Genomic DNA, 115,343 nt, shown 5'->3' on the forward strand with positions numbered 1-115,343 from the left:
GGACAAGCCCAGCGGCGGCGTCCACACCGGCGGCGGCGCCCTCGCCTCCACCGTCACCAAGGAATGGCAGCCCGGCAAGGACGACGAAGGCGGCAAGTCCGACTGGAAGAAGGACAAGCCCAGCGGCGGCGTCCACACCGGCGGCGGCGCCCTCGCCTCCACCGTCACCAAGGAATGGCAGCCCGGCAAGGACGACGAAGGCGGCAAGTACCAGGACGAGGGCAAGCCCAGCGGCGGCATGCACGCGGGTGGCGGTGCCATGTCGATGACGGTCGCCAAGGAGTGGCAGCCGGGCAGTGACGAGGCCGGAAAGACGGACAAGTCCGCCAAGTCCGAGAAGAGCGACGAGGGCTGGAAGAAGGACAAGCCCAGCGGCGGCGTGCACACCGGCGGTGGCGCGATGGCGATGACCGGCGGCGGCCTGGCGGCCGGTTCGCTGCTGCTCCTCGGTGGTGTCGGTGTCGGCGCGTACAAGGTGCGCCGTCGTCAGGCGACGGGTGGCGCGATGGCCTGACCCGGCGGCGGCCTCGCGAGCCGGCTGCATTCCTGTCGCGGCCGCCGTCCCTCCGGACGGCGGCCGCGGCGCCTTCGTTTTCCCCGGGGCGACCGCCGCATCGGGCCCGCCCCGCACCACCGCACCCCGCACCGCCCCCGCACGGACGAAAGGCACGTTCCCATGGCCGCCCCGCAGTCGCCAGGCTCCTCCTCCCGGACCGCTTCCGAAACCGTCAGCCTCGGCCGCGCCCTGCTCTGGCCCGCCGCTGTGGCCGGGCTCGGCATGCTTCTCATCTACAACTCCATCGGCCCTTCGGCCGACGACAAACCACCCGCCCCGCTCGCAGCCGCGGCACCCGAAGCGCCGGCTCCGGCGAACCCCGCGGCTCCGGCTTCCTCAGCGGCCGCCACCGTCCCCCGCCAGGCCACTCCCACTCCCTCCCCGACTCCCACCGCCGCACCGGCCCTGGCCCGTTCGGTACCGAAGCGGCTGAAGATCCCCGCCATCGCGGTGGACGCCCCGTTCACACCGCTGTCGATCGGGGCCTCCGGCCGCCTGGACGCCCCTCCCCCGAACGACAAGAACCTGGTCGGCTGGTTCCAGGGCGGCGTGACGCCCGGCGAGCGCGGCGCGTCGATCGTGGCGGGCCACGTCGACACGATGACCGGCCCGGCCGTCTTCCTCCAGCTGAGGTTCCTGCGGCCCGGTTCCACGGTCGACATCACCCGTACGGACGGCACCGTGGCGACGTTCAAGGTCGACACCGTCGAGACGTTCAGCAAGGCGAAGTTCCCCGACAAGCGGGTCTACGCCGACACCCCGGACGCCCAGTTGCGCCTGATCACCTGCGGCGGCGTCTACGACAAGAAGGCCAAGGACTACGAGGACAACGTCGTCGTCTTCGCTCACCTCGACTCGGCCAAGAAGGGATGAGGCGACGTGCTCCCCCGGCGGAAAACCCCGTGCGACGGACCGCGGACCCCTGCTAGCGTCCGCCGCATGAACAAGCGCGCTGCGATGACGACGACGCCGGAGAGTGTCCCGGCGCACTGACTGCTGACCAGTGAGAAGCCCCGGGGCGAGTGCCCCGGGGCTTCTGCTTGCGGTCACTCGCCCTCCGTACGCGAGGAGACCGCCATGCACGACCACCGCAGGCTCGGCCGCGAGCTGGAGCTGTTCGACACCGACCCGCTGATCGGCGCGGGTCTTCCGTACTGGCTGCCGGACGGCGCGGCGCTGCGGCATGCCCTGGAGGAGTACATCCGAACCGCCGAGCGGCTGGCCGGCTACCGGCACGTGTATTCGCCGGTGCTCGGCAAACGGGAGCTGTACGAGATCTCGGGGCACTGGGCGCACTACAGCGACGACATGTTCCCGCCGATGGACCTGGGCGGCGAACAGGTCGTGCTCCGGCCTAGCCTTTGCCCGCACCACGCGGTCATCTACCGCTCCCGCTCGCACAGTTACCGCGAGCTGCCGCTGCGGATGGCCGAGCTGGGCGGCATGTACCGGTCCGAGCTCTCCGGGGTGCTCGGCGGGCTGACCCGGGTACGGGCCATCCAGCTGAACGACGCCCACATCTTCTGCACCCTGGACCAGGTCGCCGGGGAGGCGCGGGCCGCGCTGGACATGATCCGAGAGGCGTACGAGGCGCTCGGCATCCGACCGGCCCGCTTCCGGCTCTCGCTGCCGGGGCCGGGCGGCAAGTACGTCGCCGCGCCGGAGATGTGGCAGCGCTCGACCGCCCTGCTGACCGAGGTCCTCGATGCGTCCGGGCTGCCGTACGAGGCGGCCGAGGGCGAGGCCGCGTTCTACGGGCCGAAGATCGACGTCCAGGTCGCCGACGCGGCGGGCCGCGAGTCGACCCTGTCGACCGTCCAGGTCGACTTCCACCAGCCGGAGCGGTTCGATCTGCACTACGTCGGCGCGGACGGGGCGAAGCACAGGCCCGTCATGGTGCACCGCAGCATCATCGGCAGTGTGGAGCGCGCCGTCGCCCACCTCATCGAGCAGCACGGCGGCGCGTTCCCTGCCTGGCTCTCACCGGTCCAGCTGGCGATCCTGCCGGTCTCGGACGCCGAACTGCCGAACGCCGAGGCGCTGGCGCGACGTTGTGCCGTGCTGGGGCTGCGCGCGGAGGTCGCCGGCCGGGAGCGCGGGAGTCTGGGGGCGAGGATCCGGGAAGCCCGGCATGTGCCGTACCAGGCGGTCATCGGCGCGGCGGAGGCGGTGGACGGCCTGGTGGCGATGCGCCTGCGGGACGGGCGTCGCCTCGATCCGCTGCCGGCTCCGGAGATGCTGGAGCGGATCGGCGCACTGGTCGCGGCGCACAGCACCGAACTGTGGGACCGAGGACCGAGCTGAGGGCTGTCCCGCACCTCCGCACGGGGCGGCGCTCAGGGCCTTCGCTCCGGAGCGCGGGACAGCACTCAGGGCCTCCGGTCCAGAGCGCGGGGCGGTGCTCAGGGCCTTCGGTCCGGAGCGGGCCGGGCCTTGCGAGCCCGGCCCGGTCCGCGCGCGAGGCGCACGGTCCGCATACCGGCCTCGTCCGCGGCGCCCTACGCGGTGACGGGCTTCGCCTCGGTGCGCGGGGTTCCTCCGAGCGCTCCGGCCATCGTGGACGCGACGACCAGCAGGGCGAGGACGACCGTCATCGTGAGGCGGAGTCCGACGTGGTCGGCGAGGAAGCCGAGCGCGGGTGGACCGACGAGGAAGGCGAGGTAGCCCGCGGTGGAGACCGCTGCGACCCGTGCCGCCGCGTCGCTCGGGTGGTCACCCGCCGCTGACACGGTGACCGGGAACCCGAGCGAGGCGCCCAGCCCCCACAGCACCGTGGCGGCGCCCGCCATCGCCGGACTCGGTGAAACGATCACCACCGCCAGGCCCAGCGCGGCGACGACCGCGCTGATCCGGACGACCTGGACGGGGCCGAAGCGTTCGAGGAGGGGGCCGCCGGCGAAGCGGCCGAGGGTCATGGAGGCGGCGAAGACCAGGAAGGTCAGCGAGCCGGCGGTGGCGCTCACCTCGTAGCCGTCCACCATGAGCAGCGGCAGCCAGTCGTTCGCGGCGCCCTCCGCGAAGGCCATGGCCAGCACGATCACCCCGATGAGGACGAGCCGCCGGTCCCGCCACACGGCCAGCTGGCCCCGCCATCCGCCCGGCCCCGAGGTACCGGCCGCCTCCTTGCCCGTGCCGTGCGGGAGCGCCCGGACGGCCATGACCGCGGCTGCGGCGACCAGCAGGGAGACGGCCGTCAGGTGCAGGCCGACGGGTATCGCGGCGGCGGTCAGCGCCATGCCCAGCAGCGCCCCGATCACGGTGCCCAGGCTGAAGCAGCCGTGCAGCACCGGCAGCACGGGCCGGCCGATGACCCGTTCCACGTCCGCGCCCTCGATGTTGAACGCGACCTCGGCCAGTCCCATCCCGCCGCCGAACAGGGCCAGTCCGCAGAAGACCCCGCCCGCCAGCGCCAGGCCCGTGCCCGCGGCGACGACCAGCAGCCCGGTGACGATCAGCGCCGCGCCGACGGTGATGGCGGCCCGTGCCCCGTAACGGCGGACGAGCGGACCGGATGAGGTCACGCCGGCCATCGAGCCGGTGGAGAGCCCGAACAGCACCAGGCCCATCGCGCCGGTGGACACGTCGAGTCCGTCCCTGACGGCCGGAGTGCGCGCCACCCAGGAGGCCATGCCGGTTCCGGCGGCGAGCATGAAGAGGAACAGGGCGGCACGCCGGTGGCGTGTGGCGGCATCCATGAAGCGGGCCTCGGCAGTCCAGGAGGGGATTCAGCAGGAGCGTACGATCGTACGCCCTAGGAGTGTACGCTCGTACCCATGACGGACCACTTCGCGGGCGACCCGCGTACGAACCATGAGCGGATGCTCGCCGGCGACCTCTACATCGCCGACGACCCGGCGATCGTGGAGGCCCAGCGACGCGCCGTGCGCCTCGCCGCCCGGTACCTGGCGGCCTACACCGAGGACCCCGACGCCGCGCAGCCCGTGGTCGCCGAGCTCCTGGGCGGTCTCGGCGCCGGTGCGCACATCCGGCCGCCGCTGTACGTGGACTACGGCTCGTACATCACGGTCGGCGAGGACACATTCATCAACTACAACCTGACCGCCCTGGACGTCGCCCCGATCACCATCGGCCGCGACTGCCAGATCGGGCCGAACGTCCAGCTGCTCACCCCCACCCACCCGGTGGAGCCGGAGCCGCGCCGGGACAAGCTGGAGGCGGCGCGGCCGATCACCATCGGCGACAATGTCTGGCTGGGCGGCGGCGCGATCGTGCTGGCCGGGGTGACCATCGGGGAGAACAGCGTCATCGGCGCGGGAGCCGTCGTCACCAAGGACGTCCCCGCCAACGTGGTCGCGGTGGGCAACCCGGCCCGGGTGATCCGCTCGATCTAGACCTCTCGGCAGAAGGAAACACGTGGCGACCGGACAGAACGACCCCGAGCGGCGGGAGCGCATCATCACCGCCGCGCTCGACCTGATCGCGGAGGAGGGGGTCGCCGGGACCTCGCACCGCAAGGTCGCCGCGCGTGCGGGTGTGCCGCTCGGCTCGATGACGTACCACTTCGGCGGCATGGACGAGCTGCTGCGGGAGGCGTTCACGCGCTTCTCCGGCAGCATCGTCGCCGTCTTCGAGGAGCGTCTCGGCGCCGCCACCACGCCGGACGAGGCTCGGGAGGCCGTCGCCGACCTGGTCCACCACCTGTCGGGCGGCAACCAGCGCGAGCTCGTCCTCACCCACGAGCTGTACACCCTGGCCGCCCGCAAGCCCGCCTACCGCGAACTGACCCGGGAGTGGATGCGCCGCAGCCGGGTCGCCCTCGAATGGCACTTCGACCCGGCGACCGCACGTCAGCTCGACGCGCTGATCGAGGGCCTGTCCATCCATCGCGCCCTGGAGACGGAGCCCCACGACCGCGCCCTGACGGCCGAGGCGATCGCCCGTATCACCCGGGCCCCCGGCGCGCGTTCCTGACGCACGCCACCCCCAAGTCCCCTGGCCGGCACCCCACCTGACCAAGGTGCCGGCCAGGTGGTTCCTCCGTTCGTCCGCTCGTGCCTCAGCGGTCCTTCCCGCCCCGCCCACCAGGGAGAACGCGCACCGCGTACCGGGGAAAACGCGCACCGCGTACCGGGGAAAAGCGCATACGATCACCGCCGTGCGGCCCGCACCGGGCCGCAAGGGAGGGGACCTTCTTCGTGGCACATTCGGATCTCATAGACCTCGCGGGCCCTTGGGGCCGCATCCTCAGCGGCACGCCGCTCGACCATGAAACGCACACACGGGCGGGCCAGGCCATGGCCGTCGATCCGGTCACGCACGACCTCTTCGTGGTGCAGATCCGGGACGCCCTGGAGTACGGCAATCTCTGCGTCTACCGCATGAACCGGAAAACCGGGCGCCCGATCGACTACATGCACCTCAACGGCTTCGGTCACGGCTATCAGATCGGTGCGCAGCACATCGACGGCACAACGTACCTCTGGACCGAAGCCGGGCCGCTGTACAAGGAGTTCGGGACCCGGGTGGCCCGGGTGCCCTATCTGCCGGGGCAGACGGTCACCATGACGTCGTCCGTCGTCTCGACCCCCTTCCGTCCCACGGCGGATGCCCGGTTCACCGCTCCGAACGTCGATCCCGTGTACCACCGCCTCACGGTCAGGTACCAGACCGCCCAGGGGTACTTCTTCAGCCAGTACCCCATCGACCCGGTGACGGGTGATGTCACCTGGACCGCGACCAGGACGATCGCGCATCCCTCGAAGACCGAGGTCCCCACGCTCTGGGACACCTTCCAGGGCTTCGCGTCGCTCGGCGAGTACCTCTACCTCTACACGGGCAGCCCCGACAAGAACAACACCCATCTCACCGCCCTCTCCTGGTCGGACGGCTCCGTCGTGGCGGGGCCCCAGCACATCACCGCCGTGCCGGGGCTGGACCGCCGGGAGCCGGAGGGCCTGTGCATCGAGCCGATGGGTGACGAGTCCCGGCTGCTCTTCGGCTTCAGCGGCAGCCACACCACACCGCGCGAGGAGACGATCTGTTTCCTCTCCACGGAGGCACCGGTCCAGGGCGTGAAGCTGCTGACGGACTGGACCGCCCTCGCACCCGTGTCCGGAGTGACAGCGCAGACCGGCGCGATGAGCCCGCGCGGGCGTCTGGTGGACCTGGCCGGGACGACGTATCTCCAGCTCCGCGGCGGTTTCGACTGCGACCTCACCGCCGAGGGCCAGTTCGCACAGCTTCCGCCCGCGCTGACGCCCAGCCGCACCGTCCGGGCCAACGTCACCCGCAACAACCACGACGGCCGCTGCGTCTGCCGGGTCGAGGTCAACTCCACCGGAAAACTCTCGGTGTTCGGCCCGGCCGCGGACAACAGGATCTCCTGGATCGACCTCGACAACTTCTCGGCCGCCTGGCTCTGACAGTCGCCCGCCCCCAGCCACGTCAACGTATCCACGATCCCGGAGGATCAGCCATGCCCCAGAGCCGTACCAGCCGCCGCGCCCTGCTCACCGCAGCCGTGGCCGTTCCCGCAGCGGCGGTCAGCGCCCCGATGATCGCCACCCCTGCCGCCGCGGCCGACGTGCCCGGCGGCATCGGCGTCGTCCAGGACTGGCAGCCGCTCGTCCTCGCGGCGGGTGTCACCGCCGCAGCCGACGCCCCGGCCGCCCGCGTCGTGAAGATCGCCGGCACGGACTTCCTGCAGATGCGCGGCGGGTTCACCTGCGCCTTCACGGGAGACAGCGTGCTCGGCAACCTGCCCGCGGCCATCACGGTGCCGAAGACGATGCGCGGCGTCTGCCCGCGCAACAACTCGCTCGGCATCAACTCCTGTCGCGTGGAGGTCAACACCGCGGGGAAGATCACCGTCTTCGGCGCCACGGCCTCGAACGACATCACCTGGGTCACCCTGGACAGCTACTCGGTCGTCATGGCCTGATGCCCCTCGGCGCCGCCCGTCCGGCGACGGCGGGCGGCGTGCCGGAGCCGGCTCGGGTGCCTGTGGCCGCATGCCGGAACCGGCTCGGGCGCCCGTGGCCGCATGCCGGAACCGGCTCGGGCGCCCGGCCGCGAAAGGCAGGCGGCCGGCTGGATCATCTCGTCAATCTCCTGAAGTCAGCGGCCCTCCCAACTGAACACAGAACGGGCCAATTGCCGTTCTGCCGACGTTAATTGTTGCGCCTGGAGGGGTTGAACGAGGCTTCTGTTGCACACCTCTTGACGTTTCCCACGTGACGGCGGAACCATCGACTCTCGTCGGAGAGCGCTCTCAGAGGCTTTCCGAAGAGCTCGTCGTGTCACCCGTACCACGACTCAGGAGACCTACCCCATGCATGTTCCCCCCACGGAACACCCGATAACTCCCCCCACAGCCCCCGCAGGAGCCTCCAACGCCTCCCGCCGCAGGGGCCGGACCCGCACGTTCGGGTTCGCCGCGTTCGCCGTTTCCCTGTTGATGGCCATCCCCACGGCGCAGACCGCCTTCGGCGAGGACGCGCAGGCCATCGAGGGCGGCGGCGACCTCGGGCCCAACGTGATGGTGTTCGATCCGTCGATGCCCGACATCCAGGCCAAGGTCGACGCGGTGTTCAAGCAGCAGGAGTCGGCGCAGTTCGGCACCGGCCGCTACGCGCTGATGTTCAAGCCGGGCACGTACGACAAGATCAACGCCCAGATCGGCTTCTACACCCAGATCGCCGGCCTCGGACTGAACCCGGACGACACCACGTTCAACGGTGACGTGACCGTCGACGCGGGCTGGTTCAACGGCAACGCCACCCAGAACTTCTGGCGTTCGGCCGAGAACCTCGCGCTCAACCCGGTGAGCGGCACGGACCGCTGGGCGGTCTCCCAGGCCGCGCCCTTCCGCCGCATGCACGTCAAGGGCGGACTGAACCTCGCGCCCGACGGGTACGGCTGGGCGAGCGGCGGGTACATCGCCGACAGCAAGATCGACGGCCAGGTCGGCCCGTACTCGCAGCAGCAGTGGTACACCCGCGACAGCTCGATCGGCAGCTGGGGCAACGGCGTCTGGAACATGACGTTCTCCGGCGTCGAGGGCGCACCCGCCCAGAGCTTCCCCGAGCCGCCGTACACCACGCTGGAGAACACCCCGGTCTCCCGCGAGAAGCCGTTCCTCTACCTGGACGGCGACGACTACAAGGTCTTCGTGCCCGCCAAGCGCACCAACGCACGCGGCGTCTCGTGGGCCAACGGCACGCCGCAGGGCGAGTCCATCCCGCTGGACCAGTTCTACGTGGTCAAGCCCGGCGCGACCGCGGAGACCATCAATGCGGCCGTGGACCAGGGCCTGCACCTGCTGTTCACGCCCGGTATCTACCACGTCGACCAGACGATCAACATCGACCGCGCCAACACGGTCGCGCTGGGGCTCGGTCTCGCGACGATCATCCCGGACAACGGGGTCACGGCCATCAAGGTCGGTGACGTGGACGGTGTGAAGCTCGCCGGACTCCTCGTCGACGCCGGTCCCACCAACTCCGACACGCTGATCGAGGTCGGACCCGAGGGCGCGTCCGCGAGCCACGCCGACAACCCGACCTCGCTCCAGGACGTGTTCGTGCGCGTCGGCGGCGCGGGCGCGGGCAAGGCCACCACCGGCATCGTCGTCAACAGCGACGACACGATCATCGACCACACCTGGCTGTGGCGCGCCGACCACGGCGACGGCGTCGGCTGGGAGACCAACCGGGCCGACTACGGCCTCCAGGTCAACGGCGACAACGTCCTCGCCACGGGCCTGTTCGTGGAGCACTTCAACAAGTACGACGTCCGCTGGTCCGGGGAGAACGGCAAGACGATCTTCTTCCAGAACGAGAAGGCGTACGACGCCCCGAACCAGGCCGCCATCCAGAACGGTGACACCAAGGGCTACGCGGCCTACAAGGTCGACGACTCCGTCACCACCCACGAAGGCTGGGGCCTGGGCAGCTACTGCTACTTCAACGTCGACCCCACCATCCGCCAGGACCACGGCTTCCAGGCGCCGGTGAAGCCCGGCGTGAAGTTCCACGACCTGCTCGTCGTCTCCCTCGGCGGCCAGGGCCAGTACGAACACGTCATCAACAACACCGGATCACCCACTTCAGGGACAGACACCATTCCGTCGCAGGTGGTGTCGTTCCCCTAGCGGAACCCACGCACAACAAGGCGTGAGGCAAACGCCAAGCGCCCTACCGCAACACACAAGCACGGCGCGGAAGATCTCCGCCCACCCACAGACGGTGCGCCCCGCCATTGAATGGCGGGGCGCACCGCCGTCAGGCACATCCGGCTGACCGACGCACCGCCCCCGCCCGGCCGCGAGGGGAACGTCTCCGCCTCCGGAGGAGCTCCCCCCGCCGTGGGGCTCAGCCGCGCAGGGCCAGCGCACCCTTCGCCGGTACGGTCGCCGTGACCGTTCCATCGTCGCCGACCCGAACCGTGTTGCCGTCGCAGGCGCCCGGAGAGGCCTGCGCGACATTGCAGTACGAGCCCGCCGGGAGGGACGTGGCGAACGTCTGCTGAAGCTCGCCGTCACCGTTGTTGATGACGACGAAGCCCTTGTCACCGCGACCGAAGGCGATCGCCGACGCGCCGTTGTCCCACCAGTCGGTCAACTCCGCGCCCGCCGTGGCGTTGTGGAAGCCGACCATGCCGGTGATCGCCGTCTGTGCGTGCGTGCATGTCCAGCCGCCGCTGCCGCAGTCGGCCGCACCGCCGTTCGGCGGGCCCGCGTCCTTGTCCGACCACTCGTAGCCGGAGAAGACGTTCGGGGAACCGTAGGGTGAGGCGAGCATGAAGACGTTGGCCAGGGTGTAGGCCGCGCCGTCCTTGTACGTCAGTGTCGAGCCGTTGCGCTCGGTGTCCCAGTTGTCGACGAACGTACGGGCGCTGCCGCTCGCCAGTTTGCCGTCGGCGACGTTCTTCAGACCCGTGATGCCGCCGCCCTGGAAGGCACTCTTGAGGTGGCCGCCGTATCGGAACTCGTCGACGTCACCCACCCCCGTGTACTCGTCGGGCTGGACCGCCTCGCCGCCGCCGTGGATGACCTCGGTGACCCAGAAGCCCGGGTCGGCCATCCTGCCCTTGATCGCGGCGATGTCGTCGGCGGACATGTGCTTGGCGGCGTCGATACGGAAACCGTCGACGCCGAGACCGCGCAGGTCCGAGAGGTACGCGGCGATCGTCGTACGGACGGCGTCGCTGCCCGTGTCGAGGTCGGCCAGGCCGACCAGTTCGCAGGTCTGGACGTCGTTGCGGTCACCGTAGTTGCTGATGTCCTTGCGGCATCCGTGGAAGTCCTGGTCCTGGAAGTACCCGGGGTAGTCGTACTTCGTGTAGGCCGTGCCGCCGGTCCCCGTGCCGGAGCCGGACGACATGTGGTTGATGACGGCGTCGGCCACGACCTTCACCCCGGCGGAGTGGCAGCTGTCCACCATCGAGGCGAAGGAATCACGATCGCCCAGCCGTCCGGCGATCTTGTAGCTGACCGGCTGATAGGAGGTCCACCACTGGTCGCCCTGAATGTGTTCGGAGGCGGGTGACACCTCCACGTAGCCGTAGCCGGCCGGGCCCAGCGAGTCCGTGCAGGCCTGGGCCACCGCGTCGTACTTCCACTCGAACAGGGTGGCGGTGACGGTCTTCTCGCCCGGTGGGGTCGCCTGGGAGGTCCAGGGGGCGAAGGCGGTGATACCGGCGGCTGCGAGCAGGCCGGCCAGTGTCGCGCGAGCGGCGCGGGAACTCAATTGCGGCTCCTTCGTTCGCGGGGGCGGAAGTGGGGTCCGCACCCGGTGTGGGTGGCCACGCGCCTGGCCACCGTGGGGGAGTTCGGAGCCTGCCGCCACGGCAGTGAGAACGTCAAGAGGTGTCGCAAGAGATTCCAGCAGGTTTCTGAAATATATTGCCGGGCAGGCGTGTTGGGCAGGCGCTCACTGGTCTCGGCGTTGCACCACGGCCGTCGCCACCGCGCCCGCCAGCAGTGCCCAGGCGGCATAGACCGTCCAGGCCCCAAAGACCGTCCACGGGAAGAGAACGGACGTGTGGAGATCCGACGTCGACAGCCGCTCCCACGCGCTGAAGGGCAGCGTGTGCTGGAGCACCGCCGTGAAATGGCGGCGGTCGCTGAGGACCATCGGCAGCAGGAGCAGTACCACCACGCATCCGACGACAGCGCCTCCGGTGTGGCGTATGACCGCGCCGATCGCCAGGCCCGCGAGCGCGGCCACCGGTGCGAGGAGGGCGGATGCCACGACGAGGCGCACGGCGCCGGGGTGGCCGAGGGTCACCGAGGCGTCCCGGCCGGAGAGGATCGCCTGCGTCGACGCGAACGACGCCAGGGCTACGAGTGCGCCGAAGACAGTGGTGACGGCGGTGAGCACGAGGGCCTTGGCGGCCATCACCGAGCGGCGGGCCGGTACGGCGGTGAACGTGGTGCGGATCAGACCGGTGCCGTACTCGCCGGTGATCGACACGGCACCGATGGCGGCGACGGCCAGCACCAGCACCATCGCGGCGTTCCCGGTGAAGGCGTCCATGAGGGGCGAGCCGTTGGCGATGAAGGACTCGCGGCCGTGCTCGTCGTACTGGTACCAGTACTTGTAGTGGTCGTAGGCCGTGCCGGCGTTGAACGCGATGACGGCCAGCGCGGTGATCGCGTACATCCAGGATGTGGAGCGCAGCGACCATGTCTTGAGCCATTCGGCGGCCAGCAGGTCGCGGAAGCGGGCGCGGGGTTCGTCGTCGGTCGTGCGGGTGGGTGGCGCGGGGGCTGCTTGTGCGGTGGTCATCGGGGATCTCCTGCGAGGTATTCGACGCTTTCCGCGGTCAGTTCCATGAACGCCTCTTCCAACGAGGCTCCCAGCGTGGTGAGTTCATGCAGCAGCACACGGTGGTGCAGGGCCAACTCGCCGATACGGGCGGCGTTGAGCCCGGTGACGGTGAGCCGGTCGCCGTTCCGGACCACCTCGGCACCCTCAGCGGTGAGCAGCGGGGTCAGTGCCCCGGGATCGGGGGTTCCTACCGCCACGCTGAGGCGGGTGCTGCGGGCGGCGAACGCGGTCAGGCTCTCGGCCGCGATGAGTTCGCCGCGCCCGATGACGACGAGCCGGTCGGCGGTGTGCTCCATCTCCGTCATCAGGTGGCTGGAGACGAACACGGTGCGCCCCTCGGCGGCGAGCCTGCGGAACAGCCCGCGCACCCACAGCACGCCTTCCGGGTCGAGGCCGTTGAGCGGTTCGTCGAAGAGCAGCACCGGCGGGTCGCCGAGCAGCGCGGTGGCTATGCCGAGGCGCTGGCGCATCCCGAGGGAGAATCCGCCGATGCGCCGACGGGCCGCCCCTGCGAGGCCCACGTCCTGGAGCACTTCCTCGACCCTGGAGCGCGGGATGTTGTTGCTGCGGGCCAGCATCGCGAGATGGGCGCGGGCGGTGCGGCCGCCATGCACGTCGCCCGCGTCCAGGAGGGCGCCGACGTGCCGCAGTCCGCGCGGATGTTCACGGAACGGCCGGCCCTGGAGGGTGGCCGCCCCGGCGGTCGGCTCGACCAGGCCGAGCAGCATGCGCAGCGTGGTGGTCTTGCCGGCGCCGTTGGGTCCGAGGAAGCCGGTGACCTCGCCCGGCCGTACGGCGAAGGTGAGGTCGTTGACGGCTGTGGCGTCGCCGTATCGCTTGGTCAGCCCGTTGACTTCGATCATGCCGTCAACTGTCGCGCCCCTACCCACCGTTCGTCGTCGGACCGGCGTTGACACCTGTCCGGCCCGGTGTCGACCCCGGTTGTACGACCGTGGTCCGATGCCGGGGCGGGAGGCGGTGGCTACGATCGGCGCATGTCCCACTCGCCCTCTCCGCCTCGTCTCAAGCGCGTGCCGCCCGGCTGGTGGGTAGGCATGGGCTGGTACGCGGGCATGCTGTTCACCTTCCTCGTGCGGGTGCGGCTGCCCGGCGAGTACGAGCCGTCCGTCCGGCCCGGTGTGCTGCTCTACCGGTGGGACGGACTACTGACGCAACTGCTCGCCACGACCCTGGCGGGGGTGGGCTGCCTGATGCTGGAACGGCGTCCGCTGAAGGCCCTGACGCTGGTGCTGGGCGCCGCCACGCTCGCCACGTTCTCGCTGAGCGTGGGAGAGATACCTCTCGCCCAGTTCCTGGCCGCCGATGTGGCGCTGTACTTCATAGCCGCCAACCGGTCGCGCCGAACCGCTTTCACCGCCCTCCTGATGGCACTCGGCACGCTCACGGGTTTCCTGGCCTTCCGGCTGCTCGCCGGGTGGGACGTCGGTACGTCGGCGGAGCTGGTCGTCGCGCTGACCGCGGTCGTCGCCTGGCTGGTGGGCGGCTCGGCCTACGAGGCCCGTCGGCACAGCGAGCATCTCGCCACGCGGGCGGCCGAACAGGCCCTGGTCGAGGAGCGGTTGCGGATCGCCCGTGAGATGCACGACACGGTCGCGCACAGCCTCGGCATCATGGCCCTCCAGGCGGGTGCGGCGGCTCGGGTCGTGCACACCCGGCCGGACGCCGCGCACGAGGCGATGAGCGCGGTGGAGACCGCGGGCCGGGAGACGCTGTCGGGGCTGCGCCGGATGCTGGTCGCACTGCGTCAGGCCGGTCCTGCCCACGAGGGCGTGGGGCGGGAGGCGACGGTTCCGCGTCCTGCGGAGGGCCTCGCCGACCTGGAGCGGCTGGCGCGGGCCACGACCGCCGCCGGGGTCCGGGTCGACGTGGACCTGAAGGGCGAGCCCCGGCCGCTGCCGCCGGACATCGATCTGTCAGCGTTCCGCATCATCCAGGAGTCGGTGACCAACGTGGTCCGTCATGCCGCGACCGGTTCCTGCCGGGTGTCGATCGTGTACGGCTCCGAGGCGCTCGCCATCGAGGTCGCCGACCGCGGCCGGGGCACGGGCCTCGCCTCCCGGCCGGGGTTCGGCCTGGTCGGCATGCGGGAGCGGGTCGCCCTGCTGCACGGCGAGTTCACCGCCGCCCCGCTCCCCGAGGGTGGCTTCCGGGTGACGGCCCGGCTGCCGATGCCTGTTACCGCGTCGAGGGGAGACGGGAGTTGAGGGAAGACAAGGTATGAGCGACGAGAACTCCCAGTCCGCCGAGCCGGTCCGCGTCGTGCTCGCCGACGACCAGCCGCTGGTGCGCACCGCGCTGCGCATGGTGATGGCCGAGACCACCGACCTCGACGTCGTCGGCGAGGCGGGCACGGGCGAGGAGGCGGTGCGGCTGACCGCCGAGCTGGCCCCCGATGTCGTCGTGATGGATATCCGGATGCCGGGCCTCAACGGCATCGAGGCCACCGAACGGATCGCCGCGAGCCCGGCCACCGCCCACGTGGTGGTACTGACGACGTTCGACGACGACGAGTACGTGTACGGCGCCCTGCGCGCCGGCGCGGCCGGCTTCCTGGTCAAGGACATGGCGCTGGAGGACATTCTGACGGCGGTGCGGGTGGTGGCGGCGGGGGACGCGCTGATCGCCCCGGGCGTCACCCGACGGCTGATCAAGGAGTTCGCGGGCCGCCCGGCCTCGCCGGCCCCGCGCCGCCCGCTCACCACGATCACCGACCGGGAGCGGGAGGTGCTGGTTCTGGTCGGCAGCGGGCTGTCCAACGCGGAGATCGCCGAGCGGCTGTGCATCAGCGTCGCCACGGCGAAGACGTATCTGACCCGGCTCCTCGCCAAGCTCGACGCCCGGGACCGGGTACAGCTCGTCATCATCGCGTACGAGGCGGGTCTGGTGTCTGCCTCCCGGTAAGCGGCGGGCGGCGGGCTGCCGCTCGGTGGGCGGCGGGCTGCCGTTCGGTGGGCGGCGGGCGGCGGGTTGCCGTTCGGCCGGCGGCGGGCGGCGGGCGACCGTTCGGTGCGCGGCATCGCCCGGCGGGGCCTCCGGCTGGGCGGGCTGCCTCCCGGTAGCGCGGGCCCTGAGCCCGCGCTACCCGTAAGCGCCAGGCCCTGGGCCCGCCTCCCGGTAAGTGCCAGGGCCCTGAACCGCTCCCCGTAAGCGCCAGGGGCAGCCGCCTCCGATAGGCACGAGGGCTGCGGGCCGCCTCCCAGTAGGTGCCAGGCCCGAGGGACGGCCGACAAACGCCAAGGCCGGGGCCCACCTCCCGACGAGCGCCGGGGCCGGGGCCCGCCGCCCGACAAACGCCGAGGCCGGGGCCCGCCTCCCCCACGAACGCCGAGGCCGGGGGCCGCCTCCCCACAAACGCCAAGGCCGAGGCCCGCCTCCCCACAAACGCCAAGGCCGAGGCCCGCCTCCCCACAAACGCCAAGGCCGCCGGCGCCCGGCCGGGGAGCAGGAGGTCAGAGCCAGCCCTTCTCCCGTGCCATCCGGACCGCCTCCGCGCGGTTGCGCGCCGCCATCTTCTGGATCGCCATGGAGAGGTAGTTGCGGACCGTGCCCTGCGACAGGTGCAGCGCGCCCGCGATCTCCGCATTGGTCGAGCCGTCCGCGGCGGTGCGCAGCACATCGCGTTCGCGTTCGGTCAGCGGGCTCGCGCCGTCGGCGAGGGCGGCGGCTGCGAGGGTGGGGTCGATGACGCGTTCCCCGGCAAGCACCTTGCGTACGGCCTCGGCGAGTTGGGACGCGGGGGCGTCCTTCACCAGGAAGGCGTCCGCGCCCGACTCCATCGCGCGGCGCAGATATCCGGGGCGGCCGAACGTGGTGACGACGACGACCTTGACGCCGGGAAGCTCGCGGCGCAGTTCCGCCGTCGCCTCGATGCCCGTCATGCCGGGCATCTCGATGTCGAGCAGCGCCACATCGATGTCGTGCTCCCTGGCCGCGGCCAGTACGGCGTCGCCACGGGCGACCTGGGCGACCACCTCGATGTCGGGTTCCAGGCCGAGGAGTGCCGCGAGGGCCTCGCGCACCATGGACTGGTCCTCGGCGAGGAGGAGTCTGATCATGCTCATTCCCCGGATCCTAGGCCGGATTCGAAAGGAACGCTGAGGACCGTGGTGAAGCCTTTGCCCGAACGGGGTTCGGTGGCCCGGGTGGTGAGCGTCCCGTCGACCGTGGCGAGGCGCTCGGCCATGCCCGTGAGGCCGTTGCCCCGCGCCGCGCCGAAGGCACCGCGGCCGTTGTCGGAGACGGTGAGTTCGAGGACACGTCCGTCGAGGGTCTGGCGCGGGGCGAGGGTGACCGTGCAACGTCCGGCACCACTGTGGCGTACGACGTTGGTGACGGCTTCCCGCAGGGCCCACGCGAGTACCTCCTCCGCCTTCTCCGGGAGGTCCTCGGGAGCCTCGGCCGGAATGTCCGCGGTGACCCCGGCGGCGGCGAGGGCTGTTCTGGCTCCGGCCAGTTCGCCGGGGAGGGTCGGCCTGCGGTAGCCGGTGACGGCGCTGCGTACGTCCACGAGGGCCTGCCGGCTGACCTGTTCGATGTCGGCGACCTGCGCGGCCGCCTGTTCCGGGTTGTCGGGGAGCATCCGTCCGGCCAGCTCGCTCTTGAGGGTGATCAGGGAGAGGGAGTGGCCGAGCAGATCGTGCAGATCGCGGGCGAGGCGCAGCCGTTCCTCGTTGGCGGCGAGCTGGGCGACGGTGGCGCGGGCCTCGCGGAGCTGGATCGTGGTGCGGATCATCTGCCGTACGCCGGACATGGCGAATCCGCCGAGGAGCGCGGGGAAGACCAGGGCGGTGATGATCTCGCGGGGGTGGTCGCCGGTCAGGCCGATGGCCACCAGGACGAGAGTGACGGCGGGGATCAGCCAACGGGCGGTGCGCATCGGCAGGGTGGCGCCGACGGACACCGACACGTACACGAACAGGACGAGCCAGGAAGTGCCGAACGTCAGGGAGAGCAGCACGGCGAGGGCGCCGAGGAAGGCGAGGGCGGCGCGGACCCGGAACGGGTCCAGCGCCTTGGACGTGTGACGGAAGACCAGGACGAGATAGCTGCCGACGAAGACCAGCAGGCCGAGGGTGCCGAGCGCGGTGGCCCACGGGGTGTGGTTGCCGTCGGCGAGGTCCTTGACCGGCGCGCTCATGAAGGCGAGCCAGATGCCGATCCACAGGAGCTTCGTCCCGGCCTGCTTCGTGTTCGTGGGCGGGCGCCCGATACCCACGGACGTCTCGTCCTCGTTCATGCCTTCAGGGTGTCCTTCCGGTAGAGCCAGGCGGCGCCGCCCGCGAAGAGCAGGAAGTAGGCACAGAGGATGGCGACGTCCTTGGCGTGCGGCGCGCCGCCCATCTCGACGGCCTGGCCGAGTGCAGCGTACGCGTGGGTGGGCAGCCACTCGGAGATGTTCTGGATCCACTGGGGGAAGGTCGCGCTCGGCATCCACAGACCTCCGAGGATGGAGAGGACGAAGTAGATGATCATCGTGATCGGGCGGACCGCGTCGCCGCTGGCGAGGTAGCCGATGGCGACCCCGAGCGCGGCGAAGACCAGCGAACCGGCCCAGATGACGCCGGTGAGGGCGAACCACTGCCAGGTGTCGAACCGTACGTGCTTGGCGCAGGCCGCGACGAGGAAGACGACCACGATGCAGGGCAGCGTGACCATGGCGGCACTGGCGATCTTCGCCAGGACGTAGCCGCGGCTGGGCAGTGCGGTCAGCCTCAGCTGGCGGACCCAGCCCTTCTCGCGCTCCTTGGCGATGCGTTCGCTGTTGCCCATCAGGACGGCGGTCAGCGCGCCGAAGGAGGCCATGGAGACCATGAAGAAGGACTGCAGGGTCAGATCGGTGTGCGGCACCTTGTCGGTGGTGTTCTGGGTGCCGGAGATCAGCAGGTAGATCACCGACGGGTAGATGATCGAGAAGAACATGAACTTCTTGTTCCGCAGCGTGCGGGTCGCTTCGAGCCTGATGAGGGCCCACGAAAAGAGATTCAGCATGCGGTCCTGGCCTCCTCGGCCTCGGTGATGGCGACGAAGGCCTGTTCCAGGCCGAGTCCGGCGACTTCGAGCTCGCGCGGGTAGAGGCCGAGCCCGTAGACGGCGTGCACGGTCGCGTCGGCGTTGTGCGACTGGATGCGGACGCGGTGGCCGGTGATGTCGAGCGTGGAGAGGAACGGCAGGGCGCGCAGGGCCTCTTCGTCGATCGTGCCCTCGAGCTCGAAGGAGATCCGGCGGGCCCCGGCCCTGGCCTTGATCTCGGCGGCGGTGCCGTCGGCGAGGATCCGGCCCTTGTGCAGGACCAGGACACGGTCGGCGATCGCGTCGGCCTCTTCGAGGTAGTGGGTGGCGAACAGCACGGTCCGGCCCTGGTCGGCCTGCTCGCGCATGGTGGCCCAGAAAGCCTGGCGGGCGGTGACGTCCATGCCGGTGGTCGGCTCGTCCAGCACGATGAGGTCGTTGGCCCCGGCGGTGGCGAGCGCGAACCGTACGCGCTGCTCCTGGCCGCCGGAGAGCTTGTTGACCAGGCGGCCGGCGATCGGCGCGATGCCGGCCCGGGCCAGCACCTCGCTCACCGGGTAGGGCCGGGGGTGCAGACCGCAGACGAGCCCCACCAGTTCGCCGACGGTGACGTCCTCCATGAGGCCGCCGGACTGCAGCATGGCGCCGACCCGGCCGGCGGCGATGGCCGCCTGCGGGGTCGTCCCGAAGAGGCGGACCGTCCCGGAGTCGGCGGTGCGCAGGCCGAGGAGCAGGTCGAGGGTGGAGGACTTGCCGGCGCCGTTGGGGCCGAGGAGCGCCACGGTCTCACCGGGATGCAGGTCGAGGGTGAGCCCGTCGACGGCGCGTACGTCTCCGTAGGCCTTGCTGACCTGGTCGAAGCTGACCACGGCGGTCTTGGCCGCGGTGGCTTCGGAGGCTGTCGTTGTCATGCGTACAGCCTGGCCCGGGCGGGGGTGTGCCCGGCAGGGTCACGGGTCGTGAATACGGGATGACAGATGTCATGCCGTACGGATGACGCGGAGGCGGGCTCGGCCCCATGTCATGCCGCACGGATGACGCGGAGGCGGGCTCGGCCCCATGTCATGCCGCACGGATGACGCGCGCGGGGCGCCTCGGCCGGGGCGGGCTCCGGTACGCCACCGCCCCCGGCCGGAGGTCCGGTCGGGGGCGGTGGGATACGGCGTGGGGTTCGGCGTCAGCCGTTGCCGCCGAGGTCGATCGTGACGGTCCGCTCGGCCTCGGTCTTGCCGAGCAGCGCGCCCCGCATCGCGAAGGCCACGTCGTCCGGTCCGACCTGGTGCTTCGTACCGTCGCCCTTGGTGACCATGATCCCGTCGAAGACGCCTCCGCAGAGTTCCTCGATGGCCTTCTTGTCGTAGTGGTCGACGAGCTTGCCGTCGACCGCCACCATCGAGAGGATCTTCGGCAGCGACTTGGCCGGGCCGAACGGGATCTGCTTCGATCCCGCCTTGATGACGATCAGGCCGGACATCGCGGGCTTCGCGAACTCCTTCATCGCCCGGTCGAGTTCGGCCTGGCTGATGGTGGGCTCGCTGGCGGTGACGGGCAGTTGGACGGTGCTCGCCCTGCCCGTCTCGACCTGGGCGCGGTACGCGTCGCGTACCGAGACCATCGACTGGTTGACGTCGAGCGCCTTGCCCGGCTTGCCGGGTACGGCGACGGCCTTGCCCGGCACGAACTTGATCGTGCCGTCGCTGGCCGAGCCCGAGGCACCGGCCAGGTCCTTCAGCGCGACGCCGAGCTTCTCCTCGTCGACCGGGATCACCGGGTCGACCGCGCGCTCGCCGCCGAAGAGGGAACCGATGACGGAGACGGGGTTGTAGTCGCTGCCCGCCGCGGCGCGCACGGTCGCCTGGCTGTCCAGGGACAGCCCCGCCTTGTCCGGGGCGAGCTGCGTCTTCTCGCCGTCCACGGTCAGCTGGAGCGGAGCCCTGGACCGCTCACCGAGCGCGGCGTCGAGCTTCTCGACGGCGTCGTCCCGGGTCCCGCCGCCGATGTCGACGCCGAGGACGGTGGTGCCCTTGGGTACGTCGGAGTGGTTCATCAGCAGCCCGGCGCCGTAGGCGACCCCGAGCACACAGACGGCGGCCACACAGAGCATGACCAGCTTGGAGCGGCCCTTCTTGGCCGGGGCGCTCGGTGCCGCGGGCTCCGGCGTCCGCGCGGCGGGCTTGGGCGCCCGGTCGGCGAACCCGCCCGGTCCGGCCGGTCCGGTGCCCATCGGGCCGTCCGGCGTCCGCGGGGTGGAGTCGGCGCCGGGGAACGGCGACGGTCCGCCCGCGCGGGGCTCCGAGGGCACGACGGGGATGCCGCTGTTCAGCGTGTCCCCCGAGACGTTGCCCCCCGGCCCGGCGGGGCCCGCTCCGAACTGCGGGGTGAGTACGGCGGTGTCGTCCGACATCCGCGGCGGGACGCCGCCGGGGGCGCCGGGGCCCTGCGCGCCACCCGGACCCGCCGGTCCGCCCTGACCCGGGCCGGGGCCGAACGGCGCCCGGCCGTCGAGGTCCGGGGTGAGGGCCGAGGTGCCGGTGGCCGGTCCCGTGGTGGGGCCGGACGGTCCCGGCGTACGGACTCCGAGGTTCGGCGTGGAGCGGGACCCGCCCACACCGTCGCCACCGAAGGCGTCGGGGCCGGGTGCGCCCGGGTCACCGGCGCGCTGCGGTCCGTCGGAGAAGTAGGGCAGATCGGCGCGGGGGCCGCCCGGGGGCGGGCCGGACGGGCCGGAGCCCGGACCGTCCGCTCGGCCGCCGGGGCCACCGGCCGCGAAGCCGGCGCCGTCCGTACCACCCGAAGCGTCAGAAGCGGGGGCCCGGAAACCGGCACCGTCCGTACCACCGGGGCCCTCAGGACCACCGGCCCGGAAGCCGGCGCCGTCCGTACCACCGGCCCGGAAACCGGCACCGTCCGTACCACCGGGACCGTCAGGACCACCGGCCCGGAAACCGGCGCCGTCCGTGCCGTCGTTCGGCGTGGAGCCGGCCGAGGCGCTCGTGCCGCTCGCCGGGGGCTTGCGCGGTGCGAACCAGTCGCTGCCGCTCTTCTCCCTGGCCGGCTTCTCGGCCGCGGGCTCCGCCGCGACCGCGGTGTCCCGCGACTCGGGCGCCGGCACGGCCGGCGCCGCCTGCGCGCCGTTGGACGCGGAGGCGCCCGGGCGCGGGGTGGAGCCGGTGCGCTCACCGCTGGGGCCGTCGACGTCGCTCATGGGCGTACGCATGACGACCGGAGGGATGGGGCGCGAACCCGGAATGTTGATCCGGATACGCGTCGTCAGCGTCGTCTCGGTCCTCGGCTCGTCGGGCTGAGGCGGATCCGCAGGCTCCGGGGACTCCTCCGGGGCGTCCTGCGAAGGGTGCAGCGACGGATACTGGCGGGATCCGTACGGCGGCGTACCCGAGGGGTACGCGGCTCCCCCGCGGCCCTGGGGCCCGGAGGACGAACTGTCAGTTTCACGACTCAAAGCAGGTTCTCCCGATTGGCTCCGCCGCCCGTACTTCCCCCATGCCGCAGGCCAGGGGACGGCTCGGCGCGCGAACCACCTTACTGGCCGCGGCCGACAGACACCCCGCGACCGGGGGAAACGACTGCGCACCCCCCGGACGGACAGGGGGCATTACGGGATGGGACGTGGCACATTACTTGCCAGGTCGGCCGCTGTCGGCCCCCAGTTGGGGCGCCCGCGACATGGTGGCACAGATCACAGCGATGGCCATGCCGCCCAGCATGAAGAGGGCGAGGCCCAGTTCGTTCCCGAAGACGTAGTCCCCTTCCGGTCTTCCACCCAGCAGAAGAATGACCGAAATCAGCCATCCAGCGGCGGGCGCCACGGCCCCCGGCTGTGTGCCCATGAGGCAGCGGCCACCGTAGAAGAGGCCGGTGGCGGCGAGCAGGGCCAGCAGCAATCCGCCGGGGAACCAGGCGGATTGGACGAGTGTTCCGGCGATGCCGACGAGCGCGCCGAGGACCGCCAGACCCAGCAGCGCCGCGATCCGGCGAGGGTTGAGGGGCGCGGCCAGACCCGTGGCCGGAATGTCCCTCGGAGGTGCGTTGGTCCGCGCGGCCCGCGGCCTGCTGCCGCTCATCGGTCCGCCTCCGTCAGGCCCGCGAAGAGATCATGTTCCCGGGTTCCGTCCGCGGCGCCGGAGACACCGTTCACCAACTCGTAGTACTCGGTGGTGAGGACGGGCTGCCCCAGGTCGTTCGACAGGGCGAAGAAGGGGCCGTCGATCGCGATCTGGGTGGCGTGCGCCCGCATCGCCGCGGCTTTCGCCTCGCTGTGTCCGGTGCCGTCGATCTCGGTGGTGACCAGGGCGTCGTCCACCACGCCCGGCACGTCGTCGATCGCGGCAATGCCCGGGAACGCGTCCGGGGCGGTGGCCCGCAGCCGGGCGAAGCCCTCCTCGGCGACCGAGCGCGGGACCCGGTTCCAGTAGATCTTGGCGATGGTGTGCGCGGCGCCGATACCGGGGCGGTACGCGGGGTCGGCGGCCAGTTCCGCGGCGCGCGTCGCGACCCGGTGGGCCTGGATGTGGTCGGGGTGCCCGTAGCCCCCCTCGGGGTCGTACGTCACCAGGACCTGGGGGCGCACCTCACGGATCACCTCCACGAGGAACCCGGCGGCCTCGTCGACGTCGGCGGACCAGAAGGCGCCGGGGCGGCGGTTCTGCTCGGCGCCCATCATTCCGGAGTCGCGGTACCGGCCGGCGCCGCCGAGGAGCCTGTGGTCGGTGACCCCCAGTTCCTTCATCGCCGCGGCGAGTTCGCCGCGGCGGTAGGGGCCCAGGGAGTCGTCCCGGTCCGCGGCGAAATGCGCGAGGGCGGGCGGAATGATCTCGCCCTCCTCGCCGAGCGTGCAGGTCACCAGCGTGACCAGGGCGCCGTCGGCCGCGTACCTGGCCATGGTGGCGCCGTTGTTGATCGACTCGTCGTCGGGGTGCGCGTGCACCAGGAGCAGGCGCCGGGCGGGGAGGTCCGTCATGGGGACCACCCTACGAGCCGACGCCCCCCGGGAGCGACGGCGGCCACGCACCGGGCGGTACCGCAGGACCACACGCACCGCACGCACCGCACGCACCGCAGGAGGCCGAGGGACCGCACACATCGCACGCATCGCAGCAGGCCGAGGGACCGCACGCATCGCAGCAGGCCGCAGGATCACACGCGCCGCACACCACCGAAGAGGCCGCAGGACCGCACGCGCCGCACAGGACCGACGGGGCCGAGGGATCACACGTGGTGGCAGGCGTCAGAACTTGATGCCTCCGATCACGCCGGCCAGGTTCGTGGTCAGCTCGGAGATGCTGGGCGCTATGGACGAGCTGGCGAGATAGAAACCGAGCAGCATGCAGACGACCGCGTGTCCGCCCTTCAGTCCGGATTTCCGGATCAGCAGGAAGACGACGATCGCCAGCAGCACCACCGCCGAAATCGAGAGCGCCACGGCGGTTCACCTCCATCTGTACGGTCGGGACGGGCAGCGCGCATGGAGCCAGCAGGTTCATACCCACCGAGCGCTACGGATCATAACTATCCGTGGCAGGGCATTGATCGGGGCACAGCAGCACGAGGGGCGCACGGACGGCGGGGCGGGCCGATAGGTTCGGCCCATGACTTCGCCAGAGATCACCTTCCCGCTGCAGTTGGCCCGGACCATGCGCTTCACCCTCGGCGCTCCGCGCGCGTTCACGGTTTCACCCGATGGTGAACGGGTGGTCTTCGTGCGCTCGGGGTCGGGCACCGACCGCTCGGGCCGGCTCTGGGTGCTGGACCTGAGCGACGGCGCGGGGCCCCGGGAGCGGGTCGTGGCCGATCCGGCGGTGCTGCTGGGCGGTTCGGCGGAGCGGCTCTCGGCCCAGGAGCGGGCCCGCCGCGAGCGGAGCCGCGAGGGGTCGTCGGGGATCGTCGGCTACGCGGTGGACGCGGCGGCCGAGTTGGCGGCGTTCGCGCTCTCGGGGAAGGTGTACGTCGCCGACCTGCGGGCCGGCACGGCACGCGCCCTGCCCGTACCGGGCCCGGTGATCGATCCGCGCCCCTCCCCCGACGGGCGACACGTCGCATACGTGTCCAAGGGTGCGCTGCGCGTCGTGGGCGCCGACGGCGAAGGGGACAGGGCGCTCGCGGAGCCGGAGGACGCGGATGTCTCGTACGGGCTCGCGGAGTTCATCGCGGCCGAGGAGATGCAGCGCCCGCGGGGCTACTGGTGGTCGCCGGAGTCGGACCGGCTGCTCGTCGCCCGGGTCGACGACAGCCCCGTGCGGCGGTGGTGGATCGCCGATCCCGCGAACCCGGACCGCAAGCCGGCCGAGGTCGCGTACCCGGCGGCCGGGACGCCCAACGCGGAGGTCCGGCTCTTCGTCGTCGACCTGGCCGGACAGCGCACCGAAGTGGTCTGGGACCGGGCCCGGTTCCCGTACATGGCACAGGTGCACTGGTCCTCGGACGGGGCGCCGCTGCTGCTCGTGCAGGCCCGTGACCAGCAGAGTCAGCTCTACCTCGCGGTGGACCCGGAGACCGGGGCGACCCGGACGGTGCATGTGGACGAGGACCCCGTGTGGCTGGACCTGTTCCCGGGAGTGCCCGCGTGGGCGCCGGACGGGCGGCTGGTGCGGATCGCGGACGAGGGCGGGGCGCGGGTCCTCGCGGTCGGGGACCGGCCGCTGACCGGGGCCCAGTTGCAGATCCAGGCGGTGCTGGACATCGGGGAGTCCGACATCCTCGTCACGGCGTCGGCGGGTGAGCGGGCCGCCGAGGCGGAGATCGGCGAGAGCCACGTCTACCGGGTCAACGAGCTGGGCGTCGAGCGGGTCTCGGAGGGCGCGGGCGTGCACGCGGCGGTCCGGTCCGGCGGGGTGACCGTCATGGTCTCCACCGCGTTGGACGTACCCGGATCGACGGCCCGGGTGTTCCGGGACGGGAAGCGGATCGCCACCGTCACCAGTCATGCGGAGCAGCCGGTCCTGTCCGCGCGGCCGCAGCTCACCGAAGGGGGCGCACGGCGGATTCCGTGCGCCGTGATGCTCCCCACCGGCTACAAGGAATCGGATGGTCCGCTTCCCGTCCTGATGGATCCGTACGGTGGGCCGCACGGCCGCCGGGTCCTCGCCGCCCACAATCCGCACCTCACCTCCCAGTGGTTCGCGGACCAGGGCTTCGCCGTGATCGTCGCGGACGGCCGCGGCACCCCCGGTCGCTCGCCAGGCTGGGAGAAGGCCGTCAAGCACGATCTCGCCCTCACCCTCGACGACCAGGTCGAGGCGCTGCACGCCCTCGCGGAGCGGTTCCCGCTGGACCTCGGCCGGGTGGGCATCCGGGGCTGGTCGTACGGCGGCTTCCTGGCCGGCATGGCGGCCCTGCGCCGGCCCGACGTCTTCCACGCGGCGGTCGTGGGCGCCCCGGTGACCGACCAGCGGCTGTACGACACCCACTACACGGAGCGCTACCTCGGCGACCCGGCGACGCAGCCGGAGGTGTACGCGTACAACTCGCTGCTCACCGACGAGGGACTCTCGCACGCCGCGGACCAGGTACGGCCGATGATGATCATCCACGGACTGGCGGACGACAACGTGGTGGTCGCCCACTCCCTGCGGCTGTCGCAGGCGCTGCTCGCGGCGGGCCGCCCGCACGAGGTGCTGCCGCTGAGCGGGGTCACGCACATGACCCCGCAGGAGAAGGTGGCGGAGAACCTCCTGCTGCTCCAGGTGGACTTCCTGAAGCGGTCACTGCGCGGCTAGTGCCGCGGCGGGCAGTGTCTGCCCGTCGCGGAGCGGCGTCCGGGGCGTGCTTCCGGCATTCCGGCCGGACGTCCTCGTACGGGGGCGTACCCGGGCTTTCGTCCGGTGCGGCGGGAGTGCGTGCCGGGCGTCGCGGCGTGGCAGACGTCGCCTGCCACGGCGCCGGCGCCCCTCCCGGCAGGCTTTCGCGCCGTCGCGGCACCGGGACTACCAGCCCGGCGGCGGCTGCGAGGGCGGCGGGGGCGGTCCGAAGCCGCCGCCCTGCGGGTATCCGTAGCCCGGGGCCGGCGGCTGCTGCCCCGGGTACGGGGCGGGGCCGTAGCCGGGAGGTCCCGATTCCGGGGGTCCGTACCCGGGGCCGTACCCCGGGCCCTGCCCCGTTCCGTACGGGGCGGGCACGTCGGCGAAGCCCCTGGGCGCCAGCGCGATCAGCACCACCAGCCCGGCGAACAGCTCGAAGATCCAGCTCAGGAGCGTGAGCTGGGTCTCCGTCGGCAGCGAACCGAAGTGGTCGAGCAGGTCGTAGTGCACGACCCGGGCCACCCCCAGCACCCCGCCGGGCAGCAGCAGCGCGGCGGCCACCAGCCCGAACGGCCGCGCGTGCACGGCGTGGAAGAGGGCGCTCACCGCCGCGACGAGGCAGAGCAGCGCCAGCGCGGCGGTCCCCCAGCCGGGCGGCGGGTCGATCACGCCGTGCGGGACCCGGTCGCCGCCCACGTACCACTCGGGATAGATCTCCGGGTACCGCACCATCTGGCGGATCTCCCAGGCGATCAGCACCGCTCCGGCCGCGCCCAGCATCAGGAACGCGGCGACGGAGGCGCCCGGGCCGGGCCGGGTGGGCAGCTGTTCGTAGGAGTCGGCCGGCGGACGGCGGCCGGCCCCGGCGGTGATGAACAGCGCGATGCCGGCGGCGAGCGCCACGAAGGCGCAGATGAGGGCCCGTGAGCGCAGGTCGTCGGAGAAGACCGTCTCCATCCGGTGGCTGCCGATGCCCCAGAGCCCGGGCAGCCGTACCGCGAGGGTGATCACTCCGGCGGCGACGAGCACTGCGGCGGCGGCCGAGGAACGCAGCGCGGCCACGGTGGCGGCGACGTACGCGACGAGAAGGGCTGCGTCCAGGGGCGAGGTCGCGGGCATCGCCCGCGGACGCGCTTCACCGAAGCCCGCCCAGTAGCGCCACAGCTGGTCGGCGTCCACCGCCCTGATGTCCCGTACGAGCCAGCTCGCGACGATCAGGGCGAGCACCGCGCAGAGTGCGGCTCCGGTCACTCTTGCTCCACGGGTGAGTATCACCTCAGCGATACTCCACCGCGCCCGGCCTCGCGACAAGAGGGCCGCCGAAGCAGTCCGTCGGGCGACCGGCCGGAAGGAGGTGATGTCCTTCCGGCCGGTCCACGGCACCCGCACGGCCGTACGCAGTCCATGCTGACGGGTCCGTATATCGGACGTGAGACGCCCGAGTTGCCCTCGCGTTAACGGCTCGTCGGCTCAGCTGACCCGGCTGCTGCCGGAAGGCGGCGGGCCGTCGTCCTCGTGCCCCTCATCCGGCTCCCGCTCCCGCTCCGGCTCCCGCTCCGGCTCCGGCTCCGGCTCCGGCTCCGGAGGCTTCCGGGCCTCCTCGTCCGCCTTCTCCAGGTCCGGTCCGGCGCCGACGGGGGCCACCGCCTCCGCCGCACCCGCGCCGCCCTCGCCCACCTGCTCCAGCGTGCCCTCCGGCGGCACCACCCGCTTCTCCTCCGCGAAGTGACAGGCCGAATCGTGCTTGGCCGGACTCTCCGTCAGCCGGAAGGCCGCCGGGACCGCCAGCAGCGGGACCTCCAGCTCGCACCGCTCCTGCGCCTTCCAGCAGCGGGTACGGAAGCGGCAGCCGGACGGCGGGTTGGCGGGCGAGGGAACATCGCCGTGCAGGATGATCCGCTCGCGGTACTCGCGTGCCATCGGGTCCGGCACCGGCACCGCGGAGAGCAGCGCCTGGGTGTACGGATGCGTGGGGTGGTCGTAGATCTCCTCGTCCGTACCGATCTCCGCGAACCGGCCGAGGTACATCACGCCGACCCGGTCGGAGATGTGGCGGACGATGGAGAGGTCGTGGGCGATGAACACGTAGCTGAGGTTGAACTCCGCCTGAAGCCGGTCCAGCAGGTTGACGACCTGGGCCTGGACGGAGACGTCGAGGGCCGAGACGGGCTCGTCGGCGACGATGATCTCGGGGTTGAGCGCGAGGCCGCGGGCGATGCCGATGCGCTGGCGCTGGCCGCCGGAGAACTGGTGCGGATACCGGTTGATGTACTCCGGGTTGAGGCCGACGACGTCCAGCAGGTCCTGGACCTTGCGCCGCCGGTTGCCCTTGGGCGCGACCTCGGGGTGGATCTCGTACGGCTCCCCGATGATGTCGCCGACCGTCATCCGCGGGTTGAGCGAGGTGTACGGGTCCTGGAACACCATCTGGATGTTGCGGCGCACGGCCTTCAGCGCGCGGCCCGACAGCTTGGTGACGTCCTCGCCCTTGTACCGGATCTCACCGGACGTCGGCTGCTCCAGGTGCACCAGCATCCGGGCGACGGTCGACTTGCCGCAGCCGGACTCGCCGACGATGCCGAGCGTCTCGCCGGCCGCCAGGTCGAAGGAGACTCCGTCGACCGCCTTGACGGCGCCGATCTGCTTCTTGATCAGGATGCCCTGGGTCAGCGGGTAGTGCTTGACGAGGTCGCGTACCTCCAGGATCGGCTCGCCGCCCGCGTACGCGCTGCCCTCGCGCGACTTGGCCAGGAGGTCACGTGCCACCTGGCCCTCCTCACGCGCTTCCTTGCGCCCCGAGTGGTCAGCGTGCATCGAGCGTCTCCTTCCAGAAGTGGCAGGCGCTCTTTCGGTGCTCGGCCACGTCGTACAGCGGCGGCACGTCGGTGCGGCAGACGTCCTGGGCCATCGGGCAGCGCGGGTTGAAGGCGCAGCCGGGCGGGATGTGCAGCAGGTTGGGCGGCAGGCCCTTGATGGCGTAGAGCTCCTGGCCCTTCTGGTCCAGACGCGGGATCGAGCGGAGCAGGCCCTTGGTGTACGGGTGCGCGGGCGCCTTGTAGATGTCGTGGACGGGTGAGGTCTCCACGATGCGGCCCGCGTACATCACGGCGATCTTGTCGGCGACGTCGGCGACGACGCCGAGGTCGTGGGTGATCAGGATCAGGCCCATGTTGAGCTCGCGCTGGAGCTCGGCGAGCAGGTCCATGACCTGGGCCTGGACGGTGACGTCGAGGGCGGTGGTGGGTTCGTCCGCGATGATCAGCGAGGGTTCCAGGGCCAGCGCCATGGCGATCATGATGCGCTGGCGCATGCCGCCGGAGAACTGGTGCGGGTAGTTGCCGACCCGCTCCTTCGCGGCCGGGATGCGGACCCGGTCCATCAGCTCGACGGCCTTGGCCTTCGCGTCCTTGCGGGACATCCCGCGGTGCACGACGAACATCTCGCCGAGTTGCTGCCCCACGGTCAGCACGGGGTTGAGGGAGGAAAGCGCGTCCTGGAAGATCATGGCCATCTCCTGGCCGCGGATCTTCCGGCGCTCCTCCTTCTTGAGCTTCAGCAGATCGCGGTCCTTGAAGAGGATCTCGCCGCCGCTGATCTTCCCGGGCGGCATGTCCAGGATGCCCATGATCGCCTGTGCGGTGACCGACTTGCCGGAGCCGGACTCGCCGAGCACGGCGAGCGTCTCGCCCTCGGCCACCGAGTAGTTGACCCCGTTGACGGCCTTGGCGACCCCGTCCCGGGTGTGGAACTCCACGTGCAGATCGCGCACTTCGAGCAACATGGCAGCGGACTCCTCAGCGCAGCTTGGGGTCGAGGGCGTCGCGCACCGCGTCGCCGAGCATGATGAACGCGAGCACGGTGACCGCCAGTGCCCCGGCGGGCCAGAGGAGCATGTGCGGGGCGTTGCGGATGTACTGGGACGCGGCGGAGATGTCGATGCCCCAGGAGACGGCCGGCGGCTTCAGACCCACGCCGAGGAACGACAGGGTCGCCTCCAGCGAGATGTACGTGCCCAGCGCGATGGTCGCGACGACGATGACCGGGGCGATGGCGTTGGGTGCGATGTGGCGCAGCATCATCCGCCCGTTGGAGGCGCCGAGTGCCCGGGCCGCCTGGACGTAGTCGTTGTGTTTGGCGGTGATGACGGAGCCGCGGGCGATGCGGGCGATCTGCGGCCAGCCCAGCAGCACGATGAATCCGATGACCGGCCAGACGGTGGAGCTGGTCACCACGGAGAGGAAGACCAGGCCGCCGAGGACGACGGGGATACCGAAGAAGACGTCGGTGAGGCGGGAGAGGATCGCGTCCCACCAGCCGCCGAAGAATCCGGCCAGACCGCCGAGGACGCTGCCGATCAGGGAGACGCCGATGGTGGAGCAGATGCCGACGGTGACGGAGTTCCGGGCGCCGTACACGACGCGGGTGTAGACGTCGCAGCCCTGGCCGTCGTACCCGAAGGGGTGGCCGGGCTGGGAGCCTTCCTGGGATTTGTCCAGGTCGCAGTCGAGCGGGTCGCCGGAGGCGATGAGCTGCGGCCAGATGGAGATGATCACCAGGAACAGGATAATCAACGCGGAGATGATGAAGACGGGGTTGCGGCGCAGGTCGTGCCAGGCGTCGGTCCACAGGCTCTGCGGTTTGGTGCCGGGGCCCGTCCCGCGCGGGCCGCCGGGGGTTTTTTCGAGGGAGTCGCCCTCGTCGAGTGCGAGGTCCATCGTTCCGCCGGCTCCGGCGGACGAGATCGCCTCGTCCGGTGTCTGCTCAGGCATAGCGGATCCTCGGGTCGAGTACGGCGTACAGCAGGTCGACGATCAGGTTCGCGGCCAGGAAGACGAGGACCAGGACGGTGACGAACCCGACGACGGTCTGCGAGTTCTGGCGCAGGATGCCCTGGTAGAGCTGGTAGCCGACGCCATGGATGTTGAAGATCCGCTCCGTGACGATAGCCCCGCCCATCAGGGCGCCCACGTCCGTACCGATGAAGGTGACGACGGGGATCAGCGAGTTGCGCAGCAGGTGCCGGACGACCACGCGGCGCCTGGGGAGGCCCTTGGCGGTCGCGGTGCGCACGTAGTCGGCGCGGGCGTTCTCGGCGATCGAGGTGCGGGTGAGCCGGGTGACGTAGGCGAGCGAGACGGAGGCGACCACGAGCCCCGGGATGAGCAGTTCGTTGAGCGGGGCCTCGCTGGAGACGGAGGGTTTGATGACGCCCCACTCCACGCCGAGCAGGAGCTGGAGGAGCAGACCGGTGACGAAGGTCGGGATGGAGATGACGACCAGCGTCAGGATCAGCACCGTGGTGTCGATGGGACGGCCGCGGCGCAGACCGGTGACGACGCCGAGGGTGATGCCGATGACGATCTCGAAGACGATCGCCACGAGGGTGAGGCGGATGGTGATGGGGAAGGCCGTGGCCATCAGTTCGGTGACCTTCTGCCCGTTGAACGCGGTGCCGAAGTCGCCGGTGAAGACGTTCCCCATGTAGGTCAGGTACTGCTGCCAGACCGGCTTGTCGAGGCCGAATTCCGAACGGAGTTGGGCGGCGGTCGCCGGGTCGCACTGGCGGTCGCCGCAGAGACCCGCGATGGGGTCACCCATCACGTTCACCATGAGGAAGATCAACAGCGTGGTGCCGAAGAAGACCGGGATCATCTGCAGCAGCCGCCGGATCACATAACGTCCCATGAAGGGCTCCGGGGGTCGCGGGTCGGAAGTCTCTGGGCTGAGGAGTCGCGGGACGGGGAAGCCGGGTGGCCGGTGCTGGGCGCACCCGGCCACCCGGCCGCCTATCGGGTCACTTGACCTCGATCTGCTCGTACACCGGGACGCTGAACTGGTTCAGGGAGACGTTGGTGATGTTCTCCGAGTAGCCGGCGCTGCCGTTCTGGTACCAGAGCGGGATGACGGGCATCTGCTCGACCATGACCTTCTCGGCGTCCTGGAAGGTGGAGACGGCCTTGGCCTTGTCCGACTCGGCGTTCGCCTTGTTGACGAGGTCGTCGAACTGCTTGTTGCTCCACTTGCCGTCGTTGGACGAGGCGTTGGTGTAGTAGACGGGCTGCAGGAAGTTCTGGATCAGCGGGTAGTCCATCTGCCAGCCCGCGCGCCAGGCGCCGCTCAGCTTCTGCTGGGAGACCTGGCTGCGGAAGTCGGCGAAGGTGCCGATCGGGGCGCCCACGCACGCCTTGTTGTTGCCCATGACCTTGTTGATGCTGTTGCAGACGGCGTCGACCCACTCCTTGTGGGAGCCGGTGTCCGCGTTGTACGAGATCTTGAGCTGGCCGCCGGGGATGCCGCCGCCGTCCTCGATCATCTTCTTCGCGTCGGCGGCGTTGTACGTGCACTCCTTGCCGCAGAGGCCCTCCTTGAAGCCGCCGTCGTCACCGAGGACCGGCGAGGTCCAGTCGGATGCGGGGGTGCGGGTCTTCTGGAAGATCTGGTTGGTGATCTGCTCGCGGTTGATCGCCATGGAGAGGCCCTGGCGGACCTTGATCGCGCCGGCGGTGTTCCACTGCTCGTCGTAGAACGGGAAGGCGAGCGTCTGGATGATGCCGGCCGGGGTGTTGATGTAGCGGTCGCCGAGGTCCGACTTGACGTTCTTGAGCTGCGAGGCGGGCACGTCGTCGACGAGGTCGAGGTTTCCGGCCGTCAGGTCGGTGTAGGCGGTGTTGTTGTCGGTGTAGACCTTGAGGTCGATCCCGCCGTTCTTCGCCTTGTCGTCACCGGGGTAGTCGTCCCACTTGCGCAGGCTCATGGACGAGCCCTTGGTGTACTTGTCGATCGTGTACGGGCCGTTGCCGATCGGCTTGGAGACCCAGGCGTCGTGGTCGGTGAAGAAGGTCTTGGGCAGCGGTGCGAAGGCGGGGTAGCCGAGGGTGTCGGGCCACAGGGAGAACTTCTGCGTCAGCTTGACCGAGAAGGTCATGTCGTTGACCTGCTTGAGGCCGGAGAGCGTGTTGGCGCTCGCGGACCCGGTCTCCGGGTGGACCTTGTCGTATCCGTCGATGTAGCCGAAGAAGTAGGCGTTCTTCTGGTTGTTCTTCAGCAGGGCGCCGTAGTTCCAGGCGTCCACGAACGACTTGGCGGTGATCTTCTCGCCGTTGCTGAAGGTCCAGCCGTCCTTCACGGTGATCGTGAAGTTCTGGTTGTCCGTGGACTCGATCTTCTCGGCGAGCATGTTCGTCGCCTCGCCGGTCTTGGGGTCGTACTTCTTGAGTCCCCGGAAGATAATGTCGAGGACCTTGCCGCCCTGGACCTCGTTGGTGTTGGCGGGCTCCAGCGGGTTCTGCGGGTCACCCCAGGAGGAGCTCACGATCCCGTCCGCGCCACCGCCACCACTGCCGCTGTCCCCTCCGCCGCAGGCCGTCGCCGCCAGGGCGACGGCCACCGCACATGCGGCCCACTTGACCTGTGTGGCTCCGCGCATGGAGTGCCTCCTCGTAGTGCTCCGTCTTACGTGAGGTCAAATATCGCCTCATAGCGGACTTCCCGCACATTTACTCCCGCCATCCGAGCTCGACGGGGCCATGCGGGTGGATGCGGGGGCCGCTAGCGTGCAACGCGGCGGCAGGGTTTCGACCTGTCCGCCCAGATGCGAGAAGGAGGGCGCCACCATGGGCACCCAGGTACGGACCCGCGTTTCGGCGTACGCCATCGCGGCGGAGGACGGCCGCATCCTGCTGGCCAGACTGTCGGACGCCTCACCAGTCTTCGCGCCGGGACTGTGGCACCTGCCGGGCGGCGGGATCGACCCGGGTGAGCAGCCCGTCGAAGCGCTGGCCCGTGAACTCCTGGAGGAGACCGGGCTGGAACTCGCGGACGCCCGGCTGGCCGACGCGCGGACCTACGCGGCCCGGCGGAACGGGGTGAGCTGGAGCCTCACGGCGTTGTTCTACGTCGTCACCCTCCGGGGCGGGGCGCCGGAAGTGACCGAGACCGACGGCTCCACGGACGAGGTGGCGTGGATCCCGCTGGCCGGCCTGCGGGACGGCGGCCTGCTGTCACCGGCTGCGGCCGATGCCCTCGGCATCCTCGAACAGGCGGGGACCGCCACGTCCGCCCTCCCCCGCTGACGCGGTCGCCCGGGCAGGGACCACCACGTCCGCTCTCCCCCGCTGACGCGGTCACCCGGGCAGGGACCGCCACGTCCGCCCTCCCCCGCCGGCACGGCCGCCCGGGCAAGGACCGCCACGCCCGCTCTCCCCCGCCGGCACGGTCGCCTCTCATGCCGGCCGGTCGCGCGCGCCCCACGGCCCGTCCGGGACCAGAGCGTCGAGGACGGTCAGCAACTGCGGCGGCTCGACCGGGTCCGGCAGCGCGGTCAGGTCCGTGTGGGCGAGCCAGGCATGCGTGTCCAGGCTGACCTGCTCGTCCGGGAGCAGGCCGGTCCGCAGCAGGGACGGCCGCTCGCCGGCGAACCGGGCCAGGTAGAAGCGTTCCGTCCCGGTGTACCGCCGGCCCCGCCACCGCACATCACGGTCGACGGGCACCCACCGGTCCAGGACGGCGGCCGGGTCGAGTCCGGTCTCCTCGGCCAGCTCCCGCCGCGCCGCCGCAAGCGGGGTCTCGCCGGGCTCGATGCCACCACCGGGCGGCTCCCAGAGCCACGACCCGTCGAACGGATCCCGCCAGCGCAGCAGGAGCACGCGGTCGGCGGCATCGAGGCAGATGACCCGGGCGGCGGGCCGGAGCGTTTCCACCACCCCGACGCTAGGCCGCACCCGGAACCCGATCAAGCCCCGTACCGGTCGGCATCGCACCACGCCTCCTATTGTCCCAGCGCTGTTATATTAGCGCTGTGACATTTTCTGATCCCACAGCGCTGCCCGATCCCTGGCACTCCCTGCACGAGCTGCTGGCGGCCATGGACGCCGAGATCGAGCAGGTCTACGTCGAGCGCGGCATCGACGGGGTACGGCCGCGGTTCGCCTATCCGCTCATCCGGCTCGCCCACACCGGCCCCCTGACCATCCGCGAGCTCGCCACGTCCCTGAACCGCTCGCACTCCGCGATCAGCCAGACCGTCGCCGCCATGCTCAAGGAGGACCTGGTCACCTCCGAGCCCGGGCCGGACGCCCGCACCCGGCGCATCGACCTCTCCGAGCGCGGCCGGTCCCTGGTGCCGTTCCTGGAGGCGGAGTGGCGCGCCACCCACGCCACGGTCGCCGAGCTGGACCACGAGGTCCCGCACGCGATGACCGGCGTGGTCGCGGAGGTACGGCGGGCACTGGAACGCAGGTCGATGCGGGAGCGGATCCTCCGCCATCTCGTCGAGCCACCGCGGTGAGCGGGCGCTTGCGCGCCCGGTTCCTCGACACCCGTCCGCTGCGCGGCAACCGGCCGTTCCGCGACCTGTGGATCGGCACCTCGGTCTCCCAACTCGGCGGCCAGACAGCCAATGTGGCGGTGCTGGCCCAGGTCTGGGATCTGACCGGAAGCCCCGTGGGCACCGGCGCCATCGGGCTGGCCACCGGACTGCCGATCATCCTGTTCGGGCTGCTCGGCGGCACCCTGGCCGACACCGTCGACCGCCGCTCCGTGGTGCGCGCCACCACCGCGGGCCAGCTGCTGGCCGCCGTGGGGCTGTGCGCGCAGGCCCTGGCGGACAACCGCAGCCTCCTGCTGCTGCTCGCCCTGGTCGCCGTGGGGACGAGCTGCGGCGCTCTCGGAGCTCCTGCCCGGCGTACCTTCCCGGTCCGGTTGTTGCCGGGCGACCAGGTCGCGGCCGGTCTCGCGCTGACGAACATCTCCTTCCAGACGGCGATGCTGGCCGGTCCCGCGTCGGCCGGACTGATCATCGCCCGCTGGGACTTCCCTGCGGCGTACGCGATCCAGGCCGCGGCCATGGCGGTCTCGATGGCGGCGGTGATCCGGCTGCCCGCCATGCGGTCCGACGGGACCGGCACGACGGGCGGCAGGCGTCGCCCGGAGCGCGGCGGTTGGCGGATCGTCCTCGGCCGCCCGACCCTGCGGGGCTCGCTGGCAACCGACCTGTCCGCCACGCTGCTGGCCATGCCCGTCGCACTCTTCCCGCTGGTCAACGAGGTGCGCTTCGGGGGGAACCCGCAGACCCTGGGCCTGTTCCTCTCGGCCGTCGCGGTCGGCGGGATCACGGCCGGTCTGCTGTCCGGCACGGTGACGCGGTGGCGCCGCGGTGGCCTGGTCCAGCTGGCGGCGGCCGGCGTCTGGGGACTGGCGCTGGCCGGTTTCGGACTGGCGGGGCCCTTGTGGGCGGCGCTCTGCTGCCTGGCCGTGGCGGGCGCCGCCGACACCGTGTCCGTCGTCACCCGCAGCGCCCTGGTCCAGCTGGAGACCCCGGACGCGTACCGGGGACGGGTCTCCTCGGTGGAGCATGTCATCGGTGTCGCCGGCCCCGAGCTCGGCAACTTCCGCGGTGGCCTGCTGGCGTCGGCCACCTCCGCCCCTCTCGCCCTGGCCGTCGGCGGGCTCTCCGCCACCCTGGCGATCGCCGCCGTGGCCGCGACCCACGCCCCGCTTCGCGGGTACCGCACCCCGTCCGCCGCGGCGAAGCCGGGCGGCGCTCCCGGGAAGCCGGACGGCCCTCCCCCGCAACCCGCCGCCTCCGAAGCCGCCGTGACGGCCGCCGGATGAACGCGAGCCCCCGCTCTCCGGGCCCCGCCTCCCGGTTGCGAGGCCCCCGGAAACGCGAACGGGTGCCGGGACGCTTCCGCGTCCCGGCACCCGTGCTCCCGGCTTCGCCGGAGGGTACTGCTCCTACTTGTCCGCGTTCTTCTCTTCCAGGGCGACGAGCGCGGGGTCGAGAACGACGTCCGGGCCGGTCTTCTCCGTGGTCGGCTCCTCCGGGAAGTGGCAGGCCGTCAGGTGGCCCTCACGGGCACCCGAGAGCTGCACCAGCGGAGGCTCCTCCGTCGCGCACTTGTCCTGCGCCTTCCAGCAGCGGGTCCGGAAGCGGCAGCCGGACGGCGGCATGATCGGCGACGGCACGTCGCCGAAGAGCCGGATTCGCTCCGTCTTGTCGGCGTCGAGGTCCGCGTTCGGCACCGCCGAGAGCAGCGCGTGCGTGTACGGGTGGCGCGGGGCGTTGTACAGGGAGTCGCGGTCGGCGACCTCCACCACCTTGCCGAGGTACATCACCGCGATGCGCTGCGAGAAGTGACGGACGATCGCGAGGTCGTGCGCGATGAACACGAACGCGATGTTCAGTTCGCGCTGAAGCTCCTGGAGCAGGTTGATGACCTGCGCCTGGATGGACACGTCGAGCGCCGAGACCGGCTCGTCCGCGATGATGATCTTGGGGTTGAGCGCGAGCGCGCGGGCAACACCGATGCGCTGACGCTGGCCCCCGGAGAACTCGTGCGGGAAGCGGTTGAAGTGCTCCGGGTTGAGCCCGACCGTCTCCAGCAGCTCCCGCACCCGTGCCTCACGGCCTCCGGGCGGGTTGATCCCGTTGACCTCCATCGGCCCCGAGATGATCGTCCCGACCGTCTGCCGCGGGTTCAGCGAGGCATACGGGTCCTGGAAGATCATCTGGATCTCGGACCGGATCGGCGCCATCTTCCTGCGGTTGGCGTGGGAGATGTCCTGGCCGTTGTAGGTGATCGTGCCGCTGGTCGGCTCCAGCAGCCGGGTCAGCAGCCGGCCCGTGGTCGACTTGCCGCAGCCCGACTCACCCACCAGACCGAGGGATTCGCCCGGGTACACGTCCAGCGTCACGCCGTCGACGGCCTGGACCGCGCCGACCTGCCGCTTGAAGGGAAATCCGCCGTAGATCGGGAAGTGCTTGGTCAGGCCCTTCACGCTCAGGAGCGGGTCCGAGCCATCCGGTTCCCGCTGCGCCTGAGCCGTCTCCGGACCGGCGGTGTTGCTCTTGTTCTCGCTCATGGTCATAGCCCCAGTTGCCGGTACATCAGCCCAGCCGGGGCTGAATCGTCTCGATGAAAACCTGCTGCTTCTGCTCGCCGGTGAGGTGGCAGGCGGAGCCGCGACCCTCCGGAAGCAGGGGTCGCTCGTTCAGGCAGCGGCCGCTCCCGTCGACGATGTCGACGAACGAGCACCTCGGATTGAACGCGCAGCCCGACGGCGGGTTCAGCAGGCTGGGCGGCGACCCCGGAATCGGCGTCAGTTCCGAACCCACGTCCTGGGAGAGCCGCGGCATCGAGCCGAGCAGGCCCCAGGTGTACGGGTGCTCCGGAGTCTTGAGCACCTCACGCACGGTGCCGCGCTCGACAGCCCGGCCCGCGTACATCACCAGCAGGTCGTCGACGGTGTTCGCGACGACGCCGAGGTCGTGGGTGATCAGGATGATCGCCGAACCGAACTCCTGCTGGAGGTCCTTGAGCAGATCGAGGATCTGCGCCTGGACGGTGACGTCCAGGGCCGTGGTCGGCTCGTCGGCGATCAGCAGTTCGGGGTTGCAGACCAGCGACATGGCGATCATCGCGCGCTGGCGCATACCGCCGGAGAACTGGTGCGGGAAGTCGTCGACCCGGTTCTTGGGGTCGGGGATCCCGACCTTGCCGAGCATTTCGATCGCCCGCGCACGCGCCTCCTTCTTGGAGGCACCCGTGTGCTTGATGTACGGCTCGGCGATCTGCCGGCCCACCGTGTAGTACGGCGAGAGCGCGGTCAGCGCGTCCTGGAAGATCATCGCCATCTTGTTGCCGCGGAGCGACTGGAGCTGCTTGTCAGAAGCGCCGGTGATCTCCTGGCCGTCCAGCACGATCTCGCCCGAGACCTCGGTGCTGCGCCGGTTGTGCAGCCCCAGGATGCTCAGGTTGGTCACCGACTTGCCGGAACCCGACTCGCCGACGATACCGAGCGTCTGCCCGCGCTCCAGGTCGAACGAGAGCCCGTCGACGGCCTTGACGATGCCGTCCTCGGTGGAGAAATGGACCTTGAGGTCCCGCACCGACAGGAAGGCTCCGGACGAGGAGGGTGCGGGCGAGTCCTCGGTCTTGGTGAGTGTGGTCACGGTCGTACTCCTAGGACAGACGCACGCGCGGATCGATGAACGCGTACGCGGCGTCCACGATGACGTTGAACAACAGGATGAAGGCGGCGCTGAAGATCAACACGCCCATGGTCAGCGGGAGGTCCTTGAGGACCACTGAGTCGCGGGCGAGGCGGCCGACTCCGGCGAGTCCGAAGGTGAGTTCGGTGACCATGGCGCCGCCGAAGAGCGCGCCCATGTCCATACCGATGATGGTGACGATCGGGATGAGCGAACCGCGCCAGGCGTAGCGGAAGAAGACGAAACGGCTCGTCATACCCTTCGCGCGGGCTGCCTTGACGTGCTCTTCCTGCAACTGCTCGATCATCGACGAGCGCGACATACGAGTGTACTGGGCCGTGAAGATGACCGACATGACGAGCCACGGGATCAGCAGACCCATGAACCAGCCGGTGAAGCTCTCCGTCAGCGGCACGTACTTGGGCTTGTCCAGCCATCCCGTGCTGTAGACGAAGATTCCGAGGACCACCGGGCCGAGGAAGTAGATCTGCAGGGAGCTCAGCACGAGCGAAGCCGAGCTGACGGTCTTGTCGACCTTCGTGCCCTTCTTCCAGGCGGCGAGCATGCCCAGACCCAGACCCACCACGAGGAAGACGACGAGTCCGCCGGCGGAGAGGGACAGCGTCAGCGGGAGACGGTCGATGATCGTGTCCCAGACCGGCTGGCCGCTGGCGAAGGAGACACCGAAGCAAGGAGCCGCGCAGTCGCCTATGGCCAGGTCACGGCCGGCGAAGATGCCGACCATGTAGTGCCAGAACTGGACCGCCACCGGCTCGTCCAGACCGAGGTTCGTGTGAATGACCTTCAGCGCGTCCGGGGTGCAGTTCTTTCCACATGCGAGCAGTGCGGGGTCCTGCGGGATGGCGAAGAACATGAAGTACGTGACGGCACTGATCAGGAAAAGTGTCAGGACTGCGCCGAGCGTCCGGCGAGTGAGGAATCGAAGCATGGCTGGTCGCTGCTCTCAGGACGGCGGCAATGAGGGGGACATCAGGAGAGGGCCTGACGTCCCGGGGGTGCGCGCTCCGCCGTGTGCGCACCCCCGGGATCGGCCTGTGCGGGTTGCTACTTCTTCAGGTACAGACGCGTGACGTCGACGTAGCTGGCGTCACTGGAGTACCGCAGACCACCGACGTTGGAGCCGAAGATCTGGAACACCTTGGTGAAGTAGATCGGGGCAGCCGGGTTGATGCGCTCCACGATGTCGTGGTGCAGCGCGGTCCATGCCTTCTGGGCCTCGGCCGGGTCCGTGATCTTCATGATGCGGGCGATCTCGGCGTTGACCTTGGGGTCGTTGATGTGCGAGTAGACGGAGGAACCGTCCTGCAGCTGGGTACCGTCGTACGACGGCGGGATGACGGTGGAAGCCGCCGGCCAGTCCTGGCCCCAACCGGTCATGTACAGGTCGAGACCGTTCTTGACCTTGCCGACCTGCTCGTACCAGGTGGAGGAGTCGATCTCCTTCTTGACGACCTTGAGACCGATCTCCTCAAGGCGCTTGGAGATCAGGACGGCCTGCTGCTGGCGGACCGGGGTGTTGCCGTAGGCGTAGATGACCTTCTTGCCCTCGGCGCCGGCTTCCTTGATGAGCTCCTTGGCCTTCGCCACGTCGCCGTTCGGCTTCTTCAGCTTGCCGAAGGGGTCGTAGCCCTTCTCGTAGCCCGGAACGGTCGGGGCCATCAGACCGGTCGCGGTCTCGCCGCCGTACGCGCCACCGTCGAGCTTGTAGAGCTGCGCGTTCGGCATCGCGTAGGTGATCGCGTCACGGACCTTCTTGTCCGTCATGCGGTCGAGGTTGAAGTTGAGCTGCCACACGTACGGGGCGTAGCCCTGGATCGTGCGCTTCATCGCGGCGGCGTCGCCGACGACCTTGCTCACCTGGTTGGTGGCGACCTGACCCGTGAACATCACGGCGTTCTTGGCCTCGCCACGGTCGGCCAGGAGGGTCTTGGTCTGGTCGTCGTCGTCGTGGTTGAACTCGATGTTGAAGCCGTCGACGTACTGGTGGCGGACCGAGTCGGTCGCCGCGTCCCAGTTCGTGTTCTTGACGAGCTTCATCGACTTGCCGGGCTTGAAGTCGGCGATCTTGTACGGGCCGGTCGAGACCGGGTCCGTGTCGTACTTCTCCTTGGTGTCCGTCTCCTTGGGCACCACGGAGTAGCCGGGCATCGCCAGCGCCTGGGCGAGGTCGGGCTGCGCGTCCTTGAACTTGAAGACGACCGTCTTCGCGTCCGGGGTCGCCAGGACCGAGTCCGGCAGGTGCTTGCCCTTGTACGGACCGTCCGGCAGCGCCTTGCGGTACGTGGTGCCGGCACCCGACAGCCAGTTCTGGATGTAGATCGGGCCGTCGGTGACGAACGGCGCGTACATGCGCTCGATCGTGTGACGGATGTCGGACGAGTCGATCACGTTGCCGTTCTCGTCCTTGAGGTTGTCCTTGAGCGTGTAAGTCCAGGTCTTACCGCCGTCGGTCACCTTGCCGGAGTCGGTGGCGAGGTCACCGACCACGGTGAGCTGGCCCTTGTCGTCCTCCTGGTACTGCGTCAGACCGCGCTGGAGCAGCCGGTCGAGCTGCTTGGCGTCGCTGACGTAGCTCTGGGCCGGGTCCAGGTGGGAGAAGTCGCCCTCCTGGTAGACCGTCATGGTGCCGCCGGGCTTGGCGCCGGGCACCTCGGCCGCAGGACCGTTGGACGCCTTGGCGTCGCCCATGATGACGGCCGAGGACTGCTTGGCAGCGTCTTCCTGGGTCTTCGTCTTGGCCTTGCTGTTGTTGTCGTTGTCGCTGCCGCCGCATGCGGTCAGCACCAACGAACCGGCTGCCACCGCGATGACCGCGGCGCGCATCTGGCGCGTACCAAAGATGCTCATGACGATGAGAACCTATCTGTCAGTAGTGATCCAACTGAGCTGCCTGGCGCGTCCGGCCCTGGCCGGCGTCCGGGTGACAGCTACCCCATCCGCGGGGGGACGGAAGCTTCAGCGTCCGGACTTGGGGTCGAACGCGTCTCGGACGGAGTCGCCGAGGAGGTTGAACGCCACCACGAAGACCACCATGGCGACACCCGGGAACAGCATGTAGACCGGGTCCTGCTCGTAGATGTCCGCGCCGATGGCGAACATCCGGCCCCAGTCCGGAGTGGGTTCGACGAAGCCGACACCCACGAAGGAGAGGAACGCCACGGAGAGAATCGTGGAGGGCAGCATCAGCGTGGCCTGAACCAGGACAGGCGTGATGATGTTGGGCATCAGTTCCTTGCGGATGATGCGCCCGGGAGATGCGCCCGAGATCCTCGCGGCCTCGATGAACTCCCGCTCGCGCAGGGTCAGCGTTTCCGCACGGATCAGCCGGGAGAGGCCCATCCATCCCAGGAACGACAGCACGATGATGATCGCGATGGCGCGCAGAGAGGTGGGGGTCTCCTCGTCGGGGCGGACGAACGCCGCGACGACGACCGGCATCGAGGCGATGAAGAACAGCTGGCTCGGGAAACCGAGCAGGAAGTCCGTCAGCCGGCCGACCCAGTAGTCGATCTTGCCGCCGAAGTAACCGCCCACGAGGCCCATGAACACACCGATCGTCACCATCACGAGGGTGGCGGCGAGGGCGGTGTAGATCGAGGTGCGCATGCCGTAGACGAGCTGCATGAACACATCGCGGCCGAGGTTCGGCTCGATGCCGAACCAGTGGTCGGCGGACATGCCGCCCGCCCCGCCCGTCGGCATGTTGAACTCGTCGAGGAGGTCAAGGTTGTCCTGCCCGTAAAGGGTGTAGGCATCCTTGCCGTAAAGCATCGAGATCACGGGTGCGAGGATCGCCACCGCGAAGAAGAACAGGACGATGCACGCGGATATGACCCCGGTGCGGTCCCTCTTGAAGCGACGCCACATCAGCTGCCCGGGAGAGAGACCCGCGGCCTTCTTGGCCTCCGGTCCACCGGACTCCGGCTCGCTCCCGGACGCCGGGAGCGCTGACGCCTCGGCGTCATCGATCTGCACAGGACTTGTCACGGTCGGTCGACCCCCATCGGGATCAGCGTCGCGCACACGACCCAGTTGGTGCTTATGGCACCACGCATGGGTTCCTCCTCAAGAGTCCACTTGTTCACCGCAGGAGAGACACCGACTTCCGCCGCCATCTCTGACGCCTGATCGGTACACCCAGCGTGCTCGTGAGTCGGCACCCTGCCAGTGCGCGCCTCATTGACCCGAGCTCAACTGAGCCAACTATTGAGCACAACCGGGCTGTAAACCACACTTAAAGGGTCTCGGTTTGACAACATAGGGAAGCCTTGAATGGCCGAAATTCGGACAAAGGGATCCTAGACAGACACACCCGAAACGGACTGTTAACACGTGGTCCGGTGAACGGCGCCCGATATCCGGACGTCTGCCGAAAGAAAACAGCTTGCGTGGCTCGGCCCGGCGGTCCATGCCCGGCGCCGTCCCGGGACGCGGGAACGGGGTCGCCCGACGGGTGGCTTCCCCCCGCGTCCGCGACCGCCTCCCCCGCGCGCCCGAGGCCTCCCCCGGAGCGCGTTTCGGGTTATTTCCGGCCTTGGTCCCGCGCGCCGGACGCCGGGCGCCCGGAGACCGCCCCGGAGGGCCTCCGGGCGGGTTCCAGGGACGCTGCGGGCCGCGGCGGGGAACCGCTTCGCCCGGCGGTGCGGGGAGAACGGGAACCGCGCACGGGAAAGGCCCGGTTCCGCGCAGTCGCGGAACCGGGCCTTTCTCGCGCGATCAGCGCTTGGCGCGCGAGGCGGAGCGGCCGCGCTCCTTCTGGTCCAGGACGACCTTGCGGATACGCACGGTCTCCGGGGTGACCTCGATGCACTCGTCGTCGCGGCAGAACTCCAGCGACTGCTCGAGCGACAGCTTGCGGGCGGGCACCACGTTCTCCGTGGTGTCCGCGGAAGCCGCACGCATGTTGGTGAGCTTCTTCTCCTTGGTGATGTTCACGTCCATGTCGTCGGCGCGCGAGTTCTCGCCGATGATCATGCCCTCGTAGACCTCGGTGCCGGCCTCCGTGAAGATGACACCGCGCTCCTGGAGGTTGACCATCGCGAACGGCGTCACGACGCCCGAACGGTCCGCCACCAGCGAGCCGTTGTGACGGGTGCGCAGCTCGCCGAACCACGGCTCGTGGCCCTCGAACAGGGAGTGCGCGATGCCCGTGCCGCGGGTCTGGGTCAGGAACTCCGTACGGAAGCCGATGAGGCCGCGGGACGGGACGATCCACTCCATGCGGACCCAGCCCGAACCGTGGTTCGTCATCGTCTCCATGCGGCCCTTGCGGGTCGCCATGAGCTGCGTGATGGAGCCGAGGTGCTCCTCCGGCGAGTCGATCGTCATGCGCTCGATCGGCTCGTGGGTCTTGCCGTCGACCTGCTTGGTGACGACCTCCGGCTTGCCGACGGTCAGCTCGAAGCCCTCGCGGCGCATGGTCTCGACCAGGATGGCCAGGGCGAGCTCGCCGCGGCCCTGGACCTCCCACGCGTCGGGACGCTCGGTTTCCAGCACGCGGAGCGAGACGTTACCGATGAGCTCGCGGTCGAGGCGGTCCTTGATCTGGCGCGCGGTGACCTTGTGGCCCTTGCCGCCCTTGCCGACGAGCGGCGAGGTGTTGGCACCGATGGTCATCGAGATGGCGGGCTCGTCGACCGTGATCAGCGGGAGCGCGATCGGGTTCTCGGTGTCGGCCAGGGTCTCGCCGATCATGATGTCCGGGATACCGGCGATCGCGCAGATGTCGCCCGGGCCCGCCTTCTCGGCGGGCTTGCGGGTGAGCGCCTCGGTCATCAGCAGCTCGGTGATGCGGACGTTGGACTGCGTGCCGTCACGCTTGATCCAGGTGACCGTCTGGCCCTTGCGCAGCTCGCCCTGCTCGACGCGGCACAGCGCGATACGGCCGAGGAAGTTGTCGGCGTCCAGGTTGGTGACGTGCGCCTGGAGCGGGGCGTCCTCGTCGTACTCGGGGGCCGGGACCGCGGAGAGGATGGTGCTGAAGAACGGCTCCAGGCTGTCGCTGTCCGGCGGGACGGTGCCGTCCTCCGGCTTGGTCAGCGAGGCGACGCCGTCACGGGCGCAGGCGTAGACGATCGGGAACTCGATCTGGTCCTCGTCGGCGTCCAGGTCCAGGAAGAGGTCGTACGTCTCGTCGATGACCTCGGCGATCCGGGAGTCCGGCCGGTCCGTCTTGTTGATGCAGAGGATGACCGGCAGCTTGGCCGTCAGCGCCTTGCGCAGCACGAAGCGGGTCTGCGGCAGCGGGCCCTCGGAGGCGTCGACCAGCAGCACGACCGCGTCGACCATCGACAGGCCTCGCTCGACCTCACCGCCGAAGTCGGCGTGGCCGGGGGTGTCGATGATGTTGATCGTGATGACGTCGCCGCCATCCTTGGGGTGGTACTTCACGGCCGTGTTCTTGGCCAGGATCGTGATGCCCTTCTCACGCTCCAGGTCGTTCGAGTCCATCATGCGTTCGTCGAGGTTCTCGGCGGCGTGCGCGGCGAAGGCGCCGGCCTGCCTGAGCATGGCGTCGACCAGCGTGGTCTTGCCGTGGTCGACGTGGGCGACGATGGCTACGTTACGGATGTCGTGGCGCGTGGGCATGGGTGGCTTGCGCTTCTCTCGGATCGGGGATTCAGGCGTCTTAGTCGGTCTTGAGTCCTCGTACGCCCGCCGGGCGGACGCGCCACGGCTAGTCCCATGGTACGGGGCGGGCGCGCCTCCGGCTTCCCGGGCAAGTCCTACCGGCCACGAGGCAGCGGGCGCACCGCGTCCGGAGTGAAGCGGTGGACCCGCGTCCGCTTGATGTTTCCGCCTCCGTGATCAGGTCTTCCGCCGGAATTCACCGGTGGTCGTGAACACGGTCCCCCGGGCGGACGACGCGGACGCGGGGCCGGAACAACTCCGGAGGTGGGGCTCCGGGGCTGCGGCTCCTCGGCGGGGGCTCGGAGCGGGCCTCCACTGCGCGGTCCTCGGGGTTGGGGCCCTTCGGCCGACGGTGGAGTGGTCGGGGTCACCCGGGTCAACAGGTACGCACAGCCTTGCCCGCCGACCGTCCGGCGGGCAAGGGAATTGAGCCAGTTCTGAGCTTTCGGTCCGGCGCTGACCTGCTCTTTCGTCGGGCCGGCCGGCTACTTCGTCCGGTTGGCCGGGGCGCCGGCGGACTGCGGCTTCTTGAAACCGATGTCCTGGTAGTGCGGCACCCCGAAGCCGAAGGCGCCGACGTTCACGAGCTTCTTGTCCGTGGCGACCAGCTGCGGGCGCTGGTAGAGAGGAATCGATCCTGCGGCGGCCCAGATCCGGGCGTCCGCCTGCTTCATCAGGGACCGGGACGTCTTCTCGTCGAGCTCCGAGACCGCCTCGTCGAAGAGCTGGTCGATGTGGTCCGTGCCGACGCGGGAGTAGTTCTGCTCGACCAGCAGCGAGCCGTCGGTGGCCGGTACCGGCTTGGCGAAAATCGGGCGGTTGTCCGTGGCCGGGTAGGCGGTGGCGGGCCAGGAGTACAGCGCCAGGTCGTAGTCCCCGGAGGCGACGTGGTCCCGGAAGTAGCTGTCGTCGGAGACCTTGGTGATCTCGGTACGGATCCCGATGGTGTCCAGCATCGCCGCGATCTTGTCGCCGACGCTGCGCAGGGACTCGGAGCCGGGGCCCGACGGCAGGACGAACCGCAGCGACAGCGCCTTCCCGTCCTTGCCCAGCGGGCCTCGGGCGGCGTCGGGAGCCTGCACCGGGGCTGCGGTACCGACCGGGGCGTAGGCGCCGGCCGCTCCGCCGGGCTGCCGGTCCTGGGCGGTGATCCGGACGGGGGCGTCCTCGGAGGCGCCCGTCTCGCCCAGATGCCCGGCCTGGCGCAGCAGGGCGGCGCTCTGCACGGCGGCGGCGGGGGCGGGCGCGATGACGTGGGTGGCCGCGCCCTCGGCCTCGCCGGGCTTGTTGTCGTCGCCGACGATGTACAGGCCGTCGTCCTTGGCGGGCTCGCTCCCGGCGGCGTCGTCGGTCTTGCCGTCGTCCTTCGCGCTCGGCGCCTTCTCCTCCTTCTTCCCCTCCTTCTCTTCCTTCTCGGCGGCCTTCTCCTCGCCGGCCTTCGCGGCCTTCTCCTCCTCCCCCTTCTTCTCGCCGCTGTCCTCCTGCTTCTCGCCCTCGCTGCCCGCCTTGGTGCCGTCCGTCTTCTTGAGAGCGCCCTCGCGCGTCCAGCCGGCGTCGGCCAGCAGCGCCTGCGCCTCCTTGGTGTCCTGGCTGCCGAGCGCGTCGCTGCCGTCCTTGTACGCGGGCTGCCCGGCGAGGGCCAGGTGGCTGCCTGGGGGTTCGGCCGGCAGGCCGAGCGGCTTGAGCACCGTGTCGGCGAGCTCCTGGCGGTCCAGGGCGCGGGCCACCGCCCGGCGTACCCGGGCGTCGGCGAGCGGCCCGCTCTCACCGTTCAGCGCGAGCTGGGTGTAGGCGGGTTCCAGGGACTTGCGGACCGCGTATCCGCGCAGGTCGCTCTGGACGGCGGCGTACGCCTTCGCGGCCGCGGCCTTCTCATCCCGGGCCTCCTGCGCCTCCTCGGCCACCTCCTCGTCGGAGCCGTGGGCCAGTGCCCAGGACCGCAGTGCCTGGGCCGGGGTGATCTCGGAGCCCGGGCCGTGGGCGGGCGGTGCGCCGTTGCCGCCGGTGTCCCGGGCGGCCTGGACGATGCGGTTCGCGGTCGCCGCGTCGATGTCGGCGACGTCGACCTTTCCCTCGGTCAGCGCCTCCGTGCGGTCCTGCGGCTCGACCGCCCTGAAGACCAGCGAGTCGAGCTTGGCGGTCCTGCCCCACCAGCGCGGGTTGCGGGCCAGCGTGACGGAACCCGTCTCCTGGTCCACCTCGCGCAGCCGGAACGGTCCCGCGGTCGCCTTGAGCGTGGAGCGTGCGCCGTCGTTGAAGGCGTCCGGGGAGCCCGTCACCTGCTTCGGGTACAGCGGGGAGAAGAGGGAGCGCCAGTCCGCGTACGGCTTGGCGAAGGTGACCTTGACCTCCAGGTCGTCGGCGCCGCGCTCGATCTTGTCGATGCGTTCGTACCCGGCGTTGCGGGCCGTCCAGAAGGCGGAGTCCTTGCCGCTCAGCGCGCGCCACTGGGCGACGAAGTCCGGTGCGCCGATCTCCCGGCCGTCGCTCCAGACCGCCTGCTGGTTCAGCCGGTAGAGCACGACCTGCTTCGGCTCGGTCTCGACGACCTTCGCGGATTCCAGGTAGTCCGGATTGAGCTGCGGCCGGCCCTTGGCGTCCAGCGGGAACAGGGTCGGCAGCAGGGCTCCGGTGATCCGGGTGGTGGCGCCGTCGGCGTCGGCCTGGAAGGCGTTGAGGGTGGCGGGCATCGCGTCGATGGCCCAGTTGACCGTGCCGCCGTCCGCCACCTGGGCGCGGGACGCGGACGCGATGTCCTGCGGGGTGACGACGGTACTGGTGGCCTCGTCGCCGCCCGAGCTGCAGCCGGCGAGGACGGGGAGGGTGAGCACCCCGGTGGTGAACAGTGCGAGCGAGCGGCGCTTTCGGGATGTCCCGCGCGGGACGCCGACGTGGGACATGACTGATACCTCCGGGGACGGCCCGGCCCACCGTTACCCGAATGAGCCGGATTCTGCGTGTTTCGTGGCATTTGCAGTTGATCACACTGGTTCCGCCCGTCCACTGAAAGCGCCCACGCGCGGGAGACCGCGCAGACACGGCGCAGCGGGCCCGAACCTCACCCGAGCGGCGGAGCGCCGGTCCTGGCCGGAACCCGCTGTCCGAAGGCATCGTCCCGCCCACGCCCCGCAAGACAGGGCCGCCCGCTCTCTTCCCAACGGGGATGTGACGCGCGACACTCGCATGCGCATGAGCATGGCCACCCGCGACTGCGGAAGTGAGATCAAGTCATGTCACTGCACGACGAATTGACGGCTGTTCAGCACTGTCTCGACGACCTGGTCCGCACCGTCGGACGGCTGGAGCGGAGCCTTGCGCAACTGCGCGAGGCGGCCACCGCCCTGGACCCGCCCGGCCCGGCCGCCCACGCCGCACCCGTCGACGGCGTCATCACGATCACCGAGGCGCCGTACGACGCCACCCTGTGGACGGACTCGGACGACGAGGGTCTGGGCGTCCCCGGCAGGCACGCCCCGTAGGGCGCAGCCGACAAACCCAGGAGAGTTCCTTGGCCACCGGTACGGAAACAGGAACGGATTCAGGAACAGGCCCCGGGCCCCGCCCCACGGACGGGCCGGCCCGGACGACAGGGGTGCACCACCCCACGCGGGCCGCCATCGCCGCCCGGCACCTGCGGACCGACCGCTGGTGGCTGGCGCCCGCGGTGACGGCGGCCGGGCTGCTCGCCTTCATCGTCTACTCGACGTGGCGGGCGTTCTCGAACGCGGACTACTACGCCGCGCCCTATGTCTCGCCGTTCTACTCGCCCTGCCTGGCGGACAACTGCGCCCCCATGCGGAGCGGCCCGAACTGGGAGATCCTCGGCGGCTGGTGGGGCCTGTCCCCCGCCCTGCTGATCCTGATCTTCCCGCTCGGCTTCCGGCTGACCTGCTACTACTACCGCAAGGCCTACTACCGGGGCTTCTGGGCCTCGCCCCCGGCCTGCGCGGTCGCCGAGCCGCACCGGAAGTACAGCGGCGAGACCCGCTTCCCGCTGATCATGCAGAACATCCACCGGTACTTCTTCTACGCGGCGGTGCCGGTCGCCGGGATCCTCACGTACGACACCGTGCTCACCTTCCGCGACGAGCACTACGCCTGGGGCCACATGGGCCTGGGCTCACTGATCTTCCTGGTCAACATCGCCCTGATCTGGGCGTACACCCTGTCCTGCCACTCCTGCCGGCACATCATCGGCGGCCGGCTGCGGCACTTCTCCAAGCACCCCGTGCGCTACCGGCTGTGGGGCTGGGTGGGCCGGCTCAACGCCCGTCACATGCTGCTCGCCTGGGCCTCGCTGATCAGCGTGGCGGCGTGCGACTTCTATGTGTACCTGGTCGCCTCCGGCGCCTTCGACGATCCGAGGTTTTTCTGAATGACTGAGCTCGAACGACAGCAGTGGGACGTCGTCGTGGTCGGTGCCGGAGGCGCCGGGCTGCGCGCCGCCATCGAGGCCCGCGAGCGCGGGGCCCGTACGGCCGTCATCTGCAAATCGCTCTTCGGCAAGGCGCACACGGTCATGGCGGAGGGCGGTATCGCCGCCTCCATGGGCAATGTGAACTCCGGGGACAACTGGCAGGTGCACTTCCGCGACACGATGCGCGGCGGGAAGTTCCTCAACCAGTGGCGGATGGCGGAACTGCACGCCAAGGAGGCGCCCGACCGGGTCTGGGAGCTGGAGACCTGGGGCGCGCTCTTCGACCGCACCCCCGAGGGAAAGATCTCGCAGCGCAACTTCGGCGGCCACGAGTACCCGCGCCTGGCCCATGTCGGGGACCGTACCGGCCTCGAACTGATCCGCACCCTCCAGCAGAAGATCGTCTCGCTCCAGCAGGAGGACGAGCGCGAGTCCGGTGACCCGGAGGCACGTCTGAAGGTCTTCCAGGAGTGCACGGTGACGCGCGTCCTGAAGGACGGGGACCGCGTCTCCGGGACCTTCTGCTACGAGCGCGAGAGCGGCCGCTTCTTCGTGCTGGAGGCGCCCGCGGTCGTCCTCGCCACCGGCGGGATCGGCAAGTCCTTCAAGGTGACGTCGAACTCCTGGGAGTACACCGGCGACGGCCACGCACTCGCGCTGCTGGCCGGCGCACCCCTGCTGAACATGGAGTTCGTGCAGTTCCATCCCACCGGCATGGTCTGGCCGCCCTCCGTCAAGGGCATCCTCGTCACCGAGTCGGTGCGCGGGGACGGCGGTGTGCTGCGCAACTCCGAGGGCAAGCGGTTCATGTTCGACTACGTCCCCGACGTGTTCAAGGAGAAGTACGCGCAGTCGGAGGAGGAGGGCGACCGCTGGTACGAGGACCCGGACCACAACCGCCGCCCGCCCGAGCTGCTGCCGCGCGACGAGGTCGCCCGCGCCATCAACGCGGAGGTGAAGGCCGGCCGCGGCACGCCGCACGGCGGGGTGTTCCTGGACGTGTCGACCCGGATGCCGGCGGAACGGATCCGGCGCCGGCTGCCGTCGATGTACCACCAGTTCAAGGAGCTGGCGGACGTCGACATCACGGCCGAGGCGATGGAGGTCGGCCCGACCTGCCACTACGTGATGGGCGGCATAGCCGTCGACTCCGACACCGCGGCGGCCCTGGACGTGCCCGGCCTGTTCGCGGCCGGCGAGGTCGCGGGCGGCATGCACGGCTCCAACCGGCTCGGCGGGAACTCCCTCTCCGACCTGCTGGTCTTCGGCCGGCGGGCGGGGCTGCACGCGGCCGGGTACGCCGCTTCCGCCGACGCCCTGCCGGTCGTGGACGAGGCGCAGATCGACGCCGCCGCCGCGGAGGCCCTGCGTCCGTTCAGCGCGGAGGAGCTCGCCGGGGGTGCGCCGACGGAGAATCCGTACACCCTGCACCAGGAACTGCAGCAGACGATGAACGACCTGGTCGGCATCATCCGGCGGGCCCCCGAGATGGAGAAGGCCCTGGAGAAGCTGGCCGGACTGCGCGAACGGGCCCGGCGCGCCGGGGTCGAGGGGCACCGGCAGTTCAACCCCGGCTGGCACCTGGCCCTGGACCTGCGGAACATGCTGCTGGTCAGCGAGTGCATCGCACGGGCGGCCCTGGAGCGCACCGAGAGCCGCGGCGGCCACACCCGCGAGGACTGCCCGGTGATGGAACGGTCCTGGCGCCCGGTCAACCTCCTGTGCCGGCCCGTGGACGAGCGGGACGCCGCGAGCGGCCGGATCGATCTCGTACGCAAGGTGACCGAACCCATCCGTCCGGACCTGCTCTCCCTCTTCGAGAAGGAGGAGCTGGTCAAGTACCTCGCCGATGAGGAGCTCGAAGAGTGAGCAGCTACGACGCACGGTTCAGGGTGTGGCGCGGGGACGCCGGAGGCGGCGGCCTGGAGGACTTCGAGGTCGAGGTCAACGACGGCGAGGTCGTCCTCGACCTCATCCACCGCATCCAGGCCACCCAGGCGGGCGATCTGGCGGTGCGGTGGAACTGCAAGGCGGGCAAGTGCGGTTCGTGCAGCGCGGAGATCAACGGCCGGCCGCGGCTGATGTGCATGACGCGGATGTCGGTCTTCGATCCCGGTGAGACGATCACGGTCACTCCGCTGCGGGCCTTCCCCGTGGTGCGTGACCTGGTGACGGACGTGTCGTTCAACTACACCAAGGCGCGCGAGATACCGGCCTTCGTCCCGCCGGAGGGCGTGGAGCCGGGCGAGTACCGGATGCAGCAGGTCGATGTGGACCGCTCGCAGGAGTTCCGCAAGTGCATCGAGTGCTTCCTGTGCCAGGACACCTGTCATGTGGTGCGCGACCACGAGGAGAACAAGACGGCCTTCGCCGGACCGCGCTTCCTGATGCGGGTCGCCGAGCTGGACATGCATCCCCTGGACGCCGCCGCCGAGTCCGGTCTCGACCGGAAGGCGACGGCGCAGGAGGAGCACGGGCTCGGGCTCTGCAACATCACGAAGTGCTGTACGGAGGTGTGCCCCGAGCACATCAAGATCACCGACAACGCGCTGATCCCGCTGAAGGAGCGGGCGGTGGACCGGAAGTACGACCCGCTGGTGTGGCTGGGGAACAAGATCCGTCGGCGGGAGGCGAACTGAGGCCCTGAAGGCCTCAGGGCCTTCAGCCGAGCAGCTTGACGATCGCGTCGGTGGTGTCGCTCTCGCCGAGGCGGGGGAAGATCCGCTCGACGCTGTTGTCGTGGGCCTCCGCGCTCATGTCGGTCATCGCGTCCGTGGCGAGCGTGACGTGGTAGCCGTGCTCGTGCGCCGCGCGGGCGGTCGACTCGACGCCGATGCTGGTCGCGATGCCGGCCACCACGACCTGCGTGACGCCGCCGCGGCGCAGCCGGAGGTCGAGGTCGGTGCCGTAGAAGGCGCCCCACTGCTGCTTGGTGACGACGATGTCGCCGTCGGCCGGGCCGAGTTCGGGCACGATCTCTGCCCAGTCGGCGGCCGGCTTCCCGGACCGTGCGGGACCCTCCGTACGCCCGGGCGCTCCGCCGGTCACACGGACCAGGACGACCGGGAGGCCCTTGGCGCGGAACGCGTCGGCGAGGGTCGCGGCGCGGGCGACGATCTCGGTGGCGGGGTGGGCGGTCGGCAGGCCGACGATGCCCTTCTGGAGGTCGACGACGATCAACGCGGTCTTCGGGTCGAGGACGGTGGCGCTCATGGTGGTGGTGCTCCTTGGTCAGGTGGTGCTTGAGGGGGGAGTTGGGTCAGGTACGGCCGCGCAAGGCGCGGTCGGTGACGGTGAGGACGACGAGCAGGACGCCCAGGACCGCGGCCACCGCGGCCATCAGGTGGAGACCGTGGTCACCCGCCGACTGCCCGTAGGCGAGCGCGATCAGGCTGGACGCGGTGATGGCCCCTATGTACTGCGCGGTGCGCTGGAGGCCGGCGGCGGAGCCGATGGACTCGGGCGGGGCGTAGGCCTGGACGGCCGCCTGGTTGCTCGTGCCGATGAGCCCCTGGGGGATGCCGAAGCAGGCGCCGGCCAGCAGCAGGACGGCGACCGGGGTGTCCTGGTCGAGGAGGAACAGCAGCCCGGACCCTGCGGTGAGCAGCACACAGGCCAGGACGAGAGGCCCTCGGATGCCCTTCGTACGCGCGCCGAGCAGCGAACAGACCAGTGCGGCGAGGGACATCGGGAGCATCAGCAGGCCGGTGTGCCCGGACGAGTAGCCACGGGCCTCCTCCAGCCACTGCGTGTATCCGTACATCACCACGTAGATCAGCAGATAGCTGACCCCGTGCCGCAGGTACGTACGCGACAGCGCGGCGTTCGCCGCGAGCATCCGCAGGTCGATGAACGGCTCGGGGCGACGCAACTGCCACTGCACCAGGGCGCCGGCCAGCAGAACGAACGGCGCGAGCAGCCACCACACCGGGTGGGCCAGATCGAGCAGGAAGAAGACCAGCACGGTCAGGGCCGTGGTGAAGAGGCCGATGCCGAGCGGGTCCAGCCCCAGCCGGGGCATGCGGCCGTCGGCTCCCCGCCCGCGCGGCGGGTCGGCCGGGATCCAGAGCAGTGCGGCCCCCAGGGCCACCAGGGCGACGGGTACGTTCACGGCGAAGATCCCGCGCCAGCCGACGGCCATGACCAGCAGTCCGCCGAGCGTGGGCCCGACGGCCGCGCTGCCGAGCGCGGCGAAGGAGAGCCGGGCCAGCACCGGACGCGGAGTGGCCCGGCCGATGCGGGCGGACTCGTCGCGCAGCACCGCCATGGCGGCCGGGTAGGCGGCCGACGTACCGATGCCGAGCAGCAGCCGGGACACGATCAGCCATCCGAAGCCGGGCGCCACCGTCCCGACGACGCCGGACGCGATGACGACGACGAGGCCGGCGAGGAAGACGCGTCGCGGCCCGAGGACGTCGGCGAGTCTGCCCAGGACCGGCTGGGCGACGGCGCTCGCGAGGTAGAGGACCGAGATCAGCCAGGCGGTGTCGGCCGCGCCGATGCCGAAGTGGTGCCCGATCGCCACCAGCGCGGTCGAGATCATGGTCGTGTTGAGCGGGTTGAGCAGTGAGCCGAGGAGCAGCGGTGCCGTGAGCCGGGTGCTGAAGCCGGGGCCGGGCGCCGTCTCCCGGTCCGGGCGTGCGGGCCGGACGGGTGTCACGGTGCGGGCGTCCGGACGGGTCATGAACCGACCAGGCGCTCGATGAGGACCGCGGCCTCGGCGACGGTGCGCCGCTCGGCCCCGTCCAGTTCGGCGGCGACGGCCTCGGCGAGCCAGTTGCGCTTCGCGGCCCGGACCCCGGCGAGGGTGGTGCGGCCGGCGTCCGTCGCCGACACGACCGACTTGCGCCCGTCGGCCGGATCGGGCGCCCGCTCGACGAGTCCTTGCTCCTCCAGGGCGCCCAGGGTCAGACGCATGGACTGGGGGCGCACGAACTCGGCACGGGCCAGATCGGCCGTGGTGGCCGGGCCCCCGTCCTCCAGCCGGGCCAGCACCGAACGCTGGGTCGGCGTCAGCAGACTCTCCGACGACGAGGAGCGCAGCCGTCGCAGCAGCCTGCCGACGACGGAGGCGAGCTGCTGCGCCACCTCTTCCGCGGTCGGGTCGGCGGGCCTGGTTCCGGACGGTTGCGTCATACGTCCACCGTAAAAGATGTACAGGGCATCTTGCAAGGTTGCCTGTCGATTCCTGGATGGCCTTGCCCGTTCCCGGCCCGCGATCTAGGGTGAATGCGCTTTCAAAACGTGTACGCCGACATCTCTGCCGGCACGCGTCAGCACAGAGAAGAAGCGGACGGTCGGTCGAGTGAGCGCCCCAACGGTGTACGACGTCGCGGAACGGTCGGGTGTTTCCATCGCCACGGTTTCGCGGGTCTACCGCACCCCGGATTCCGTACGCGCCCAGACCCGCGAGCGGGTCCTGGAGGCGGCGCGCGAGCTCGGATACGTACCGAGCGGCAACGCGCGAGGACTGGCGAGCCGCACCACCGGCGTGCTCGGCCTGTGCTTCCCCGACTACGCCGACCCGGACGCCGAGGCCGACGCCGAGGCGGACAGCGACGCCGACGACGCCGTGATGCTGTACTCCGACCAGATCATCCGCGGCATGGAGCGCGCGGCCCGGCGGCACGGGTACGCGCTGCTGATCGCGGCGTCGCTGGAGGGCGGCCCGGAGAGCCTCGTCGCGAAGGTCGCGGGGCGGGTCGACGGGTTCGCCGTCCTGGCGCAGACCGTGCCGACCGAGGACCTCGAAGTGATATCGCGCCGGCTGCCGGTGGTCATGCTCGCCGGACCGCGCGAGATCGACCACCTGGACCACATCGTCGTCGCCAACGCCGACGGCGAGCGCGAACTGACCCGCCACCTGATCGAGGACCACGGCCTGCGCCGGCTGGTCTTCGTCGGGGGCGACACCGACTCACCGGACGCGCAGGCCCGCTTCCGCGGCTTCCAGGAGGCCTGCCGGGAGGCCGGCCTGCCGGTACCGGACGAGCCGGCCCTGCGGACGACGATGATGAAGCAGGCCGAGGGGGCGCTGGCGGCCGAGGCGTTGCTGGACCGGGGCGGGGAGCGGCCCGAGGCGATGCTGTTCGCCAACGACCAGATGGCGGTGGGCGCCCTGCGCGCCCTGGCGCGGCGCGGGGTGCGGGTGCCTCAGGACATGGCGGTGACCGGCTTCGACGGGATCCCGCTCGGCCGGATCGTCCAGCCGTCGCTGACGACGGTGCGCCAGCCGATCCGCCGGCTCGGCGAGCAGGCGGTCGAGCTGCTGGTCCAGCGCCTGAACAACACCGGCCGCGAGCCGGTGTCGCTCACCCTCCCGGTCTCCGTGATCCGCCGGACCAGCTGCGGCTGCTGACCGTACGGACCGGCCTCAGGCCATCCGCTTCCCGAAGAACGCCTGCCGCGCCGCCACCAGCCCGGCCACCTCCTGCTCCAGCCCGTCGTACGTGAAGTGTCCGGCCGGCAGCACCAGCAGATCCCGCTCCCCCGCGAGTGCGTTGTGCACGGCGAACTGGCCCGGCGGCGGCACGGACGGGTCGAACAGCGCCGCGGCCACCAGCGTCGGCCGCGCCACGAACCCCGCGGCCGTCGCGGCGTCGAAGTACCGCAGCACCTCCACGACCTCGGGGTGTTCGCGGTGGTACCCGCGCACGGACTCGCCACTGCCCGCGCAGGGCAGCGTGAGCCGCAGCGGGTGGTTCCCGAACGTGGGCACCGTCAGCTGCGCCGCCGCGAACCGGTCGTCCCACGGCAGGGCCAGCGCCCCGAGCCCGCCGCCGAAGCTCTCCCCGAGAAGGCCCAGCCGGGACGGCCCGGCGAGCTCCGGCACCAGTTCCGCGAGCGCCGAGGCCGCGCACCACAGGTCCGCCACGCAGTCGCCGATGACGTAGGTGTCGCGCGACTCGATGCCGTGCAGCACGTGCTGCGCGGAGACGTCGGGGATGCCCGCCACGAGGCCGCGCGAGCCCATCCCCCGTACGCACGGCAGGATCGCGGCCGACGAGGGCAGCGGCAGCGGTACATCGGGACCCGGCTCCTGCCTGCCTCCGTACCCGTGCCCGATGACGAACCCGTGGCGTACCGGCTCCGCCTCCACCGGCAGGGCCAGCCAGCCGCCCAGGCGGACCCCGCCCACCGAGGTGTACGTCACTCCGTGGATCCGCACGCCGTCGCGCTCGTCCTCGACGGGGCCTATCTCGGGGTCCGTCGCGACCTTGCGGGCCGCCTCGTACCGCGCCCGCCAGAAGTCCGCGAAGTCGTCGGGAGCGGGCGGCGCGGGCACGGCCGTCAGCTCGTCGAGGGTGTGCCCGTAGGCCGGATCGAACGGGAAGTCGTGCACGTACGAAGTCATGATCGCGAGAATATCGCCGCCCGCCGCCCGGACCGGACGCCGTCCAGCCCTGGAACCAAGCATGCGGAATCGGTCACATCATCACCTTTTCCACAAACGGCCCGCTTACCGTTCCAAATTGAACATTCGGATGTCCGGCGCGTTGCACGAGTGTGACCAAGCACCCTCTTGCGGATTCCCGAATCTCTGCCGCAGAGTGATGTATGCGCTTACAGGCAGCGCATACATTCGGATTGCTCAAGGAGGAGCCCTCCATGTCCCGCATCGCCAGAACCGCCTCCACCGGCATCGGTATCGCTGTCGTGCTCTCCCTCGGCCTCACCGCGTGCGGCAGCTCCGGTGGCGAGGACGTCGCCGCGGACAGCAAGCAGACGCTCACCGTCTGGGCCATGGGGGCCGAGGGCGAGAAGCTCGCGGACGTGGCCAAGGTGTACGAGAAGGCCAACCCGAACATCACCGTCAAGGTGACCCCGGTCGGCTGGGACGTCGCCCACCAGAAGCTCGTCTCCGCGGCCGCCGCCGGCACCATGCCGGACGTGGCGCAGATGGGCGGAAGCTACATGGGCGAGTTCTCCGAGCTCGGCGTCCTGGAACCGGTCGACACCAAGATCTTCCAGAAGAAGGACTTCTTCCCGGCCGGCTGGAAGCAGGGCGAGGTCGACGGCCAGGCGTACGGCGTGCCGTGGTACGTCGACACCCGCGTCCTCTACTACCGCACCGACCTGGCCGAGAAGGCCGGCATCACCAAGGCTCCGACGGACTGGAAGGAGATGCAGGCCCTCGCGACCGCCTACCAGAAGAAGGCGGACACCAAGTGGGGCCTGTCCATCCAGCCCAGCGGCCTGGACACGGTGCAGAACTTCTACTCCTTCCTGTACTCGGCCGGCGGCGAGATCGTCAACGACAAGGGCGAGGCCGTCATCGACAGCCCCGCGGCCGTCAGGGCGCTCAAGGAGTACGGCTCGTACTTCGACAAGGGGCTCTCGAACAAGTCCGTGCAGCCCGGCTACGACGTCGTGAAGGACTTCGGCAACGGCCGCGTCCCGATGTTCTTCGGCGGCCCCTGGCACGTCACCCTCCTGAACGAGGGCCAGCCGCAGATCAAGGGCAAGTGGGCGGTCGCCGCCGTCCCCGCCGACAAGTCCTCCACCTCGATGGCCGGCGGCTCGTCCCTGGTGATCTCCAAGGACAGCGAGCACAAGGCCGCGGCCACCGAGTTCATCAAGTACCTGACGGACACCAAGGGCCAGGCCGACTGGTACGAGCGCACCAAGGACCTGCCGGCCAACACCGCCGCCTGGACCTCGGGCGACCTCGCCGACGACGCCGATCTGCAGATCTTCAAGAAGCAGATGGACACCGCCAAGTCCTCCCCCTCGCTCCCCAACCTGAGCGAGATCACCGACAAGGTCGACCAGGCCATAGCGAAGGTGACCCAGGGCAAGGCCTCCGCCGAGGACGCGCTGAAGACCGCGCAGTCCGAGATCGAAGGCCTCGTGAAGTAGGAGCCATGAGCACCACGACCGGAAAGGCCGCACAGCCGGCCAAGGTGCAGGCCGGGCCGGGGACCACCACGTCCCCGGCCGCCGGGCCGAAGGGTTCGCGAAGCCGCAGGAAGCCCTCGATGGGTGTGCAGAACATGGCCGGCTGGCTGTTCTCCACCCCCTTCCTGGTGCTCTTCCTCGTCTTCATGGCCGTCCCGATCATCGCCACGCTGGTGATGAGCTTCACGGACTTCGGGCTGCGCAACGTGACGCATCCGCTGGACGCGAACTTCATCGGCTTCGAGAACTACACCAAGCTGTTCGGCGACGAGAAGTTCCTCAAGTCGCTGTTCAACACGGCGTACTTCGTGGTCATCGGCGTGCCGCTGACGATCTTCCTCGGACTGGTCGTCGCCGTCCTGCTGAACAACGGCATCGACCGGGCCCGGACCTTCTTCCGCGTCGGCTTCTACGCCCCGGTCGTCACCACCATCGTCGCGGTCGCCGTCGTCTGGCGCTTCGTCCTCGATCCGAGCGACGGTCTCGTCGCGGGCCTCTTCTCCGAAGTGGGCCTCACCGCGCCGGACTTCCTCGGCTCCGAGAAGCTCGCCATGCCCTCGATGATCGCGATGGCCGTCTGGCGGAACCTGGGCACGGTCATGGTGCTCTTCATCGCCGGTCTGCAGGCCATCCCCACCGAGGTGCGGGAGGCGGCGCGGCTGGACGGCGCGAACATCTGGCAGGAGTTCAAGGGCATCACGGTCCCGCTGCTGCGGCCCACGCTGCTCTACGCCACGGTGATCACCACCATCGGCTACCTCAACGTCTTCGAGGAACCCTTCGTGATGACGCAGGGCGGCCCCTCGGACTCGACGCTCACCGTCTCGCTGAACATGTACCGCGAGGGCTTCAACTTCTTCCACATGGGCTATGCGAGCGCCATGGCGTATGTCCTCTTCGTAGTGATCATGGGCATCACGGTGCTGCAGCTCCGACTGCTGAAGGACAACACGAAATGAGCGCCACCAGTGCACCGGGCGCCGTCTCGACGGCGCCGTCGAAGAAGTCCGGGGACGCCGGGCAGCCCGGCGGGAAGAAGCGGCCGCGGTCCCTGAAGCGGGTCCTCGTCTACGTCCTGCTGTCGCTCGGCCTGCTGGTCATGTCGGCGCCGTTCCTGTGGATGGCCCTGTCCGCGTTCAAGACGACGAGCGAGCTGACCGCGAGCCCGCCGGTCTGGATCCCGACCGAGTGGACCCTGGACAACTTCCGGGACCTGCTCGACAAGCTCGACCTGCCGCTCTACTTCATGAACTCGGTGATCGTGGCGGTGCTGGTCACCGTCTCGAACCTGGTGTTCTGCTCGATGCTCGGGTACGCCCTGGCCAAGCTGAGGTTCGCCGGCCGGAACAAGATCTTCGGGCTGGTGCTCGGCGCCCTCATGGTGCCCGGCAACCTGATGCTGCTGCCGCTGTTCGTGCTGATGAGCAAGATGGGCCTCATCGACTCGTACGCCGGTCTGGTGCTGCCGTTCGCGGCGGGCGCCTTCGGGGTCTTCCTGATGCGGCAGTTCATGCAGTCGATCCCGGACGAGCTGCTGGAAGCGGCCCGGATGGACGGCGCCGGCGAGTGGTACATCTTCTGGCGGATCGTGATGCCGCTGGTCAAGCCCGCGCTGGCAACGCTGTCGATCTTCACGTTCCTGGGTTCCTGGAACAACTTCGTCTGGCCGCTCATCGCGACCAACGACCCCGACAAGTACACCCTCCCGGTCGCCCTGGCGACGTTCGCGACCGACCCGAACAAGTCGGGCGGCTCCAACGGCATGCTGATGGCCGGATCCTTCCTGATCGTGCTGCCGGTCCTGGTCGTGTTCATCGCGCTCCAGCGGCACTTCACCCAGGGCATCGCCACAGCGGGCATGAAGTAGCCCCGGCCCCACCGACACGTACGAGGCCGCGCCCCTCACATCCCGCGGCCACCCCCTTCACGCACCAGAAAGACAGTCTGCGATGACGCACACCCAGGTCCCGTTCCCCGAAGGCTTCCTGTGGGGCGCCTCCACGGCCGCCCACCAGATCGAGGGCAACAACACCAACAGCGACTGGTGGGTCAAGGAGCACACCGCGGGCACCCACATCCAGGAGCCCAGCCTCGACGCATCCGACAGCTACCACCGCTGGCACGAGGACATGGACGTGCTGGCCGGACTGGGCTTCACCGACTACCGGTTCTCCATCGAGTGGGCCCGCATCGAGCCCGCCGAGGGCCGGTTCTCCCGGGCCGAGCTCGCGCACTACCGCAGGATGGTCGAGGGCGCCATCGAGCGCGGACTGCGCCCCATGGTCACCCTGCACCACTTCACCGTGCCCCAGTGGTTCGAGGCCCGCGGCGGCTTCACCGCCGAGGGCGCGACCGAGCTGTTCGCCCGCTACGTCGCGGCCTGCGCACCGGTCATCGCCGAAGGCGTCAGCCACGTCTGCACCATCAACGAGCCGAACATGATCGCCGTCATGGCGGGCCAGGCCAAGCGCGGCGACATCGGCTTCCCGCCCGCCGGTCTGCCGACCCCGGACGACGAGACCACCGTGGCCGTGATCGCCGCCCACCACGCGGCCGTCAAGGAGGTCAAGGCGATCAACGCCGACATCCAGGTCGGCTGGACCATCGCCAACCAGGTCTACCAGGCCCTGCCCGGCGCCGAGGACGTCACCGCGGCCTACCGCCACCCCCGCGAGGACGTCTTCATCGAGGCCGCCCGCGGCGACGACTGGATCGGCGTGCAGTCCTACACCCGGACGAAGATCGGCACGGACGGCCCCATCCCCACCGCGGACGACGTCGAGCGCACCCTCACGCAGTGGGAGTACTACCCCTCCGCCGTCGGGTACGCGCTGCGCCACACCGCCGATGTCGTGGGCCACGACATGCCGCTGATCGTCACCGAGAACGGCATCGCCACCGATGTCGACAGCCGCCGGATCGACTACTACACCGGTGCGCTGAACGAGGTCGCCTCCGCCCTGGAGGACGGCCTCAACATCCAGGGCTACCTGGCCTGGAGCGCGCTCGACAACTACGAGTGGGGCTCCTACGCGCCCACCTTCGGCCTCATCGGCTGGAACCCGGAGACGTTCGAGCGGCTGCCGAAGCCGTCCGCCGTCTGGCTCGGCGAGATGGGCCGCACCCGCACCCTGCCGCGCGACGCCGGCTGACCCCGGCCCTTCGACCGGGAGCTCCTGACGGCTCCCGCCCGTACGGGAGCCGGCGGAACCTGACCTCCGCCGGCTCCCGTACCGCACCTCCGCAGCCCCGGCGCGGTCCGGTTCCCACGGCCCCCGACTGCCGCAACAGCCCTTCAGGACCGGTGGGTTCCGCTCACGGATGCGGCCGCTGCTCGCCGAGGAGCGGTTCGGTGCCTGAGCCGGCCGTACCGGGTTCGGCGCCTGCCGGGGTCAGTGCCAGCCCTCCCGGTACGCGGCCCAGTCGCCGTCCTCCGCGGCGAAGTCGACATAGAGCGCGACCCCGAACCTTTCCCGGCCGCGGTCCGTACGGCCCAGCCCCAGCCGGGTGCCGCGGACCGCGGCCGCGACCGTCTCCGCCGACGCGTGGTGCCCCAGGTCGTTCTCGTGGAAGAACGGCAGCCCCATCAGCAGATCGGTGCCGCGGGGCGTCACTTCGAGGGCCAGCGCCGTCTGCTCGGCCACGTACCCGCCGTAGAGCCCTTCCAGCGGCATCCAGGTGTCGTACGACATGACGGCGATCTGGTCGACCCGGCGGGCCACCTGCCCGAAGTACTTCTGCGACCACCACTTGCCCCGGCCGGATACCGCGCCGAGGACGGTCTGCGCGGCGGGCAGCGGGTCGATCTGGTGGGCGGCGACGGACAGCGGCACCGCGCGGGCCCGGGTCAGGACGTGCAGGTCGTCCAGGAGCGAGAGGTAGTGCGCGTCGCCGGAGTGCAGCGGTTCCAGGTCGAAGTGCACGCCGTCGAACCCGGCGTCCAGGATCTGCCGCGCCGATCGGACGACCGCGTCGCGTGACGCGGCGCGCTCCAGCCGCAGCCCGTCGGGTCCCTCGCTCGCCAGCCTGTCCCCGAGCCAGGCCTGCACCCGGATGCCGGGCATGGTGCGGTGCACGGCGCCGATCAGCCAGGAGGCCCTGGGGTAGCGGGAGGCGGGCACGGTCCCGTCGTGCTCCAGCGGCCCGGCGTGGACGTACAGGTCCCTGATGCCCGTCCCCTTGATCCGGGCGGCGAACGCGGCCAGGTCGGCGTCCTTCTTCCGGCCGTCGACCCAGGCGTGCCCCAGCCAGATCGCGTCGCGGCCACGGGTCCGGGTGCCGTCTCCGGGGTCGCCGGTGAAGTTGAGGCGCAGGGCGACGCCCGCGGTGAGGACCGGCACCACGACCACCAGGACCAGCCCGAACGCGATCCGCCGCGGCCAAATGCCGAGCATCCGGGCCGCCCCGCTCCGCACGGCGGCAGACGCCCGCCCCATTCGCCCACGCACGTGCGTGCCCCCTGTAGGTCTCGCGTACTCCGGCTGCACGAACGGGCCCGGCGCGTCCCTCGGTGCGCCACGCCCGTACGAAGAGCAGGACGCACCGGGTGCGGGGGCCGTTCCCGGGCGGGGCGTACGGAGCGTGTGCCGGGTCGCGGGGCTCCCGAGGCGGACATAACCTCGCAAACGTGATGCCGCCTGTGAGCCGAACCCGGATCCTCATACCGGGCCGGGCCCTGCTCGCCGTGCTGTCGGCGGTGTGCTGGCTGGCCCTTGTGACCGCGTCGGCCGCTCGCGCCGACGACCCCGTCACGCTGTCCCGCGACGGGCAGATCACCGACAGGGTCGGTGCGCTCGGAGACCGCAGGGCCGAGGTCGTGACCGCCCTCGACCGGCTCTACGACCAACGCCGCATCCAGCTCTTCGTGGCCTACGTCCGTGACTTCTCCGGGCGCTCCCCGCAGGACTGGGCCGACGAGACGGCCGGCCGCAACGGACTCGGCACCGACGACGTCCTGCTGGCCGTCGCCACCCACGACCGGCAGTACGCCTACTCCGTCGACCAGGACTCCCGGCTCACCGACGCACAGCTCCGGGACGTGGCGAGCACCGCGATCGAGCCCGCGCTCAAGGAGAACGACTGGGCGGGTGCGGCCATCGGGGCCGCCGACGGGTACTCCGCCGTGCTGGCCGGCTCACCCGTCCCCACCCCGGCGATCACCCCGGGCGCCGACGACCCCGGCACGGGAAGCTCCGGCGGGACGAGTGGCTGGGACCTGGTGCTGCCGATCGTCCTCGTCGGCGGTGCCGCGGCGGTCGCCGCGTACGCGTTCACCCGGCGCCGGCGGCGCGCCACCACCCGTACGACGCCCGGCGCGACGGGCTGGGGGCCGGCCGGAGGCGGGCGGGACGGGCCACCGCAGCCCCCCACCCCGCTCCCCGAACTCGACGCGCGGGCCAAGGAGACGCTCGTCGCCACGGACGACGCGGTCCGCACGAGCGAGGAGGAGCTCGGCTTCGCCACCGCCCAGTTCGGCGAGGAGGCCGCCGCACCGTTCACGGCTGCGGTCGCCTACGCCAAGGGCGAGCTGACGACGGCGTTCCGGTTGCGTCAGCAGCTCGACGACGCCTTCCCCGAGGACGACACCACGCGCCGGCGGATGCTGGACGAGATCATCGGCCGCTGCGCGGACGCCGACGCCCGCCTGGACGACGTCTCGGAGGACTTCGACCGGCTGCGGGAACTGGAACGCGACGCCCCGCAGGCACTGGCCGCGGCCGAGACCGCGTTCCGTGCGCTCGCCGGCCGGGTCACCGCCGCCGAGGCCACGCTCACCACCCTGCGCGGCCGTTACGCGCCGTCCGCGTCGGCCCCCGTGGCGGACGGCATCGAGCAGGCCAAGGACCGGCTCGTCTTCGCGACGTCGTCGCTCAACCAGGCCCGCCAGGCGGTGGACGGCGGCGACCACGCCTCGGCGGCGGTGTACGTACGGGCCACCGAGGGTGCCGTCGGCCAGGCGGCCACGCTCGTCGACGCCGTCGACCGGCGGGCCCGGGAGCTGGAGGAGGCGGCGGCCGGGCTGCCGGCCGCGCTCACGGAGACGGAGACGGACCTGGCGGACGCGGGAGGGTTGTTGGAGGGCACGGCGGAGGGCGTGTCCACCGCGGACCTGCGGGGCCGGATCGCCCGCGCGCAGACCGTGGCCCGCGATGTGCGGGAGGAGCTGGGCGCGGGAGCGTACGACCCGATCGACGCCCTGCGGCGGGTGGAGGAGGCCGACGCGGCGCTGGACGAGGCGCTGGCCGGTGCCCGCGAGCAGGAACAGGGCAACCGGCGGGCCCGGTCCCTGCTCGACCAGGCGATGCTCACCGCACGGTCGGCCATCGGCGGCGCCGCCGACTACATCACCACGAACCGCGGAGCCGTCGGCAGCCAGGCCAGGACCCGGCTGGCGGAGGCGCAGCGGCGGCTGGAACGGGCCGGGGGGCCGGCCGGGACGGACGATCCGCAGACCGCGCTGGCCGAGGCGCAGCGGGCGGACGCGCTGGCCGGTGAGGCACGGAGCCTCGCGGAGCAGGACGTGCGCGCGTACGGCGGCCGCGGCGGCCCGGGCGGCGGGATGCCGGGCAGCGGCGGGGGCATGGGCGGCGCGGTGCTCGGCGGGATCATCCTCGGCGGGCTCCTGGGCGGCGGAGGCGGCCGGGGCGGCGGTTTCGGGGGCGGCGGCTTCGGCGGGGGCGGCGGACCGGGCAGTTTCGGCGGCGGGGGCACCCGCGGCCGGCGGGGCGGTGGCGGCCGCTTCTGAACGAGCCCGACATCCGTACGCGTTCACGTTGCTCAGCAGGACCGGACACACAGGAGAGGTGCCATGACCAAGCAGACCGTTCTCGGACGCGTCACCCAGCTGGCGAAGGCCAACATCAACGCGCTGATCGACCAGGCCGAGGACCCGCAGAAGATGCTGGACCAGCTGATCCGCGACTACACGTCCAACATCGCGGAGGCCGAACAGGCCGTGGCCGCCACGATCGGCAATCTGCGCCTCATGGAGGAGGACCACCGCGAGGACGTCGCGGCGGCCAAGGAGTGGGGCGAGAAGGCGCTCGCCGCCAGCCGCAAGGCCGATGAGCTGCGGGCGGGCGGATCGGGCCCGGACGCCGACAAGTTCGACAACCTGGCCAAGGTCGCGCTCGGCCGCCAGCTCCAGTCGGAGAAGGAGGCGAGGACGGCGGAGCCCACGATCGCCTCGCAGACCGAGGTGGTGGACAAGCTGAAGTCCGGCCTGGACCGGATGAAGGCGAAGCTGACGGAGCTGAAGTCCAAGCGCGACGAGCTGGTGGCCCGTGCCAAGTCCGCCCAGGCGCAGAACCGGATGATGGACGCCGTCAAGAGCATCGACGTCCTCGACCCGACCAGCGAGCTCAGCCGGTTCGAGGACAAGGTGCGGCGCGAGGAGGCGAAGGCGGTGGGCAAGCAGGAGCTCGCCGCGTCGTCGCTGGACGCCCAGTTCGAGCAGTTGGACACGCTGGGCGACAGCGCCGAGGTGGAAGCCCGCCTCGCCGCGCTGAAGACCACTTCGTGACAGGGCCCTGCCTCAGAACATGCTGAGCAGTTCCTCCACCGTGCGCTCGGCGGCCGGTGCGCCGTCGGGCAGCGGGAGTTCGAACCAGACGGTCTTGCCGCGCGGTGTCCGGCGCGATCCCCAGGCCGCGCTCAGCAGTCCGACCAGCTGGAGTCCGCGGCCGCCCTCGTCCGTGTCGCGTGCCCGCCGGCGCCGCGGCTGGACGAGGCCCGCGTCCCACACCTCGCACACGAGGGTGCGGTCGCGCAGCAGTCGCAGCCGGATCTCGCCCTCGCCGTACCGCAGGGCGTTGGTGACGAGTTCGCTGACCAGCAGTTCGGTGGTGTCCACCAGCTCGCCGAGGTCCCAGGAGATCAGCCTGTCGCGGGCCAGTTCGCGGGCGCGGCCGACCGAGCGGGGCTCGCGGGGCAGCCGCCAGTCTCCGACGGCGTCGGCCGGCAGCCCCTGGATGCGGGCCATCAGCAGGGCGATGTCGTCCTCGCCGTGCCGGGTGTCGAGCGAGCCCAGTACGTGGTCGCAGACGTCCTCGAGGGGCCGGGCCGGTTCGACGAGGGCCCGGCGCAGTGCTTCGAGCCCCTCGTCCAGCGGATGGTCGCGGGACTCGACGAGCCCGTCGGTGTAGAGGGCGAGCAGGGCGCCCTCCTTGAGCTCCACCTCGACCTCCTCGAAGGGTTCGCCGCCGACGCCGAGCGGCATGCCGGGCGGTACGTCGAGGAGCAGCGCGGCTTCGCCCGGCTCGACGACGACGGGGGGCAGGTGACCGGCGTTGGCGAAGGTGCAGCGCCGGGTGACGGGGTCGTAGACGGCATAGACGCAGGTCGCGAGATAGACCTCGGAGAGGTCCGCCTCGCGTGACTTGTGGGCGGCCCGCGAGGGCCACTGGGCGCCGCCGCCCACATCGGACGAGGTGCCGGCGCCGGGGGTGCCGAGGCCCCGGGCGACCTCGTCGAGCGCGGAGAGGACTTCGGCGGGCTCCAGGTCGAGGAGGGCCAGGGTCCTTACGGCGGTGCGCAGTTCGCCCATGGCCACGGCGGCGCGCAGTCCGCGGCCCATCACGTCGCCGACGACGAGGGCGGTGCGGTGGCCGGGGAGCTCGATCACGTCGAACCAGTCGCCTCCGACCTCGGTCGCCGTGTTGCCGGGCAGATAACGGCAGGCGATGTCGAGGCCGGCGGCCTCGGGGTCGCCGGGCGGCAGGAGGCTGCGCTGGAGTATCAGCGCGCGTTCGTGCTCGCGGCGGTAGAGGCGGGCGTTGTCGATGCAGACGGCGGCGCGGGCGGCGAGCTCGGTGGCCAGGCCCCGGTCACGCTCGCCGAAGGGTTCGCTGCCCTTCGTACGGGAGAAGCGTACGAGGCCGACCACGGTGTCATGGGCGACCAGTGGCACGGCGAGCGTGGACTGGACGAAGCCGCGGTCGTCGCCGGGCACGTCCTCCACATGGCCGGTTCGCAGGGCGATGGCGCAGGGTGAGCCGAAGGGGTAGTGGTGCACGGCGCCGAGAGCGGGCGGACCGTCGACCGTGTGGGGCTCGGCGTCGGACGAGGGGTCCGGGATGCCGGGCACGGCGTCCGACACGGCGCTGGCGAAGGCGACGCGGCGCAGTTCGGCGGAGCCGGCGACCGCTTGCCCGTGCGGGGAGCCGCCGCTGCCGGGCGACGTCTCCTCGCCGGTGAGCAGGGCCTGGTAGAGGTCGACGGACGCGAGGTCGCAGAAGCCGGGCACGGCGACGTCGAGGAGTTCGCGGGCGGTCGTCTCCAGGTCGAGGGAGTTGCCGATGCGGGCACTGGCCTCGTTGAGCAGGGCGAGGTTGCGCCGGGCGCTGGCGGCCTCCCGGGCGGCGATGTGGCGCCTGGTCACATCGGTGGCCAGTCCGGCGATGCCGATGGGGTGGCCCGAACCGCTGTGCACCCGGTAGAGGTTCATCGACCAGTGGCGGCGCTCGGTGTCGCCGGGGGCGGTGCCGACGAGCTGGAGGTCGGTGACGGAGTCGCCGGTGGCCATGACGCGTTCGAGCGTCGCCGTCAGCCGGTCCGCCTCGGCGCCCGCGAGGTAGTCGTGGACCGTGCGGCCCCGGTGTTCGTCCGCCCGGCCGCCGAAGACGGTGGCGAACCGCTGGTTGGCCCGCAGCACGGTGAGGTCGGTGCCGAACAGTACGAACCCGAAGGGGGATTGGCCGAAAATCGCCTGCGAGGCGGCGAGGTCCGTCTCGATGAGGCGCAGGGCTCGGACGTCCACCACGATGCAGACCGCGGCCCGTTCACCGGTCACCGTCTCGCTCGGCATCACATAGATCTCGGCGAGCCCGCGCACCGCGTCCTCGCCCGGCATCCGGAAGGGGACGAGGCCCGTCCACTCCTTGCCGTCGAGCACCTCGCCGATCCGGCGGTGACCGTCACGGCGCAGCTCGGACGGCATGAAGGCCTCGACCGGGTCCTTGCCCATGGCCTCGTGAGCGGCAACGCCGAAGAGACCGGCGGCCCGGCGGCTCCACTGCTCGATCAGGCCATCGGGGCCGATCGAGAAGGAGGCGACCCTGATGTAGTCGTAGATCGAGCCAGGCGGACTGCTCTGCCACACCACGTCGCCCGCTGTCCCAGGTATTTCGCTCACGCGACCGTCCCCTCCAGCTCACACACCGGACCGGTCCTGCCCGCAGTATTCAGCACTACGGCCCCGACCGACACGGCGTTCACGATCACAGCACGGTCTCAGTCCGTTTCGGCCAGATTCCGACCGGCCGATTCCGGCCTTACCACCGTGATCGCTGTTCGTCCCACCTCACTCCTAACCAGGCAGGGCCAGCTCGAACCACACCGTCTTACCGCTCTTTCCGCGCCGGGTCCCCCATCGGCGGGCCGAACAGGCCACGAGCTGCAACCCTCTGCCGCCTTCGTCGTCGGGTCCGGCCATGCGTTCGGTGGGCGGATCCGGAAGCGGATCGGAGACTTCCACGAGGAGACCGGGGCGTGCCGCGGGGCCTTCGCCGTCCGGGCGCGGGCGCACCAGCCGCACCCCGATGGGGCCCGCCGTGTACCGCATCGAGTTGGTCACCAGCTCGCTGACCAGCAGAACCGTCACATCGCCGACGGCCGCGTCGAGTCCCCAGCCGCTCAGCGCCTCATGGACGGCATGCCGTGCCGTGCGCACGGCGCCGGGAACAGCCGGAAAGCTCCACTCCGCGCTGTCGCCTTCCGTATCGATCACGCCGATCACTTCCCAGGGCCGGCAACGGGAACGTCTTGATTGCGGGGACTAAACATCACATACCCGAAATTACGGACGAAATACCGCTGCTGTCGGCACGTGGGGCGTACGGGTGTAGGAGCCTGCGCACGAACGGCTGTACGGGGAGGACGGGGGCGCACAGGGATCGGCGCAGGGCACTGGTTCAGGGGTGTGCGCCGCCGGGCTGCCGCCGTACGACTTCGGCCACTGCGGGCAGGTCCTGTTCCAGCCAGTCCACCGTGCCGCTCTCGCCCGGCCCGAGCCAGCGCAGCTCGTCGTGGTCCTGGAGCGGCGCGGGCACCCCGGACACCAGCCTGGCCGTCCACACATGGAGCACATAGCCGGGCTTGAGCGGCCACTCACCGGGGACGCGCTCCAGCGGCTCCGCCTCGACGCCCAGCTCCTCGCGGAGCTCGCGGACGAGCGCCTGCTCGCCGCTCTCCCCCGGCTCCACCTTGCCGCCGGGCAGCTCCCAGCGTCCGGCCAGCTCGGGCGGGGCGCTGCGGCGCGCGGCCAGCAGCCGCCCCCGGTCGTAGACGGCTGCGGCCACCACTACGCGATCAGTCATGACGCGGAGCGTAACGCCCCGTCACGGACGCCCCGCGAGGCCGTCGCAGGGGGCGCACTACGGGCGGGCGGTCTGCCCTACGCGCTCGACCCAGTAGAGCTGCTTGTGGCCGTGGCTCTCCAGCTTGTCGGCGGTCTTCTGCGCCTCGTCCTGCGTGGCGTACCTGCCCACGCGGTAGCGGTTGCCGTTGTCGTCCTGCCGTATCACCAGCCACGGGAGCACAGCACCGCTGTCGCTCATCGTGTCCCTCCCGAGCATTGCGCCCCTCCCCTGAACGGCGTGCATGTTTCTAAGGACCCGCAGGAAACCGCAGTACGCATATGCCCGAGCGTACGCCTGACCTTTACTCAACGCATGCGTAATCGCACAAAGAGATACCGATCCGGCCAGGAGCGGACCAACGCCCCGGGGGCGCATCCGGACGGATGCGCCCCCGGGGCGTTTCCCGGCGGCCGTTTCGGTTACGCAACAGCCCTCAGGGCCGCAAGGCCCCCTCACGCAGTACCGGCTCCGGCATGAGGACCGGGCCGGCTCCGGGCGCCTTGCGGCAGACGTCTCCGCACTCCGCGTCCAGCGAGCAGCAGAGCGAGCAGATCGGACCCGACTGCACCGGGCAGTCGGCGATGTCCGGGAGCTCGTAGGCCGTGGCGCAGACGGAACAGATGTGGGTGGCGGTGATGTCCGGGACCTCGGCGCCGGGCCCGTTCACGGGGTTGGGCCGCGCCAGGTAGTACTTCCCCTTCGTCGCCCAGGCGATCAGCGGACAGAGCGTCAGCGAGAATCCGGCCGCGATGAAGGTCGAGAACGCCTCCGCGTACGCGCCGAACAGCCCGAAGAAGGCGAGGATCGAGACGGTCGAGGCGATCACCATCGCCCCGAATCCGGCCGGATTCACCGCGTACAGGTAGGCCCGCTTGAATTCGATGTACGGGGGGCTCAGGCCGATCCGCTTGTTGATGACCAGATCGGCGGCGACCGCGACGATCCAGGCGATGCCCACGTTGGAGTAGAAGCCCAGCAGCTTGTTGAGGGCCGCGAACATGTTCATCTCCATCAGCGTCAGCGCGATGACGAGATTGAGGAAGATGTACCAGACCCGGCCCGGGTGACGGTGGGTGATCCGGGAGAAGAAGTTCGACCAGGACAGCGATCCGCTGTAGGCGTTGGTCACATTGATCTTCACCTGCGACACGATCACGAACAGGGCGGCCGCGGGCAGCGCGAACGAGCCGAGCCAGGGCTTCAGCGCCTCGATCTGCGGGGCGATCGGCTCCAGCGCGTGCGTCTTGCCGACCGCTTCCAGAGCGACGAAGGCGAGCAGCGCGCCGCCGAGCTGCTTGGCCGCGCCGATGATGACCCAGCCGGGTCCGGCGGCGAGGACGGCGAGGTTCCAGCGCCGCTTGTTGGCCTCCGTCTTCGCGGGCATGAAGCGCAGGTAGTCGGCCTGCTCGCCGATCTGCGCGATGAGCGAGAGAGCGACACCGGTGCCGAGTCCGAAGCCGATCCAGGAGAAGCCCGACCCGGCGCCTTCCGTACCGCCGAAGGAGCCGAACGCGCCCCAGGCGTCCGGCGCCTCGAAGGCGAGGACGACGAACGGCAGCACCATGCCGATGATCCAGACGGGCTGGGTCCAGGCCTGCACCTTGGCGAGGGCGCCCATACCGCGGAAGACGATCGGGATGACGATCAGAGTGGTGATCAGATAGCCCGCCTCGACCGGGAGTCCGACGGCCTGATGCATGGCCTGGGCCATGATCGAGCCCTCCAGGGCGAAGAAGATGAAGGTGAAGGAGGCGTAGATCAGCGAGGTCAGCGTCGACCCGAAGTAGCCGAATCCGGCGCCCCGGGTGACGAGGTCCATGTCCAGCCCGTACTTCGCGCAGGCGCGGGCGATGGGGATGCCGGTGAGGAAGATGATCGTCGCGGCCGCCATGATCGAAGCGAAGCCGCTGGTGAAGCCGTAGGTGAAGACGATCGAGGCACCGATCGCGAAGTCGGCGAGGTAGGCGATCCCGCCGAGCGCGGTGCCGGCGACCATGCCGGGCGACCAGCGCCGGAAGGAGTGCGGCGCATAGCGGAGGGAGTAGTCCTCCCGGCTCTCGTCCGCTGCGAGTTTCGCGTAGCTGCGACGGGGCGGCGGGGTGCCGGAGCCGCCTGCGAGGTCTCCCCCGGAGGCGGTCTCCGTCTGCGGTACGACTGTGTCCGTCATCGGTGACTTCCCGTTCGTCAGTCCGGAGTGCGGGTCCGAACGGGAAGGTAGGAGCGGGACATGACAAGCCAGCACGGTCGGTGATTGCCCGTCGGTTACGGGGTACGGGCCGCCGTTAATTCGTGGTGACGGGCGCCGGACGGGCACCGCCGGATATCGGTCACCCGACAGGAACGCCGCGCCCACCGACCCGCCACCCGACCGGGAACAGACGACCGCAAGCCCGCCACCCGGCCGGGACCGCAGGCTCTGCTACCCGCCACGCAGACAGGAACTGAGGCCCTCGAACCCACCGCCCCACCGGCACCACAGACCCCGGCGCCCGCCACCGAACCGGCACCGCAAGCCCGCCAACCCGCCACCCGGCCAGGAACCAAGCCCCTCGAACCCGCCGCCCCACCGGCACCACAGACCCCGGCGCCCGCCACCGAACCGGCACCGCAGGCCCGCGAACCCGTCACCCGGACGGGACCGGAACCGGGCGTCCGCCCAACCCCCCTCACCGGACCGGAAGGTGGTAGGCGACCCGGTAGCGGTCGGCCGGCACCACCACGTCGGCGGTCTCGACCGGGCGGCCCGACGCGTAATACGTCCGCTCGATCACCATCACCACATGGCCCGGCACCCCGCCGAGCGCCAGGAGCTCCTCCGCCAGCCCCGGGCGCGCGCCGACCTGTTCGGCCACGTTGTCCACGACGACATCGATCGCGGCCATCCGCTCGACCACCCCGCAGCCGCCCAGCGGGCCCTCCTCCGGCAGCATCACCGGCGTGCGTCCCGTGACCGCGAGGGTCTCCCAGGAGGTGGAGAGCATCATCGGCTCGCCGCCGTCCCGGAACACATAGCGGGTGCGCATCACCCGGTCGCCGGGCTCGATGCCGAGCCGCTCGGCGATCTCCGGGCTCGCGCCCTCCTGTTCGCTCCGGGACTCCCAGGTCCCCCGCGCCCCCTCCGCCGTCTGCTCCTGCCGGAACGGGCTGGCCCCCGCCTCCGAGCGGAAGCCGGAACGGGCGATGCGGCGCGGGACCGGGCGCTCGCGCACGTAGGTGCCGGAACCGGAGCGTCCCTCGACGAGACCCTCGGCCATCAACACCTTGCGCGCCTCCAGCGCGACGGTGTCCGAGACCCCGTACTCCTCGCGGATACGCGCCTGCGACGGCAGGCGCGTATGCGGCGGCAGCGAACCATTGGCGATCTTCTCTCTCAGATCGCTCGCAACGCGCAGATAGGCGGGCTGCTCACCGAAAGTCACAGGCCACTCCCCAAGAGGTTGACAGACTGCAACAGCGTCGCAACCGTCGGTTCCGGACCGCAAGCACAGGCCAGAGTTTCACTCGAAGTGATGATTCGCCGCCGGCGTGCGCATATCCCCGCCCGGCAACCACGCACCTTCGGCCGTTCCGGCACGCCCCACCCCTTGACCATGTTTGGTCCAGACCAATAGTTTCCTCTCCACACAGCACGGTCACGCACCTCCCGCACATGTCGCAGGACATGTCTCGCACATGCTCAGCACATGCCTCCGCACACGCACAGGAACGGGCCTCATGCGTCGAAGAACCCTGTCCGGACTGGCCCTTGCCGCCTGCGCCCTCTCGCTGGCCGCCACCCTCGCCCCCGCCGCCAACGCCACCGCGGGCCACGGCGACGAGCACCGCGCGGACCGCGGAAAGGGCGGACACCACAGTTCCGCGCCCGCGTTCAAACGCGTCGGCTACTTCACCCAATGGGGTGTCTACGGGCGCGACTTCCAGGTCAAGGACCTGGAGACGAGCGGAACGGCGGCCAAGCTCACCCACATCAACTACGCGTTCGGCAACGTGAGCGCCGACGGGAAGTGCTTCACGGGCAACGTCCCCGGCGAGGCCGACGCCTGGGCCGACTACGTACGCCCGCTGGATGCCGCGGGCTCGGTGGACGGCGTCGCCGACACCGACGACCAGGCCCTCGCGGGTAACTTCAACCAGCTGCGCGAGCTCAAGGCCAAGCACCCCGGCCTCAAGGTGATGATCTCGCTCGGCGGCTGGAGCTGGTCCACGCACTTCTCGGACGCGGCCCGCACGCCCGCCTCCCGCAAGGCCTTCGTCTCCTCGTGCATCGACCTGTACATCAAGGGCAACCTGCCGGTGGACGGGACGCGCGGCGGCGCGGGCGCGGCAGCCGGTCTCTTCGACGGCGTGGACATCGACTGGGAATGGCCGGGATCCGCCGGTGACACCGACACGGTGTACCGCCCCGAGGACAAGCGGAACTTCACGGCCCTGGTCCACGAGTTCCGTACCCAGCTCGACGCGTACGCGAAGAGCAGCGCCGCCTCGCGCAACGGCGGCCCCCACGGATCGAGGCCCAGGCACTACGACCTCTCGGCGTTCGTGCCCACGTCCCCCGAGAAGATCGACGCCGGCTTCGACGTCCCGCGCATCATGCGGGACTTCGACTTCGTGAACCTCCAGGGCTACGACTTCCACGTCTCGGGCGAGAAGACCACCGCGCAGCAGTCCGCGCTGTACGCGAAGGGCGACTTCAGCGTCGACCAGACCGTGCGCGACTGGCTGAAGCGCGGCGCCCCGGCCCGCAAACTCGTGATGGGGATGCCGTTCTACGGCCAGGGCTGGACCGGTGTGACCGGTGGCGGCGACGGCCTCGGGCAGCCCGCCGCGGCCCCCGCTCCCGCGACCTGGGCAGCCGGTTACGAGGACTACAAGGCCCTCAGGAAGCTGGCCGATTCCGGTACGTACAAGGTCCACCGCAACGTCCGTGACGGCAGCGCCTGGCTGTTCGACGGCACCACGCTGTGGACGTACGACGATCCGCAGGTCCTGCGCACCAAGACCGCGTACATCCGCGACCACCGGCTCGGCGGCGCGATGTTCTGGTCGCTGGACGGGGACACGGACGACGGCGAGCTGATGACCGCCGTCGACCGCGGGCTCGGCCGGCGGTAGGAACGGCCTTCCGGGGCGGCCGCGACACCGCGGCCGCCCCGGACTCCGCCCCACCGCCCCGGCTGGCATGCTGGCCGCCATGACCACCACGTACCGCTGCCCGCAGGACGGCACCCGCGCCGACGTCACCTCGCTCACCTGGTGCTGTCCGGTCTGCCGCGGCCCGTGGGACCTGGACTTCGAGAGCGCGGGCCCGCTGCGTCCCGGCGAACTGCCCGGCCGGGCCAACTCCCTGTGGCGCTACGAGGAGGTCCTGCCGCTCTCCTCCCCCGCGACCACGCTCGGCGAGGGCCGCACCCCGCTCGTGCCGCTCACCCCCACGGTCTCGGCCAAACTCGACTTCCTGATGCCGACGCTCTCCTTCAAGGACCGGGGCGCGGTGATGCTCGCCGAACTGGCCCGCCGCCTCGCGCCCGAGCGCGTCGCCGCGTACTGCGCCCGCGCCGCCCTGCCCTGCACGGTGTACGTCCCCGAGGGCACGTCGCCCAAGAAGACCGAGCAGATCCGGGCGCACGGCGCGCGCCTGGAGGTCGTCGCCGGTGACCGCGAGGCGACCGCGCGCGCGGCCCGCGCCGCCGCCGACGCACCCGGCACCTTCTACGCCTCGCACGTCTTCAACCCGTACTTCCTGCACGGCACGAAGACGTACGTGTACGAGCTCTGGGAGGACCTCGGCGGCCGGCTCCCGGACGCCATCGCCGTCCCGGTCGGCAACGGCACGCTCCTCCTCGGCGCGGCCCTGGCCACCGAGGAACTCCTCGCCCAGGGCCTGATCGACACCCGCCCCGCCCTGATCGCCGTCCAGGCCGAGGCGGTGTCCCCGCTGGCCGCCGCCTTCCACGCGGGTGCGGACGGCCTCCTCGGCACCCCGGCCGGCACCACCGCCTCCCCCACCCTGGCCGAGGGCATCGCCATCCCGCGCCCGCCCCGCGCCCGGGCGATCCTGGCGGCGGTGCGGGAGTCGGGCGGCACGTTCCTGACGGTGACCGAGGATCAGATCCGGGCGGCGCAGCTCGATCTGGCCGCGCGCGGCTTCTACGTGGAGACGACGGGCGTGGCCTGCTGGGCGGCGGTGGGCGGCTGGACCGACCGCGGCGTCGTCGTACCGCTGTGCGGAGCGGGCCTGAAGACGGGGCTCGCGGCCTGAGCGCGCGTGCGCCGGAGTCAGCCGTTCACCCGCGCGCCGTGCCCCGCCGCGCCACGCCCGCTTCCCTACGTTCGTACCGTGAGCCTTTCGCGTACCTCTCTCCTCACGTCCCTGGTCGCGTGCGCCCTGATCGCGCCCCTGCCGCCCGCCGCGTCCGCCGCCGACCGGCCCTCACCCACTCCGCCGGCCGTGGCCTGCGGCCGGGACACGGACCCCGCCTGGGCGCCGTCGTCCACGACGTTCGGCGGGGCCGAGGGCTACGACCCCTACGTCGGCAACGGCTACCTGGGGCACCGCGTACCGGCCGCGGGTGCCGGGTACGCCGAGCGCGGGGAGAAGACCGGCTGGCCGCTGTTCACCCCGCGCTACGACGGGGCGTTCGTCTCCGGGCTCTTCGGCCGCGAGGAGGATCTGGCGGCCGGCCGTGAGGTGGCCGCCGCGCTGCCGAGCTGGACGAACCTGGATGTGCGGGTGGGCGCGGAGACGTTCGGCTCCGCCACGCCGGCGGGCCGGATCTCCCGGTACCGCCAGACGGTGTTCCTGCGGTGCGGACTGGTGCGCACCTCGTTGCGCTGGACCACGTCCGACGGACGCGCGACCGACCTGACGTACGAGGTGCTGGCCGACCGCTCCGACGTGCACGCCGGTGCCGTGCGGCTGCGGATGACCCCGCACTGGACCGGCACCGCGACGGTCACCGGCCGGCTGGACCCGCGCGGCGCGCGCCGGATCGCGCTGGAGGACGACGGGACCTTCCGGACCCGGGGCACGGGGACGGCGGGCGCGATCGTGCAGACGGTGCGCCCGGCCGGCGCGAACGGGCAGGCGTCCCGGGTGAGCGCCGGGCGCACGTACACGTACCTGAAGTACGTGGGGGTGGACACGGCTCTCACCTCGCGCGCCCCGCGCACCACCGCACGCGAGGCGTCCCGGCGCGCGGCGCGGCGCGGCTGGTCCGCCGTGCTCGCCGAGAGCGCCGCCGTCTGGCGCCGCGACTGGTCGGCCGACGTGTCCGTGCCGGGCAGCCCCGATCTGCAGAAGTGGCTGCGCTCGGCCCAGTACGGACTCCTCGCCTCCACCCGCACCGGTTCCCGCGACAGCATCGCCCCGGCCGGTCTGACCAGCGACAACTACGCGGGCATGGTGTTCTGGGACGCCGAGACCTGGATGTACCCGGGCCTGCTCGCCACCCGTCCCGAACTGGCGCGCTCCGTGGTCGAGTACCGCTACCGGACGCGCGGCGAAGCCCGTACGAACGCCGAGAAGCTGGGCTACGAGGGCCTGTTCTATCCGTGGACGAGCGCGAGCAGGGGCCGTCTCTGGTCCGAGTGCCAGAGCTGGAACCCGCCGCACTGCGTGACCCAGAACCACCTTCAGGGCGATGTGTCCCTGGCCGTCTGGCAGTACTACCTGGCCACCGGCGACCGCGACTGGCTGGCCGGCCACGGCTGGCAGATGCTTCAGGGCATCGCCGACTTCTGGGCCTCGCGCGCCACCGCGAACGACGACGGCAGCTACTCGGTGAAGGAGGTGGCGGGCCCGGACGAGTACAGCAACGGCGTCACGGACGGGGTGTTCACCAACGCCGTCGCGGCCACCGCGCTGCGCAACGCCACCCGCGCGGCGCAGCTCCTCGGCCACCCGGCCCCGGAGAAGTGGACCGAGATCGCGGACGGTCTGCGCATCCCGTACGACCCCGAGCGGAAGCTGTACCTCCAGTACGCGGGATACGACGGCTCGACGATCAAGCAGGCCGACACGGTCCTGCTGGTCTATCCGCTGGAGTGGCCGATGGAGCCGGGTGCGGCGGCCTCGACGCTCGACTACTACGCGGCGCACACCGATCCGGACGGTCCGGCGATGACGGACTCGGTCCATGCGATCGACGCGGCCGCGATCGGGGAGCCGGGCTGCGCCACGTACACGTATCTCCAGCGTGCGGTAAGGCCGTTCATGCGTGGCCCGTACGCCCTCTTCAGCGAGGCGCGGGGCGAGAAGGCGGGCGCACAGGACCCCCTGTCCGGCTTCCCCGCCGAGGACTTCCTCACCGGCAAGGGCGGCTTCCTCCAGGTGTTCACGCACGGGCTGACGGGTCTGCGCCTGCGGGAGGACGGGGTGCGGCTGGACCCGCTGCTGCCGCCGCAGCTGAGCGACGGCGTCAGGCTGACGGGCCTGCGCTACCGGGGACGTACGTACGACATCGCGATCGGACCCCGGACGACGGAGGTCCGCCTCGCCTCGGGCGCCCCGTTCACCCTCCACACCCCGTCCGGCCCCCGCACCCTGTCGGGGACCCTCACCCTCCCCACGCGCCGCCCGGACCTGACCCCGACCGCGGACGCGGCCCGCTGCCGTCCGGCGACGGCGACATCGGAGACGCCCGGCCTGTACGCGGCCGCGGCGGTGGACGGCAGCACGGCGACGGCCTGGTCCCCCGACGGGCGGACGGGCACGCTGACGGTCGACCTGGGGCGGGCGGCCCCGGTGACGGGGATCGCGCCGGAGTGGACGGACGTGGCCCCCGCCTCGCACCGCCTGGAGACCTCGGCCGACGGCAGGAACTGGCAGCCGTACCGGGCGGGGACGGTGGCCCGCGAGGTGCGGGTGACGGTCCGTTCGGCGGACGAGGCCGAGCCGACGGGCGTGAGGGAACTGACGGTCACGCAGCCCTGAGGTCCTCCGTTCGGATCAGGCCGGATCAGGGGGCGGGGTCCGCTGCGCGCGTGCCGGACCCCGCGAGCCCGGCATGATCCGAACGAGAGGCCCCGGCCCCCGTGCGGCGGCTCTCGGCGGCCCGGCGGCGCGCCGACGGACGGCCGAGCAGGATCCCGGCCAGTACGAGGACGAGCCCGAAGATCTGCCGGAGGGTGAGCGGCTCACCGGCGAGCACGGTGCCGAGCAGCACTCCGGTCACCGGGTTGAGCAGCCCGACGAGGCCGACGGTCGCGGCGGGCAGATGGCGCAGGCCCGCGAACCAGGCGGCGAAGGCGAGCGCGGTCGCCACGACGGTGACGTAACCGAACCCGAGGACGGCCGGGCCGTCGAGCGCGGGCGGTCCGCCTTCCACGACCGCCGCGAGGAACAGCAGCAGGAGGCCGCCGGCGATCAGCTGCCAGGAGGCCGAGGCGAGGACGTCGGTCCCGGCGCCCCAGCGCTTGGTGAGGATGTAGCCGAGGGAGGACATCAGCAGAGCGGCGACCGAGGCCAGCACCCCGCGGAGGTCGACGGAGCCGGTTCCGGTCAGCAGCATGAGGCATACCCCGCCGATGCCGGCCACGGCGCCCAGCAGGGGCAGCGGTCTCGGCCGCTCGGCGACGAGCGCCCAGGCGATCAGCATCATGGCCACCGGGGAGGCCGCCATGATCGTCGACGCGGTGCTGGTCGGGAGCAGTTGCGCGGCGACGTACACGAGGGCGAAGAACCCGCCCGTGTTCAGGACGCCGAGGACCGCCGCCTTCCACCACCAGGAGCCGTGGGGCCGCCGGCGCCGGACCGCCAGGAGCAGCAGGCCGGCGGGCAGGGCCCTGATGGCGGCGCCGTACAGCGGGGTCCCGGCGGGCAGGTAGGCGTGGGTGACGTAGTAGTTCGTACCCCAGGCCACCGGCGCGATCGCCGTGACGAGCACCCACCGCAAGGTAGCTTCCATGGAAGCTAATATACCTTCCCAGGAAGCTACTATGGGTCACATGCCGGATTCCGCTGATTCCACCGCCACGCCCCAGCCCCAGCCCCAGCCCCTGGACCACGTGGCCCGCATCCAGGCCGAATGGGCCCGCGAGCGCCCCGACCTCGACGTGCGCCCCCAGGGCGTGATCGGCCGCCTGCACCGGCTGGCCGGGCTGCTCACGGAGGAGCTGTGCGTCGTGTACCGCCGGTTCGGCCTGAGCGAGGGCGAGTTCGACGTGCTCGCCGCGCTGCGCCGGGCCGGCGACCCGTTCGAGCGGGCGCCCGGCGAACTGGCCACGCACACCATGGTCACCACCGGCGCGATGACGAAGCGCATCGACCGCCTGGAACGCGCCGGCCTGGTCACCCGCCGCCGGACGGCCGGCGACGGCCGTGCCCGCGTGGTCGCCCTCACCGCGGCCGGCCGCGAGCTGATCGACCGGGCCTTCACCGAGCACATGCGCAACGAACGCCGCCTCCTCGACACCCTGAGCGGGGACGAGGCGGCGGCGCTGGAGTCGCTGCTGACAACGTGGCTGGAGCGGGCGGAGCCGCCACGGAGCGGCTGAGCGGCACAGGCTCCGGGCCGCGCAGGGGTCATCGGCGGCGCGGCCCGCTGGAGTCACTGCTGACAACGTGGCCGGAGCGGGCGGAGCCACCACGGAGCGGCTGAGCGGCACAGGCTCCGGGCCACTCAGGGTCATCGGCGGCGCGACCTCTCCACAGTGCAGGCGCCGAGCCGCGCAGGGCGCCGGCCGGTCGGCACGCCCCACGAACCCGGCACCGACTCCGGCGCCCGCCCCCGGGCAGGAGATCAGCCGGGCGACGACAGGGGCGCCCAGGTGTAGCGGAGGCGCACGCCCTGGTCGTGCAGCCAGGCGGCCTCACGGTGCCGCAGTTCGCTCGCGGACTCCGGGGCGATGGCGCTGGGCCAGCGGACGAGTACCGCGGTGACATCACCCGTCCTCGCCAGCTGCCTCACGCGCCGCCACCCTCTGCGACGGCCGGGGTCGGGCTCACCGTACGTGTCGGTGACGACCTCGGCGATCGTCAGTCCGCGCTCCCGGGCGAACGCGCGGCCTTCCGTCTGGGCGCGCCGCGTGGCTTCGCCGGGCGCGCCCCGGTCCCGGTCGGCACATACGTACAGCACGACGGGAGAGGCGATTTCCTCGTGGGGGGTCATGGGGCGCCTTCCGTAAGTGGATCGAAGAGGAGGGTTCCACCGCGCGAGGGGACGCGGAGGGCTCAACTCGGCCCGGACACACAGCGATTCGACTCGTGCCGGGCGTGCGGTGCGGCAATCGGCCGCACAGTGCCGAACGGCGGCAACCGAGCGGCGGAAGGCGCGGCCGGGGCGGGTGCCCGACAGCGTGGCTCCGAGGGCGGCGCCGGCATCACGCATCCACCCCCGCACCCATCGCGGCCCGGATCCCGCGCCACTAACGCGACTTGACCACTCACTCCTCCACTATGCGCGTGATAACGGTCACGCTGCAACCGACTCCCTGATAATTTCAGGAGCACGGGTATCAGCCTGGCGTCAACATCAAATGGCTGTAACAATGGCTTTGTTGACGGTTCCTCAGGAGGTTGGGCGTGAGTGATGCCCGTTCCGGTACCAGCGCGCCGACAGTCCTGCGCATGATCCTGGGCCGTCGGCTGCAGGAGATGCGGCTCGGCGCCGGCGCCTCGCTGGAGGACGCGGCGAAGGCACTGCGTGTGACGACCCTGACGATCCGCCGGCTGGAGAAGGCCGAGGTCGCGCTGAAGCCGCTCTACGCGGAGAAGCTCCTGGACACCTTCGGGGCGGACCGCCAGGAGATCGAGGAGTTCGCCGACCTGGCCGAACAGGCCAACAAGCCCGGCTGGTGGCACTCCTATCGCGACGCCGTCCCCAGCTGGTTCACCGCTTACGTCAGCCTGGAGTCCGGCGCGAAGACCCTCCGTACGTACGAACCCCAGTACGTCACCGGCCTCCTTCAGACCCCTGCCTACGCGCACGCCGTGCTGCGCGGCGGTCTGCCGCACGGCAGCGAGGAGGAACTAGAACGCCGCGTGCAGCTGAGGCTGCACCGCCAGAAGCTGCTGGAGGGCGAGGACGCGCCCACGTTGTGGGTGGTCATGGAGGAAGCCGTCCTGCACCGGGTGGTGGGCGGCGCCCCGGTGATGCGGGAGCAGCTGGAGCGGCTGCTGGACGTCTCCGAGCTCGCACACGTCAGCATCGACATCGTGCCGTTCGCCGCGGGAGCGCATTTCGGAGCATGTGCCCCGTTCACCTATTTCCGCTTCGAGGAACCCGAGCTGCCCGACGTCGTCTACAGCGAACTCCTGTCCGCCTCCGTCTATCTGGACCAGCGCGCGGACGTCGTCTCCCATCTCGAAGCGCATTCCCGTATGGCGCTGATGACGTCGTCCGAGGACAGCAGGGCGCTCTTGAACCGCATGCGCAAGGAGTACTCATGACGATCACCGACGAGGGCGTCTACAACGGCATGCCGGCCCGCGATCTCGGGGAACAGGGCTGGGAACGGCCCTGGAGCGGGCCGAACGGGGGCCAGTGCGTCGAGACGAAGCAACTCGCCGACGGCCGCGTGGCGGTACGCCAGTCCACCGACCCGGCCGGGCCGGCGCTGATCTACACGCCGGAGGAGATCGCCGCGTTCGTCCGCGGGGTCAAGGAGGGTCTGGCCGATCACCTGGCCGCGGGGTGAACCGGCGGCGGACGTGAGGGACGACGGCACCGGGTCCCGTCCCTGGCCCGCGGGCCGACCGACACACGTACGAAGGGGAGAACATGAGCACCAGGCAGGCCGGCCGGGATCTCGACACCAGCAAGGCGCACTCGGCCCGGATGTACGACTACTTCCTCGGCGGCAAGGACCACTTCGAGATAGACAAGGAGGCGGCCCTGGTCGCCGCCCAGGCCCACCCCGGCATCTACGTGACCGCACGCGAGAACCGGGCGTTCATGCACCGGGCCACCCGCGTCCTGGCGCAGGAGCACGGCATCCGCCAGTGGCTCGACATCGGTACGGGCATCCCGACCGAGCCCAACCTGCACCAGGTCGCCCAGTCCGTCGTACCTGACGCCCATGTCGTGTACGCGGACAACGACCCACTCGTGCTCAAGTACGCCGAACGCCTCATGCGCAGCACGACCCAGGGCCGTACGGCCTACGTCCAGGCCGACGTCACCGACCCCGACGCGCTGATGAGCGCCGTGGAGGACTCGGGGGTCCTGGACTTCGACCGGCCCATCGCCCTCTCCCTCAACGCGCTCATGCACTTCATCACCGACCCGCACGACCCGTACGCCATCGTCCGCCGGCTCCTCGACCCGCTCCCGGCGGGCAGCGCCCTCGCGATGAACCACTGCACGCCCGACTTCGACCCGGTCACCTGGAACAAGGTCGCGGAGGTCTACACGAAGTCCGGTTCTCCGGTGCAGTTCCGCTCGCACGGCGACGTCCGCCGCTTCTTCGACGGCCTCGACCTGGTCGAACCGGGCATCGTCTGCTGCCACCGCTGGCGCTCCGCCGCCCCCGCCGCGGGCGAGCCGGAGATCGAGGACGCCCAGATCAGCCTGCTGGCGGGCGTGGGGATCAAGCGCTAGCGGGGGGCTGGGCGCGTGGGGCCGCGCGGGACTCACTGGTGGTGCCGCACAGGGTGACCACGAGGGAGACGCCGGCACGCAGTGAGTGACTACCGTGCGGTGTTCCGGCCCGAGGCCAGCACGGGTTCGCGCCAAGTGCAAAACCGCCCAGGTTCGCCGACGCTACCCAACTGCGAGGGGCGATGCATCGGGTTCAGCGACCCGAGCGCCGTCTCTCCACCCACGCTGGAGGCCACGCGCCCCTCCACGGCGTCAGCGGGTGGCAGGGGGCCGACCGACACCTACTGAGATTTCAGTAGGTGCTGCTGCGAATTCAGTACACAACGGTGTCCGTAGCCGCATGACGACGGGGCGGGTCCTCCCGAGCGAGCCTGGAACGGCTATCGGGAGACGGATACGGAGACCCTGACGTGGCGACTTTTCTCTATCGACTGGGCCGGAACGCTTTCCGGCGGCGCGGCTATGTCGCCCTGTTGTGGGTGGCCGTCCTGGCCGCTGTCGGCTTGGGCGCACTGCAGGCGCCGGGGGCTTCGAGCAGTGACGAATCGATGCCGGGGATCGAGTCCCAGCAGGCGTACGACCTCATACAAGAGCGCTTCCCCGGGGCCACCGCCGACAGTGCCGGTGCCACGGTCGTCTTCGTGGCCCCTGACGGGCAGAAGGTGACCGCGAGCGACAACCGGCAGGCCATCGAGGAGACGGTGGACGCCCTGGGCGGCGGCGCGCAGGTGGCCGGTGTCGCGGATCCGTTCACGTCGGACGCGGTCAGCAAGGACGGTTCGACCGCATACACGAGCGTCACGTACAAGGTGGCCTCCGACGACGTCACCGACGCCAGCCGCACCGCGGTGGAGGACGCCGCCGAGCAGGCCCGTGAAGCGGGTCTGACCGTCGATCTGGGTGGCTCGGCGATGGAGGCCGACGACGGGCTGAGCGGGGTCGCCGAGATCGTCGGCATCTCGGTGGCGGCGCTCGTCCTGCTGGTGACCTTCGGTTCGCTGGCCGCGGCGGGGCTGCCGCTGCTGACCGCGATCGTCGGCGTCGCCATGAGCCTGTTCGCGATCATGCTGCTCGCCGGGCCGCTCGGGCTGTCCTCGGACGCGAGCACCCTGGGGATGATGCTGGGTCTGGCGGTCGGCATCGACTACGCGCTGTTCATCGTCTCCCGCTTCCGCGAGGAACGTGGCAAGGGGCACGCGCCCGAGGAGGCGGCGGGGCTGGCGGTCGGCACGGCCGGTTCGTCGGTCGTCTTCGCCGGGCTCACTGTGATCATCGCGCTGGCCGGTCTCGCGGTGGTCGGCGTGCCGAGTCTGACGCAGATGGGCTTGGCCGCCGCAGGCGCCGTGCTGATCGCCGTACTGGCCGCGCTCACCTTCGTGCCGGCGCTCCTGGGGTTCTGGCCGAACGCGGTGCTGTCGCGCCGTGCGCGCAAGGGTCTCGACCGAGACCTGCAGGCAGGCCCGCACGAGCAAGTCACCAGTGAGGCTCCTGAGCAAGGACGTGCCAACCTCGGGACGCGCTGGGCCCGCTTCGTGCTGCGCCGCCCGCTGCCCGTCCTGATCCTCGGTGTTCTCGGTTTGGGTGTCCTCGCTGTTCCGGCGGCTAGCCTGCAACTGGGCATGCCCGGGGACGAGGCCCTGTCGACGTCCACCACCCAGCGCCGCGCCTACGACGAGCTCGCCGAGGGCTTCGGCCCCGGGTTCAACGGGCCGCTGACCGTCGTCGTCGACGCCCAGGGAGCATCCGACCCGAAGACGGCTGTCGCCACGATCAGCGAGAAGATCGCCGGCACCGACGGGGTCGTCTCGGTCTCGAAGGCGAACTTCAACGAGGCCGGTGACACCGCGGTGTTCCAGGCCACCCCGTCCACCGCCCCTACCGACGCCCGGACCAAGTCCCTGGTCACCACCATCCGCGACGAACGCCCGGCCCTGGAGTCGGACACGTCCGCCACCTTCGAGGTCACCGGCACGACCGCACTGAACATCGACGTGGCCGCCAAGGTCCAGTCAGCCCTGGTGCCGTACCTGATCACCATCGTCGGCCTGGCGATCGTGCTCCTGATGGTGATCTTCCGGTCCGTGTTCGTGCCCCTCAAGGCGGCGCTCGGCTTCCTGCTCTCGGTCCTGGCGGCCCTCGGCACGGTGGTGCTGGTCTTCCAGCAGGGCCACCTCGCCGGCCTCTTCGGCATCGAGCAGACCGGCCCGATCATGAGCCTGATGCCGATCTTCCTGGTGGGCATCGTGTTCGGCCTGGCCATGGACTACGAGGTCTTCCTCGTCTCGCGGATGCGCGAGGCGTACACCCGCGGCGAGAGTGCCGCGCAGGCCGTGGTGTCCGGGTTCAAGCACAGCGCCCGGGTCGTGGTGGCCGCCGCCCTCATCATGATCGCGGTGTTCTCCGGGTTCATCACCGAGAGCGGCTCCATGATCAAGATGATCGGGTTCGGCCTGGCCACTGCGGTGCTCCTCGACGCCTTCGTCGTACGGATGGCGATCGTGCCTGCCGTCCTCGCCCTGCTCGGCAAGCGGGCCTGGTGGCTGCCGAAGTGGCTGGACCGGATCCTGCCGCGCGTCGACGTGGAGGGCGAAGCCCTCAACCACCGTTCGGCTGCCGAGGGTGAGGACCGCGACCCGGACCCCACCGTGGATGAGGCGGACGACGCGGTGCGCGTCTGATCCGGCTCGCCCCACTCCCGTATGGCCGCCCCGGACACCACGTCCCGGGCGGCCATACGGCCGTCCTCCTGATCATCGGCAACCATGGACCCAGCACAGGCACCAGGAGAAACGTGATGACGAGCTACCTCGAACGGTTTGCGGGACGCCACCCGCACGTCGCCGATGCGGTGATGGCCGTCGCACTGTGCGCCTGCATGGTGTTCGGAGCCGAGGTCAGCACCACCGACTCCCCCGCCCCGGTCAATCCGTGGCCCGCCCGGATCCTCGCCCTCCTGTGCGGGGCGGCGCTGCTCAAGGCTCGCCGTTGTCCGCGCGCCGCACTCGTCATCACCGCGGCGTCCGCCGCAGTCCTGACCGGCCTCGGTCACCTGCCCAGCCCCCTGCTCCTGGCCCCGGTGATGGCCGCCCTGTACTGGCTCGCCACCCTCACCGACTCGCGCACCACCAGCCTCTGCGCCTACCCGACCATGGCCGTCCTCGTGGCCACCTCCCTGTCCGCCGTACCGATCGGCGACGACTTCATGCTCCGGTCCGTGGGCACCGTCTTCTGGCTGCTCCTGCCCCTGGCCCTCGGCGGCCTGAGCCGCTTCCGCCGCGCCTACCTGGAATCCGTACAGGCCCGTGCCGCGCACGCCGAGCACACCCGTGAGGAAGAGGCCCGGCTGCGGGTCGCCGAGGAACGCATGCGCATCGCCCGCGAGCTGCACGATGCGGTCGCCCACCACATGGCCGTGGCCCACGCCCAGGCCGGCACCGCCGCCCACCTCGCCCCCACCCGGCCCGAACAGGCCCAGAAGATCCTCAACGACCTGGTCGGAACCACCACCTCCGCGCTCCTCGAACTCCGCGCCACCGTAGGCGTGCTGCGCCAGACAGGCAGCCCGGAAGCCGACTCCTTGGAGCCCGCGCCGGGCCTGGGCCGTCTGCCCGAACTGGTGGCCGCGTGCGCGTCGGCCGGTCTCACCGTCACCGTCACCACCGAAGGCGAGAAGCGCCCCTTGTCCCCGGGCGTGGACCTGACCGCGTACCGGATCATCCAGGAAGCCCTCACCAACGCCACCAAGCACGCCTCCGACCACGAGGCCCGTGTCCAGTTCAGCTACGCGCACGCCCGTCTGCGCATCACCGTCACCAACGACGGCCCGCCGGTTGCCCCCACCGTGCCCGGCGGCGGCTACGGCCTGATGGGCATGCGCGAACGCGCCGCGTCCGTCGGCGGAGACCTGCGCGCAGGGCCCCGCCCCGACGGCGGCTTCGAGGTCGACGCCACCCTCCCGCTCCAGCCACGGACCCGGGCGGAAGCCCTGGCCGACCGACCAGAGGAAACCCGTTGACCATCCGTGTCCTGCTCGCCGACGACCAGGCCCTGCTGCGGGGCACGTTCAAGCTCCTGATCGACTCCTGTGCGGACATGGAAGTGGTCGGCGAGGCCGCCGACGGCAGGGAAGCGGTCGAACGGGCCCGCGCCCTGCAGCCCGACATCGTCCTCATGGACATCCGCATGCCCGGAACCGATGGCCTGGCCGCCACCCGGGCCATCTGCGAGGACCCCGACCTGGCCGGCACCCGCGTGCTCGTACTGACCATGTTCGAGACGGAGGAGTACGTCGCCCAGGCTTTGCGCTTCGGCGCGAGCGGCTTCCTCGGCAAATACGTCACCACCGACGCGCTGCTCGCCGGCATCCGCACCGTCGCCGCAGGCGAGGCCCTCCTCTCGCCAGGCGCCACCCAGGCCCTGATCACCCGCTTCCTCACCACCCCCACGGCTTCGGGAGCGGCCCTCGCTCCCATGGAGCGCCTCGGCGACCTCACCCCGCGCGAGCAGGAAGTCACTGTCCTCGCAGCCCAGGGCAAGTCCAACGAGGAGATCGCAGAAGAGCTCGTCCTCAGCGTCCTGACCGTACGCACCCACGTGCAACGTGCCCTGACCAAGCTCGGCGCCCGCGACCGTGCCCAACTCGTCGTCATCGCCTACCAGAACGGCCTGGTACGGCCTGAATGACGGTGTGCCGGACGTCTCGACATCAGCGCTGTGGCTGACCGCCGGCGCTTCGGTCACCGGCGCCGCCATCGAGCGTCTTCCGGCACCTCTCATCCGAACGAGGGGTCCTGCCACCAGCCTCGATCTCCCGCAGGAGCAGCGGGCATTGTCTCCGGTGCAGCTCACCAGGGAACAGCGGGAGGCTACATGGGCCAGGCCCTCAACAAGCGGCAGCGGGCCGTGCTCAACTGGGCACAGGAAGCTGCCTGGTACCAGGCCAGTCGTCTCGCCGAATACATCGCATCAGTACAGCAACCACGCCACGTCACTGCCGCCCGGGCAGGAGCGGACCGAGATCGAGGCGTGGCTCGCGTTCGCGGACGCGCACCTCCAACACCTCACCGAATCGGTCTCAGCGCCGAAACTGCCCACGCCGCCGAAACCCAGCGGCGACGACCTCAAGCCCTTCCTCGGCCGCTGGAGCCCCTACGGGCCCCGCTCCTACTGAGCGGCAACATACGGGCGGATCGCCGGTTACCGAAACCGGTGATACGCCGAATACTGCTAGCTACACCGCCACTCACTGACCAACCATCGAAAAGGAGAAGGCGGACCAGGGGAAATCAAACCGCCACGAGCCGAACCCGCTCGCCGCACAGCTTGGCCATGTCGTCAATATCGGAAGTCAGCATGACCACGGGGCGGTGCTGTCGCAGCGCGGCCTCGGCGACGGCTGCATCGATCGCGTACTTGTGTCCGTGCAAGCCGGCATTCATCAGCAACTTCGAGGCAGCCCTCGCCTCCTCGTCACCGACCGGGACGACCCGCAGCCCGGAAAGCACCCAGTTCAGGCGTGACTTGTTCGTACGGGCGTGGACGGCCTCGATGATGGTGAGCGCACTGATCACGACCTCCATGCCGCGCGAGCGCGCCTCAGCGATCAGAGCCACCACCTGTTCTTCGTCGGCGAGCAGCTTCGAGAGTCCCTCGCTGTCGAGGACGAGCGTCCCCTCGTGACTCAGCCTGCGGCGGGCCACTCGGCCTCCTCGGTGAACACCTCGTCGAAGACCTGCCGCGCCCGCTGACGAGCCGGCTCGGAGACCGGCCCCTTGCGGCTCTCGTAGTCCGCCAGGTACTCGTCCAGGACCTGCCCGCGCAGCTCACGCTCGACCGCATCGGCAATGAACGCGGAGAACTCCCGCTTGCCCACCCGAGCCCGGATCGCCTCCGCGGTCCCCTCCGGCAGCGACAGGCTCACCCGCGTCGCTGGCCCTTCCCCGATGCTGTACGTCGACTCAGCCATGCCCCCGATTGTGTCAAACGAGTAGGAAAAGTGCCACGTCCGCACTACCTTCACCGCTCGGCCAACGCCCTGCTCGCACAAATCCCAGCACGGGCGCCCTCATCCCATCCCAGCACCATCCCAGCACGGGAAAAACAAAGGGCCCGACTCCGAAGAGTCGGACCCCATCTGACCTGCACGTTTGCCAGATCAGCGACGTGGCGTTACGGCAGCCGCTACACGTTGAAGCGGAACTCCACCACGTCCCCGTCCTGCATGACGTAGTCCTTGCCCTCCATGCGCGCCTTGCCCTTGGCGCGGGCCTCGGCGACCGAGCCCGTTTCGACCAGGTCGGCGAAGGAGATGATCTCCGCCTTGATGAAGCCCTTCTGGAAGTCGGTGTGGATCACACCGGCCGCCTCGGGCGCCGTGGCGCCCTTCTTGATCGTCCAGGCGCGGGTTTCCTTCGGGCCTGCCGTGAGGTAGGTCTGCAGGCCGAGGGTGTCGAAGCCGACGCGGCCGAGGGTGGCCAGGCCGGGCTCTTCCTGGCCCATGGACTGGAGCAGCTCCAGGGCCTCCTCGTCGTCGAGCTCGATCAGCTCGGACTCGATCTTGGCGTTCAGGAAGATGGCCTCGGCGGGGGCGACCAGGGCGCGCTGCTCGTTCTTGAAGTCCTCGTCGACCAGCTCGTCCTCGTCGACGTTGAAGACGTAGAGGAAGGGCTTCGTCGTCAGGAGGTGGAGCTCGTGGAGCAGGCGGCCCTTCTCCGTGCCGGCCGTGATGCCCGCGTGGAAGAGCGTGTCGCCCGCCTCCAGGATCTTCTGGGCCTCCTCGACCGCGGCCAGGACGGCGACCTTCTCCTTCTGGAGGCGGGCCTCCTTCGTGAGGCGGGGGACGGCCTTCTCGACGGACTGGAGGTCGGCGAGGATCAGCTCGGTGTTGATCGTCTCGATGTCGTCCTTGGGCGAGACCTTGCCGTCGACGTGGACGACGTTCTCGTCCTTGAAGGCGCGGATGACCTGGCAGATCGCGTCCGACTCGCGGATGTTCGCGAGGAACTTGTTGCCCAGGCCCTCGCCCTCGCTCGCGCCGCGCACGATGCCCGCGATGTCGACGAAGTCGACCGTGGCCGGGAGCACCTTCTGGGAGCCGAAGATCTCCGCGAGGGTGTTCAGGCGGGGGTCGGGGACGCCGACGACGCCGACGTTCGGCTCGATCGTGGCGAACGGGTAGTTGGCCGCCAGCACGTCGTTCTTGGTCAGGGCGTTGAAAAGGGTCGACTTGCCGACATTCGGCAGACCGACGATTCCGATCGTGAGCGACACGGTGGCGACTTCCCTAGGGGGTGGACGGGCTCGAATGGACGTCGGGCCCGGGTGGGCCGATTCTCCAGTTTACGGGCGGGGGCGGGCGGCCCGTCACGCGTCCGGGGGAAGGGGGAATCCAGGGGGGAACCGGGGCCGGACCGGGGCGATGGTTCGCGCCGGGTCCGGGGCGGCATCGGGGGCCGGATCGGTTCCCGTTGGGCCGTGTGGCATCGAACTCATCGCCAAGGTCGCCCAAAGCGCGTGTCCCGCACCCGCTTCCGGCCGCCCGGCGACCTACGTTGTCCCGGTGGAGCAGCACAGGACACGTCCCCCGCAGCGCAGGCAGACCCGACCGGCCCCGTTGTCCCCGCTCGGGACCAAGGGAGCCGAAGGAGCCGGAGGAGCCGTCGGCGAAGGCGCGACCGTCTACCGGGTGACGAGCCCGCCGGCCGGCCGGGGCCGCCCGGTGGCCCCGGCCGTGCTCGCCCTGCGGCGGCTGCCCAATCCCCGGCTCACCGGTATCGGCGCCGGGCTCTTCGCCGCTGCCGTCATGTTCCTCGTCGGCTGCGCGGACTGGCTGCTGTTCGACGGTTCGTCCGCCGTGTTCGGTGTGCTGTTCCTGCCGGTCAGCGCGCTGACCGCGCTCTGGGTGCGGCCCGCCGACCTGGTGACCGCGCCGATCAGTGTGCCGATCGCGTTCGCCGTCGGCATCATCCCGATCGCCGGCGGCACGGGCGGCTTCGGCGGGCAGACCATGGCCGTCGTCACCGCCCTCGCCGTCCACGCCGGCTGGCTGTACGGCGGCACGCTCGTCGCCGGGCTGATCGCGACCGTGCGCAAGGTCCGCCTGATGCGGGCCCGGCAGCGGCGGATGCTGCTGGCCGCGCAGACCGCACGGCCGGCCGGGCAGCCGTCACCGTCGGCGCGGCCCGCCGGGCGGACCCCGCGGCGCCCGTCCCGGCGCTAGCGCGCGGACGCTCCAGGGAGCCTCAGCGGCCCGCTGCCGCCATCGCCGCGCCCACGATGCCCGCGTTGTTCTGCAGTTCCGCGGGCACCATCTCGGCCCGCACGTGCTCGATCAGCGGCAGGAACTTGTCGGCCTTGCGGCTGACACCGCCGCCGATGATGAACAGCTCGGGCGAGAACAGCATCTCCACATGGGCCAGGTACTTCTGCACCCGGTGCGCCCAGTGGTGCCAGCTCAGGTCCCCGTCCTCCTTGGCCTTGGTGGAGGCGTGCTTCTCCGCGTCGTGGCCGTGCAGCTCCAGATGGCCGAGCTCGGTGTTGGGCACGAGCCTGCCGTCGATGAAGAGCGCGCTGCCGATCCCCGTACCGAAGGTCAGCACGATGACCGTGCCCTTGCGGCCCCGGCCCGCGCCGAAGGTCATCTCGGCGACGCCGGCCGCGTCCGCGTCGTTCAGGACGGTGACCGGGAGGCCGAGCTTGTCGCCGAGCAGGGTGCGGGCGTCCAGGTCGATCCAGCCCTTGTCGACGTTGGCGGCGGTCCGGGTGAGACCGCTGGTGACGACGCCCGGGAACGTGATGCCCACCGGTCCCTGCCAGTCGAAGTGGCCGACCACCTCGGCCACGCATCCGGCCACGTCCTCGGGCGTGGCCGGATGCGGGGTGAGTACTTTGTGGCGCTCCCGCGCCAGGTCTCCGCGGTCCAGGTCCACGGGAGCACCCTTGATCCCGGAACCGCCGATGTCCACGCCGAAGATCTCCATGTGATCCACGGTACGGGCACCCGGCCCCGCTCACTTCCTGGAACGGGAAACCGGGCGGAGAGCGAATGGGCGGGGAACGAGCCCAGCCGCACCAGGTGCTACTCCGCCGACAGCGCGGCCGCCTCCGCGCGCAGGTCGCGGCGGAGCTCCTTGGGCAGGGAGAACACGATCGACTCCTCGGCCGCCTTCACGATCTCGACGTCCTCGAAGCCCCGCTCGGACAGCCAGGCCAGCACGCCGTCGACCAGCACCTCGGGCACGGACGCGCCGGAGGTGACCCCGACCGTCGAGACGCCCTCCAGCCAGGCCTCCTCGATCTCGTCGGCGGAGTCGACGAGGTGGGAGTCGCCCGCACCCGCACCGAGCGCGACCTCGACCAGGCGGACCGAGTTCGAGGAGTTCTTCGAGCCGACGACGATCACGAGGTCGGCGTCCGCGCCCATCTGCTTCACCGCGATCTGGCGGTTCTGCGTGGCGTAGCAGATGTCGTCGCTGGGCGGCGAGATCAGGAGCGGGAACTTCTCCTTGAGCGCGCCGACGGTCTCCATCGTCTCGTCGACCGAGAGCGTGGTCTGGGAGAGCCAGACGACCCTGGACGGGTCGCGCACCTCGACGTTCGCGACGTCCTCGGGGCCGTCGACCAGGGTGATGTGGTCGGGGGCCTCGCCGGAGGTGCCGATGACCTCCTCGTGGCCCTCGTGGCCGATCAGGAGGATGTCGAAGTCGTCCTGCGCGAAGCGGACGGCTTCCTTGTGGACCTTGGTGACGAGCGGGCAGGTCGCGTCGATCGTGGCGAGCTTCCGCTGCGCCGCCTCCTCGTGCACGGTCGGCGCGACGCCGTGTGCGGAGAACATGACGATCGAGCCCTCGGGGACCTCGGCGGTCTCCTCGACGAAGATCGCGCCCTTCTTCTCCAGGGTCTGCACGACGTACTTGTTGTGGACGATCTCGTGGCGTACGTAGACCGGGGAGCCGTACTGCTCCAGGGCCTTCTCCACGGCGATCACGGCACGGTCCACGCCCGCGCAGTAGCCACGGGGAGCGGCGAGCAGGACGCGGCGGGGTGTCGGAGCAGTCATGCGTCCCATCGTAACGGCCTGTCCCGGGGCCGGGCGCGGGCCGCTCCCGGCCCCGGGAGAGGCCGTTGGGGCGTACCGAACAGGCGCGGGGACGACGAGGTCGGGAGACTGATCATCACGCGACCGATGAGGCGACCGATGAATCGAACGACGGAGGGCCCATGGCCGGCAGCGGTACGGAAACCGGCACCGGCGGTTCGACGGAGGAGGTGAGGCTCCGGCGGACGCTCGGCTTCCGGGACCTGGTGGTCTACGGGCTGCTCTTCATCGCTCCGATGGCCCCCGTCGGCGTCTTCGGCACCCTCGACGCGAAATCCGACGGTGCCGTGGCGCTGGTGTACATCGCCGCGACCGTCGTCATGGCGTTCACCGCCTTCAGTTACGCCCAGATGGTGCGGGTCGCCCCGCTGGCGGGGTCGGTCTTCGCGTACGCGCGCAAGGGGCTCGGCGAAGGCCCCGGGTTCATCGCCGGGTGGATGGCGATGCTGGACTACCTGCTGATCCCCGCGGTCGCCTATCTCTTCTCCGGGATCGCGATGAACGCGCTGGTTCCCGAGGTCTCGCGGTGGGTGTGGACGGCCCTGGCGGTGGTCCTGACCACGCTGCTCAACCTCTGGGGCGTACGGGCGGCGGCCCGGGTCGGCTTCGCGGTGCTCGCGATGGAGATCGTGGTGCTGCTGGTGTTCCTGGTGTCCGCGGTGGTGGTGCTCGTACAGGACGGGGCGCAGCGGGGCTGGCTGTCGCCGCTCACCGGGGATGCGGGCTTCTCCGCGACGGCGGTGCTGGGCGCGGTGTCCGTGGCGGTGCTCTCGTATCTGGGCTTCGACGCCATCGCCTCGTTCGCGGAGGAGGTGACGGGCGGCTCGGCGAAGGTGGCGCGGGCGGTGCTGTTCTGCCTGGTGCTGGCGGGGGTGCTGTTCGTGGCGCAGGCGTATCTGGCGGCGCTGCTGGAGCCGATGTCGTCGGCGGAGCTGGCCGCCGATCCGGTGGCGCAGGGCTCGGCGTTCTACGACGTGGTGGACTCCGCGGTCGGAACCTGGCTGCACGATCTGGTGGCGGTCAGCAAGGCGATCGGGGCGGCGTTCGCGGCGCTGGCCGGGCAGGCGGCGGCCGGGCGGCTGCTGTTCGCGATGGCCCGGGAGCGCCGGCTGCCCTCGCTGCTGTCCAAGGTCGATCCGGGTTCGGGGGTGCCGAGGATCGCGATCCTGATCGCGGCGGTCATCACGATGGTGGCGGCGGTGTGGGCGGCCCGGCGGGACGACGGTCTGGATCATCTGGTGTCCGTGGTGGACGTCGGGGCGCTGACCGCGTTCGTCCTGCTCCACGCGTCGGTGGTCGGCTGGTTCGTGGTGCGGCGGATGGAGGGGTCGCCGAGCTGGTGGCGCCATGTCCTGGTCCCGGTGGTGGGGGCCGCGGTGCTGATCGCGGTGATCGTGGAGGCGACGACGAGCGCTCAGGTGGTGGGCGCGTGCTGGCTGGCGGTGGGGTTGGTGGTGCTGGCGGCGCAACGGGGGCGCCGGGCGGCGGCGTGAGGGCGGCGAGGACCGGCCCTGGTTGCGGGCGGGCGGTGGGGACGGGCCCCTTGTGTGCGGGCGGGCGCGGTGAGGCCGGTCCCGGTGGCGTCCGGGCAAGGTACGGAAACGGCCCTGGTGGCGTGCGGGCGACGCGAGGGCGGGTCCCCCTGGGTCGTACGGCCGCGGCAAGGACGGTCCCTCTTGAAGGCGTACGGTCGCGGCAAGGGCGGTCCCTCCTGCGGGCGTACGGGCGCGGTGGGGTCCGGGCCCGTTGTCGGTGCCGGCGGATACGCTCGCTCGCATGGCTCTCCAAACTTCCCCGGACGCTCCGCTGCCCGTCGGTGACGTGTCGCGGCTGATCGGCGGCTGGATCGACCGGCTCGGCGCGGTCTGGGTCGAGGGGCAGATCACGCAGCTGTCGCGGCGGCCGGGTGCCGGGGTGGTGTTCCTGACCCTGCGCGACCCGTCCCACGACATCTCGGTGAGCGTGACGTGCTTCCGGCAGGTCTTCGACCGGATCGCGGACGTGGTGACGGAGGGCGCGCGCGTCGTCGTCCTCGCGAAGCCCGAGTGGTACGCGCCCCGCGGCCAGCTCTCGCTGCGGGCCACGGAGATACGCCCGGTCGGCATCGGTGAGCTGTTGGTCCGGCTGGAGCAGCTCAAGAAGTCCCTGGCCTCGGAAGGCCTGTTCGCTCTCGACCGCAAGAAGCCGCTGCCTTTTCTGCCCCAGCTGATCGGGCTGGTCTGCGGACGCGCGTCGGCCGCCGAACGCGATGTGCTGGAGAACGCGCGCCGCCGGTGGCCCGCCGTCCGCTTCGAGGTGCGCAACACCGCGGTGCAGGGCGTGCACGCGGTGAACCAGGTGGTCGGCGCGGTCAAGGAGCTCGACGCGCTCGACGACGTGGACGTGATCGTCGTGGCGCGCGGCGGCGGCAGCGTGGAGGATCTGCTGCCGTTCTCGGACGAGGAGCTGATCCGTACGGTCGCCGCCTGCCGCACCCCGGTCGTCTCGGCGATCGGGCACGAACCCGACTCCCCGCTGCTCGACCTGGTCGCCGACGTACGGGCCTCCACGCCCACGGACGCGGCGAAGAAGATCGTGCCCGACGTGGGCGAGGAGCTGGACCGGGTGCAGCAGCTGCGGGACCGGGCGCTGCGGACGGTACGGGGACTGCTCGACCGGGAGGAGCGGGGCCTGGCGCATGCGCTGGGGCGGCCCTCCATGGAGCACCCGCAGCGGATGGTGGACGAGCGTGCCTCGGAGGTCGACGCGCTGATCGGGCGGGGCCGGCGGGTGCTGGGCCATCTGCTGGACCGCGCGGACTCGGAGCTCGCCCACACCCGCGCCCGCGTCCTCGCCCTGTCGCCCGCGGCGACGCTGGAGCGTGGTTACGCGGTGCTCCAGCGGGCCGACGGGCACGTGGTCCGGGACCCGGCCGACGCGGGCGCCGCCGGGGACGCGCTGCGGGCCCGGGTGTCGGGGGGCGAGTTCACGGTGCGGGTCGACGGATGAGCGGCCGCGGCCGCGGGGAACGGACATGCCGACGCATAGGGTGGATCACATGACGGACGACGGGACGACGACGGCTGCGGCGACGGGCACGCTCGGTTACGAGCAGGCGCGCGACGAGCTGATCGAGGTGGTGCGCCGCCTGGAGGCGGGCGGAACCTCGCTGGAGGACTCCCTCGCACTGTGGGAACGTGGCGAGGAGCTGGCGAAGGTGTGCCGGCACTGGCTGGAGGGTGCGCGTGCCCGTCTCGACGCGGCGCTGGCGGGACCCGGCGCCCCCGGGGAGGACGCCGGGGACACGGCGGCCGACGCGGGCTGAGCGGACACGGGCCCGGTGGCGGCCGGTGCGGGTTGCCGGACACAGGCCCGGCGGCACAGCGCAAGGCGTCTGCGGTGTGCAGTCAGTCACTCCCCTCCCGTTTTAGTTGAAAGTTAACCTACCTCTCGCGTACCGTGATCAGCGTTGCTTGATCCCCCGTGTACGTCCGGAAGGTAATACGCAAGATGTCCCTCGTTCTTGACCCCGCCGCCCAGGACCTCCTCTTCCGTGAGGCCCGCACCGCCAACACCTTCACCGACGAGCCGGTGACCGACGAGCAGGTCCAGGCGATCTACGACCTGGTCAAGTACGGCCCGACCGCGTTCAACCAGTCGCCGCTGCGCGTCATCCTGGTCCGTTCGGACGAGGCCCGCGCCCGGCTGCTCCCGCACATGGCCGAGGGCAACCAGCCGAAGACCGCGACCGCCCCGCTGGTCGCGATCCTGGTCGCGGACAACGAGTTCCACGAGGAGCTCCCGGCCCTGCTGCCGCACTTCCCGCAGGCCAAGGACCTGTTCTTCTCCGAGCGCCCGGTCCGCGAGTCGGCCGCCTCGCTGAACGCCGCCCTGCAGGCCGCCTACTTCATCATCGGCGTCCGCGCCGCCGGCCTGGCCGCCGGCCCGATGACGGGCTACGACGCCGCCGGGATCGAGAAGGAGTTCCTCGACGGCGACCACAACGTGCTGATGGTCGTCAACATCGGCAAGCCGGGCGAGGACGCCTGGTTCCCGCGCCTGCCGCGCCTGGCGTTCGACGAGGTCGTCAAGACCGTCTGAGCCACGCCGCCCCCAGGGGGCACATGGACACAGGGAAGGCCCTGGAGCTCGAGCTCCAGGGCCTTCCTCGTACCCCCACGCCGAAGCGCGGGCGTCAGGACGTCTTCAGTGACGCCGCCATCTCCGTCAGCCGCTCCGCGGAGGCGGATCCGGTCACGACCGTGGTCGCACCCTTGTCCCGGCGCACGAGGGCGTCGTACTTCGGGCCCTCCCAGTGCTGCCAGGTCTCGCCCGCCACCTGCTGCGTGCGCCCGGTGTCCTTCGCCTTCTGGCTGACCTCGGCGACGTACTTGTCCGCAGCGGAGGTGGACTGCTCCACCGCGACGTACTTGCCGTCCGGGTCCAGGAAGCCCAGGTGCCAGCTGTTGCCCGCCTCGCGGTCGTAACCGACCGAGGTGGGCTTCCAGTCCTGCGCCAGGCCGCTCGGGGCCGCGACCGGGTACGGGGCCGCGCGCCGCGCGGTCAGGAGCTCGACCCGGTAGTCGACCGCCTTGACCGGATCGGCCTTGTCGTCGTGCGGAACGAAGATGTAGGCGACGCCCGCCACCGCGGAGATCACCGCCAACGACAGGAACATGTCCCGAACTGTCTGCTTGCCTCGCTTGCTTGCCACGCGTCCATCGTCGCATCAGCCCCGGCGGCACCGAAGCGCGGGACCGGGTCGGGGGACGGGAGCGGGTGGACGGCGCGACGGAGCCGGGACGGACCGACGGACGCAGTCATGGGCCCGGTCGCCATGGGCACGATCGAGAGGGCCGCTCATTCGTGACCCGGTCTGCTCATTTTATCGACCTGACGATAGAGTCACATCACCCTCATCCGGTCGTCGTCGTACAGAAAGGTGCGCTCCGATGTCCGAGCATCATCTGCCGTCCCAGCTGGAGGTCTCCCCGGAGGCCCCCGACCGCAACCTCGCCCTGGAGCTCGTCCGGGTCACCGAGGCCGCCGCCATGGCCGCCGGGCGCTGGGTCGGCCGCGGGGACAAGATCGGCGCCGACGGCGCCGCCGTGAAGGCCATGCGGACCCTCGTCTCCACCGTGTCGATGAACGGCATCGTCGTCATCGGTGAGGGCGAGAAGGACGAAGCCCCCATGCTGTTCAACGGCGAGCGCGTCGGCGACGGCACCGGCCCCGAGGTCGACATCGCCGTCGACCCGATCGACGGCACCACCCTGAACGCCAAGGGCATGCCGAACGCGATCGCCGTGCTGGCCGCTGCGGACCGGGGCGCGATGTTCGACCCGTCCGCCGTCTTCTACATGGACAAGCTGGTCACGGGTCCCGAGGCCGCCGACTTCGTGGACATCAACGCCCCCGTCTCGGTGAACATCCGCCGGGTCGCCAAGGCGAAGAACTCCATGCCCGAGGACGTCACCGTCGTCATCCTGGACCGCCCCCGCCACGAGGGCATCGTCAGGGAGATCCGCGAGACCGGCGCCCGGATCAAGTTCATCTCCGACGGCGACGTCGCGGGCTCGATCATGGCCGCCCGCGAGGGCACCGGCGTCGACCTGCTGATGGGGATCGGCGGCACGCCCGAGGGCATCATCTCGGCCTGCGCCATAAAGTGCCTCGGCGGTGTCATCCAGGGCAAGCTCTGGCCGAAGGACGAGGCCGAACGGCAGCGCGCCCTGGACGCCGGACACGACCTGGACCGGGTGCTGTCCACGGACGACCTGGTCAGTGGCGACAACGTGTTCTTCGTGGCCACCGGCATCACGGACGGCGAGCTGATGCGGGGCGTGCGCTACCGCGCGGAGACGGCGACGACCGAGTCGATCGTCATGCGCTCCAAGTCGGGCACCATCCGGAAGATCGACTCCACCCACCGGCTGTCGAAGCTGCGTGCCTACAGCGCGATCGACTTCGACCGCGCGAAGTGACGTAGGCACGTCCCCGCGAAGAGGCGCCCCCCATGTGCGGTGGGGGCGCCTCTTCGCGTCAGCGGGTACGGATGCGCGCTCCGGTCCGGGTACGCGCTCCGGCACTGATGCGTGCTCCGGTCCGGGTACGCGTTCCGGCACTGATGCGTGCTCCGGCACGGGTACGCGTTCCGGCACCGATACGCGCTCCGGCGCGGGTACGCGTGGGGAACGGACACGCGTCCAGGCACGCGTGCGGTCCGGATCTCCGTCAGCCGGCCGCGGCGATACGGCCGGTGGCGCCGGACGCCTTGAGCTCCGCCTCGCGCCGCCTGCGGCGGGCGAGCGCCACACGGCGTTCGGCGGCGGTGAGGCCGCCCCACACCCCGTACGGCTCCGGTTGCACCAGGGCGTGTTCGCGGCATTCGATCATCACGGGGCAACGCGCGCAGACCCGCTTCGCGGACTCCTCGCGCGACAGTCGGGCAGCAGTCGGCTCCTTCGACGGGGCGAAGAACAGCCCGGCTTCATCCCGGCGGCACACCGCCTCCGAATGCCAGGGGCCTGCCTGGTCCTCCCGAGCGGGGGTCCGCTGGGGAGGGACGGCGGCGACCTGCAGGGGCTGATGCGGCAGTTGCAGCACGGTCCACTCCTGACGACGGCTTCGCGAGCAAGAGGCGATGCAGCACTCCCTACCCGCTGTGCGCGCGCCTATGCACTGAGTGGCACTCAGTTCCGGTCCACGGAATTGCGGTCGAGCATATTTCCGCCCCGAATCCGCCCCCGCGCAACGGCCCGCCCCCGCGCGCCCTTGCACGCCTCAGCGCGTCTCGCCGCTCTCAGTGGCCGAGATGTTTGCGCAGCCTGTCCTGCAGGTCCGTGATGAACTTTCCGCGTTTGGGCTTCGCCTCGACGCCGCCGAACACCGAATACCCGTTGACGGCCACCACGGGAGCCTCGGGATCCGCCGATTCCAGCGTGGTGACTTCGAAACTGCCGAAAATCCCCGTTCCACTTCCGCGCAGCGAGATGTTCTCGGGAACCCTGATGTCCACGCTTCCGAAGACGGAAGTCGCATTGATCACCGTGAGCCGCTGACCGAAAAGGGCCTCGGTCAGATCGATTTCCACACTGCCGAACAGCGAGAAAGCATTCGTACGCGCGCCGACCCGCCAGCGCCCCTTGCGGCTGGCGCTGCTGAAGATCGCGACGAGGTTGTCGGCAGGGCCCGTGGGCACGTCGGGGGCCGGGGCGTACGAGGCACCCACGGCCCTCGGGGCGCCGCCCGGCGTCGGCAGGTCCCGTACCAGCGGTTCGAGTTCCCCGACGGTCTTGGCACGGTAGACGGAGTCGACCCGTTCGGCATGCTCGTCGGCGGTCAGCCGGCCCTCGGCCATCGCCTCGCGCAGGATGTCCGCGATCCGGTCGCGGTCCGCGTCGGAGGCGCGGATGACGTCGGGCCGCGTCCGCGCGGTGGGCTGCTGGGAGTGCTTTTCGAGGTCCACCGACCCAGCGTACCCAAACGCGATAGATCGCGACTAGGGCCTCGCGTTTGAATCATGCCGGGCCCGCCGGGCCGGGTGAGCCCTACCTCACAGACCCGCCGCCCCCGCAGGGTCCTACCCTGGTGGGTGCGCTGCCCAAGGGAGGTCAGCCGCTGTCTGCCGAGTGAGGAATGGCCGTAATGCCAGAGTTTGCGTACTCCGATCTGCTCCCCCTGGGAGAGGACACCACGCCGTACCGCCTGGTCACCGCCGAGGGTGTGTCCACCTTCGAGGCCGACGGACGTACGTTCCTCAAGGTCGAGCCGGAGGCGCTGCGCACCCTGGCCGCCGAGGCCATGCACGACATCTCTCACTACCTGCGCCCCGCCCACCTGGCGCAGCTGCGGCGGATCGTGGACGACCCCGAGGCCTCGTCCAACGACAAGTTCGTCGCGCTCGACCTGCTGAAGAACGCGAACATCGCCGCCGCGGGCGTCCTGCCGATGTGCCAGGACACGGGCACCGCGATCGTCATGGGCAAGCGCGGACAGAACGTGCTGACGTCGGGCGGTGACGAGGAGGCCCTGTCGCACGGCATCTTCGACGCGTACACCAAGCTCAACCTGCGCTACTCGCAGATGGCCCCGCTGAACATGTGGGACGAGAAGAACACCGGATCGAACCTCCCGGCGCAGATCGAGCTGTACGCGACCGACGGTGGCGCGTACAAGTTCCTCTTCATGGCCAAGGGCGGCGGTTCCGCCAACAAGTCGTTCCTCTTCCAGGAGACCAAGGCGGTCCTCAACGAGGCCTCCATGATGAAGTTCCTGGAGGAGAAGATCCGTTCGCTGGGTACGGCGGCCTGCCCGCCGTACCACCTGGCGATCGTCGTCGGCGGCACCTCGGCCGAGTTCGCGCTCAAGACCGCGAAGTACGCCTCCGCGCACTACCTGGACGAGCTGCCCGCCGAGGGCTCCCCCACGGGTCACGGCTTCCGTGACAAGGAGCTGGAGGAGAAGGTCTTCGAGCTGACGCAGAAGATCGGCATCGGGGCGCAGTTCGGCGGCAAGTACTTCTGCCACGACGTGCGGGTGGTCCGTCTGCCCCGGCACGGCGCCTCGCTGCCCGTCGCCATCGCCGTCTCCTGCTCGGCCGACCGTCAGGCGACCGCGAAGATCACCGCCGAGGGCGTCTTCCTGGAGCAGCTGGAGAAGGACCCAGCGCGCTTCCTCCCCGACACCACCGCCGAGCACCTGGACGAGTCCGGTGACGTCGTGAAGATCGACCTCAACCGGCCGATGGACGACATCCTCGCCGAGCTGACGAAGTACCCGGTCAAGACGCGGCTCTCGCTGACCGGCCCGCTGGTCGTGGCGCGCGACATCGCGCACGCCAAGATCAAGGAGCGGCTGGACGCGGGCGAGGAGATGCCGCAGTACCTGAAGGACCACCCCGTGTACTACGCGGGGCCCGCGAAGACGCCCGAGGGTTACGCCTCCGGTTCCTTCGGCCCGACGACGGCCGGCCGGATGGACAGCTACGTCGCGCAGTTCCAGGCGGCGGGCGGCTCCAAGGTGATGCTGGCCAAGGGCAACCGGTCCAGGCAGGTCACCGACGCGTGCGACGCGCACGGCGGGTTCTACCTCGGCTCGATCGGCGGCCCGGCGGCCCGGCTCGCGCAGGACTGCATCAAGAAGGTCGAGGTCGTCGAGTACGAGGAGCTCGGCATGGAGGCGGTCTGGAGGATCGAGGTCGAGGACTTCCCGGCGTTCGTCGTCGTCGACGACAAGGGCAACGACTTCTTCACCGAGCCGGCCCCCGCCCCGACGTTCACCAGCATTCCGGTGCGCGGTCCCGGCCTCGGCTGACCGACACCCGCATCCGCACCCCGAGGGGCGCCCCGGCCACGGCCGGGGCGCCCCTCGGCCGCTTCGGCCCCCGTCCCGTCGCCGGCCGGTGACGGACCGCCCGACCGGTCCCCGCACGGCGAAATCCAGCCAATCTCGCGCAGCGCTGTCCGGCGCCGCCCGCTCCGCTCCGGCGTCCGGATCACGCCCCGGCCGCGCCCCCCCCCCGCACCCGAGGCGTCTCGCCCCGGACATGCGGACCGGGCCGCACACCGCCGTCCCGGAGCGTTCCGCATCGCTCCCAGGGGCCGCGCCCGCACCACCGCTTTCGCGCAGAGGGCCGTCCGGACGGCTTGCGGGGAGCCGTGCCGATGCGGTGAGTTGTCCGCGTTGGGCCGGAGAACCGTGCCTCTTCCTCCGTCGTCCCGACTCCCGGTCCCCCACACCGGAACACCCCGCCTCCCGGCCCGGACGCCGGGCCAGACAACCGGCTGTCCGAACCCGCAGCGAACCACCCTCAGCGTCCCGATCCGGAAAGGCGGACACCGCATGACGCCGGTCCCTCACCGCAGCCACGCCGACGATTTGCTCTCCTTCATCAGGGCCAGCCCCTCCCCGTACCACGCCGTGGCGAGCGCGGCCCAGCGCCTGGAGAAGGCCGGTTTCCGTGAGCTGCGGGGCACCGACGACTGGACGGGCACCACGGGCGGCAGCTTCGTCGTCCACGGCGGAGCCCTGATCGCCTGGTACGCCCCCGAGGGCACGCCCTCCCCCACACCGTTCCGGATCATCGGCACCCACACGGACTCGCCGAACCTGAGGATCAAACCGATCCCCGACACCGGCTCGGCCGGCTGGCGGCAGATCGCGGTGGAGATCTACGGCGGGGTCCCGCTCAACACCTGGCTCGACCGCGACCTGGGCATCTCGGGACGGCTGGCCCTGCGGGGCCCGGGCGGCCGGACCGACTCCCGGCTCGTCCAGATCGACGAACCGCTGCTGCGCGTGCCCCAGCTGGCGATCCATCTGGACCGTTCCGTCAACGACGGCCTCGCGCTGGACCGGCAGCGGCACCTCGCCCCCGTCTGGTCGCTCGGCGCCGCGGAGGAGGGGGCGCTGCTGCGCAGGGTCGCCGCCGCGGCCGAGGCCGAGCCGGACGAGGTGCTCGGCTGGGACCTGATGCTCCACGACATCCAGCCGCCCGGATACCTGGGCGCGGAACAGGAGTTCCTGGTCTCCTCCCGGCTGGACAACCTGGTGTCGGTACACGCGGGAGTGACGGCGCTCGCGGGTGCGGCGGCGGCGGCCGGGGAGCCCTCGTACATCCCCGTGCTGGCGGCCTTCGACCACGAGGAGGTCGGCAGCGGTTCGGACACGGGTGCGCAGAGCCCGCTGCTGGAGCGCGTGCTGAGCCGTTCGGTGACCGCCCGCGGCGGCAGCCCGGAGGACTGGTCGCGGGCCCTGTCCGGTGCCTTCTGCGTCTCGGCCGACATGGCGCACGCGGTCCATCCCAACTACGCCGAGCGCCACGACCCCGACCACCGCCCGCTGCCCAACGGCGGCCCCACCATCAAGGTCAACGCCAATCAGCGCTACGCCACCGACTCGGCCGGGATCGCGATGTTCGCGTCGGCCTGCGAGCGGGCGGGGGCGCCGTGGCAGCCGTTCGTCTCCAACAACGCGATGCCGTGCGGTACCTCCATCGGACCGCTCACCGCGGCCCGGCTGGGCGTGCCGACCGTCGACGTGGGGGTGCCGGGCCTGTCGATGCACTCGGCCCGCGAGCTGTGCGGGGCGGACGACCCGGGGTACCTGGCGGCGATCCTCGGCGCGTTCGTGACCTCGGGCTGAACGCGGGTACGGGGCGGGGCCGGATGCCCCGCCCCGTACGGACGCTCCGAGGCACTACGCGAAGCGCTGCTGCGCGCTCGCGTCGCAGGGCTGCAGCCTCAGCGGGTCATGGGCTCCCGCCAGGGTCGCGCAGAGCCCGGTCGAGGCGGCCGGGCGCAGGGTGCCCGACTGCCGGACGAACTGCTGGTTGGCCGCGCCCGAGCAGTTGTAGAGGATGAGGGCCGCGCCCGCCGTGTACTTCGCGCCCGGGACGTCCAGGCAGCGGTCGTGGCTCAGTTCCGTACGGAGGTTCTTCGTGCCGGAGTCGTACCACCAGCCCTGGTTGCGCCCGCCGTGGCACTCCCAGCCGGTGACGCCGGTGTTGTTGCGGGTGACCGAGGCGGGGACGTCCAGGCAGCTGCCCGTCGCCTCGCCGCGCAGGGGCTTGAAGGCGTCGTCCCAGGCGACGGCCTGGAGCACGGGCTTGCCGGTGCTCGCCGGGTCGGCGCAGCTCGCCTCGCGCAGGCCGGAGCCGTAGATCTGGGTGAGGCAGGAGGCGAAGGCGCCGTGGCCGGCCGCGTTCGGGTGGAAGGACTGCCGGAGGGAGTTGGAGTCCGGCGGGAAGTGCGAGAGGTCGATGAACAGGCCGCGGGCCCAGGTGGACTCGCTGCACACCTCGTGGCCGTGGAAGAGCCGGGAGTTGTCCAGGTAGACGGCCCCGGTGTCGGCGGCGACCTTGCGCATGCCCCGTTCGAAGGCGGGCACGGCGACGTTGCGGCCCCAGGAGGCGTCGGAGTCGTATCCGGCGCAGCCGCCGGGAAGCTTGCCGGGGAAGTTCGGGTTGTCGTAGAAGTCCGGGCCGATGGGGCTCGGGTAGCCCATGACGACGAGCTTGTAGTCGCTGTCGGCGTAACCGGCGCCGGTCATCACGGTCCGCAGGTCGCGCACGGTCTTCTCGACCTTGGGCACGAGGCCGTCGACGCGGGCCTGCCAGCCGCCGGCGTACTTGGGCTCGCAGGTTCCCTGGCTGAGGACCCAGCGCGTGACGCAGTCCGTCATGACCGGGCCGAACTGGAGGTCGTCGTTGGCACCCGCCACCAGCACGATCATCTTGATGCGGGTGTTGCGCGCCTTGATGGCGAGGCTGTCGCTCTGGACGAGTTCGTCGGCGTACTGCTTCGAGCCGCCGATGACGATGTTTCCGGTGTACGCGCCGGAGCACGAGACGTTGTACGTGACGTCCGCCGGGATCCCGGTGCGGTGGATGGCGGAGTCGGGTGAGCGGTGGCACCAGTTGTCGGGGCCGTTGGTGCCGGCCTCGTACGTGCCGACGCCCTCGCCCGAGATCTCGCTGTCGCCGAGCGAGATGAGCCCGGTCTTGCGTTCGGCGAGCGGGCGCTCGGCCGGGTCGCCGTACAGCCGGGTGGCCTCTGCGGCGCGCAGGGCCTCCAGTTCCGGCGGCAGCGCGGTGGATGCGGTAGTGCTGGTACCGGGCTGGGCAGCACCCGCCGGGCCGGCCGCGGCGGTCATGCCGCCCAACGCCGCCGCCATGGCCGCGACGGCCGCGACCGTACATCGGATCCGGTGTCCGGTACGTCTCATTGCGCCTCCCGAGGTTGTTGTTACCCCCGGTATTTACTGGTCGGTAGACAACTTGGGAATACATGGAACAAGAGAAATGCTCATCTTTTTCGGTCCGCCCACCACGTCCCGGGCGGCCCTACGAGGAGGTTGGATCACCATGGCCGAGGAATCCGGCAAGGACTACCGCGTCGAGCACGACTCGATGGGCGAGGTACGGGTGCCCGCCGACGCGAAGTGGCGGGCCCAGACCCAGCGCGCCGTGGAGAACTTCCCGGTCTCGGGACAGCGCCTGGAGCGGGCGCACATCGCGGCCCTCGCCCGCGTCAAGGCCGCCGCCGCCAAGGTGAACGCCGAACTGAAGGTGCTCGACCCGGAGATCGCCGAGGCCATCCAGTCCGCCGCGGCGGAGGTCGCCGAGGGGCGCTGGGACGCGCACTTCCCCGTCGACGTCTTCCAGACGGGCTCCGGTACCTCCTCGAACATGAACACCAACGAGGTCCTGGCCACGCTCGCCACCGAGCGTCTCGGACGCGCGGTCCACCCCAACGACCACGTCAACGCCTCGCAGTCCTCCAACGACGTCTTCCCGTCCTCGATCCACATCGCCGCGGCCGACGCGGTGACTCGCGAACTGATCCCGGCGCTGGCCCATCTGGCGGTCGCGCTGGAGCTCAAGTCCGCCGAGTTCGCGGACGTGGTGAAGTCGGGGCGTACGCATCTGATGGACGCCACCCCCGTCACCCTGGGCCAGGAGTTCGGCGGATACGCGGCACAGATCCGCTACGGCATCGAGCGGCTGCGCGCCTCGCTCCCCCGCCTCGCCGAACTGCCGCTGGGCGGCACGGCCGTCGGCACCGGCATCAACACCCCGCCCGGCTTCTCCGCCGCCGTCATCGCGGAGGTCGCGCGGGTGACCGGGCTGCCGCTCACCGAGGCCCGGAACCACTTCGAGGCGCAGGGCGCGCGGGACGGCCTCGTCGAGACCTCCGGCCAGCTCCGCACGATCGCGGTCTCCCTCACCAAGATCTCCAACGATCTGCGCTGGATGGCATCGGGGCCGCGCACCGGCCTGGCCGAGATCAGCCTCCCCGACCTCCAGCCCGGCTCCTCGATCATGCCGGGCAAGGTGAATCCGGTCATTCCCGAGGCCGTGCTGATGGTCGCCGCCCAGGTGACGGGGAACGACACGACGGTGGCCGTCGCGGGCGCCGCCGGCAACTTCGAGCTGAACGTCATGCTGCCGGTCATCGCGAAGAACCTGCTGGAGTCCGTCCGGCTCCTGTCCAACGCCTCCCGGCTGCTCGCGGACCGTACGGTCGACGGGATCACGGCCGACGCCGAGCGGGCCAGGGAGTACGCGGAGTCCTCGCCGTCCGTCGTCACCCCGCTGAACAAGTACATCGGCTACGAGGAGGCCGCGAAGGTCGCCAAGAAGTCGCTGGCCGAGCGGAGGACCATCCGTGAGGTCGTACTGGACTCGGGTTACGTCGAGCGCGGCGACCTCACCGTGGAACAGCTCGACGAGGCGCTGGACGTGCTGCGCATGACGCGTCCCTGAACGGAATCGCCGCCGCCGGCCGCCGGCCCCGGCCACCGGTCCCTCCAGTGCCGCCTGCCACGGCACTAGGATCCCTTCATGACAGGTACCGGAGAGACCGAGCGCTGGGCGCCGGGTGATCAGATCCTGTGGCGCTACCGCGGCAACGGACCGCGGCGCCGCGGCGCCGCGCCCGCCGGGACCCCGAACCCCGTGCACATCTGCCGCCCCGTCACCGTCGTCCAGGACACCGACGAGCTGCTCGCCGTCTGGGTCGCCCCCGGCACCGAGTGCGTGAAGCCGGTACTGGCGGACGGGACCGACGTGCACGCCGAACCGCTCGCCACCCGGTACACCGCCCCGCGCACCACCGCCCGCTCGCCCTGGCTGGGCAACGGGGTGCTGAAGCTGGCCCGGGCCGGCGAGCCGTGGTCCGTGTGGCTGTTCTGGGACCGGGGCTGGCAGTTCCGCAGCTGGTACGTGAACCTGGAGGAACCGCGGACCCGGTGGGCCGGCGGCATCGACTCCGAGGACCACTTCCTCGACATCTCGGTCTACCCGGACCACAGCTGGCTCTGGCGCGACGAGGACGAGTTCGCCCAGGCCCAGCGGGTCGGCCTGATGAGCCCGGACGGCGCCCGGCAGGTGCTGGCCGCGGGGCGCGCGGCGGTCGGGGTGATCCGTGAGTGGGGGGCGCCGTTCCGGGACGGCTGGGAGGACTGGCGGCCCGATCCGCACTGGCGGGTGCCCGCGCTCCCCGCCGACTGGGACCGGCTGCCGGATGACTGGGACCGCACCCCCGCCCCCATGCCGTCGTGAGACCCTTGATGCACCCCAGGGGGGCAAACGTAGGATCGTCCCGAGAAGATCGCCTCCGCCCCAACCGCTGGGCGCGGCACACGACCTGACCGCAAGTCACCGAGTCATCGCACACGTGCACACATCATGAACCGCATCAGTCGTACGAGTCGTGCGAGTCGCACGAGTTGTCCGCATCGCATGAGCCACGACGAGGGGGTGGAGACGTGCTCGCCGTCCGCCACCCCGGCGCCGGAAACGTTGTCATCGACACCCTGCGCGGACATCCGGTTTCGGCCCCGTGTTCCGGGGCACGAGATGTCAGCCGTTGTGATTGCCGCTCATGCCGGGGCACAGTAGCGCTCCACGAGGTGATTGCCTCATACAACCGGCCCGGACGGACGGAACCCCACGCGTGACGGAGCATCCCACCTCCCACGAAGGCCGGCAGCCTCTCGCCGCCCGGTCGCAGGAACGCACCCGGCCGCGGCAGCGTGACGCCGCGTCGGCGCCTGTCCCCGCCACCGCGGCGATCCCGGCACCGGCCCAGGGCCCGGCCGGTACGGGCCCCGCGACAGGCCTCGACCCGCAGGCGTCGTCCCGTCGTGAGGGCGACCGGCTGCGCTTCGTCGGGGCCGCGACGAGGCGGATCGCCCGCGGGATAGACCTGGACGAGATCGTGCTGGGGCTCTGCCGGGCCAGCGTGCCGACGTTCTCCGACGCCATACTCGTCTACCTCCGCGACCCGCTGCCGGTCGGCGACGAGCGGCCCGTCAACCCGTTCGTGCTGCGGCTGCGCCGGTCCGACCGGCTGCGGCTGAGCGACGAGGACACCGAGAGCCTGTCGGAGACCGAGCGGCTGCGGCTGCCCACCGTGGACCCACAGGCCGATCTGACGCCCGCCTCCGAGCTGTGCGAGGTCCTGGCCGGCGGCGCGCTGGCCGAGGTGCTGCGCGGCGTGCGTCCGGTGTTCGGCGACTCCGCCGCGGCCCGGGTCGCGCTGCCCGAGCTGCTCGGCGCGGACCGCGTGGTGCCGTCCGGCCACCGGGCGATCCTCGCCCCGCTGCGCGGCCGGCGCCGGGTGATCGGCGCGGCGGTGTTCCTGCGCGGCACCGAACGCCCGCCGTTCGAGGCCAACGACCTGCTGGTCGCGGCCCAGCTGGCGACGCACACCGCGCTCGGCATCGACAAGGCCGTGCTGTACGGCCGCGAGGCGTACATCGCCGACGAGCTCCAGCGCACCATGCTGCCCGACTCGCTTCCCCAGCCCACCGGCGTCCGGCTCGCCTCCCGCTACCTCCCCGCCGCCGAGACCGCCCGCGTCGGCGGCGACTGGTACGACGCGATCCCGCTGCCCGGCAGCCGGGTCGCCCTGGTCGTCGGCGATGTCATGGGCCACTCGATGACCTCCGCGGCGATCATGGGCCAGCTGCGCACCACCGCCCAGACCCTCGCCGGCCTCGACCTGCCCCCGCAGGAGGTCCTGCACCACCTCGACGAGCAGGCCCAGCGGCTCGGCAGCGACCGCATGGCGACCTGCCTCTACGCGGTGTACGACCCCGTCGCGCACCGCATCACCATCGCCAACGCCGGCCACCCGCCGCCCGTCCTGCTCCACCTCGGCGGCCGCGCCGAGGTGCTGAAGGTGCCGCCGGGCGCCCCGATCGGTGTCGGCGGCGTGGACTTCGAGGCCGTCGAGCTGGACGCGCCCGCGGGCGCCACCCTGCTCCTCTACACCGACGGACTGGTCGAGTCGCGGCTGCGGGACGTCTGGACGGGCATCGAGCAGCTGCGCGAGCGGCTCGCCGCCACGGCCCGGCTGACCGGCCCGGACCACTCGCCGCCGCTGGAGGCCCTCTGCGACGACGTGCTGGACATGCTCGGCCCGGGCGACCGGGACGACGACATCGCGCTGCTCGCCGCCCGCTTCGACGGGATCGCGCCGAGCGACGTGGCGTACTGGTCCCTGGAACCGGAGGACTCCGCCCCGGGCAAGGCCCGCAGGCTGGCCCGCCGGGCGCTCAGCCGATGGGGGCTCGACGACATCGCGGACTCGGTGGAGCTCCTGGTCAGCGAGGTGGTGACCAATGCCGTGCGGTATGCGGAGCGGCCGGTGACCCTGCGGCTGCTGCGGACCGACATCCTGCGGTGCGAGGTCGGCGACGACGCCCCGCAGCTGCCCCGGCAGCGCCGGGCGCGGGACATGGACGAGGGCGGCCGCGGTCTGTTCCTGGTGAACCGGCTGGCCCGGCGGTGGGGCGCGACGCGTCTGTCGACCGGCAAGGTGGTCTGGTTCGAGATGCCCACCCGGGGCCAGTGACCGGGGCCGCCGAAGCCCTGGTCACCGAGGGTGTCCAAATGTTGCCGACCTTCCTCCCGCGGAGTTGACTTCAGTCGTGTACGAAGCGACCTGACCGAAACCCCCCACCGACGGGAGGACGCTCGTGACCGAGGAACCGAGGACCAAGAACGCCCCTTACACCACGAACAACGCCGGGATCCCGGTGGAGAGCGACGAACATTCGCTCACCGTCGGTACCGACGGACCGATCCTGCTCCAGGACCACTACCTCATCGAGAAGATGGCCCAGTTCAACCGTGAACGGGTCCCCGAACGCGTGGTCCACGCCAAGGGCTCGGGCGCGTACGGCATCTTCCAGGTGACCAACGACGTCAGTCAGTTCACCAAGGCCGACCTCTTCCAACCGGGCAAGCAGACCGCCATGCTCGCCCGCTTCTCCACGGTCGCCGGTGAACAGGGCTCCCCCGACACCTGGCGCGACCCCCGCGGCTTCGCGCTGAAGTTCTACACCGAGCACGGCAACTACGACATGGTCGGCAACAACACGCCGGTCTTCTTCGTACGGGACCCGATGAAGTTCCAGGACTTCATCCGCTCGCAGAAGCGCAGGCCCGACAGCGGGGTCCGCGACCACGACATGCAGTGGGACTTCTGGACCCTGTCCCCCGAGTCCGCGCACCAGGTGACGTGGCTGATGGGCGACCGGGGCATCCCGAAGACGTACCGCAACATGGACGGCTTCAGCTCGCACACCTACATGTGGGTCAACGCGGGCGGCGAGCGGTTCTGGGTGAAGTACCACTTCAGGACCGACCAGGGCATCGAGTTCTACACCCAGGACGAGGCCGACGCGATGGCCGGCACGGACGGTGACGTCCACCGCCGCGACCTGTTCGAGTCGATCAAGCGCGGCGACCACCCGAGCTGGACGCTGTCCGTCCAGATCATGCCGTTCGACGATGCCCCGGACTACCGGTTCAACCCGTTCGACCTGACGAAGGTGTGGCCGCACGGCGACTATCCGCTGACCGAGGTCGGCCGGATGACGCTGAACGAGAACCCCGAGGACTTCTTCGTCCACATCGAGCAGGCGTCCTTCGAGCCGTCGAACCTGGTGCCCGGCATCGGTCCGTCGCCCGACAAGATGCTGCTGGGCCGGCTGTTCTCGTACCCGGACACCCACCGGTACCGGATCGGCCCGAACTACGCGCAGCTGCCGCCGAACCGGCCGCGCTTCTCGCGCAACTCGTACTCCAAGGACGGCCCCATGCGGTACGAGCCGTCGCGCACGGGTGCCGTCTACGCCCCGAACTCGTACGGCGGTCCGGAGGCGGACACCGCGCGCTTCGGCGAACCGGCCGGCTGGGCCACGGCGGGCGAGATGGTGCACCAGGCGTACACCCTGCGCCGGGACGACGACGACTGGGGCCAGGCGGGCACGCTCGTGCGCACGGTCCTCGACGACGCGGCACGCGAACGGCTGGTGTCGAACATTTCCGGCCATCTGCTGGACGGTGTGAGCCGCCCGGTCCTGGACCGGGCGCTGCAGTACTGGCGCAACGTGGACAAGGACCTCGGCGACCGGGTGGCGAAGAAGGTCGACGGCGGCTGAGTCACGGGCCCCGCGGTCCCGGAACGCGGCGACGGGCGGTGTGCGAGGAAGCTTCCTCGCACACCGCCCGTCGCTGTGAGCTGCGGCGTCAGCGTGTCGCGGCGTTGTCGTTGCCCGGCCGGTTGTTGCCGCCCGGGTCGAGCGGGAGTCCGGCGCTGTCCGACGGGCCCGGCTCGGTCGCCGGGTCGGTGGGCGGCGTCGTCGTCGGGTCGCCGGTCGGGGTGGCCGGCGGGGTGGTCTCCGGCGGCTCGGTCGTCGCGGGAGGTGTGGTCGCGGGCGCCTCGGTGGTCGGCTCGTCGGAGGGCGAGGCCTCTTCGGAGGGCGAGGTGGTCGGGCTCGGGGAGCTGGTGTCCGGCGGCGGGGCGATCGCGGCGCCCATGTCGGTGTCGAGCTCGAACTCGCTCGGCTCGCCCATGGCCTTCGCGGTGTAGTCCGCCCAGATCTCGGCCGGGAAGCCGCCACCGTTGACGCGTCCGCCGCCGCCGGCGCCCTTCAGGGTCACCTGCGCGCCCTTGTGGACCTTCTTGCCGTCGTCGTCGGTGCGGGGGTAGGCGGCTTCGCCGAAGAGGCCGACCGAGGTGACGAGGTCGGGGGTGAAGCCGGTGAACCAGGCCGACTTGTTGTCGTCGGACGTACCGGTCTTGCCCGCGATGTCCTGGTCGGCCAGGCCCTCGGCGTTGCGCACCGAGCCCTGGGCCGTACCGTCGTCGACCACGCCGGTCAGCACAGAGGTCACGGAGTCCGCGGCCTGGCGGCTGATCGCCTGGCCGCCGATCGCGTCGGGCATCCGCACCGGGTCCTCACCCTGGTGCACGGCCGACTTCACGATCTGGGGGGTGACCTTCCTGCCGTGGTTGTCGAACGTGGCGTAGACGCCGGCCATGGCCATGGGGCTCGCCCCCATGGAGCCGAGCGTCTGCGCGGGCACCGCCTCCAGACCCTTCACGTCCATGCCGAGCTTGCCGGCGGTCTGCATCACCTCGTCCATGCCGACGTCCACGCCCATCTGCGCGAAGACGGAGTTGATGGACTTGTTCATCGCGGTCTGGACGGTGACCGAGCCGTAGTCGTGGTCGTCCTCGTTCTCCGGATTGAACGCGATGTCGCTGCCCTCGACGGGCCGCTTGCTGGTGCCGTCGTAGCGGGTGCTGGCGGTGATCTCCCGGCCTTCCTGCGTCACCGACTCCTCATCGAGGGCGGCGGCGAGGATGACCGGCTTGAAGGTGGAGGCGGGCTGGTAGTCGGGCCGGGTGGCGTTGGACGTCCAGTGCTCGTTCTGGCCGCGTCCGCCGTACAGCGCGACCACCGCACCGGTCTTCGGGTCCACGGAGACGGCGCCTGCCTGGATGTCCTGGTCGAGCTTGCGCTTCTTCGTGTCCAGGTTGTCGATCAGCTTCGTCTCGACCGACTTCTCCAGCTGCTGCTGCTTCTTCTTGTCGATGTTGACGGTGATCGTCCAGCCGCCGAGGTCGAACTGGTCGCTGCTGAGGCCCGTCTCCTCCAGCACCGCCTTGCGGGCCGCCTCGACGATGTAGCCCTTCTGCCCCGCGACCCCGTTCAGCGGCTTGGGGTCCTGCGGGACCGGGAACTTCAGGCCCTGGCGCTTGCCGGCGTCCAGCCACTCCTCCTCGACCATGTTGTTCAGCACGTAGTTCCAGCGCTCCTGGACGAGCGCCTTCCCCTTCGGGCCGGCGACGGCCCAGTCGTACTGGCTGGGTGCCTGGAGCAGGGCGGCGAGGTAGGCGCCCTGGGCGACGTTCAGGTCCTTGGCGTCCTTGCCGTAGTACGCCTGTGCGGCGGCCTGGATGCCGTAGGCGCCCCGGCCGTAGTAGCTGGTGTTGATGTAGCCGGCGAGGATCTCCTGCTTGCTCCGCTTCTGGTCCACCTTCAGCGAGATGACCAGTTCCTTGAGCTTGCGGGTGACCGTCTGGTCCTGGTCGAGGTAGTAGTTCTTGACGTACTGCTGGGTGATGGTCGAGCCACCCTGCTTGCCCTTGCCGGAAACGGTGTTCAGCAGGCCGCGTGCGGTGCCTTTGAAGTCGACGCCCTTGTCCTGGTAGAAGGACTTGTTCTCGGCGGCGACGAAGGTCATCTGGACCTCCTTGGGCACCTGCGCGAGGTCCACGATCTCTCGGTTGACCTCACCCGTCCTGGCCAGCAGGGTCCCGTCGGAGTACTTGTAGATGTTGCTCTGCAGCTTGGCCTGGGCGTTGCCCTCGGGCACGCTCACCATCAGGTAGAGCACGGCGAAGGCGCCCATGCCCAGCAGGCAGACAGCGAAGGCCGTGCCCAGTAGTTTCCGCCACGTGAAGAGTCCGCGTATGCCG

The 115,343-nt window shown here is 70.8% G+C and carries 95 protein-coding genes and 1 pseudogene (1 of these 96 only partly in view); 47 read left to right on the forward strand and 49 right to left on the reverse strand.

Annotated features, from left to right (window positions below):
• The 3 genes and pseudogenes from ACIQMX_RS01745 to thrS all read left to right on the forward strand — a co-directional run.
• A partial coding sequence (locus tag ACIQMX_RS01745) for a hypothetical protein (RefSeq protein ID WP_402474352.1) occupies positions 1-514 on the forward strand: 514 nt, incomplete at its 5' end.
• A 162-nt stretch (positions 515-676) separates the two neighbouring features.
• Positions 677-1,429 (forward strand): class F sortase, encoded by a 753-nt coding sequence (locus tag ACIQMX_RS01750; RefSeq protein WP_363066578.1) that lies wholly within the window; start codon positions 677-679, stop codon positions 1,427-1,429.
• 198 nt (positions 1,430-1,627) lie between these two features.
• Positions 1,628-2,860, forward strand: a pseudogene (gene thrS / locus ACIQMX_RS01755) (threonine--tRNA ligase); the annotation flags it as partial.
• A gap of 194 nt (positions 2,861-3,054) precedes the next feature.
• Here thrS and ACIQMX_RS01760 read toward each other — a convergent pair.
• Positions 3,055-4,251: an MFS transporter gene (locus tag ACIQMX_RS01760; RefSeq protein WP_363066579.1), complete on the reverse strand. Its 1,197-nt coding sequence runs from the start codon at positions 4,249-4,251 to the stop codon at positions 3,055-3,057.
• Between the two features lie 78 nt (positions 4,252-4,329).
• On the opposite strand from ACIQMX_RS01760, the gene ACIQMX_RS01765 reads away from it, so the two are divergent.
• The 5 genes from ACIQMX_RS01765 to ACIQMX_RS01785 all read left to right on the forward strand — a co-directional run bounded on the left by ACIQMX_RS01765 (position 4,330) and on the right by ACIQMX_RS01785 (position 9,668).
• A complete protein-coding gene (locus ACIQMX_RS01765; RefSeq protein ID WP_402474355.1) occupies positions 4,330-4,908 on the forward strand; it encodes a sugar O-acetyltransferase in 579 nt (192 codons plus the stop codon).
• A gap of 22 nt (positions 4,909-4,930) precedes the next feature.
• Complete coding sequence (locus ACIQMX_RS01770; protein WP_363066581.1) at positions 4,931-5,488, forward strand: TetR family transcriptional regulator; 558 nt, start codon at positions 4,931-4,933, stop codon at positions 5,486-5,488.
• A 224-nt stretch (positions 5,489-5,712) separates the two neighbouring features.
• The gene (locus tag ACIQMX_RS01775) at positions 5,713-6,939 is read left to right on the forward strand and encodes a hypothetical protein (RefSeq protein ID WP_402474356.1); all 1,227 of its coding nucleotides are present in this window, start codon (positions 5,713-5,715) and stop codon (positions 6,937-6,939) included.
• A 53-nt stretch (positions 6,940-6,992) separates the two neighbouring features.
• Positions 6,993-7,457, forward strand: coding sequence for a hypothetical protein (locus ACIQMX_RS01780; RefSeq protein WP_363066583.1), 465 nt, complete (start codon positions 6,993-6,995; stop codon positions 7,455-7,457).
• A 390-nt stretch (positions 7,458-7,847) separates the two neighbouring features.
• On the forward strand, positions 7,848-9,668 hold the full coding sequence (locus ACIQMX_RS01785; protein ID WP_402474358.1) for a coagulation factor 5/8 type domain-containing protein: 1,821 nt from the start codon (positions 7,848-7,850) through the stop codon (positions 9,666-9,668).
• Positions 9,669-9,888: 220 nt separating this feature from the next.
• Here the strand turns inward: ACIQMX_RS01785 and ACIQMX_RS01790 are convergent, their stop codons facing one another.
• The 3 genes from ACIQMX_RS01790 to ACIQMX_RS01800 all read right to left on the reverse strand — a co-directional run bounded on the left by ACIQMX_RS01790 (position 9,889) and on the right by ACIQMX_RS01800 (position 13,211).
• On the reverse strand, positions 9,889-11,265 hold the full coding sequence (locus ACIQMX_RS01790; RefSeq protein ID WP_363066585.1) for an alpha-amylase family protein: 1,377 nt from the start codon (positions 11,263-11,265) through the stop codon (positions 9,889-9,891).
• Positions 11,266-11,448: 183 nt separating this feature from the next.
• Positions 11,449-12,306, reverse strand: coding sequence for an ABC transporter permease (locus ACIQMX_RS01795; protein WP_363066586.1), 858 nt, complete (start codon positions 12,304-12,306; stop codon positions 11,449-11,451).
• A complete protein-coding gene (locus tag ACIQMX_RS01800) occupies positions 12,303-13,211 on the reverse strand; it encodes an ATP-binding cassette domain-containing protein (RefSeq protein ID WP_363066587.1) in 909 nt (302 codons plus the stop codon). Before ACIQMX_RS01800 ends, ACIQMX_RS01795 begins: the two co-directional genes overlap by 4 nt.
• A gap of 132 nt (positions 13,212-13,343) precedes the next feature.
• Between ACIQMX_RS01800 and ACIQMX_RS01805 the strand changes: the two genes are divergently transcribed.
• Complete coding sequence (locus ACIQMX_RS01805; RefSeq protein WP_402474361.1) at positions 13,344-14,573, forward strand: sensor histidine kinase; 1,230 nt, start codon at positions 13,344-13,346, stop codon at positions 14,571-14,573.
• A 13-nt stretch (positions 14,574-14,586) separates the two neighbouring features.
• Positions 14,587-15,270, forward strand: coding sequence for a response regulator transcription factor (locus tag ACIQMX_RS01810; protein ID WP_363066589.1), 684 nt, complete (start codon positions 14,587-14,589; stop codon positions 15,268-15,270).
• A gap of 548 nt (positions 15,271-15,818) precedes the next feature.
• Here the strand turns inward: ACIQMX_RS01810 and ACIQMX_RS01815 are convergent.
• The 8 genes from ACIQMX_RS01815 to ACIQMX_RS01850 form a co-directional block, all read right to left on the reverse strand.
• On the reverse strand, positions 15,819-16,430 hold the full coding sequence (locus tag ACIQMX_RS01815; RefSeq protein ID WP_402474363.1) for a response regulator: 612 nt from the start codon (positions 16,428-16,430) through the stop codon (positions 15,819-15,821).
• Positions 16,427-17,605, reverse strand: coding sequence for a sensor histidine kinase (locus ACIQMX_RS01820; protein WP_402474364.1), 1,179 nt, complete (start codon positions 17,603-17,605; stop codon positions 16,427-16,429). The genes ACIQMX_RS01815 and ACIQMX_RS01820 overlap by 4 nt, the downstream gene beginning before the upstream one ends.
• A complete protein-coding gene (locus ACIQMX_RS01825) occupies positions 17,602-18,357 on the reverse strand; it encodes an ABC transporter permease (RefSeq protein WP_363066592.1) in 756 nt (251 codons plus the stop codon). Before ACIQMX_RS01825 ends, ACIQMX_RS01820 begins: the two co-directional genes overlap by 4 nt.
• Positions 18,351-19,289: an ABC transporter ATP-binding protein gene (locus ACIQMX_RS01830; RefSeq protein WP_363066593.1), complete on the reverse strand. Its 939-nt coding sequence runs from the start codon at positions 19,287-19,289 to the stop codon at positions 18,351-18,353. Before ACIQMX_RS01830 ends, ACIQMX_RS01825 begins: the two co-directional genes overlap by 7 nt.
• A 266-nt stretch (positions 19,290-19,555) precedes the next feature.
• The gene (locus ACIQMX_RS01835) at positions 19,556-21,583 is read right to left on the reverse strand and encodes a hypothetical protein (RefSeq protein WP_363066594.1); all 2,028 of its coding nucleotides are present in this window, start codon (positions 21,581-21,583) and stop codon (positions 19,556-19,558) included.
• Positions 21,584-22,013: 430 nt separating this feature from the next.
• Positions 22,014-22,460, reverse strand: coding sequence for a DUF6113 family protein (locus ACIQMX_RS01840; RefSeq protein WP_363066595.1), 447 nt, complete (start codon positions 22,458-22,460; stop codon positions 22,014-22,016).
• Complete coding sequence (mshB, locus tag ACIQMX_RS01845; protein WP_402474367.1) at positions 22,457-23,356, reverse strand: N-acetyl-1-D-myo-inositol-2-amino-2-deoxy-alpha-D-glucopyranoside deacetylase; 900 nt, start codon at positions 23,354-23,356, stop codon at positions 22,457-22,459. Before mshB ends, ACIQMX_RS01840 begins: the two co-directional genes overlap by 4 nt.
• A 267-nt stretch (positions 23,357-23,623) precedes the next feature.
• The gene (locus ACIQMX_RS01850) at positions 23,624-23,818 is read right to left on the reverse strand and encodes a DUF2304 family protein (protein ID WP_148020542.1); all 195 of its coding nucleotides are present in this window, start codon (positions 23,816-23,818) and stop codon (positions 23,624-23,626) included.
• A gap of 211 nt (positions 23,819-24,029) precedes the next feature.
• Here ACIQMX_RS01850 and ACIQMX_RS01855 point away from each other — a divergent pair, with 211 nt between their 5' ends.
• Positions 24,030-26,111, forward strand: a complete 2,082-nt coding sequence (locus ACIQMX_RS01855; protein WP_402475563.1) for an alpha/beta fold hydrolase — start codon at positions 24,030-24,032, stop codon at positions 26,109-26,111.
• A 207-nt stretch (positions 26,112-26,318) separates the two neighbouring features.
• Here the strand turns inward: ACIQMX_RS01855 and ACIQMX_RS01860 are convergent, their stop codons facing one another.
• The 6 genes from ACIQMX_RS01860 to ACIQMX_RS01885 all read right to left on the reverse strand — a co-directional run bounded on the left by ACIQMX_RS01860 (position 26,319) and on the right by ACIQMX_RS01885 (position 33,558).
• Complete coding sequence (locus tag ACIQMX_RS01860; RefSeq protein WP_363066598.1) at positions 26,319-27,383, reverse strand: hypothetical protein; 1,065 nt, start codon at positions 27,381-27,383, stop codon at positions 26,319-26,321.
• Positions 27,384-27,602: 219 nt separating this feature from the next.
• A complete protein-coding gene (locus ACIQMX_RS01865) occupies positions 27,603-28,946 on the reverse strand; it encodes an ABC transporter ATP-binding protein (protein ID WP_402474369.1) in 1,344 nt (447 codons plus the stop codon).
• A complete protein-coding gene (locus tag ACIQMX_RS01870) occupies positions 28,936-29,913 on the reverse strand; it encodes an ABC transporter ATP-binding protein (protein WP_363066600.1) in 978 nt (325 codons plus the stop codon). The genes ACIQMX_RS01865 and ACIQMX_RS01870 overlap by 11 nt, the downstream gene beginning before the upstream one ends.
• A 13-nt stretch (positions 29,914-29,926) precedes the next feature.
• Positions 29,927-30,901 (reverse strand): ABC transporter permease, encoded by a 975-nt coding sequence (locus ACIQMX_RS01875; RefSeq protein ID WP_328896150.1) that lies wholly within the window; start codon positions 30,899-30,901, stop codon positions 29,927-29,929.
• On the reverse strand, positions 30,894-31,817 hold the full coding sequence (locus ACIQMX_RS01880) for an ABC transporter permease (protein WP_363066601.1): 924 nt from the start codon (positions 31,815-31,817) through the stop codon (positions 30,894-30,896). Before ACIQMX_RS01880 ends, ACIQMX_RS01875 begins: the two co-directional genes overlap by 8 nt.
• Before the next feature lie 109 nt (positions 31,818-31,926).
• Positions 31,927-33,558, reverse strand: a complete 1,632-nt coding sequence (locus ACIQMX_RS01885) for an ABC transporter substrate-binding protein (RefSeq protein ID WP_402474371.1) — start codon at positions 33,556-33,558, stop codon at positions 31,927-31,929.
• Positions 33,559-33,745: 187 nt separating this feature from the next.
• On the opposite strand from ACIQMX_RS01885, the gene ACIQMX_RS01890 reads away from it, so the two are divergent.
• Positions 33,746-34,204 carry an NUDIX hydrolase gene (locus ACIQMX_RS01890; RefSeq protein ID WP_402474373.1) on the forward strand — a complete coding sequence of 153 codons (459 nt, stop codon included), beginning with the start codon at positions 33,746-33,748 and terminating at the stop codon, positions 34,202-34,204.
• A gap of 150 nt (positions 34,205-34,354) precedes the next feature.
• Here ACIQMX_RS01890 and ACIQMX_RS01895 read toward each other — a convergent pair whose 3' ends face one another.
• A complete protein-coding gene (locus ACIQMX_RS01895) occupies positions 34,355-34,831 on the reverse strand; it encodes an NUDIX hydrolase (RefSeq protein WP_402474375.1) in 477 nt (158 codons plus the stop codon).
• Positions 34,832-34,929: 98 nt separating this feature from the next.
• On the opposite strand from ACIQMX_RS01895, the gene ACIQMX_RS01900 reads away from it, so the two are divergent.
• Together ACIQMX_RS01900 and ACIQMX_RS01905 are read left to right on the forward strand one after the other, a co-directional pair.
• On the forward strand, positions 34,930-35,418 hold the full coding sequence (locus tag ACIQMX_RS01900; protein WP_363066605.1) for a MarR family transcriptional regulator: 489 nt from the start codon (positions 34,930-34,932) through the stop codon (positions 35,416-35,418).
• Positions 35,419-35,426: 8 nt separating this feature from the next.
• On the forward strand, positions 35,427-36,743 hold the full coding sequence (locus tag ACIQMX_RS01905; RefSeq protein WP_402474377.1) for an MFS transporter: 1,317 nt from the start codon (positions 35,427-35,429) through the stop codon (positions 36,741-36,743).
• A 123-nt stretch (positions 36,744-36,866) separates the two neighbouring features.
• Here the strand turns inward: ACIQMX_RS01905 and ACIQMX_RS01910 are convergent, their stop codons facing one another.
• From ACIQMX_RS01910 to ACIQMX_RS01940, 7 genes are all read right to left on the reverse strand, one after another.
• On the reverse strand, positions 36,867-37,994 hold the full coding sequence (locus ACIQMX_RS01910) for a dipeptide ABC transporter ATP-binding protein (RefSeq protein WP_363066607.1): 1,128 nt from the start codon (positions 37,992-37,994) through the stop codon (positions 36,867-36,869).
• A 25-nt stretch (positions 37,995-38,019) separates the two neighbouring features.
• Positions 38,020-39,084, reverse strand: coding sequence for an ABC transporter ATP-binding protein (locus ACIQMX_RS01915; protein ID WP_363066608.1), 1,065 nt, complete (start codon positions 39,082-39,084; stop codon positions 38,020-38,022).
• A gap of 10 nt (positions 39,085-39,094) precedes the next feature.
• Positions 39,095-40,072: an ABC transporter permease gene (locus ACIQMX_RS01920; protein WP_363066609.1), complete on the reverse strand. Its 978-nt coding sequence runs from the start codon at positions 40,070-40,072 to the stop codon at positions 39,095-39,097.
• Between the two features lie 116 nt (positions 40,073-40,188).
• Entirely contained in the window at positions 40,189-41,991 is a 1,803-nt protein-coding gene (locus tag ACIQMX_RS01925) for an ABC transporter substrate-binding protein (protein WP_363066610.1), read from the reverse strand.
• Positions 41,992-42,099: 108 nt separating this feature from the next.
• Positions 42,100-43,131, reverse strand: a complete 1,032-nt coding sequence (locus ACIQMX_RS01930; protein ID WP_363066611.1) for an ABC transporter permease — start codon at positions 43,129-43,131, stop codon at positions 42,100-42,102.
• 729 nt (positions 43,132-43,860) lie between these two features.
• A complete protein-coding gene (gene typA / locus ACIQMX_RS01935) occupies positions 43,861-45,732 on the reverse strand; it encodes a translational GTPase TypA (protein ID WP_363066612.1) in 1,872 nt (623 codons plus the stop codon).
• A 527-nt stretch (positions 45,733-46,259) separates the two neighbouring features.
• Complete coding sequence (locus tag ACIQMX_RS01940; protein WP_402474380.1) at positions 46,260-48,674, reverse strand: ABC transporter family substrate-binding protein; 2,415 nt, start codon at positions 48,672-48,674, stop codon at positions 46,260-46,262.
• A 330-nt stretch (positions 48,675-49,004) separates the two neighbouring features.
• Here ACIQMX_RS01940 and ACIQMX_RS01945 point away from each other — a divergent pair, with 330 nt between their 5' ends.
• The 4 genes from ACIQMX_RS01945 to ACIQMX_RS01960 are packed head-to-tail and all read left to right on the forward strand — an operon-like array spanning position 49,005 to position 52,830.
• A complete protein-coding gene (locus ACIQMX_RS01945) occupies positions 49,005-49,253 on the forward strand; it encodes a hypothetical protein (RefSeq protein WP_363066614.1) in 249 nt (82 codons plus the stop codon).
• A 29-nt stretch (positions 49,254-49,282) separates the two neighbouring features.
• Positions 49,283-50,149, forward strand: coding sequence for a hypothetical protein (locus tag ACIQMX_RS01950; protein ID WP_402474382.1), 867 nt, complete (start codon positions 49,283-49,285; stop codon positions 50,147-50,149).
• On the forward strand, positions 50,150-52,060 hold the full coding sequence (locus ACIQMX_RS01955; RefSeq protein WP_402474384.1) for a fumarate reductase/succinate dehydrogenase flavoprotein subunit: 1,911 nt from the start codon (positions 50,150-50,152) through the stop codon (positions 52,058-52,060). It begins immediately after the preceding gene.
• Complete coding sequence (locus tag ACIQMX_RS01960) at positions 52,057-52,830, forward strand: succinate dehydrogenase/fumarate reductase iron-sulfur subunit (RefSeq protein ID WP_363066617.1); 774 nt, start codon at positions 52,057-52,059, stop codon at positions 52,828-52,830. The genes ACIQMX_RS01955 and ACIQMX_RS01960 overlap by 4 nt, the downstream gene beginning before the upstream one ends.
• A 22-nt stretch (positions 52,831-52,852) precedes the next feature.
• Here ACIQMX_RS01960 and ACIQMX_RS01965 read toward each other — a convergent pair whose 3' ends face one another.
• From ACIQMX_RS01965 to ACIQMX_RS01975, 3 genes are read right to left on the reverse strand one after another with little or no spacing between them, the layout of a single operon-like run.
• Complete coding sequence (locus tag ACIQMX_RS01965) at positions 52,853-53,404, reverse strand: isochorismatase family protein (RefSeq protein WP_402474385.1); 552 nt, start codon at positions 53,402-53,404, stop codon at positions 52,853-52,855.
• A gap of 46 nt (positions 53,405-53,450) precedes the next feature.
• Complete coding sequence (locus tag ACIQMX_RS01970; RefSeq protein ID WP_402474387.1) at positions 53,451-54,875, reverse strand: MFS transporter; 1,425 nt, start codon at positions 54,873-54,875, stop codon at positions 53,451-53,453.
• A complete protein-coding gene (locus ACIQMX_RS01975; protein ID WP_402474389.1) occupies positions 54,872-55,327 on the reverse strand; it encodes a MarR family winged helix-turn-helix transcriptional regulator in 456 nt (151 codons plus the stop codon). Before ACIQMX_RS01975 ends, ACIQMX_RS01970 begins: the two co-directional genes overlap by 4 nt.
• Positions 55,328-55,496: 169 nt before the next feature.
• Here ACIQMX_RS01975 and ACIQMX_RS01980 point away from each other — a divergent pair, with 169 nt between their 5' ends.
• Positions 55,497-56,549 carry a LacI family DNA-binding transcriptional regulator gene (locus ACIQMX_RS01980; protein WP_363066621.1) on the forward strand — a complete coding sequence of 351 codons (1,053 nt, stop codon included), beginning with the start codon at positions 55,497-55,499 and terminating at the stop codon, positions 56,547-56,549.
• Between the two features lie 15 nt (positions 56,550-56,564).
• On the opposite strand, the gene ACIQMX_RS01985 is transcribed toward ACIQMX_RS01980, so the two are convergent.
• Positions 56,565-57,545 carry an acetylxylan esterase gene (locus tag ACIQMX_RS01985; RefSeq protein WP_363066622.1) on the reverse strand — a complete coding sequence of 327 codons (981 nt, stop codon included), beginning with the start codon at positions 57,543-57,545 and terminating at the stop codon, positions 56,565-56,567.
• Positions 57,546-57,799: 254 nt separating this feature from the next.
• On the opposite strand from ACIQMX_RS01985, the gene ACIQMX_RS01990 reads away from it, so the two are divergent.
• The 4 genes from ACIQMX_RS01990 to ACIQMX_RS02005 all read left to right on the forward strand — a co-directional run bounded on the left by ACIQMX_RS01990 (position 57,800) and on the right by ACIQMX_RS02005 (position 62,241).
• Positions 57,800-59,050 (forward strand): sugar ABC transporter substrate-binding protein, encoded by a 1,251-nt coding sequence (locus ACIQMX_RS01990; RefSeq protein WP_363066623.1) that lies wholly within the window; start codon positions 57,800-57,802, stop codon positions 59,048-59,050.
• Between the two features lie 5 nt (positions 59,051-59,055).
• A complete protein-coding gene (locus tag ACIQMX_RS01995; protein WP_402474390.1) occupies positions 59,056-60,048 on the forward strand; it encodes a carbohydrate ABC transporter permease in 993 nt (330 codons plus the stop codon).
• Complete coding sequence (locus tag ACIQMX_RS02000; protein WP_363066625.1) at positions 60,045-60,956, forward strand: carbohydrate ABC transporter permease; 912 nt, start codon at positions 60,045-60,047, stop codon at positions 60,954-60,956. The genes ACIQMX_RS01995 and ACIQMX_RS02000 overlap by 4 nt, the downstream gene beginning before the upstream one ends.
• A gap of 82 nt (positions 60,957-61,038) precedes the next feature.
• Positions 61,039-62,241, forward strand: a complete 1,203-nt coding sequence (locus tag ACIQMX_RS02005; RefSeq protein WP_402474391.1) for a glycoside hydrolase family 1 protein — start codon at positions 61,039-61,041, stop codon at positions 62,239-62,241.
• Between the two features lie 240 nt (positions 62,242-62,481).
• Here the strand turns inward: ACIQMX_RS02005 and ACIQMX_RS02010 are convergent, their stop codons facing one another.
• Entirely contained in the window at positions 62,482-63,483 is a 1,002-nt protein-coding gene (locus tag ACIQMX_RS02010) for a hypothetical protein (RefSeq protein WP_402474393.1), read from the reverse strand.
• 236 nt (positions 63,484-63,719) lie between these two features.
• Between ACIQMX_RS02010 and ACIQMX_RS02015 the strand changes: the two genes are divergently transcribed.
• The gene (locus tag ACIQMX_RS02015; protein WP_402475565.1) at positions 63,720-65,834 is read left to right on the forward strand and encodes a TPM domain-containing protein; all 2,115 of its coding nucleotides are present in this window, start codon (positions 63,720-63,722) and stop codon (positions 65,832-65,834) included.
• Between the two features lie 63 nt (positions 65,835-65,897).
• A complete protein-coding gene (locus ACIQMX_RS02020; RefSeq protein ID WP_363066627.1) occupies positions 65,898-66,611 on the forward strand; it encodes a PspA/IM30 family protein in 714 nt (237 codons plus the stop codon).
• A 12-nt stretch (positions 66,612-66,623) separates the two neighbouring features.
• On the opposite strand, the gene ACIQMX_RS02025 is transcribed toward ACIQMX_RS02020, so the two are convergent.
• The 6 genes from ACIQMX_RS02025 to ACIQMX_RS02050 all read right to left on the reverse strand — a co-directional run bounded on the left by ACIQMX_RS02025 (position 66,624) and on the right by ACIQMX_RS02050 (position 73,865).
• Positions 66,624-69,188, reverse strand: coding sequence for a SpoIIE family protein phosphatase (locus tag ACIQMX_RS02025; protein WP_402475567.1), 2,565 nt, complete (start codon positions 69,186-69,188; stop codon positions 66,624-66,626).
• Positions 69,189-69,395: 207 nt separating this feature from the next.
• Entirely contained in the window at positions 69,396-69,824 is a 429-nt protein-coding gene (locus tag ACIQMX_RS02030; RefSeq protein ID WP_363066628.1) for an ATP-binding protein, read from the reverse strand.
• 175 nt (positions 69,825-69,999) lie between these two features.
• Positions 70,000-70,404 carry a (deoxy)nucleoside triphosphate pyrophosphohydrolase gene (locus tag ACIQMX_RS02035; RefSeq protein WP_402474396.1) on the reverse strand — a complete coding sequence of 135 codons (405 nt, stop codon included), beginning with the start codon at positions 70,402-70,404 and terminating at the stop codon, positions 70,000-70,002.
• Between the two features lie 57 nt (positions 70,405-70,461).
• Positions 70,462-70,662 carry an SPOR domain-containing protein gene (locus tag ACIQMX_RS02040; protein WP_363066630.1) on the reverse strand — a complete coding sequence of 67 codons (201 nt, stop codon included), beginning with the start codon at positions 70,660-70,662 and terminating at the stop codon, positions 70,462-70,464.
• A 217-nt stretch (positions 70,663-70,879) separates the two neighbouring features.
• On the reverse strand, positions 70,880-72,613 hold the full coding sequence (locus tag ACIQMX_RS02045) for a purine-cytosine permease family protein (RefSeq protein ID WP_402474397.1): 1,734 nt from the start codon (positions 72,611-72,613) through the stop codon (positions 70,880-70,882).
• A gap of 499 nt (positions 72,614-73,112) precedes the next feature.
• A complete protein-coding gene (locus ACIQMX_RS02050; protein ID WP_219570249.1) occupies positions 73,113-73,865 on the reverse strand; it encodes a GntR family transcriptional regulator in 753 nt (250 codons plus the stop codon).
• A gap of 295 nt (positions 73,866-74,160) precedes the next feature.
• On the opposite strand from ACIQMX_RS02050, the gene ACIQMX_RS02055 reads away from it, so the two are divergent.
• The 3 genes from ACIQMX_RS02055 to ACIQMX_RS02065 all read left to right on the forward strand — a co-directional run bounded on the left by ACIQMX_RS02055 (position 74,161) and on the right by ACIQMX_RS02065 (position 79,378).
• The gene (locus ACIQMX_RS02055; RefSeq protein WP_363066632.1) at positions 74,161-75,558 is read left to right on the forward strand and encodes a glycoside hydrolase family 18 protein; all 1,398 of its coding nucleotides are present in this window, start codon (positions 74,161-74,163) and stop codon (positions 75,556-75,558) included.
• 79 nt (positions 75,559-75,637) lie between these two features.
• A complete protein-coding gene (locus tag ACIQMX_RS02060) occupies positions 75,638-76,705 on the forward strand; it encodes a threonine synthase (protein WP_402474398.1) in 1,068 nt (355 codons plus the stop codon).
• A 78-nt stretch (positions 76,706-76,783) separates the two neighbouring features.
• Entirely contained in the window at positions 76,784-79,378 is a 2,595-nt protein-coding gene (locus tag ACIQMX_RS02065; RefSeq protein WP_402474400.1) for a discoidin domain-containing protein, read from the forward strand.
• A gap of 25 nt (positions 79,379-79,403) precedes the next feature.
• On the opposite strand, the gene ACIQMX_RS02070 is transcribed toward ACIQMX_RS02065, so the two are convergent.
• Positions 79,404-80,351: a DMT family transporter gene (locus ACIQMX_RS02070; RefSeq protein ID WP_402474402.1), complete on the reverse strand. Its 948-nt coding sequence runs from the start codon at positions 80,349-80,351 to the stop codon at positions 79,404-79,406.
• 40 nt (positions 80,352-80,391) lie between these two features.
• Here ACIQMX_RS02070 and ACIQMX_RS02075 point away from each other — a divergent pair, with 40 nt between their 5' ends.
• Positions 80,392-80,940 (forward strand): MarR family winged helix-turn-helix transcriptional regulator, encoded by a 549-nt coding sequence (locus ACIQMX_RS02075; RefSeq protein WP_402474403.1) that lies wholly within the window; start codon positions 80,392-80,394, stop codon positions 80,938-80,940.
• A gap of 245 nt (positions 80,941-81,185) precedes the next feature.
• On the opposite strand, the gene ACIQMX_RS02080 is transcribed toward ACIQMX_RS02075, so the two are convergent.
• Entirely contained in the window at positions 81,186-81,554 is a 369-nt protein-coding gene (locus tag ACIQMX_RS02080) for a hypothetical protein (RefSeq protein ID WP_363066637.1), read from the reverse strand.
• Positions 81,555-81,967: 413 nt separating this feature from the next.
• Between ACIQMX_RS02080 and ACIQMX_RS02085 the strand changes: the two genes are divergently transcribed.
• From ACIQMX_RS02085 to ACIQMX_RS02110, 6 genes are all read left to right on the forward strand, one after another.
• Positions 81,968-82,834 carry a helix-turn-helix transcriptional regulator gene (locus ACIQMX_RS02085; RefSeq protein WP_402474406.1) on the forward strand — a complete coding sequence of 289 codons (867 nt, stop codon included), beginning with the start codon at positions 81,968-81,970 and terminating at the stop codon, positions 82,832-82,834.
• Positions 82,831-83,082: a DUF397 domain-containing protein gene (locus ACIQMX_RS02090; RefSeq protein WP_363066639.1), complete on the forward strand. Its 252-nt coding sequence runs from the start codon at positions 82,831-82,833 to the stop codon at positions 83,080-83,082. The genes ACIQMX_RS02085 and ACIQMX_RS02090 overlap by 4 nt, the downstream gene beginning before the upstream one ends.
• A gap of 83 nt (positions 83,083-83,165) precedes the next feature.
• Positions 83,166-83,984: an SAM-dependent methyltransferase gene (locus tag ACIQMX_RS02095; RefSeq protein WP_363066640.1), complete on the forward strand. Its 819-nt coding sequence runs from the start codon at positions 83,166-83,168 to the stop codon at positions 83,982-83,984.
• Positions 83,985-84,394: 410 nt separating this feature from the next.
• Positions 84,395-86,662: an MMPL family transporter gene (locus ACIQMX_RS02100; protein WP_402474408.1), complete on the forward strand. Its 2,268-nt coding sequence runs from the start codon at positions 84,395-84,397 to the stop codon at positions 86,660-86,662.
• A 116-nt stretch (positions 86,663-86,778) separates the two neighbouring features.
• Positions 86,779-87,999: a sensor histidine kinase gene (locus ACIQMX_RS02105; protein ID WP_402474410.1), complete on the forward strand. Its 1,221-nt coding sequence runs from the start codon at positions 86,779-86,781 to the stop codon at positions 87,997-87,999.
• Positions 87,996-88,667, forward strand: a complete 672-nt coding sequence (locus ACIQMX_RS02110; RefSeq protein ID WP_402474411.1) for a response regulator — start codon at positions 87,996-87,998, stop codon at positions 88,665-88,667. Before ACIQMX_RS02105 ends, ACIQMX_RS02110 begins: the two co-directional genes overlap by 4 nt.
• A 602-nt stretch (positions 88,668-89,269) precedes the next feature.
• Here ACIQMX_RS02110 and ACIQMX_RS02115 read toward each other — a convergent pair.
• The 3 genes from ACIQMX_RS02115 to ychF all read right to left on the reverse strand — a co-directional run bounded on the left by ACIQMX_RS02115 (position 89,270) and on the right by ychF (position 91,253).
• Entirely contained in the window at positions 89,270-89,683 is a 414-nt protein-coding gene (locus ACIQMX_RS02115; protein ID WP_037661709.1) for a PIN domain-containing protein, read from the reverse strand.
• A complete protein-coding gene (locus ACIQMX_RS02120; protein ID WP_402474413.1) occupies positions 89,665-89,949 on the reverse strand; it encodes a hypothetical protein in 285 nt (94 codons plus the stop codon). Before ACIQMX_RS02120 ends, ACIQMX_RS02115 begins: the two co-directional genes overlap by 19 nt.
• A 215-nt stretch (positions 89,950-90,164) precedes the next feature.
• Positions 90,165-91,253, reverse strand: a complete 1,089-nt coding sequence (gene ychF / locus ACIQMX_RS02125) for a redox-regulated ATPase YchF (protein ID WP_363066642.1) — start codon at positions 91,251-91,253, stop codon at positions 90,165-90,167.
• A gap of 343 nt (positions 91,254-91,596) precedes the next feature.
• Between ychF and ACIQMX_RS02130 the strand changes: the two genes are divergently transcribed.
• Positions 91,597-92,202, forward strand: coding sequence for a DUF6542 domain-containing protein (locus tag ACIQMX_RS02130; RefSeq protein WP_402475569.1), 606 nt, complete (start codon positions 91,597-91,599; stop codon positions 92,200-92,202).
• A gap of 22 nt (positions 92,203-92,224) precedes the next feature.
• On the opposite strand, the gene ppgK is transcribed toward ACIQMX_RS02130, so the two are convergent.
• Complete coding sequence (ppgK, locus tag ACIQMX_RS02135) at positions 92,225-92,962, reverse strand: polyphosphate--glucose phosphotransferase (RefSeq protein WP_363066643.1); 738 nt, start codon at positions 92,960-92,962, stop codon at positions 92,225-92,227.
• A gap of 98 nt (positions 92,963-93,060) precedes the next feature.
• On the reverse strand, positions 93,061-94,050 hold the full coding sequence (locus ACIQMX_RS02140) for a 4-hydroxy-3-methylbut-2-enyl diphosphate reductase (RefSeq protein WP_363066644.1): 990 nt from the start codon (positions 94,048-94,050) through the stop codon (positions 93,061-93,063).
• Between the two features lie 152 nt (positions 94,051-94,202).
• Here ACIQMX_RS02140 and ACIQMX_RS02145 point away from each other — a divergent pair, with 152 nt between their 5' ends.
• From ACIQMX_RS02145 to ACIQMX_RS02160, 4 genes are all read left to right on the forward strand, one after another.
• Entirely contained in the window at positions 94,203-95,573 is a 1,371-nt protein-coding gene (locus ACIQMX_RS02145; RefSeq protein WP_402474415.1) for an APC family permease, read from the forward strand.
• A 283-nt stretch (positions 95,574-95,856) separates the two neighbouring features.
• Complete coding sequence (gene xseA, locus ACIQMX_RS02150; RefSeq protein ID WP_363066646.1) at positions 95,857-97,068, forward strand: exodeoxyribonuclease VII large subunit; 1,212 nt, start codon at positions 95,857-95,859, stop codon at positions 97,066-97,068.
• Positions 97,069-97,117: 49 nt separating this feature from the next.
• Positions 97,118-97,384: an exodeoxyribonuclease VII small subunit gene (locus ACIQMX_RS02155; RefSeq protein ID WP_363066647.1), complete on the forward strand. Its 267-nt coding sequence runs from the start codon at positions 97,118-97,120 to the stop codon at positions 97,382-97,384.
• A 185-nt stretch (positions 97,385-97,569) separates the two neighbouring features.
• The gene (locus ACIQMX_RS02160; RefSeq protein WP_402474417.1) at positions 97,570-98,160 is read left to right on the forward strand and encodes a malonic semialdehyde reductase; all 591 of its coding nucleotides are present in this window, start codon (positions 97,570-97,572) and stop codon (positions 98,158-98,160) included.
• A 94-nt stretch (positions 98,161-98,254) separates the two neighbouring features.
• Here ACIQMX_RS02160 and ACIQMX_RS02165 read toward each other — a convergent pair whose 3' ends face one another.
• Positions 98,255-98,773: a DUF4245 domain-containing protein gene (locus ACIQMX_RS02165; RefSeq protein ID WP_363066649.1), complete on the reverse strand. Its 519-nt coding sequence runs from the start codon at positions 98,771-98,773 to the stop codon at positions 98,255-98,257.
• A 238-nt stretch (positions 98,774-99,011) separates the two neighbouring features.
• Here ACIQMX_RS02165 and glpX point away from each other — a divergent pair, with 238 nt between their 5' ends.
• Positions 99,012-100,043, forward strand: coding sequence for a class II fructose-bisphosphatase (gene glpX / locus ACIQMX_RS02170; protein ID WP_148020488.1), 1,032 nt, complete (start codon positions 99,012-99,014; stop codon positions 100,041-100,043).
• 250 nt (positions 100,044-100,293) lie between these two features.
• On the opposite strand, the gene ACIQMX_RS02175 is transcribed toward glpX, so the two are convergent.
• Together ACIQMX_RS02175 and ACIQMX_RS02180 are read right to left on the reverse strand one after the other, a co-directional pair.
• Entirely contained in the window at positions 100,294-100,665 is a 372-nt protein-coding gene (locus tag ACIQMX_RS02175; RefSeq protein WP_363066650.1) for a WhiB family transcriptional regulator, read from the reverse strand.
• A 196-nt stretch (positions 100,666-100,861) separates the two neighbouring features.
• Positions 100,862-101,527, reverse strand: a complete 666-nt coding sequence (locus ACIQMX_RS02180) for a DUF1707 domain-containing protein (RefSeq protein WP_363066651.1) — start codon at positions 101,525-101,527, stop codon at positions 100,862-100,864.
• 170 nt (positions 101,528-101,697) lie between these two features.
• Between ACIQMX_RS02180 and ACIQMX_RS02185 the strand changes: the two genes are divergently transcribed.
• Together ACIQMX_RS02185 and ACIQMX_RS02190 are read left to right on the forward strand one after the other, a co-directional pair.
• Positions 101,698-103,374 carry a fumarate hydratase gene (locus ACIQMX_RS02185; RefSeq protein ID WP_402474419.1) on the forward strand — a complete coding sequence of 559 codons (1,677 nt, stop codon included), beginning with the start codon at positions 101,698-101,700 and terminating at the stop codon, positions 103,372-103,374.
• Between the two features lie 528 nt (positions 103,375-103,902).
• On the forward strand, positions 103,903-105,204 hold the full coding sequence (locus tag ACIQMX_RS02190; protein ID WP_402474421.1) for a M18 family aminopeptidase: 1,302 nt from the start codon (positions 103,903-103,905) through the stop codon (positions 105,202-105,204).
• Between the two features lie 54 nt (positions 105,205-105,258).
• On the opposite strand, the gene ACIQMX_RS02195 is transcribed toward ACIQMX_RS02190, so the two are convergent.
• Positions 105,259-106,785, reverse strand: a complete 1,527-nt coding sequence (locus ACIQMX_RS02195) for a ricin-type beta-trefoil lectin domain protein (protein ID WP_363065262.1) — start codon at positions 106,783-106,785, stop codon at positions 105,259-105,261.
• A 139-nt stretch (positions 106,786-106,924) separates the two neighbouring features.
• Here ACIQMX_RS02195 and ACIQMX_RS02200 point away from each other — a divergent pair, with 139 nt between their 5' ends.
• From ACIQMX_RS02200 to ACIQMX_RS02215, 4 genes are all read left to right on the forward strand, one after another.
• On the forward strand, positions 106,925-108,325 hold the full coding sequence (locus ACIQMX_RS02200) for a class II fumarate hydratase (protein WP_402474423.1): 1,401 nt from the start codon (positions 106,925-106,927) through the stop codon (positions 108,323-108,325).
• Between the two features lie 78 nt (positions 108,326-108,403).
• Positions 108,404-109,123 carry a DUF402 domain-containing protein gene (locus ACIQMX_RS02205; protein ID WP_363065266.1) on the forward strand — a complete coding sequence of 240 codons (720 nt, stop codon included), beginning with the start codon at positions 108,404-108,406 and terminating at the stop codon, positions 109,121-109,123.
• A 394-nt stretch (positions 109,124-109,517) separates the two neighbouring features.
• The gene (locus ACIQMX_RS02210) at positions 109,518-111,422 is read left to right on the forward strand and encodes a SpoIIE family protein phosphatase (RefSeq protein ID WP_363065268.1); all 1,905 of its coding nucleotides are present in this window, start codon (positions 109,518-109,520) and stop codon (positions 111,420-111,422) included.
• A 124-nt stretch (positions 111,423-111,546) separates the two neighbouring features.
• Positions 111,547-113,016 carry a catalase gene (locus tag ACIQMX_RS02215; RefSeq protein ID WP_363065270.1) on the forward strand — a complete coding sequence of 490 codons (1,470 nt, stop codon included), beginning with the start codon at positions 111,547-111,549 and terminating at the stop codon, positions 113,014-113,016.
• A gap of 88 nt (positions 113,017-113,104) precedes the next feature.
• Here the strand turns inward: ACIQMX_RS02215 and ACIQMX_RS02220 are convergent, their stop codons facing one another.
• Positions 113,105-115,343 carry the 3' portion of a transglycosylase domain-containing protein gene (locus ACIQMX_RS02220; RefSeq protein ID WP_402474425.1) on the reverse strand. The gene runs 62 nt beyond the window's last position, so only the last 2,239 of its 2,301 coding nucleotides appear in the window; the start codon falls outside the window, past its right edge; its stop codon occupies positions 113,105-113,107.

It is taken from the genome of Streptomyces sp. NPDC091416 (genome assembly GCF_044756845.1).
Taxonomy (GTDB): Bacteria; Actinomycetota; Actinomycetes; order Streptomycetales; family Streptomycetaceae; genus Streptomyces.

What these genes read in the sequence shown, in the direction of transcription:
- ACIQMX_RS01750 (WP_363066578.1), top strand. Translation starts at nt 677, where the DNA reads ATGGCCGCCCCGCAGTCGCCAGGCTCCTCCTCCCGGACCGCTTCCGAA.
- ACIQMX_RS01760 (WP_363066579.1), bottom strand. Translation starts at nt 4,251, where the DNA reads ATGGATGCCGCCACACGCCACCGGCGTGCCGCCCTGTTCCTCTTCATG.
- ACIQMX_RS01765 (WP_402474355.1), top strand. Translation starts at nt 4,330, where the DNA reads ATGACGGACCACTTCGCGGGCGACCCGCGTACGAACCATGAGCGGATG.
- ACIQMX_RS01780 (WP_363066583.1), top strand. Translation starts at nt 6,993, where the DNA reads ATGCCCCAGAGCCGTACCAGCCGCCGCGCCCTGCTCACCGCAGCCGTG.
- ACIQMX_RS01785 (WP_402474358.1), top strand. Translation starts at nt 7,848, where the DNA reads ATGCATGTTCCCCCCACGGAACACCCGATAACTCCCCCCACAGCCCCC.
- ACIQMX_RS01795 (WP_363066586.1), bottom strand. Translation starts at nt 12,306, where the DNA reads ATGACCACCGCACAAGCAGCCCCCGCGCCACCCACCCGCACGACCGAC.
- ACIQMX_RS01800 (WP_363066587.1), bottom strand. Translation starts at nt 13,211, where the DNA reads ATGATCGAAGTCAACGGGCTGACCAAGCGATACGGCGACGCCACAGCC.
- ACIQMX_RS01805 (WP_402474361.1), top strand. Translation starts at nt 13,344, where the DNA reads ATGTCCCACTCGCCCTCTCCGCCTCGTCTCAAGCGCGTGCCGCCCGGC.
- ACIQMX_RS01810 (WP_363066589.1), top strand. Translation starts at nt 14,587, where the DNA reads ATGAGCGACGAGAACTCCCAGTCCGCCGAGCCGGTCCGCGTCGTGCTC.
- ACIQMX_RS01815 (WP_402474363.1), bottom strand. Translation starts at nt 16,430, where the DNA reads ATGAGCATGATCAGACTCCTCCTCGCCGAGGACCAGTCCATGGTGCGC.
- ACIQMX_RS01820 (WP_402474364.1), bottom strand. Translation starts at nt 17,605, where the DNA reads ATGAACGAGGACGAGACGTCCGTGGGTATCGGGCGCCCGCCCACGAAC.
- ACIQMX_RS01825 (WP_363066592.1), bottom strand. Translation starts at nt 18,357, where the DNA reads ATGCTGAATCTCTTTTCGTGGGCCCTCATCAGGCTCGAAGCGACCCGC.
- ACIQMX_RS01830 (WP_363066593.1), bottom strand. Translation starts at nt 19,289, where the DNA reads ATGACAACGACAGCCTCCGAAGCCACCGCGGCCAAGACCGCCGTGGTC.
- ACIQMX_RS01835 (WP_363066594.1), bottom strand. Translation starts at nt 21,583, where the DNA reads ATGAGCGACGTCGACGGCCCCAGCGGTGAGCGCACCGGCTCCACCCCG.
- ACIQMX_RS01840 (WP_363066595.1), bottom strand. Translation starts at nt 22,460, where the DNA reads ATGAGCGGCAGCAGGCCGCGGGCCGCGCGGACCAACGCACCTCCGAGG.
- mshB (WP_402474367.1), bottom strand. Translation starts at nt 23,356, where the DNA reads ATGACGGACCTCCCCGCCCGGCGCCTGCTCCTGGTGCACGCGCACCCC.
- ACIQMX_RS01855 (WP_402475563.1), top strand. Translation starts at nt 24,030, where the DNA reads ATGCGCTTCACCCTCGGCGCTCCGCGCGCGTTCACGGTTTCACCCGAT.
- ACIQMX_RS01865 (WP_402474369.1), bottom strand. Translation starts at nt 28,946, where the DNA reads ATGCACGCTGACCACTCGGGGCGCAAGGAAGCGCGTGAGGAGGGCCAG.
- ACIQMX_RS01870 (WP_363066600.1), bottom strand. Translation starts at nt 29,913, where the DNA reads ATGTTGCTCGAAGTGCGCGATCTGCACGTGGAGTTCCACACCCGGGAC.
- ACIQMX_RS01875 (WP_328896150.1), bottom strand. Translation starts at nt 30,901, where the DNA reads ATGCCTGAGCAGACACCGGACGAGGCGATCTCGTCCGCCGGAGCCGGC.
- ACIQMX_RS01880 (WP_363066601.1), bottom strand. Translation starts at nt 31,817, where the DNA reads ATGGGACGTTATGTGATCCGGCGGCTGCTGCAGATGATCCCGGTCTTC.
- ACIQMX_RS01885 (WP_402474371.1), bottom strand. Translation starts at nt 33,558, where the DNA reads ATGCGCGGAGCCACACAGGTCAAGTGGGCCGCATGTGCGGTGGCCGTC.
- ACIQMX_RS01890 (WP_402474373.1), top strand. Translation starts at nt 33,746, where the DNA reads ATGGGCACCCAGGTACGGACCCGCGTTTCGGCGTACGCCATCGCGGCG.
- ACIQMX_RS01910 (WP_363066607.1), bottom strand. Translation starts at nt 37,994, where the DNA reads ATGAGCGAGAACAAGAGCAACACCGCCGGTCCGGAGACGGCTCAGGCG.
- ACIQMX_RS01920 (WP_363066609.1), bottom strand. Translation starts at nt 40,072, where the DNA reads ATGCTTCGATTCCTCACTCGCCGGACGCTCGGCGCAGTCCTGACACTT.
- ACIQMX_RS01925 (WP_363066610.1), bottom strand. Translation starts at nt 41,991, where the DNA reads ATGAGCATCTTTGGTACGCGCCAGATGCGCGCCGCGGTCATCGCGGTG.
- typA (WP_363066612.1), bottom strand. Translation starts at nt 45,732, where the DNA reads ATGCCCACGCGCCACGACATCCGTAACGTAGCCATCGTCGCCCACGTC.
- ACIQMX_RS01940 (WP_402474380.1), bottom strand. Translation starts at nt 48,674, where the DNA reads ATGTCCCACGTCGGCGTCCCGCGCGGGACATCCCGAAAGCGCCGCTCG.
- ACIQMX_RS01945 (WP_363066614.1), top strand. Translation starts at nt 49,005, where the DNA reads ATGTCACTGCACGACGAATTGACGGCTGTTCAGCACTGTCTCGACGAC.
- ACIQMX_RS01955 (WP_402474384.1), top strand. Translation starts at nt 50,150, where the DNA reads ATGACTGAGCTCGAACGACAGCAGTGGGACGTCGTCGTGGTCGGTGCC.
- ACIQMX_RS01965 (WP_402474385.1), bottom strand. Translation starts at nt 53,404, where the DNA reads ATGAGCGCCACCGTCCTCGACCCGAAGACCGCGTTGATCGTCGTCGAC.
- ACIQMX_RS01970 (WP_402474387.1), bottom strand. Translation starts at nt 54,875, where the DNA reads ATGACCCGTCCGGACGCCCGCACCGTGACACCCGTCCGGCCCGCACGC.
- ACIQMX_RS01975 (WP_402474389.1), bottom strand. Translation starts at nt 55,327, where the DNA reads ATGACGCAACCGTCCGGAACCAGGCCCGCCGACCCGACCGCGGAAGAG.
- ACIQMX_RS01985 (WP_363066622.1), bottom strand. Translation starts at nt 57,545, where the DNA reads ATGACTTCGTACGTGCACGACTTCCCGTTCGATCCGGCCTACGGGCAC.
- ACIQMX_RS01990 (WP_363066623.1), top strand. Translation starts at nt 57,800, where the DNA reads ATGTCCCGCATCGCCAGAACCGCCTCCACCGGCATCGGTATCGCTGTC.
- ACIQMX_RS01995 (WP_402474390.1), top strand. Translation starts at nt 59,056, where the DNA reads ATGAGCACCACGACCGGAAAGGCCGCACAGCCGGCCAAGGTGCAGGCC.
- ACIQMX_RS02000 (WP_363066625.1), top strand. Translation starts at nt 60,045, where the DNA reads ATGAGCGCCACCAGTGCACCGGGCGCCGTCTCGACGGCGCCGTCGAAG.
- ACIQMX_RS02005 (WP_402474391.1), top strand. Translation starts at nt 61,039, where the DNA reads ATGACGCACACCCAGGTCCCGTTCCCCGAAGGCTTCCTGTGGGGCGCC.
- ACIQMX_RS02010 (WP_402474393.1), bottom strand. Translation starts at nt 63,483, where the DNA reads ATGCTCGGCATTTGGCCGCGGCGGATCGCGTTCGGGCTGGTCCTGGTG.
- ACIQMX_RS02015 (WP_402475565.1), top strand. Translation starts at nt 63,720, where the DNA reads ATGCCGCCTGTGAGCCGAACCCGGATCCTCATACCGGGCCGGGCCCTG.
- ACIQMX_RS02020 (WP_363066627.1), top strand. Translation starts at nt 65,898, where the DNA reads ATGACCAAGCAGACCGTTCTCGGACGCGTCACCCAGCTGGCGAAGGCC.
- ACIQMX_RS02035 (WP_402474396.1), bottom strand. Translation starts at nt 70,404, where the DNA reads ATGACTGATCGCGTAGTGGTGGCCGCAGCCGTCTACGACCGGGGGCGG.
- ACIQMX_RS02040 (WP_363066630.1), bottom strand. Translation starts at nt 70,662, where the DNA reads ATGCTCGGGAGGGACACGATGAGCGACAGCGGTGCTGTGCTCCCGTGG.
- ACIQMX_RS02045 (WP_402474397.1), bottom strand. Translation starts at nt 72,613, where the DNA reads ATGACGGACACAGTCGTACCGCAGACGGAGACCGCCTCCGGGGGAGAC.
- ACIQMX_RS02055 (WP_363066632.1), top strand. Translation starts at nt 74,161, where the DNA reads ATGCGTCGAAGAACCCTGTCCGGACTGGCCCTTGCCGCCTGCGCCCTC.
- ACIQMX_RS02060 (WP_402474398.1), top strand. Translation starts at nt 75,638, where the DNA reads ATGACCACCACGTACCGCTGCCCGCAGGACGGCACCCGCGCCGACGTC.
- ACIQMX_RS02070 (WP_402474402.1), bottom strand. Translation starts at nt 80,351, where the DNA reads ATGGAAGCTACCTTGCGGTGGGTGCTCGTCACGGCGATCGCGCCGGTG.
- ACIQMX_RS02075 (WP_402474403.1), top strand. Translation starts at nt 80,392, where the DNA reads ATGCCGGATTCCGCTGATTCCACCGCCACGCCCCAGCCCCAGCCCCAG.
- ACIQMX_RS02080 (WP_363066637.1), bottom strand. Translation starts at nt 81,554, where the DNA reads ATGACCCCCCACGAGGAAATCGCCTCTCCCGTCGTGCTGTACGTATGT.
- ACIQMX_RS02090 (WP_363066639.1), top strand. Translation starts at nt 82,831, where the DNA reads ATGACGATCACCGACGAGGGCGTCTACAACGGCATGCCGGCCCGCGAT.
- ACIQMX_RS02095 (WP_363066640.1), top strand. Translation starts at nt 83,166, where the DNA reads ATGAGCACCAGGCAGGCCGGCCGGGATCTCGACACCAGCAAGGCGCAC.
- ACIQMX_RS02105 (WP_402474410.1), top strand. Translation starts at nt 86,779, where the DNA reads ATGACGAGCTACCTCGAACGGTTTGCGGGACGCCACCCGCACGTCGCC.
- ACIQMX_RS02120 (WP_402474413.1), bottom strand. Translation starts at nt 89,949, where the DNA reads ATGGCTGAGTCGACGTACAGCATCGGGGAAGGGCCAGCGACGCGGGTG.
- ppgK (WP_363066643.1), bottom strand. Translation starts at nt 92,962, where the DNA reads ATGGAGATCTTCGGCGTGGACATCGGCGGTTCCGGGATCAAGGGTGCT.
- ACIQMX_RS02140 (WP_363066644.1), bottom strand. Translation starts at nt 94,050, where the DNA reads ATGGGACGCATGACTGCTCCGACACCCCGCCGCGTCCTGCTCGCCGCT.
- ACIQMX_RS02145 (WP_402474415.1), top strand. Translation starts at nt 94,203, where the DNA reads ATGGCCGGCAGCGGTACGGAAACCGGCACCGGCGGTTCGACGGAGGAG.
- xseA (WP_363066646.1), top strand. Translation starts at nt 95,857, where the DNA reads ATGGCTCTCCAAACTTCCCCGGACGCTCCGCTGCCCGTCGGTGACGTG.
- ACIQMX_RS02155 (WP_363066647.1), top strand. Translation starts at nt 97,118, where the DNA reads ATGACGGACGACGGGACGACGACGGCTGCGGCGACGGGCACGCTCGGT.
- ACIQMX_RS02160 (WP_402474417.1), top strand. Translation starts at nt 97,570, where the DNA reads ATGTCCCTCGTTCTTGACCCCGCCGCCCAGGACCTCCTCTTCCGTGAG.
- glpX (WP_148020488.1), top strand. Translation starts at nt 99,012, where the DNA reads ATGTCCGAGCATCATCTGCCGTCCCAGCTGGAGGTCTCCCCGGAGGCC.
- ACIQMX_RS02185 (WP_402474419.1), top strand. Translation starts at nt 101,698, where the DNA reads ATGGCCGTAATGCCAGAGTTTGCGTACTCCGATCTGCTCCCCCTGGGA.
- ACIQMX_RS02190 (WP_402474421.1), top strand. Translation starts at nt 103,903, where the DNA reads ATGACGCCGGTCCCTCACCGCAGCCACGCCGACGATTTGCTCTCCTTC.
- ACIQMX_RS02195 (WP_363065262.1), bottom strand. Translation starts at nt 106,785, where the DNA reads ATGAGACGTACCGGACACCGGATCCGATGTACGGTCGCGGCCGTCGCG.
- ACIQMX_RS02200 (WP_402474423.1), top strand. Translation starts at nt 106,925, where the DNA reads ATGGCCGAGGAATCCGGCAAGGACTACCGCGTCGAGCACGACTCGATG.
- ACIQMX_RS02205 (WP_363065266.1), top strand. Translation starts at nt 108,404, where the DNA reads ATGACAGGTACCGGAGAGACCGAGCGCTGGGCGCCGGGTGATCAGATC.